Genomic DNA, 104,953 nt, shown 5'->3' with positions numbered 1-104,953 from the left:
GGCCACCATCCACATCGCCGCAATCAACCAATGGCTACGACACCAATGAGGGCGGGCCAACCGGCCCGCCCTCACCACTTCGAAACACTGCCTAGCCGCAGCGGCTATCCCACAGCCACTTGTCGGTCAACGCAAACGACGAAGGTACTCCGGGTGCGCCCAGGATCTATAGCATCAAGTCCATGGCACCGGGGTGGTGACGGACTTCGAGATGCACTACGTGCAGAGTCGGCCGGGACGTCCCGGATTCTCGTTTCGCCGTCTCGCCGAGACGCATCAGGACGTGTTGCGGCTGACGGATCCGTTTCCGGTCGAGGTCTCGTTCGCCGTCTTGGATGGCGGGTAAGGCTCGGGGCCTGGCGCTCTAGTCGCCGAGTTTGGTGGGGCGGTGGTAGCGGCCGTTGTAGTAGAGGAGGGGGACAGCGGCGGGGGAGTCGTTGGTGTTGTCGTGGACTCGGGTGACGAGGCCTACGACGAGGGTGTGGTCGCCGAGGGGGATGAGTTGGTGGATGGTGGCGCGGAGCCAGATGGGGGTGCCGTGCAGGACCGGCTCGCCGGTGTCGAGGGTGGTCCACAGGGATCGGTCCGAGAACCGTTCTTCCGCGGTGCGGGCGAAACGTTGGGCCAGGTGGTGCTGGTGTTCGCCGAGGAAGTGGATGACGACGGAGTCGGCGTCGAGCAGAGCGGCCAGGCTCGACGAGGTGTGCGCGATGTTGAACGAGACCAGCGGCGGCGCCAGGGACAGCGAGGCGAACGAGGTCGCGGTGAAGCCGATCGGGCCGTTCGGTGAGTTCAGCGTGACGACGGTGACGCCGGCCGGGTAGTGGCGCATGGAGGCGCGGAACTGCTCGGCGGTGATCCCGCTCAGGTCGTCGGGGACCTGGAAATCCGTGGCGGGCCGTTCTGCTTCGGTCACCCGTCCAAACCTACGCGGCCTTCGGTCGTCACGAAGCAAGGCGGTCTGCTCGGCGGAGGATCGCTGCTGGTCAATGCGGTTTCCATGGGGCACATGGGTCTGGCCCGAATACATAGAGAGGCGGACGAGCGTCAGTCGACGTCTATCGGGAGGCCCGCCGTGATGCGGACCAGCTCGTGAAATGAGGTGCGGAACACCGTGTTCGGGTGCCCGCCTGCGGCCCAGACCTCGCGATGCTGGGAGAGCGCAGTGTCCACCCAGGTGGGCAGGTTGGTGGGATGCCCGACGGGCGCGATGCCGCCGATCGGCTGCCCGGTCACCTCGCGGACCATGTCGGCAGGCGCGTGGGTGAGCGTGCCTTCCAGGCGTTTCCCGGTCGATTCCAGGTCGACCTCGTGCTTGCCGGAGACCAGCAGCAGCACCGGATCGTCGTCGAGCAGGAACAATCCCGCGGTGGTGATCGCGCCGACGTCGACGCCGAGTGCTCGCGCCGCGTCCGCGACCGTTGGTGTCGGTACCGGCTGGGTCACGATGACACCGTGATGCCCTCGGGCGATGAGGGTGTCCGCGACTCGGCAGGCGATCGGTGGCAATGTCGACCTGCGCATGACACCAGAGTAGAGCGATCCACGGTCGTACGTCTGGCTACTTCTGGAATGCCTCAGTAATCGGGATAGCCCTCGCTCGGTCCGAGCATGGTCGTGAGGCGCGCGCGGGTGATCTGCGCGAGCACGGTGACGTTGCCGCCCGAGACATGTTCGTGCACAACTACTTCGAGTGCCCGATCCAGATCGTCCTGGGACAGTGCGAGCAGTTCGATATCGGCCTTGGCCAGCAGCGCGTCCGAATCCGCGTAGGGTCGGGAGTCGGCGAGCTTGGCGGCCCAGGTGACATTGCCGCAGCATTCGAACAGTGCGTGTATCGCACGGGCACGGGTGATTTCGTTGAATCGGTCAAGGCCGATTCCCTGATGCATCAGCATGATGGCCTCCGAGGCGATGAAGTGCGGGTGCTGATGCACTCATGATCCGGCAGCCGACCCGGTGGGACCTAGTGCGCCGCAGTGATTTTGCGCAGGGTTTACATGGCGGGCGGTTGCGGTGAAATTCCTGGCCAGCGCGGTGCCAGGCCTTTCGGCGCACGCCGAGACCGGCTCCTCTACGCTGTACGAATGACAGAATGGCAGGCTTTCACCGTAGAAACGAAGGACCACGTCGCGCAGGTGACGCTGATCGGTCCCGGCAAGGGCAACGCGATGGGCCCGGATTTCTGGCGGGAGCTGCCGGAGATCTTCCAGGCGCTCGACGCCGACCCCGAGGTGCGCGCGACCGTGCTGACCGGCTCGGGCAAGCACTTCTCCTACGGCCTGGACCTGCCCGCGATGAGCGGCACGTTCGGCCCGCTGATGGGCGAGCGGGCGCTGGCCGCGCCGCGGACCGAATTCCTCGTCGAGGTGCGCAAGATGCAGGCGGCGGTGACCGCGGTGGCCGACAGCCGTAAGCCGGTGATCGCCGCGATCTCCGGCTGGTGCATCGGCGGCGGGCTCGACCTGATCGCCGCCGCCGACATCCGCTACGCGAGTGCGGACGCCAAGTTCAGCCTGCGTGAGGCGAAGGTCGCGATCGTCGCCGATATCGGGTCGCTGCACCGGCTGCCCGGCATCATCGGCGAGGGGCACCTGCGCGAACTCGCGTACACGGCCAAGGACATCGACGCCGCGCGCGCCGAGAAGATCGGCCTGGTCAACGACGTGTTCGCCGATCAGGATGCGGCGCTGGACGCGGCGCATGCGACGGCACGCGAGATCGCCGCGAACCCGCCGCTGGTGGTGCAGGGCGTGAAGGACGTGCTCGATCAGCGCACCAAGGACGAGGTAGCCGCTGGGCTGCGCTACGTGTCCGCGTGGAACGCCGCGTTCCTGCCGTCGGAAGACCTGACCGAGGCGCTCGAGGCCGTCTTCGAGAAGCGCGCGCCCGAGTTCAAGGGCAAGTAAAGACCGGTTTACCGCTTGCCCCAGTGGCAAGTCTGCCGACATACTTGCATCGCACAACTAATTGATTGATGCAAGCAAAGGTAAGTGTGTGGATCCCGAATCGCTCGACACGATCGCCGCGCAGCTCAGCCGATTGCAGCGGATTCGAGATCGCACGGCGGCCCAGCTGGGCACGTGGACCAAGGACGGTATCGATCCGGCAGCCTTCGGCGCGCTGATGCGGCTCTGCTGCGACGGACCGATGCGATCGGGCGAGCTCGCCGCGGTGCTGCATTCGGATGCGTCGACGGTCAGTCGCCAGGTGGCCCAATTGGTCGCCCAGCACCTGGTCGAGCGACAGGCCGACCCCGATGACGGACGGGCCACCGTGCTCGTCGTCACCGAGCGGGGGCGCATGGTCGCCGAACGGATTCGCAAACGCCGCAACGAAAACCTGACCAGGGTCATGTCCGAATGGACGCCACAATCCGTGGCCGACTTCGCCGCATTGCTGCGGCAGTTCGTCGACGACTTCGAGCGCGCACGGCCAGAGATGGTCGCCGCTATGCGCCGCAACTGGGACCAGGCCTTTAGTGAAACGGAGAACGACACGTGACATCGGAGACCATGGAGGCGCCACCGGCTTTCACCCATCGGCAGATCTTGGTGATCCTGAGCGGATTGATGCTCGGAATGTTGCTGGCGGCGCTCGACCAGACGATCGTGTCCACCGCGATCCGCACCATCGCCGACGACCTCAACGGCTACTCGTTGCAGGCATGGGCGACCACCGCGTACCTGATCACCGCGACCCTGGCGACGCCGCTGTACGGCAAGTTGTCCGACATGTTCGGCCGCAAGCAGTTCTTCATGCTTGCCATCGCGATCTTCATCGTCGGCTCGCTGCTGTGCACGCTGGCCCAGTCGATGTATCAGCTCGCGGCGTTCCGCGCCGTGCAGGGCATCGGCGCGGGCGGCCTGATGTCGTTGGCGCTCACCATTCTCGGCGATATCGTCGGGCCACGGGAACGCGCCAAGTACCAGGGCTACTTCCTTGCGGTGTTCGGCACGTCCAGCGTGATCGGCCCGGTCCTCGGCGGCGTACTCGCCGGGCAGGACACCATTCTCGGGGTCAGCGGCTGGCGCTGGGTCTTCCTGGTGAACGTGCCGGTCGGCCTGATCGCGCTCGCCGTGGTGTACCGGGTGCTGAAGCTGCCGAAGCGGCCGCATTCCACCGACCGGGTGGACTGGTGGGGCGTGCTCGTCCTCGCGATCGGCATGGTCCCGTTGCTCATCGTCGCCGAGCAGGGACGGGAATGGGGCTGGGGCAGTGGGCGTTCGGTGACCTGCTACGTGATCGGCGTGGTCGGCATCATCGGGTTCGTGCTGGTGGAGAAGCGGCTGCGGGACGCGGCGCTGATCCCGCTGCGGATGTTCACCAACACCACTTTCGCGCTCGGCGTGGTGATTTCGTTCGTGGTCGGCGCCGCGATGTTCGGCGGTATCTCGCTGCTGCCGCAGTACCTGCAGGTGGTGCGCGGGGCGAGCCCGACGCTGGCAGGCCTGCAGATGCTGCCGATGGTGCTCGGCCTGATGACCGGCTCGGTGGTTTCCGGTCAGCTGATCGCGCGGACCGGCCGCTATCGCGCCTTCACGCTGATCGGCGCGACCATGCTGACGTTCGGCCTGTTCCTGCTGCACTACCTGAACGCCGACAGCCCGCTGTGGCTGGTGATGATCTTCATGGCCTGCACCGGTTTCGGGCTCGGCAACCTGATGCAGCCGCTCACGCTGGCGCTGCAGAATGCGTTGCCGCCCAAGGACATGGGCGTGTCCACCGCGGCCGCGACGTTCTTCCGTCAGATCGGCGGCACGCTCGGTGTCGCGGTGTTCCTGTCCATCCTGTTCGCGCAGCTTTCACCGAACATCTCCGACGAGATGCGCAGTGCCGCTGCCGATCCGCAGTTCCAGCACGCGGTGGTCGAGGGCGCGAACAGCACCAACCCGGTTGACGCCGCGTTGTCGAAAGGCCTGCTCGCGCAGGACACCTCGGCCGCGGGCAAGGTGCTGCAGGACAGTTCGATCATCCAGCAGCTGAACCCGGAGTTGGCCCGCCCGTTCAAGGTCGGCTTCGCGGAGTCCATGTCGACGGTGTTCCTGTCCGTGACCGGTGTCGCGCTGCTCGCGCTGATCCTGGTGGTGTTCTGGAAGGAAGTGCCGCTGCGCACGATGGGCGGCATTCAGGCGGCCAGAGCCGAAGCGGCCGAGAAGGACTCGGTGAACGATGTCGAGGTGCGGGTGATGGATCAGGCCGGGCTCGTGCTCGGCGGCGGTGAGGCGGTGAGCCCGCCGAACGGCGGCGGTCTCGACCGGGCCACCGGTAGACCGGCGGACGGATCCGGTACTACGTGAGCCAATTCGCTTGGGCCAGCACCGCGCCCGGGACTGTGACAGTCCCGGGCGCGGTGTGTGCTGTCCTGAGGGCCGCCGATGCGACGCTTGTCGGCTGGGCGCGCGGCGCATGAACGAGATAATCCGCGCGATGGGCGACAGGGTCCGATGGCTGCCCGGTGCGATCTGGTACCTGGTGGTCGGCGGCGTGACTTCGTTCGTGTCCATGTTCGCGCTGATCGGCTTGCTGGTCGTGGGCAGCTTCTGCCTGATCGGCGTGGGGATTCCGGCACTGCCCGAGGCGTTTCGGGTGGTCCGCCCGCTGCTCTCGTTCGAACGTCGCAGGGCCGCAAAGTATCTCGGTACACCGATCGTCGAGTCCTATCAGCCGTTCACCGGCGGCCTGCGGCAGCGGGTGACCACGGTGTTCACCGATCCTGCCAACCGCAGGGATTTCGCCTGGCTGGTCGCACACGCGACTACTGGCCTATTTCTGGGGACCTTCGCGATCGGTATACCTGCCGGCGCGCTCAATCAGCTACTGATTCCGGCCTACTGGCAGGCGGTACCCGAGAATGACGTCAACACGTTCGGCTTCGTCGTCAACTCCTGGCCGCAAGCGGCGATGAGCTTCCTTCTCGCGTTTCCGCTCATCGCCGTGACCCTGCGTCTCCCGATTGTCGCCCGCTGGCAGGCGTCGGCGGCGCGCTACCTCCTGGGACCGGCCGAGGGAGCCGTGCTCGCCAGCCGGGTCGCGACGCTGACCGCGACCAGGGCGGCCGCGCTCGACGCGCACGGCGCCGAGCTGCGCCGCATCGAGCGGGATCTGCACGACGGTGCGCAGGCCAGGATCGCGGCGGTGATCATGCAGCTCGGACTGGCCGACCAACTGCGTGAACGCGATCCGGCGGCGGCCGACGGACTGGTCCGCAAGGCGCAGGACACCGCGACGGCCGCGCTGGCCGAACTGCGCGACGTGGTGCGCAACGTCTATCCGCCGGTGCTTTCCGACCGCGGCTTGGAAGGTGCGATTTCGGCCATTGCCGCGCGCAGCCCGATTCCGTGTGTGCTCGACCTCACCGGGGTGGGCAGGCGGCCCGCCGCGGTGGAGGCTGCGGCCTATTTCGTGATCACCGAGGCGCTCACCAATGCCACCAAACACTCGGGCGCCGAGGGCATTTCCCTGGTGCTCGGCGGGGCGCCCGAACTGCTGACCATCGAGATCCGCGACGACGGCGTCGGCGGCGCGGTGGAGACTTACGGCGGTGGCCTGGCAGGCATCCGCCGCCGGGCCGAGGCGCTGGACGGCCGGATGGTGCTGACGAGCCCGCCCGGTGGCCCTACTGTGTTGCGGGTGGAGTTGCCGTGCGGGTCATGATCGCCGAGGACGACGCCCTGCTGCGCGAGGGCCTGGTCCTGCTGCTGAGCACGGCGGGCATCGACGTGGTCGCCGCCGTCGACAACGCCGACGACTTCCTGACCGCGGTCGCGGCCGATCGACCGGACGCCGTGGTCGTCGATATCCGGCTGCCGCCGACCTTCACCGACGACGGCCTGCGGGCCGCGGTGCGGGCCCGCGAGATCCATCCCGGCCTGCCGGTGCTGGTGCTGTCGTCCTGGGTGGAGGACAGCTACGCCGCCGAACTGCTAGGCGACGGCGCCGGCGGGGTCGGCTATCTGCTGAAGGAGCGGGTCGGCAAGGTGGACCGCTTCCTCGATTCGCTGCGCCGGGTTGCCGCGGGTGGCACCGCGATGGATCCCGAGGTGATCTCGCAGCTGCTGGTGCGGCGCAAAGCCGACGATCCGATGGCGGCGCTGACCGCCCGTGAGCGCGAAGTGCTCGCGCTGATGGCCGAGGGACACACCAACGGCACCATCGCCGAGCGGCTGGTGGTCAGCGAAGGCGCTGTGCACAAACACATTCGGAGCATTTTCGCGAAACTCGGGCTCTCCACGGAGGATGTCGGGCATCGCAGAGTGCTTGCCGTGCTGACCTATTTGAAGGTGTGAACTGCCCGGACCCGTCGGGGCCCGGGCAGTCACGGTGCCAAAGTCCTGGAATCCGCTGGGGCTCAGCAGATCACCTGACTAGTCGGCCCGGCAGGTGACATCCGACGCGGGCAACGTGCCATCGCGGAAGTAGGTGTTCACCGCCGAGTACACGCAGGTGTTCGGGTAACGACCGAAGATCCAGTGGATCGGCACATCCTGCAGGGTGACCATGCGCGACGCACTCAGGTCCTTGTGCATCGCGACGGCACCGTCGTACACGGTCCTGGTGTCACCGGTGGACTGCACGATCAGGGTCGGCACCGAATTGCGCACCACCGTGGCGGGTTCGGCGGGCGGTGCCCAGAACGCGCACGGCGTGATGTTATTGGCGAACGCACCGAACACCGGCTGTGTGGCGCGAGCGGCTTCGATGTTGCGCCAATAGAACTGTGGATCTCGTGGCGCTGCAACGTCGCCGCACAGGATGGCCATCTGCGACGAGCTCTCGTCCGGTTCCGCCTTCATCGCATGCGTGAGGATGCCGGTCAACTTCTCGTCGGGCCGCACGGCCTTGCCGTCGGCGGCATCGGCGAGCAGGCGGACTTGCTCGGACACCATCTCGTACTGCCGCGGGTCGTCCAACCCGACGAACAGCACCAAAGGCAACCAGTGCTCGTCGATCTCGAATTCGCCGAACCTGATCGGCTTTTCGGCGGAGCGGCGGATCAACTCCACCACGGTGGCCCTGACCTCGGCGCGGGTGGCGCCGAGGCGGTAGGTGCCGTCGTTGGCCGCCGCCCAGTCCGCCCACAGATCGAGCGCCGCCTCGTTGGCCGCGCCCATCGCCTGCATCATGCCCACCGTCCCGTACTTGTCCGGATCCACCGAGCTGTCCAACACGATCCGATCGGCGCGATCGGGGAACATCTGGGTGTATACCGCGCCGAGATAGGTGCCGTACGAGGTGCCGAAATAGCTGACCTTGTCGGCGCCGAGGAGCGTGCGGATGAGATCCATGTCGCGCGCGGTGTTGCGGGTGGTGATAAAGGGCAGCCTGGCCGCTTCCGTTGTCGCGCAACGCATTGCCAGGTCGCCCTGCATCGCAACGGATTCCGCGAAGCTCGCGGCATCGACGCCCGCCGACTGCAATCCGAAGCCGCGGGGCCAGTGGCACTTGATCATCGACGAGCGGCCGACACCGCGCGGGTCCATGCCGATCAGGTCGTAGCGGGCACGCACGTCGGGTGTCATCGCGGCACCGATGTCGACCGTCAGGTCGAGACCGGCGCCACCGGGGCCGCCGGGATTGGACAGCATGACGCCGCGCCGCTGTGCCGGATCGGTGGCGGCCAGCCGCGAGATCGCCACGGTGAGGGTGGCGCCTTGTGGCTCAGCGTAATTCAGCGGCACGGTGACATCGGTGCACTGTGCGCCTGCCTCGTCCAGCTTCGGGTTGTCGCACCCCTTCCAGGTCAGAGTCTGGCTGGTGAAGCGATCGAGCGCGGGCGGGGCCGTCTCGGCTTCGGCGGCGGGACCGGCGCAGCCGATCAGCCCGGCGCAGGCGGCGAGGGCGGTGACGATGCCAACGGCGGCCGTCAGTCCTCGGGTGCGTTTCACTGTCTGGTCTCCGTTTTCGCTCGGCCGCACCGGAATCGGTGCGGCGGACGGACTGCTTGGTGGGGTGTCACGCGCCGCAGAAGGCGGCATCGACTACGGCGGCGACCGTCTCGCCGGTCTTCTCGTCGTCCGCGAGTCGGTTCACGGTCACGGTCACCGCGGTGCCGTCGGCCGCCACACCGTTCCTGGTGCCGAAGCCGGGGATGCTGCCGCCGTGCCCCCACACCTCCTTGCCGCAGGACGCAGGCAGGTGGACCAGCCCGAGCCCGTACGTGGCGGTCGGCATCCGGTCGAACGATGTTGTCCGCTGCATCTCTGCCAATTGCGCTGGCGCAAGGAGCTTTCCGGCCAGCAGTGCGGTGAAGAACCGGTTCAGGTCGGCGGGGGTCGCGACCATCGCACCCGCGGCGCCTGCCCAGGACGGGTTGTAGTCGGTGAGATCGAGCTGCTTACCGTTGACGATCTCGTACCCGCGGGCGTGCGGGCCGCGGATCACCGTTTCGCCTGCGGGCGGAAAGTAGGTGTCGCGCAAGCCGAGTGGTTCGAGGATCCGGCGGCTGATCTCTTCGGCGACCGGTCGTCCGGCCACCCGATCGACCAGCATGCCCAGCAGCAGATAATTGGTGTTGGTGTAGACCATCTTCGCGCCGGGCTCGAAGATCGGCGGCTGTGCCGCGAGCACCGTGCGGACCAGGTCCGCCGGCTCGAACTGCTGCTGGAGCAGGGCTTCGTTGTCCAGGGCCAGCTGCCCCGGCTTGTTCTCCTGGTTGGGGCCGCCGCCGAGGTAGTCCGGCAGGCCGCTGGTGTGCTGCAGGAGCTGGCGCACGGTGACCCGGTTGCCGTCGTTGCCGTTGCCGGTGACCACGCCGGGCAGGTAGCGCTCGATCGGCGCGTCCAGCTCGACCTTGCCCTCCGCCACCAGCTGCAGCACTACCACCGACACGAAAGACTTTGTGTTGCTGCCGATTCGGACCCGGCCGTCCGCGGGCATCGGTGCGCCGGTGGACAGGTCGCCCTTGCCCGCGGTGTAGACGCGATGTCCGCCAGGCCCGTCGATGACCACCTGGATGCCAGGTATGCCGCTCTGCACCACCTTGTCCATCGCGGCGGCGAGCGCCGTGGGCGGCGTCGTTCCGGTGGTGTCCGCAGGCGCGCTCGAGTTCGCGCCGCTGCAGGCGGCCGCCGCTAACATCGCGCCAACGACGACAGCCGAGAGCGCTGCCTTTCCGGAGTAGCGCCGAAATTGGTTCATGAGCAGTGATTTCCTCCTGTTCGAGCCGCAAGCCATGCACGCTTCGGCGACAACTCGAGCCTAGGAATTCGGCTCGCCCGCGCCCATGCTGCAAACACCCGAATGTCGACTACCACCAGCTGGTGGCGCGTGGTGGTGCTAGCACCACCACAGGCCTCGCCGCGGTACCGAGGTGGACTGGGTTCGAGGCCGCACGGAAACAGATGATGAATGAAACATGTACAACGGCTGTCTATTTCAAGAACAATCAGAAGAACTCATAGCGTCAGATGCCGCCACATACATGTCCGATACTGAGGGCGAATCAGTCCGAGATCACCAAAATCTCACAAAGTGATTGGTCAAATGTTCGTATCGATGACGTCAGGTCATCAGTGGCTCATCGGTGACGTCGCTCGGCGAGGTCAGCGATGCGGCCGGACGATTGTCTACGTTCTTTACTAGGAACGGTCGAAGGTGAGAGAGGGCTCCACATGCTTAAGTTCGCGGTACTGGGCGAGGTTCGTGCCTGGCGAGACGAACTGGAGCTCGATCTCGGGTCCAAGCAGCGTCGAGCCTTGTTGGCGGCCTTGCTATTACGGAGCGGACGATCGGCGACAGTACCCGAACTCATCGACGGTGTCTGGGGTGAGCATCCGACACCGAGCGCGATCGGCGCGCTACGCAACCACATCCTGCATCTGCGCCGGGCCCTCGAGCCGGATCGCCCGTCCGGCGCGCCCGCCACGGTGCTGGTCGGGTTCGGCGGCGGCTATGCGCTGCGCCTTGCCCCCGGCTCGGTCGATGTCGAGCAGGTCGACGACATGTTGCTCGAGGTGCAGCCGGACCGGCAGGGCGCGGAGCCATCGCAGGCGGTGGAGCTGGTCCGCGAACGTCTCGATGCCGCACTGCGGCTGTGGTCGGGCACACCGCTGGCCGGGCTGCCTGGTCCCTACGCGGATCGGCAGCGCACCCAGCTGATCGAGCGACGAGTCACGTTGCTGGAACAGCGCATCGAACTCGATCTGCGGCTCGGCCGCTACACCGAGGTGATCGCCGAGCTGACCCCGCTGTGCGCCGAACATCCTATGCGCGAACAGATTCGCGGATTGCTGATGACCGCGCTCTATCACGCGGGCCGCCAGGCCGAGGCGCTTGCGGTGTACGCGGACACCCGCAAGGTGCTGATCGAGCGGCTCGGCATCGAGCCTGGACAGCAGCTCGCGGAGCTGCACCAACGCATATTGCGCGCGGATCTGCCCGCGCCACACCGGACTACCGAAAGCGCGGCGCCTGCGGTGCGCCCGCCGCGGCGCGCGGTTGCCAGGGTCGCGCAGCTGCCCGCCGACGTCGTCGACTTCACCGGCCGCGCGGACATGGTCCGCCGGATCAGCGAATGGCTCACCCGCACAGACGGTTTCTCGGTGCCGGTGTGCGTGATCGGTGGCATGGGCGGCATCGGGAAGAGCGCGCTCGCGGTGCACGTCGGGCATTTGATCCGCGACCAGTTCCCGGACGGGCAGCTGCATGTCGACCTGCACGGCTTCGCGGCGGCCGGTGGGCGTGGGCCTGGGGACCGATCCGGCACTCCGGCCGCCGACACGCTCGGTGACTTTCTGCGCGCGCTCGGTGTCCCCGAGGGCGAGATCGCGCCGACGCTCGCCGAGCGCTCGGCGCAGTTCCGCAGCTTCCTCGACGGCAAGCGGGTGCTCGTCGTGCTGGACAACGCGCGCGACATCGATCAGGTCGCCTCGTTGATTCCCGGCACGCCCGGCTCTGCGGTGCTGATCACCAGCCGCTCGTCGATGCCCGAATTGCCATGCATGGTAGGCACTCTCGGCGTTCGGCTGGACGTGCTCGCCAGGGTGGAGGCGCGCACCCTGCTCGCCGGGATCGCGGGGCTGCGCCGGGTCGCCGCCGAACCCGCAGCGGTGGACAGCGTGCTCGACGCGTGCGGCGGGCTGCCGCTCGCCGTTCGCATTGTCGGCGCGCGACTGGCGGCGCGGCCGAATTGGAGCATCAGCAGCCTGGCGGAGCGACTTGCCGACGAGAAGCAGCGGCTCGGCACCCTGCGCAGCGGCGACCTCGCGGTCGAGGCGGCTTTCCGGCTCAGCTACGACCAGCTCGATTGCGCACAGGCCAGGGCCTTTCGGATGTTGGCCGTGCCGGAGGTCGCCGAGATCTCGCTGAACGCCGCAGCCGCCATTCTCGGCTCGGATCGGGTGCTGGTGGAGGAACTGTGTGAGTCCCTCGTCGATCTGAACCTGATGGAGACCAGCGCGTCCGGGCGCTACACCTATCACGACCTGCCGCGCCTGTTCGCACGCGAACTGCACCTCGGCCCCGAGGCGGCCGAGCCGGTGTCCGGTGCGCTGGTGCGGCTGCTCGATTTCTACCTGGCCACCATGAAAAACCTGATCGTGGTGTGCAATCCGGGATCGACGCAGCCGGAGCATCTCGGATCGACCGTCGCGCACGGGCTCTCGTTCGTGGACAGCATCGCCGCGCAGTACTGGCTCGACGCCGAACGCCCGAACCTGATCTCGCTCTACGAACAGACGGCGCGGGTCGGCGGTCCCGCACTGGAGCGTGCCGCCGATATCGCATGGGCCACCGCGGAATTGATCGACGGCGGCCCGCACTGCCGGGAACTCTCGCGGGTGCTGAAGAAGCTGCTCGACACGGCGATCCGAGCGGGTAACCGCGGCGTGGAATGCCGGATCCGGGTGACGCTCGGCACGATCTGCTGCTATTCGCTCGGCACGTTGCGTGAGGGCCGCGACCATCAGCGCATCGCGCTGACCCTGCCGCCGGAGTCGGCGAGCGACCTGCGGTTGGTGGCGTTCGCGGCGCAGCTGCTCTCCTCGTCCACCAGGATGGGCACCGAGACAGCGGCCTCGCTCGCGCACGCCGAACGCGCGATCCGCTTCGCCCGCCGCGTCGACGATCCGGCGGTCGAGTGCGCCAGCCTGGTGAACATGGCCAAAACACTGTCGGACGCAGGACAATTCGAGCAGGCGCAGCATCATGCGAGCACGGCCAAGACGCTGGCCGCGAAGATCGGCAACGCCGGGCTGGAAGCGATGGCGACCCACGAGCTCGGGGCGGCCCGCGGCTTCCTCGGCAACCATCAGCAGGCGATCGAGCTGTGCAACGAGTCGGTGCAGCTGGCTCGGCTCAGCGGCGTCGAGCTGCGCGAAGGCTGGGCGCTGGCGCGGCTGGCACACGTGCACATGATGGCAGGGCAACTACACGAGGCCGAGCCGATCGCCGACGGCGCCATCCGGATGCTCAACCGGGCGATCGGGCCGCTGAGCAGGGCCAGGGTGCTGGTGATGCACGGGCTCATCCTGCAGGCGCTTGGCCGTACCCATCAGGCGTATTGCGTATACCGTTCGGCGGCAGAGGCTTTCGCGCCGATGGGGGACGCGCAGTACAGCCACGAACGGCTCGACGGTGAGCTGGAGGGTCCGATCCTCGCGCTGCTGCGCGAACACCTGGACCAGGTGATCGCGGAACGCAACGAGCGGCGTGACCGCGCCGTCGGCGCCCCCTCGTAACGGAGACGACAGCGATCAGCGGGAAGTCCGAGGCCTCGGACTTCCCGCTTCGCGGCGGCTCAGTGGCCGCCCTGGTCCTTCAGCCGCTGCAGCGACGCCTCGACCTCGGCCTCGGCCTCGGCGCGGCCGACCCACTCCGAGCCCTTGACGTACTTGCCCGGCTCCAGGTCCTTGTAGCGCTCGAAGAAGTGCTTGATCGCGGCAAGCTCGAACTCCGGCACATCCTTCACGTCCTGGATGTGGTCCCAGCGCTTGTCACCGGCAGGCACGCACAGCACCTTGTCGTCGCCGCCCGCCTCGTCGACCATCTTGTACATCGCGACCGGGCGCACCTCGATGAGGCAGCCGGGGAACACCGACTCGGGCAGCAGGACCAGCGCGTCCAGCGGGTCACCGTCCTCGCCGAGGGTGTTCTCGATGTAGCCGTAGTCGGCGGGGTAGACCATGGACGTGTAGAGATACCGGTCCAGCCGGACCCGTCCGGTCTCGTGATCGACCTCGTACTTGTTCCGAGAGCCCTTGGGGATCTCGATGGTGACGTCGAACTCCACGCCATCTCCTTCGGTGCATCTATAGGCATGAGCAGTAACTACTGCCGACTCGCCAGGTTGTTCGGGGGAACGGTTGCGCAACGAGGATAGTGTGGTCGGCGGGGACATGGGTGCGGCAGGCGGCTGCTGCGGAAATCAGTCGAGGAGAGCTGCGGTCAGTGGTTGGTAAGAACATCGGTGGCTTGGCCTCCCGGCGGCGCCGCAATCTCTGGATCGGCTTCGGCACCACGCTCGCGGTTCTACTCGCCGCCGGGGTCGGCGTGCTGCTCACGGTGAAGCCGTGGACCGACGAATTCCGGCACGGCGGGCTGACCGTCGCGGCACCACCGCCGCCGGTGCGGCCGTTCCCTCAGGTGAGTCCGGCGCCCTCGAACGCGCCTGCGCCGAGCCCGGCCGGTGTCGCGGCCGCGCTGGCGCCGGTCATCGGCAATCCGGATCTCGGCGCGTTCGCCGGGCAAGTCACCGACGCCGACAGCGCGACGGTGCTGTGGAGCGGCGATCCAGGCAGGCCGATGATCCCGTCGTCCACCGCGAAGATCCTGCTGACGGCCGCGGCGCTGCTGGCATTGCCCGCGGAGCATCGGGTGAGCACCAAGGTGGTTGCCGGGTCGGCGCCCAACGAGCTGGTGCTCGTCGGCGGCGGCGATCCGACACTGACCGCCGAGCCGGAAGGCAAGGGCTACTACCCGCACGGGCCCCGGGTGTCCGATCTGGTCGCGCAGATCAAGAAGTCCGGCCGGGCCGTCGACACCATCGTGGTGGACGCCTCCGCGTATGCCGGGCCGACCATGGCGCAGGGCTGGGACCCGGTCGACATCGGTGACGGCTCGATCGCGCCGCTCGAATCGGTGATGATCGACGGCGGCAGGCTGCAGCCGCTGGTCGAATACTCACCGCGCACCCCGACCCCGGCGCTGGACGCCGGTCGGCGGCTCGCCTTCGAACTCGGGCTGGATCCGGCGCGGGTCCGGGTCGGCGCCGCCGCGCCGGGTGCCGCCCAGGTGGCCGTCGTACAGTCGGCGCCGTTGCGAGATCGGTTGCGCGACACCATGGTGTGGTCCGACAACGTGCTCGCCGAGGCGATCGGCCGCGAGATCGCGGTCGCCACCGGTTACGAAGCCTCGTTCCACGGCGCGGTCGCCGCGGTGAGTGCCGCGCTGGAGAAGGCCGGATTCGACCTCACCGGCCTGAGCATGCAGGACAACAGCGGACTTTCGGTGGACGACCGGATCCCGGCCAAGCTGCTCGATCGAGTGATGGCGACCGCGGCCAAGCCGAGCGCGGCGACCGCGATCCAACCGGTCGGGACCATGGCACGCCCCGAAAACGACCGGCTCGCCGCCACTTTGGCTCCGCTGCTGGACGACCTGCCGATCGCAGGCGCGACCGGCTCGCTGACCAGCCGTTACGTCACCGGGAACCGCAATGCCGCAGGCTGGGTGCGGGCCAAGACCGGAACTCTGTCGGTGTCCAGCGCGTTGGTCGGGTATGTGCTCGACGCCGATGGGCGGGTACTGACCTTCGCGCTGATGTCGAACGATCGGCCGCCGGAGGTGAGCAGGCCCGCACTGGACGCTATCGCGGGCACGCTACGTAACTGCGGATGCTCGTGACGGGTGGTTGACAATGCAGCGAGAAGGTTCCGACCCAGGTGATCATGGGACCGCGTCCGGCGCCAACGGGGCCGATCGCGGTGGTGTGTCAGATCCGGATGCTGCGGGTCGGCCCGCGCGCGGTGCGGTTACGGGTGTCACCGAGGACGCGGTCGAGCAGCCGAAGAGTCATTCCGGATTCGCCGGCGCCGTCGATTGGCGGCTCGCCGCGAAAACCGGTGCGGCCCTTGTCCCGTCGGGCCCGCGCACGTCGCGCTTCGCGGCCGAGCAGGTCGTCGCCGAGCTGGCCGTCGCCTCCGAGCGGGCCGAGGGCCCGGTGCGCGAGGTCAGCGGGCTCCTGGACGACCAGCCGGTGCCCGCCGCGCGGATCGTCGACCGGCCCGGCTGGATCGAAGCGGCCGCCGCCTCCATGTCCCAGCTGACCGGCACCGAGGGCGAGACCGGCGAACGCGGACTGCTGCAGGGCAAACCAGCGGGCGTGCAGGCGGGCGCGATGCTCGCCTTCCTGTCCACCGCGATCCTCGGCCAGTACGACCCGTTCACCGGACCCGACGGCACCCTGCTGCTGGTCGCGCCGAACATCATGGCCGTCGAGCGGGCGCTCGGCGTCTCGCCGAGCGACTTCCGGCTCTGGGTCTGCCTGCACGAGGTGACCCACCGGGTGCAGTTCTCGTCGGCGCCGTGGCTGGCCGACTACATGCGCGCGAATGTCGAGGTGCTCGGCGAGGTCGGCGACGAGCCGCTCAACGAGATGCTGCAGCGACTACTCGAAGAAGTGCGGGACCGCCGCCGCGGCACCGCCACCGACGATCCATCGGCCCGCGGCGTCGTCGGCCTGCTGCGCGCCACCCAGGCCCCGCCGCAGCGTGAGGCGCTCGATCGCCTGCTCATGCTCGGCACCCTCCTGGAAGGCCACGCCGACCACGTCATGGACGCCGTCGGCCCCGCCGTCGTCCCGTCCGTCGAGCAGATCCGCGCCGCCTTCGATCGCCGCCGCAAACGCCCGACCAACCCGGTGCAGCGCATCATGCGTGCCCTGCTCGGCGTCGACGCGAAGGTCGCGCAGTACGTCCGAGGGAAGGCCTTCGTCGACGCCGTGGTCGGTCAGGTCGGCATGGCCGACTTCAACACCATCTGGACCGACGCCGAAACGCTGCCCCGCCCGGAGGAAATCGAAGCCCCCGAACGCTGGGTCAGCCGCGTCCTCGGCTGACCGAAGTCGTCGGTACGCTGCGGGTATGAGGTCAGCGCCTGGGGAGCGAGCGGGGGCGCGGCGGTTGCCGGAGACCCCTGCGGTGTTGGCAGTGCGGCAGGCTGTTCGGTCGTGGGCTGAGCGATGTGGGCAAGCCGGTGGGGTTGCGGTGGCGTTGTCCGGTGGGGCGGATTCGTTGGCGTTGACGGCTGCGGCAGTGGTCGAGGTGGGGACCGTCGACGCGCTCGTGGTCGATCATCAACTGCAGGCAGGGTCGGATGTGGTTGCGGCGGATGCTGCTTCGGTGGCGTTGGCCTTGGGGTGCCGCTCGGCGCGGGTGCTCGCGGTGACGGTGGGGCGGGACGGGGGAGTAGAAGCGGCGGCGCGGCAGGCCAGGTACGCGACGTTGGATGATGCCCGCGACGGGCTGCCGGTATTGCTCGGGCACACGCTCGACGACCAAGCCGAGACCGTGCTGCTCGGGTTGGCGCGTGGCTCCGGCGGCAGGTCCATTCAGGGGATGGCCGAGTGGGCCGAGCCGTGGGGCAGGCCGCTGCTCGAGGTGCGGCGGGCACAGACCCGTCAGCTGTGCGTGGATCTGGGATTGGTGCCGCACGAGGACCCGCACAACACCGCGCCGGAGTTCACCAGGGTTCGGCTGCGCACCGAGGTGTTGCCGCTGCTGGAGGAGGTGCTCGGCGGCGGGGTCGCGCCCGCTCTTGCCCGCACCGCCGCGCAGCTGCGCGACGACGGCGCGGTGCTCGACGCGTTGGCCGAGGAGTTGCTGCACACCGCGAGTGATGGCGCGACCCTCTCGATCGAGACGCTCGCCACTGCGCCGCCGGCGCTGCGCCGCCGGGCGATCCGATCCTGGCTGCTCAGGGGCGGGGCGAAAGCACTGACCGGCAAGCATTTACGGGCGGTCGACGAGCTGATCACCGAGTGGCGTGGCCAGGGCGGAGTCGCCGTCGGCGGCGGACAACCGGACAGCAGGTTGGTCGCGGCGCGCGAACATGGCAGGCTGACACTGCGGCATGAGCGTCAGGCCCGAAGCGGTAACGAAGCGTGACCACGCAGGGCCAGGGAAACGTCGCCAATGTTGCTCAGTCTGCGCCGGTTGATCGACACACCATGGATCAGCCGTTCGGGAGCGAGAACCACGGAAGGGAACAGCTGACGTGTACGGGGACGACATCGCGTCGGTGCTGATCACCGAGGAAGAGATCGCCACCAAAACCAAGGAGCTGGCCGAGCTCATCGCCAAGCGCTATCCCGCCGATGCCCCCGAGGGCGACCTGCTGCTGGTAGGCGTGCTCAAAGGCGCGATCTTCTTCATGACCGACCTGGCCAAGGCGCTGCCGATCCCGACCCAGATGGAGTTCATGGCCGTCTCGTCGTACGGATCGTCCACCTCGTCTTCCGGTGTGGTCCGCATCATGAAGGACCTGGACAAGGACATTGCCGGCCGCAATGTGCTGATCGTCGAGGACATCATCGACTCGGGGCTCACCCTGTCCTGGCTCAAGCGCAACCTCTCCACCCGCAACCCCGCCTCGCTGGAGGTGGTGACGCTGTTGCGCAAGCCGGACGCGCTGCGCACCCACGTCGACGTCGCCCATGTCGGCTTCGACATCCCGAACGAATTCGTCGTCGGCTACGGCCTCGACTACGCGGAGCGCTACCGCGACCTGCCGTATATCGGCACCCTGGATCCGAAGGTCTATTCCTGACTCGGGGCGTTCCCGCACCCGTGACCCGGGTGCGGGACTAGCGGTCCGGGAGAATGCCGAAAATGGTGGCGGGCGAACCGGATCCGGCGCGATAGAGCGCCGCGCCGACGAGTATCCATGCGCCCGTTGCCGGTAGCGCCGTGAGGTTGGCCAGGCATTCCAGGCTGATGCGGTGCTCTCGATAGAGCAGCTTGGACACCGCGTAGGTGTCGTCGATGCCGAGATCCGGGCCGAAGGTGTCGATGCCGAGTGCGCCACGGTGGCCGAGCCTGCCGGTGTGCAGCAGCCATTCGACCGTCTCGACCGCGAATCCCGGTTGGTGGCCTGCGGATTCGCCGGTGCCGAGAAATTCCTCGGCACCCCACTTGGCATCCCAGCCGGTCCAGGCGATCACCGCGGCGCCGTCGGGCATGCGGCCGTGCCTGCCCTCCCAGCGCTTGAGATCCTCGACGGTGATCGCGTAGTCCCGGTCCCGTGCGCACGGTTCGCGGACGTCGATCTTCACGGCGGGCAGCAGCAGATCGTCCAGGTCGAGCTGATCCGCGCCGAGCCCGTCGGCGTGGAAGTGTATCGGTGCGCCCCAATGGGTTCCGGTGTGCTCACCCTGCTGGATGTAGCGCAGGTAGTAGCCGTCGTTGGCGACGGTGGCCACGATGTCGGTGCGGAACTCCGGGTCGTCCGGGTAGAGCGGCGTGGTGGCCGGATCGTGCACATGCGACAGGTTCACCAGCCGCCCGAACGGCCGCGGCGAGGTCATCGCGTCCGCTGCGGAATGGTGCGGGTGAGGGCGAGCAGGTCCGCCTCCAGCAAACGAAACATCCGGTAGGTCAGCACGAATGCCAGAATGCCACCCACGCTGAGCGCGCGCACCGGAACGATCACCAACCCGAGATCGTCGGCGTCGACGAAGGTCGCGCTCGCCACGCCGAGCAGCGGCACCGACGCGGCCACCCCGAGATAGAAGTTGGCGCGCCTGGCCAGGTTGCGTAGCTGGCGTTCGTCGCCGGGCCCGATGCCGCCGCGCGCAAGCAACCGTGGATAGACCGAGCGGACGGCGAACAGCGCGGCCGGGAAGAACGGGTAGGCGAGCACGATGACGGCACACACCACCTGCGCGGTGAAGAAATGCAGAAATGTCTTGGGCGGCAGCTCGATTCCGGACAGGGCAAGCCAGCTCGGCCCGACGATCCCGGCGATCATCCAGACGGCGAACGGCACAAGCACCGCCCAGTCGCCCATCAGCAGGGTGTCGCGGCGCGCCTTGGCCAGCGTGCGCGCGGAGTATTCACGCCCGCGCGCCAAGCGGTATTCGACGGTCAGTACGCGCCGGGTCAGGTAGATCAGCAGCAGCGCCCCGATGGGAAAGAAGATCAGATTGTGGACCAGGCCGATGGTTTCGAATTTCTGCTGGTCCACCGCCGACATGCGATCGATGATGAGGGACTGGTTCAGCCGGATGTTGTACACGCTGGCAAGCACGTTCGGCACGCCGATGCACACCGCGGCCCACGGAACCAGCCAGCCGCGCGACCGATAGGCCAGGCTGGTCGGCGACGGGTCGACCAGGTCACGCGCGCGGGCGTCGAGGCATAGGTCGAGCTGCCCGGCCAGCTCAGCGCCGTTGCGCCAGCGTCGTTTCGGGTCGGCATGCAGGCATTCGAGCAGGACCCGGCGCAGGGCGGCCGGAGTGTCCGCTGGCAGGCGCGCGAGCGCGTCCGCACCGACTCCCGCGCGCCGCTCAGCCAGCATCGCCGAGTAGGTGTCGGCGGGCGTCGCACCCGGCGCATCCTCGAAGGGGGTTGCGCCGGTGAGCATTTCCCACAGCAGCACGCCGAGTGAATAGATATCGCTGCGGGCGCCGGGTGCGGGCGCGGCCGGGTCGAGCAGCCTGGCCAGTTGTTCCGGTGAGCGGTAGGGCAGCGAATGATCGGTGTGCTCGGCCGAATCCGCGGCGACGGGTCGCGGACCCGCTTCGCGCAGCGCGAAATCGGCCAGTTTCGGAATGCCCTCGGCGGTGAACAGCACGTTCGCCGGCTTGATGTCGTGATGCAGCACGCCATGGTGGTGGGCGTGGTCCAACGCGTCGGCGAGCCGCCTGCCCACCCATGCCACCGTCTCCGGCCAGCTCAGTCCCTCGATTTCGGCGCGCACACTCGAATCCGACGGCCGGATCTCGCCTTTCGCCTCCATTGCCGCGTCGATGGCGCGCAGCAGCAACGCGCCACCGGCGGACTCCGGACCGATGCGCCGCTGTGCGAGCACGCCGATCGCGGTGCCGCCGGGGAGGTACTGCATGTAGACCAGCCGAGGTTCGGCCACGGTGTGCAGTGTCTGTTCGGTCGACTCCGATGCGCCGAGCACCCGCTGATCGAAGACGCGCACGATATGGGGATGGTCCAGCTGCGCCATGGTGTGTGGCGCGCCGGCCCGGCCCGCCGAAAGCCGCACCGCGACAAGCCGTTGCATGGATCGCTGCCTGGCCAGGAAGACTCGGCCGAGCACGCCGCTGCCGAGATCGGTGAGCAGGTCGAAGTCGTCGATCCGGTGGCCGGGCGCCAGATCGGCAAGTGCCGCAACCGCTTCGGTGGTTTCGGCGATGCCCGCGGCGGTGTCGTCGATGGCGAACGCGGCAAGACGCGCGCGCACCTCGGCGGCGAGGTCGGGATACTCGGCGAGGAAGTCCTCGATGCCGAGCGCGACGGTGCGGCGCCTGGCCAGGAACTCCTCGCACGCCAGGTCGGCCAGCTCGGGACTGTGCTCGACCTCGGGAAATTCCTTGCAGTACTCGCTGATTCGTTTACCGAGCGACGCCGACCAGCGTGCCCGCAGGTCGATCCGGACCAGATCGGTCAGCACCTCGAGGCGCGCCTGCGCGCCGTCCGGCACGTAGTCCGCGAGCGACGGCGGCACGAATCGCGTGCTGCGCAGGCTGCGTTGCCACTCGGCGGTGAACCTGGCGACCGCATCGACGTGCCCGCTACTCACGTGGCGGTCTCCCGTACCGGGGGCACGCCCCGGTTCCGCGTGATCGCCGACGCCGAATTCTTACCCACCGACTCGGGCGAGACCACCCGCTCCAACGCGCGCAGATCTGCCTCCAGCGCACGGAACAGCAGGTAGGAGACCACGAACGCGACAATACCGCCTGCGCAGAGCACCCGGACGGCGAAGATCACCATCGGGATGTCGGCGGGCGGCAGGAAGGTCACGCCCGCCACCGCGAGCAACGGTATTGATGCCGCCACCGCGAGATAGCCGTTGCAGCGCCGATCGAGGCCGCGCAGCCACACCGCGTCCTCGGCGCTGATATCGCCGTGCCGGAGGAACAGCGGATAGATGCAGCGCACCATGTAGAAGGTCAACAGGAAGAACGGGTAGGCCACCGCCATCGCGCCACACACCACCAGCGATGCCAGGAAGTGCACGATCGCACTCGCCGGGAGGTCACCGGTGACCAGCTGCAATGCGATGGGGAAGACGAACCCGGACAGCACCCACAGCGAAAACGCCACGGCCACTGCACGATCGCCGAGCAGCAGCGCATCACGCCTGGCATGGCGCAGCGTCTCGGGGTCGTAGCGTTTGCCCTTCGCCAGTCCGTGCGGCACGGTCAGCAAGTAGCGCGACATGTACACCAGCAGCGCGATGCCGAGCGGGAACGACACCGCGTTCACCACGCCGGTGATCACCACGAAGCTGTGCTGGGCGTCCTTGGGCAGCCGGTCGATGATCAGGTGCTGGTTGTGCTGGATGTTGTACAGCGAGGCAAGCACATTCGGCAGTCCCACCGCCAGGGCGGCGACGAGCAGCCGCCACGGCCGCAGCCGCAGTCGCCAGCTGTTCGGCGCCGGATCGACCAGCTCCCGTGCGCGCGCGTCCAGGCACAGCTCCAGCTGTCTGGCCAGCACCGCACCGGAGGACCACCGCCGCGCGCGCTCGGGTTCGAGGCAGGTGAGCAGCACGCGCCGCAGCGCGGCGGGACAGTCCGCGGGCACACGGTCCAGCGCGGCCGCGTCCACCCCGCCGCTGCGCCGCTCCAACATGGCCTCGAGCGTCGTCTCGTCGCCTGCGCCGGTCCCGCCCGCGGTGGTGTCGTCGAATGGTTTGGCGCCGGTGAGCAATTCCCACAGCACCACGCCGAGCGAATAGATGTCGGCGCGGGTATCCAGATCCGCCGCGGTGCGGTCGAATCCGGGATGACAGGCCTCCAGCTGTTCCGGCGACATATACGCCAGCGACCCACCGAAATAGGCGACCGGGCTCGTCCCTTCCACATTGCGGCTGAAGCTGATGTTGAAATCGGCGAGTTTCGGCACCGCCTCCGCGGTCAGCAGCACGTTCGCCGGTTTCACGTCGCGATGCAGCACGCCGTGCGCGGACGCGTAGTCCAGCGCCTCGGCCAGCCTGCGGCCGAGCCAGGCGACCGTCTCGGGCCAACTGAGCCCGGCGATCTCGGCGCGCACGCTCGAATCCGTCGGGCGGATCTCGCCTTTCTCCTCCATCGCCGCGTCGACGCCATCGAGCAGCAACTGGCCGTTGCGTTCGGCGGGCGGGGTGGCGCGCACCCAGCGCAGCACGTCGAGCAGCGTGCCGCCGGGCAGGAACTGCATGTAGAGCAGCCGCAGCCTGCGTGCCGTGCCCGCCTCGGCGTCGTCGAGCAGGCGCTGGTCGAAGACGCGCACGATGTAGTCGTGATCGAGTTGGGCCAGCGTCTGCGGCTCGGTGCCGTGGTCGGCGGAGATCTTCACCGCGACCAGCCGCTGCAGCGAGCGCTGCCTGGCCAGGAAGACGCGCGCGAACGCGCCGCTGCCGAGCCCGGTCAGCAGATCGAAATCGTCGATCCGCTGGCCGATTTCGATCCGGTCGAGGGCGGCGAAGTGGCCAGGCTGGGTGGGGATCGTGGTCGGCGCGGACGTCATCGTCCCGGTCGGCACGGACGTCACCGTTCCGGTCTGTTCGACGGTCACTCGGGTCACTGACGCTCGGGTCACTTCTGAACTACGAAGCGCCGTGGCCGTCCGGTTCAATTCGTTATCGACGAAGGTGGCCTTGATGCGCGTGAGTGCCGCGATCGTCGAATCCTCCAGCGCCGCTCGCCTGGTGCTCTGATCGACATCGTCGGCGTTGAGCAGCGCGCGCAGTTCGGTCGCCTGGTGCGGATATTCGCGCAGGCATTCCCGCGGGTCGACCCGTTCGCCGCTGTGCCTGCGGATGACGAACTCCTCGTACACCAGACCCGCCGGGATGATGCCTGGTTCGAGTTCCGGAAATTCGGCGCAGTATTCGGTGAGCCGTTTGCGTGCCGCCGGTTGCTCGGCCCCCGTGCCGAGCATCGTCCTGCGCAACCAGCGATGCCGGAGATCGACCCGGATCAGCTCGAGCAGCGCCTCGGTGCGCAGGGTGTGTGCGTCCGGCAGATACTCGGCTATGTCGGGTGGCCGCTGCACGGATTCGCCTGCGGTGTCCGCCCACGCGGCGGAGAACGCCGCAACCGCGCTGAATTCGGCGCTGCGCGAGAGGTCGCCATAAGCGACACCGGCAGGGGTGGAATCGGAGCTTCTATCGGAGTTGGCACTCATTCCCGGACCTAGTGGCTCAGCGGATACCGCGAAATCCGCACTGGTCGGTCGTAGGAGGTAGCGGAGAAATTCCCGCCACACCCGACGCCATCGTCCCCCGAGCAGTATTCGAAATGATAACTTGCGGCACAACAGCGATCACCCGAATTCGACAACGATGCGACGGGGGATGACCAGCACATGTTCAACAAGGCCACAGCGGTGGCGGACGGCTCGCCCGCTTCCGGAACCGCTGCCACCGAGAATTCCGCGCAGACACCGACAAGCCACTCGGCTGTCGCGAAGACGCCAGTTGCGCAGCGGCCGACAGTCCGCCGCGCGACCGTCGCCCAGTCACCGCCGAACCACGCCGATCGAGAACTGCCCGGCACGGGCGAACCGGCCGCGGACATCGCCCGCGACACCGCCACCGCGATCGCGGCAGGCGTCCGTGACGGATCGCTGACCCCGACCGAGGTGGTCGACGCCGCACTGGCCCGGATCATTGCCGAGCACCGGATCACCAATGCCTTCAGCGTTATTCGCACGGAGAAGGCACGAACCGAGGCCGCGGCGCTGGAGCAGCGGTCCGACCTCGATGTGCTGCCGCTGGCCGGCGTGCCGATCGCGATCAAGCACAACATCCCGGTGCAGGGCGAGACGATGCGCGCGGGGTCCGCCGCCACCGACGCCCGTCCGGTCGCCGACGATCATCCGGTGGTGCGCAGGGTGCGTGCCGCAGGCGCGGTGATCGTCGGGCTCACCACCGTCCCCGAACTCGGGTTGTGGGGCACCACCGACAGCCCGGACCGGATCACCAGCAACCCATGGAATGTCGCGCGCAGCGCCGGTGGCTCGTCGGGCGGTGCGGCCGCCGCGGTCGCCGCCGGGCTCGTCCCGATCGCGCACGGCAACGACGGGCTCGGCTCGGTCCGCATCCCCGCGGCCTGCTGCGGTGTCTTCGGCATCAAGCCCGGCCGCTACACCGTGCCCGCGGAGATCGGCGTCGACGCCTGGTCCGGCATGGTCGAAAACGGCGTGCTGGCAACGACAGTCGCCGATGCCGCGCTCGCGCTATCGGTGCTGGCCGCCCGGTCGGACCTAGCCGAGGTGGAGCCGCCGGGCCGACTACGCATCGGACTAGCCGTGGCTCCGCCGTCCCGCCTGTTTCCTGTTGATCGGCAATGGACCAATGCCGCCCGCACCGCCGCCTCGGTGGCCGCCGCGGCCGGACATCTGGTCGAGCCGACCGCGTTGCCCTACGGCGACGCGATGCTCTCGCTCTTCTTGCGCTGGTTGGTCGTTGGCTCCCGCGACGGCGCGGCACTACCCCATCCCGAGCGGCTACAGCCGCGCACCCGCCGTCACCTCGCGCTCGGTCGCGTGGTGCAGCGACTACACCTGGTGCGCCCGTCTCAGGTCGATCGGGTCGAGACCCGACTACTGGAATTCTTCGAACGCTACGACGTGGTGATCACACCCACGCTCGCAGGCCCGCCACCGAAGGCGCGGGCGTGGCACACCCGCGGCTGGCTGCTGAATGTGCTTGCCGGCATGCGATTCTTCCCCTTCGCCCCGCTGTGGAACCTGGTCGGCTGGCCCGCCGCTTCCGTCCCGATGGGCATGCACTCCGATGTCGGAACGCCGGTGGCCGCCCAGTTCGCAGGCCCGCCTGGCAGCGAATCCACTCTGCTGCGGTTGTCCGCGCAAATAGAGGCGCTGCACCCGTGGCGGCGCACCATCAACTGAGCGACGCTATGCGCTGACGGCGGGTTGCTGCTGTACCGAGAACCCGCCGTCGGCCGCGCGGCCCGCGAATTCGAGGATGGTCGGCCGAGTGTCGTCGGCACGCCACGCGACGGCGAGCTCGCACGGCGCGAGCCCGGCGACCGGTCGGGCGGTGAGCCCGGGCCAGCGGTACATGGGCACGTTGTTCTCGGCGAGCAAACAGACGCCGAGGCCGAGGCTCACGGCCTCCAGCTTGTCCTCCGGGGTCGCCGCCTCTGCGCCGATCTTCGGCGGGCGGCCGTTGCGTGCGTCGTTGCCGAGCCAGAAGTCGCGCACCGCACCGGCTTCGGTGGGCAGCGCGATGAACGGCTCATCGAGCAGGTCGGCGAACTCGATGGCTTCCCGGTCGGCCAGCGGGTGGTTCTCCGGGAGCAGCACCCAGCGCGGCTCGGTGCGCAGCACCTGCCAGCGGTAGCGGTTCGGGTCGGGCAGCGGCAGCCACACCAGGGCCAGGTCCGCCTGCCTGCCGGACAGACCGCTGGACGGGTCGGTCCACGAGGCCGCGTGCAGGGCGAGTCGGTGGCCGCTCGCGCTCTCCAGGTCGTTGAGCAGTCCGCGCCCGAGCGCGGACTGGATGCCGACGCGCAGCACCTCGCCCGCCTCCTGCAGCGAGACGTTGGTGACCTCCCAGAGCTCCAGGATCTTGCGGGCGCCTTCGAGCAGTTCCTTGCCTGCGACGGTCAGGGCGACGCTGCGCTGGTTGCGGTCGAACAGGACAACGTCGAGCTGACGCTCCAGCTGCCGGATCTGACGCGACAGCGTGGGTTGAGCGATGTGCAGCCGCTGGGCGGCGTTGGTGAAGTGCAGTTCCTCAGCGACGGCGACGAAATACCGCAGGTCGCGCAAATGCGGGTCCATAGCCCCTTGCTATCAGAATCGGTCCTGAATTTCCAGCCTTATCAGGCCAAAAAGTTCGGATACGGGCATCAAAACATTCGACAGGTTTGTTAGGGACAGCATATTGCCTGCGATGGTGTGATGCACCATCGACTCCGCGAATGTTCGGCTTCCGCCCCCTTGTGCCGCCCTCGAAAACAGTTGGGCGCGTGACCAGCATAGATGATCGTTAAGGTGTGCTGTACGGCGGTGGAACGACCGATCGGGATGGTTGCCACCCAGCTGCTGATGGCCCGCTTCTGACCAGTGGGGAGTCATTTGTACCCTCTATAGTGATTTTCGTCACAAAATGGTTTGTATTGCCCATTGAGTTGCTCCCAAACATGCGAAAAGCGCTGCAGCCGTGGACGAATCCACAGCCGCAGCGCTTGCTTCGCAGCGACCAGCGCGCCCGGTCAGGCGCTGCGCGCCCGGTCCTCGTACGCCTTGCGCTTGTCCGAATCGACATCGTCGAGGAACGCGCGGCCCGCACCGAGCGCCCTGGCGATGCCGTCACCGACCGCCTCCGGCAGCAGCCCGACCACCTGCGAGACGAGGCCGGCCACCGCGGTCACCCTGACCTTCGACTTCGGCGCGACGATCAGCGCGACGATGGCATCGGCGATCTCCTCCGGCTCGGCAGGCCGCAGCAACTTCGGCGCCGTGACCCCGGAACCGAGCTCGGTGTTGGTGAGCGTCGGTAGCACCGACGAGAAGTGCACGCCCGATCCCCGGTACTCCTCGCGCAGGGTGTCGGTGAACCCGAGCACCGCGTGCTTGCTCGCGTTGTAGGTGGCCAGGCCGGGAATGTGCGTCTCGCCCGCGAGCGAGGCGATGTTGATGACATGCCCGCGCTTGCGCGGCAACATCCTGGCCAGGCCGAGCTTGGAGCCGACGATGACGCCGTAGACGTTGATGTCGAGAATCCGGCGGGTGAGCTGGTCCGGCTCGTCCACGAACCGCCCCGTCGGCATGATGCCCGCGTTGTTGATCAACACGTCGATCGGGCCGACGGCGCGCTCCACCTCGTCGAGGAAGCTCTCGAACGAACCGGGGTCGGTGACGTCGAGCCTGCCGTAGTGCTCGAAGCCGCGGGTGGTGCCCGACTCCTTGACGGTGGTCTCGTCGATATCGCCGATCGCCACCTTGGCGCCGAGCGCCTGCAATGCCGTCGCGGTCGCCAAGCCGATGCCACGGGCACCGCCGGTGATCACGACGACCTTGCCGCGAACCTTCGAAGCAACTGTCACTTGTTGTCTCCCTTGAGTTTCAGAACGGCAGGAATATCGATGCGGCGCAGGCCGCGGGCGCCGGCGGCGCGCATGGCGCCGACCGCGAAGAGCAGCTTGGGCATCTGGTACGGGAACCAGAACAGTTCCTTCTGCTGGGTCGGCAGGATCGGCGTGGTGATCGCCTGTTGGCGGCAGTATTTGCGCACCCCGTTGGCGCCGCCCCAGCGGGCGCCGACACCGGACAGGCCCCAACCGCCCATCGGCAGCGCGAAACTGAACAGGTTGGCGAAAACGTCGTTGATGTTGACCGCGCCCGCGTTCAGCTGCCTGGCGACCCGATCGCCGCGCTCCTTGTCGCCGGTCCACACCGTCGCCGACAGGCCGTAGCTCGAATCATTCGCCAGCCGAATGGCTTCCGCCTCGTCGGCGACCTTCATCACCGGCAGGGTCGGCCCGAAGGTCTCCTCGGTGACGCACGACATCGTGTGATCCACATCGACGAGCACGGTCGGCTCGAACGCGGTGCCGAACCCGGCCCGCTTGCCGCCGGTCAGCACCTTCGCGCCGGCCGCGACCGCCTCGTCGACGTGGCGCTGCACGATGTTGGCCTGGTTCTCGTTGGCCAGCGCGCCGACGTCGTGCTTGGACTCGCGGCCGTCCAGACCCTGGCGCAGCGACTTGACGTTGGCGGTCAGCTTGGCCACGAACTCGTCGTAGACCGGGGCCTCGACATACACGCGCTCCACCGAGATACACACCTGGCCCGAGTTGAACATGCCGCCGAACGCGATGCCGTGCGCGGCACGATCCAGGTCGGCGTCGGCGAGCACGATGGCCGGATCCTTGCCGCCGAGCTCCAGGCTGTAGGGCACCATCCGCTCGGCGCAGGCGACGGCGATCTTGCGGCCGGTCGCGGTCGAGCCGGTGAACTGGATGTAGTCGGCGTTGGCGACCACGGCGCCGCCGGTCGCGCCCGCCCCGGTGACCACGGCGAAGACCGGCGGAGCGCCGATTTCGGCCCAGCCCCTTGCCATTTCGAGCGCGGACAGCGGCGTCACCTCGGACGGCTTGAGCAGCACGGCGGCACCGGCGGCCAGCGCGGGGAACACATCGAGCGCGGGCATGGCCACCGGGAAGTTCCACGGCGTGATCACGCCGACCACCGGGTAGGGCTTGTACACGGTGGTCAGCTTCTTGACCCTGGCCAGCGGGCTGTGCGGCGACGGATGATCGTCGGCGAGGAACTTGGCGGCCCGGCGCGCGTAGTAGCCGACCAGGTCGGTCGCGAACGCCGGATCGATGAGCGAATCCACCCGTGGCTTACCGGTTTCCGACTGCACCACGTCGGCGATCTGCTCGGTGTTGTCGATCAGCCAGTCCTGGAACTTCAGCAGCCATTCCTTGCGGCCGTTCGGGCCGATGGCCTCCCACTCCGGCTGGTACAGCCGCAGTTCGCGGACCTTCGCCGCGACTTCGTCGGCCGTCGCCACCGGCACCGAGCCGACTAGTTCGCCGGTGCCGGGATTGTGGACCTCGAGCACTGTGGGATCGGGCGTCGGCGTGCTCGGTGCCGCAACCGCCTGCTCCGCTTCCGGCTTCGGCGTTGCCTTCTTCGCTGCGGCCTTGCGTGCGGGTGGCTTCTTGGCCGCTGGCTCGGTGTTGGTCACGCTGTTCTCCCACTGACGTTGTGCTGTGAACGCATGCGCTGACTACTGTGAATCAGGCCACTGAACTATGATCGTGACACAACGTGGGGGGGACGTTCTTGGCGTGGTTTGTCAATGAGATCGAGCAAATTTGTGCTCAGAGAACAAATCGGAGGAGTTGTGACGGCCGCCTCACCGGAGCGTATCGGACCGAACAGCGAAGTGGTCCGCGATTGGCTGGCCGACTACGTCTACGAGACGATGCGCGCCGACTCGCTCGAGCAGATCGTCGGCCGTCTCGACAGCGCGATCATCGCCAAGGTGCCGGAACTCTCCGACCGTGACGTGCGCCGTGACCTCGCTGCGAGTACCCGCGCACACGCCAGGACCACGCTGAGCGGAATCACCAGCGACACTTTCGACTACGTGCTCCCGGAGGAGGCGCACGCCTTCGCGCGCACCATCGCCCGCCGCGGCTTCGACCTGCGGGTGCTGCTGCGGACCTACCACGCGGGCCTGGACGCGGTCATCGACTACATGACTGATGCGATCGAGGAACGGCCCGCGCCGCAGGAGATCGAGCGCGCGGTGATGCTTCGCATGTTCGATCGGGCGACGAAATGGGTCAACATGTCGGTCGAGCTGCTCACCGACACCTACATGGAAGAGCGCGAGCGGGTGCTGCGTGCCGCGCTCAACCGGCGCACCGAGACCATCCGCGCGCTGCTCGCCGGTGACGACATCGACGCGGATCAGGCCTCGGTCCGGCTCGGTTACCGGCTCAACCAGCGGCATCTCGCGTTCGTGCTGTGGACCGACGAGGGCGAATCGGGCAGCGGGGACGGCGAGGTCATCGGCCTGCTCGAGCGGGTGGCGGCCAAGGTGGCGGCCGAGGTCGGCGCAGGAAGGGTGCTGACCGCCGCGTCCGGTGCGAGCGGCATGTGGGCGTGGGCCGGACTCGACGACGCCGAACAGGGTCACGGGCGAATTGAACAGGGCGCGGACGACATCGGCGCACTGGAGCGCAGCGTCGCCGATCTGGTCGACGCGCCGGTCCGGGTCGCGTTCGGCGCGCCCGCCGGGCAGATCGCCGGTTTCCGGCAGAGTCACCGCGAGGCGGTGGCCGCCAGGCAGGTCGCCGAGCGCGGTCCGGTCCGCGCGCACCGCGTCATCGACTATCGCGAGGTGGAGATCGCCTACCTGGCGGGCGCCGACGACGCGGCGATGCGCGGGCTGATCGGCAGGGAACTGCGCGCGCTGTCCGGGCGGGACGCCAACTCGGCACGGCTGCGCGCCACGCTGCACGCCTATCTGAAAAGCCATCGCAGCCCCGAAGCGACGGCGAAACTGCTTGGGGTGCACAAGAACACGGTCCGCTATCGGATTCAGCGGATCGAGGAGCTGCTCGGTCGTCCGATCGAGCAGCGCAGCCTTCCGCTGGAACTTGCCCTCGCCTGCCTTGCTGTCTACGGCGTAGACGTGCTGCCTGACCGGCCGGAAGCCCGGTAGACGGTCAGTCGGCCGCCGCTTCGCGGGTTGCCGGGACCGGGCGTTCGGGTAGGTCGGCGAGCAGCTGGGTGGTCGCCGCGGCAATGATCGAGACCGCCTTGTCGACGGCCGCCTTGGTGGTCGTGCTCAGGCCGGACACACCACCGACCGTGCGCACGTACTGCAGTGCGGCAGCATAGATTTCCTGCTCGGTAGCGGCAGGTTCCAGGCCACGAAGGAGGGTGATGTTCGTACTCATGCGAGCACAGTAGCTCTCTGGCACGCTGCGCGGCAGGGCATGAAACCGATGCGGCGAAAATCGGACAGTGTGCAACAGGTGCGCAGCGTGGCCGGGGGACACGCCCAACAGTGCCGCCGATCAATGTGGACACGCAGAATTCGTTCGGTTACACAGGCTCCTCCAAGATCTATGGGGAACAATCGGTGGCATGCCTGCCCGCGGTGTACCCACGTTGACAACCTTCCCGTACGAGGAGCTGGATCAGCGCGAAGAGGACCACTGGTCCGGCGCCGCGGTCGCCGACGACGAACTGCGGGCGCTGGCGCTCGGCGCGTTCTACTCGGCCCGCTGGGACGCCTTCCACGACGCGTTGCTGCTCGGTCCTGAGCGCGAGCATCCGCTCGGCGACCGCCGCGAGCTCGCCATCGACACGCTCACCGGCGCGTGGGGCATCACCGACGGTACCGAGGCGCAGGCGTCGATGGAGCAGTTGCTGGACGGCATGCACGCGCCGCTGTACGCGCTGGTGCATCCGCTGGTGATGGCCTCGATCAACGCCAGCGAGCGAGACCGGTTCGGCGAGCGCGCCGATCGGCACCGGGCGTTCCTGCGGCAGGTCGGCGCGTTCCGCGGAATGGACAACCCGGAGGCGCTCGTCCGCGACTACGACATCTGGTCGCAGGCCATCAAGATCGGCTTCACCGACCACCTCGCCAGGCCGCTGCCCAGCGATATCCACGCATGGGATCTGGCCCGCGTGGTCGCGGTCGCACGGATGGCTTTCACCGCCGGCTACCTGGACGCCGACCTGGCCTGGGACTACCTGGCGCGCGCACTGCCCATCGCGCAGAGCAAGTACCGCAACTGGCGCCAGTTCGGTGACGCGTACCTGACCGGCTGGACCTACTGGCAGGCCTGCGAAGACCTGGCCGAACTGAAGAACGGCGGCGTCGACCGCCGCATGGAACTGCTGCGCCTGTGGATGCGTCCGACCAGCCCGTGGCGGCGCATCGGGCTGACCCCGGTGGCGCAGCCGTAGGTGCGGGTGTCAGCCGCCGTCGGGCAGTGAGCGCAGGATGCCGCGGCCGTAGCGCTGGAATTGGGCGTCGTCGACCATGCCGAGCGAATGCCGCTCGACGAGCAGCTCCCACTCCGAATAGAGCTGTGCCACACCGGGATCGGCCGGGCCTGCGGCACCGTCGGCGGAATCGCGGCGCACCGCGAAGTTCACCGCGCAGGTGACGCGCTCGGTATCGGCCCGATCGGCGCCGGTGAAACGGAAGGTGACGTTGCCGTCGTGCACGTCCATGTTCGCCTCGCCACGAACCGCGTCGTCGCCGGGCACCACGGGGCTGCCTTCGGTGTTGCGGGCCCACAGCACGGCCGACACCGGTAACTCGTGCGCGAAGCGATCACTGGTGCCGAGCGAGATGAACAGCAGCCGCCCGGTCGTCGCGGCGAGCAGGCCCTGACCGCTGGCGACGGGTGGGTGCGCCGCCGCGATCGCGGTCTCCAGCACGTACTCGTCCGGGGTGACGTAGCGATGCAGCGCGGCGATGGCCGTCTTGGCCTCGCGATTCGGCGCCATCCTGCGCACCGCGCGATCCACGTCGGCGCGGGTCGGGCCGGACTTGCCCCAGGTCGGGGCCGGCGGATTCAGATCGGGGGCGGCGACATCGATGCGCTGGGTGGCCAGGATCTGGCCGTTGATCCGGTCGACGATCTCGGTGGCCGCAGGCACGTCGTGCTCGGCGATGAGCACCGGCAGCGGGGTGCGGTCCGCGGGCACGCCGGTCAGGACTGGGGTCGGGTACCGAAGGTAGATCTCGATGACGACGGCGTCATCGGCGCGCCGGTTCAACCGGACCTTCAGCAGGTCCGTCACCGGAACGTCGAGCACCCGCTCGCCATCGGAGCCAGGACGCAGGACGATCAATCTCCCGCGGCCATGACGCACTATCGCTGTGGGTGTCCGTAGCTCGACTATGTCCATACCCCCTGCGCTCTGTCGGATTGGCGGTGCTCGCGGGGCACTACGTGATTACGCAAGCTACCGCTTTCGTGCCTGTCGTTCGCACCAGCGGTGTTGTGTCGTCGCTCACGATAGGCCGAACATGCCATGATTGTGACCACTTGGAGTAACACAGACGGAGGACTTCGGGAACCACCGACGTCCCTTCGCCGTTGACCTCTTTAACTGCACCTGCAGCCGAACTGCGCGATGTATCGACTAAACCGTACGCGGTAACGTGGCATGTCCGCATCCGAACCCTCCCGGAGCCGGACGCGCCCGACGCATCGCTAGCAAGAACCGGAGACACCGGAAAGGACTGGCCGGCCGGCCGACGCTCTATGAACCGCAAGACTGTGTTTCGCACCCTGGCCATAGTCTCGGGCATTTTGCTCGTGATCTATGCGTTCAGCTACTTCGGCAATGACACGCGCGGCTGGAAGAACGTCGACACATCCGTCGCTTTGAGCCAGCTGACCGACAAGAGCAACGTCAAGAACGTCCAGATCGACGACCGCGAGCAGCAGCTGCGGATCGAGCTGAAGAACGGCAACGACGCGACCGGTGGCCAGAGCAAGATCCTCGCCAAGTACCCCGGTGGTAGTCAGACGTCCGGACAGGTCTTCGACGCGGTGAAGGCTTCGGGCGCGCCGTACAACACCGTGGTCAAGCAGGAGAGCTGGCTCACCCAGATCCTGCTCTTCGTGCTGCCGATGATCATTCTGCTCGGCCTGTTCGTCTTCGTGATGGCCCGCATGCAGGGCGGTGGCCGCGGCGGCATGATGGGCTTCGGCAAGTCGAAGGCCAAACAGCTGTCCAAGGACATGCCCAAGACCACGTTCGCGGACGTGGCTGGCGCCGACGAAGCGGTCGAAGAGCTCTACGAGATCAAGGACTTCCTGCAGAACCCGGTGCGCTACCAGGCGCTCGGCGCCAAGATCCCGAAGGGCGTGCTGCTGTACGGCCCGCCGGGAACCGGTAAGACGCTGCTCGCGCGGGCCGTCGCCGGTGAGGCGGGGGTGCCGTTCTTCACCATCTCCGGTTCGGACTTCGTCGAGATGTTCGTCGGTGTCGGCGCCTCCCGGGTGCGCGACCTGTTCGAGCAGGCCAAGCAGAACAGCCCGTGCATCATCTTCGTCGACGAGATCGACGCGGTCGGCCGCCAGCGCGGCGCAGGCCTCGGCGGCGGCCACGACGAGCGGGAGCAGACGCTGAACCAGTTGCTCGTCGAGATGGACGGCTTCGGCGATCGCACCGGCGTCATCCTGATCGCGGCGACCAACCGCCCCGACATCCTCGATCCCGCGCTGCTCCGCCCCGGCCGGTTCGACCGGCAGATCCCGGTCGGCAACCCCGACCTGGCAGGCCGCCGCGCCATCCTCCGGGTGCACTCGCAGGGCAAGCCGATCTCGCCCGAAGCCGATCTGGACGGCCTGGCCAAGCGCACCGTCGGCATGTCCGGCGCCGACCTCGCCAACGTGATCAACGAGGCCGCACTGCTCACCGCGCGCGAGAACGGCGCGGTCATCACCGGCGAATCGCTGGAGGAATCGGTCGACCGGGTCGTCGGTGGCCCGCGTCGCAAGAGCCGGATCATCAGCGAGCACGAGAAGAAGATCACCGCCTACCACGAGGGCGGCCACACGCTCGCTGCCTGGGCGATGCCCGATATCGAGCCGGTCTACAAGGTGACCATCCTGGCCCGCGGCCGCACCGGCGGCCACGCCATGACGGTGCCCGAGGACGACAAGGGCCTGATGACCCGCTCGGAGATGATCGCCCGCCTGGTGATGGCGATGGGCGGCCGCGCGGCCGAGGAACTGGTGTTCCACGAGCCGACCACCGGCGCGTCCTCCGATATCGACCAGGCCACCAAGATCGCGCGCGCGATGGTCACCGAATACGGCATGAGCTCGCGCCTCGGCGCGGTGCGCTACGGCCAGGAGGCGGGCGATCCGTTCCTCGGCCGTTCGATGGGCCAGGCCTCGGACTATTCGCACGAGGTCGCTGGCGCCATCGACGAGGAGGTGCGCAACCTGATCGAGGCCGCGCACACCGAGGCGTGGGCCATCCTCAACGAGTACCGCGATGTGCTCGACGTGCTGGCGACGGCGCTGCTCGAGCGAGAGACGTTGCACCGCAAGGAACTCGAAACGCTGCTCGCCACGGTGGAGAAGCGGCCGAGGATCACCGCGTTCAACGACTTCGGCGATCGCGTCCCCTCGACCAAGCCGCCGGTCAAGACGCCGGGCGAGCTGGCGATCGAACGCGGCGAGCCGTGGCCGCCGCCGGAGCAGGTCCCCGCGCCTGCGGGCGCGGCACGGGAAAGCCAGCCCGCCAACGGTTATCCGGAGGACGGTGGCTACACCACACCGCCGCAGTACGGCTACCCGGCGCAGCCCGCGAGCGGCTACCCGCTGCCGCAGGCGCCGTCGCCCGCCTACCCGCAGCGCGGTGGTACGCACGGCTCACGCCCCGACTACGGCGCTCCCGCCGGTTGGTCGGCCCCCGGCTGGCCGCCGCGGGAGGAGCCGCAGCAGCAGCCCGGTCAGCCGAGCGGCTGGACCGAACCGCAGCAGCGGCACGGCCAGCAGCCGTGGAGCCCGCAGGGCGGGCCCCAGGACGGCGGCTACGACCGCGGTGGCTACGCCGACCGACCCGGCTATCACGAGCCCGGTCGCGCCAACCCCAACGGCGAGAGCGACAACGGCGAATGGGATGGACCGAACGGTCGACACTGAAGACTGGCGGCACCTCGGCGGGCACGGCTCGCCGAAGTGCCGCGTCCGGCCCGGCAGCGGTACGGACACGTCCGGGCCTGACGAAGGTACGGACACGTCCGGGCCTGGCAGAGGTGCGGAATGGGATCGGCGGCGCTCGCGTTACCTCGATGGTTATCCGAGCCGTTGCCTCCGGGCCTCCTGCTCGCGCCGCGCGAGTGGCGACGATTAGGCTCGACCATCGGGGTGCCGAGTAATTGCCGGCACTCGAGATTTTGGAGGTGTCCTCGATTGTCGGCCAATAAACACGTCGGCGGCCATGCGCTAGCCGATCCGGACGGTATCGCGGAAAACGGTTCCGGAAACGGTGTGACCAGGCCAGAACTGGTCGCCCTCGGGACGGGGCAGCCCTTCGACCAGGCGCGCGCCGAAGCCGCGGTTCGTGAGTTGCTGCTCGCTGTCGGAGAAGATCCCGACCGCCCCGGTTTGATCGATACGCCCGCCCGCGTCGCGCGCGCCTATCGGGAAATGTTCGCCGGGTTGTATGTCGAGCCGGACGCGGTGTTGAACACCACCTTCGACGAAGGCCACCAGGAACTGGTGCTGGTGCGCGACATCCCCATGTACTCGACCTGTGAACATCACCTGGTGTCGTTCCACGGCGTCGCGCACGTCGGCTACATTCCCGGCAAGCACGGCAGGGTGACCGGGCTGTCCAAGCTGGCTCGCGTCGTCGACCTGTACGCCAAGCGCCCGCAGGTGCAGGAACGACTGACCAGCCAGATCGCCGACGCGGTGATGCGCAAGCTCGACCCGCGCGGCGCGATCGTCGTTGTCGAGGCCGAGCACCTATGCATGGCGATGCGCGGCATCCGTAAACCCGGCGCGAGCACCACCACCTCGGCGGTGCGCGGCCTGCTCCAGTCCAGCCCGTCCTCGCGTGCCGAGGCGCTTGATCTGATTCTGCGGAAGTGAGCGAGCGTCAGCGAGTGAACCGACATCACAGCGTGCCTTCGCGCACGGCGGAGCCGAGCGACAGCGAGGCGCAGCCGGGAGTGACGAGACACATGATTGGTGCGCGTGACGGCCGCTCCTGTGTGGTGATGGGCGTCGTCAACGTCACCAGTGATTCGTTCTCCGACGGGGGGCGCTACCTCGATCCCGAGCTCGCGATCGCGCACGGCGTCGAGCTCTACACGGCAGGCGCCGACATCATCGACGTCGGTGGTGAGTCGACCAGGCCGGGCGCGGTGCGCATCGATCCGGAAGCCGAAGCGGCACGGGTGGTTCCGGTGATCAGCGGCCTGGTTGCGGCGGGCGTCCCGACCAGCGTCGACACCATGCGCGCCCGGGTCGCCGAGGCCGCGCTGGACGTGGGCGTCTCGGTGATCAACGACGTTTCCGGCGGCCGCGCCGACCCCGACATGGTGAAGATCGTTGCCGCCGCGGATGTTCCGTGGATCCTGATGCACTGGCGCGCGGGCGCGGACTACCGGCACACCGGCCCGGCCGATCACTACGACGACGTGGTCGCCGAGGTGCTCGCCGAACTCACCACGCAGGTGGACCTGGCCGTCGCCGCGGGCGTCGACCCGGCCAGGCTCATTCTCGACCCGGGCCTCGGCTTCGCCAAGAACGCCGAACACAACTGGGCACTGCTCGGCGCGCTGCCCGAGCTCGTGGCCGACGGTCTGCCGATCCTCATCGGCGCCTCCCGCAAACGTTTCCTCGGCGCGCTGCTCGCCGACGACGCCGGTCCGCGACCGCCCGACGGCCGCGAGACCGCCACCGCCACCGTCTCCGCGCTGGCCGCCATGTACGGGGCATGGGGTGTGCGCGTGCACGACGTGCGCGCCTCGCTGGACGCCATCACCGTGACCGACGCCTGGCGCACCGCGGCCGGGCACACCATCGCCAGGCCGTCGAGCTCGTGAGGAGTACCCCACCGATGAACCAATCCCCGGTCGCCACCGAGCACGCTGCGGCGCAGGCACATTCGTCGATCCGCCGCGGCGCCGATCGGATCGAGCTGCGCGGCCTACGCGCGTTCGGGCATCACGGGGTGTTCGATCACGAGCGTCGCGACGGCCAGGAGTTCGTTGTCGACCTGACCGTGTGGGTCGACTTCGCCGTCGCCGCTGCCTCCGACGATCTGGTGGCCACCGTCGACTACGGGCAGCTCGCCGAGAATGCGGTGCGGATCATCCAGGGCCCGCCGCGCAACCTCATCGAGACCGTGGTGTCCGAGATCGCCGACGACGTGATGACCGATCCGCGCATCAGCTCGGTAGAGGTGGTTGTGCACAAGCCCTCCGCGCCTATTCCGCACGCGTTCGCCGATGTCAGGGTCGTCACGTCGCGCCACCGTGGGGAGCCTGCGGTATGAGTCGTGCTGTGCTCTCGATCGGTTCGAATCTCGGCGACCGGCTCGCGCATCTGCGCAGCGTGGTCGACGGTTTCGGGGGCCGGGTCGTCGCGGTGTCTCCGGTGTACACGACCGCGCCGTGGGGCGGTGTCGAACAGGACGACTACCTCAATGCCATTGTCGTGGTTGAGGATCCGGAGCTCGACCGCGCGGATTGGCTGCGGCTCGGGCAGCAGCTGGAACAGGCCGCCGATCGGGTCCGCGAAGTGCGCTGGGGCGCACGCACTCTCGATGTCGACGTGATCTGGTGTGCGGAGCGGGTGGACGGCGCGCTCGTTGTCTGTCGCAGCGACGACCCGACGCTGACGTTGCCGCACCCGCAGGCGCACCGCCGCGCGTTCGTCCTGATCCCTTGGCTCGACGTGGAATCCGATGCGACGCTCGAGGTGGACGGGCACACCGAGGCGATCACCGATCTGCTCGACGAGCTCTCCGCCGACGAGCGGGCCGGCGTGCACCGCACCGAGCTTTCGCTGTTACCTGCCGCCGAAGGATCGGCTCTGTGAAGCTGAAGCCGACTCGCGTGCTCGATCTGGTGGCGAATGTCGTGATCGCGGCGATCGTCGCGTGGATCGCTACCAGGATGGCCTACAACAGTTTTCCGCCGATCTCGGTCTATGCGGGCGCGTCGCTGTATCCGGTCGCGGCCATTGAAGCGGTGCTGGCGTTCGTGATTCGGGCCAGGGTGAACGACAACGAGCTCGGCAACGGCAGGCATCAGCTGCATCCGATCACCGCGGCGCGCGCGGTCGCGCTGGCCAAGGCCTCGCTGCAGGTCGGTTCGATCGCCGCCGGTGTGTGGCTCGGTTTCCTCTGCTGGGTGTTCCCGCAGCGGGGCACGTTGGGCGCCGCGGCGGCCGACAGTCCCGGCGCGGTCGTCGGGATGCTGGCGGGGGTCGCTTTGGTTGCTGCGGCGCTGTGGCTCGAGTATTGCTGCCGGGCTCCTGAGGACCCCACCGACGATCCGGCAACCACGTAGCGATTATCTCGTTCGGAATCACCGCGCGATGCTGTGGGCGGGACGGAACGATCAAGCTACCCTGGCGTGCATGGTTTCACCCTCCCGTACCAGCACTTCCCGTCGGCGGCGGGAAGACGCGGGAAAATTGTTCATCGGTGTGCTGATTCTGCTCGGTCTGGTTGCCAGCGTTTTTCTGGTCTTCAGCAACAGCTTGCAGTTCGTACGGATCGGTCTGGTAGCGGCGCTGTGGGCGGCCGTCATCGGCGCGTTAGCTGCGACGAGGTATCGCAAGGAAGCGACGATCGACAAAGCCAAGGTCCGCGACCTGCAGACGGTGTACGAGCTGCAACTCGAGCGCGAGGTGACGGCCAGGCGCGAGTTCGAACTCGGCATCGAGACCCGAGTGCGCGAGGAGGTGGGCGCCGATGCCGCCGAGCTGGCCGCGCTGCGCGCCGAACTCACCGTGCTCAGGCAGAGCCTGCAGCGGCTGTTCGACGGTGACCTGCTGATGGAGCGCCCCGCATTGCGCGCCGATGCGACCCGAATTCAGGAGCTGACCAGCGCGGCAGGCGACCCGGCGAATAATAGCTCGGCGAATGCCGGCGTCTGGTCCTACCCGGGAAATCAGCAACCGCGCAGCACCGTGACCCCGGTGTTCGTGCCCGATCATCCCGAGCCGCCGCTCTTCGCCAGTCCCTTCGACGATCCGGTCACGGCCGAGACATCTGTTGTCTCACCCGATTACGAAGAGAGCGACGCCGAGGTCACCGACGTCGACCTCACCGACCGTCGGCACGACAACGTCCATCGGTACGAAGAGGTGACCCAGTCCTCGTCGGGTTGGGCCGACGCGTTCACCGAGGGGCCGGTCATCCAGCCTGCCCCCGAACCGCGCCTCGCCCCTGAACCACGCTTTGCACCCGAACCACCCAGTGCCCCCGCGCCGTCGTCCACCCCGGCGACTCGACCCTCGGCCTGGCCGACGACACAGGCGCCGACGGTCGGCACGGCAAGCTCGCGCAGGCGGCGGCGCGCCGATTCCGACACCGACTCCGCAACGCCGGAGCGCCGACTCTCGGTCGCCGAGATCATGGCGAACCTCCAGTCCGAAGAACAGAGCCGCGACCGCCGGTAGACGTCCCTTCCGCCGCTGTCTGACCAATCCGACCCCGCACAGCGCGAGTTTTGCGAGCGAACGGCGCCGCGGCCACGCGGCCAATAGCCCTGCGTTGTAAATCACGGACCGGGGCCGTGGCATCGGCGAACGGTGGGCCGATATCCTCGATGACGTAACGTCCGGTACCCGCATGGCGGGACTGGAACGACATCGAGAGGACAATGTTGACCTCGAGAAGCGTGAATCCTGACAACGCGACTTCGGGCTACGACCCCGCGCCTGCACGCCTGACGGTGGGAATCGTCTCGGCGGGACGCGTGGGCTCCGCACTGGGAGCGGCACTCGAGCGCGCCGGACATGTGGTGTTCGGTGTCGCCGCGATTTCCGATGCCTCGGTGCAGCGCGCGCAGCACCGGCTGCCCGATTCCCAGATCCTCCCGGTCGAGGAGATCGCAGCCCGCAGCGAATTGCTGCTGCTCGCCGTGCCCGATACCGAACTGGCCGGCCTGGCCCGTGGTTTGGCGAGCGCCAAGGCGGTTCGGCCGGGCACCATCGTCGCGCACACGTCCGGTGCTAACGGTGTCGGCGTGCTCGCGCCGCTCACCGAGCTGGGCGCAATGCCGCTGGCCATCCACCCTGCGATGACCTTCACCGGTCACGACGAGGACCTTTCGCGTTTGGGCAACGCGTGTTTCGGCATCACCGCCGCCGACGAGATCGGCTACGCGATCGGTCAGGCGTTGGTGATCGAGATGGGCGGCGAGCCGGTCCGGGTGCAAGAGGAGAACCGCCCGCTCTATCACGCGGCGCTCGCGCACGGCAGCAATCACTTGGTCACGGTGATCGTGGATGCCCTTGCGGCACTGCGGGTTGCGCTGGCGGGACCCGGTTTGCTCGGCCAGCAGATCGTCGACGATCAACCGAACGGGCTGGCCGAGCGGCTGCTCGCGCCGCTCGCCTCGGCCGCGCTCGACAACGCGTTGCGGCGCGGACAGTCCGCGCTGACCGGGCCGGTGGCCCGCGGCGACGCGGACGCGGTTGCCGCGCATCTGACCGCGCTGCAGTCGGTCGATCCCCGTCTTGCCGAGGGCTATCGCGCGCTGTCGCTGCGCACCGCCGAGCGGGCAGGCACCAATCCCGCCGTCATCGAGCTGCTGAAAGGGCGCTGATGTTCGACCCGAAACTCCGTGGCGCATACCGCCCCGGTGAACTGACCGTGCACCACGACCCCGCGGTGATCACCCAGGTATCCAACGCCTTGCGTGGCGTCGGCCGCACCGTCGCGTTGGTGCCGACGATGGGTGCGCTGCACGAGGGGCATCTGGAGATCGTGCGGCAGGCCAAGCGGACCAACCAGGTCGTGATCGTCTCGATCTTCGTGAACCCATTGCAGTTCGCCGCCAACGAGGATCTCGACAAGTACCCGCGCACGCTGGACGCCGATGTCGAGCTGCTGCGCGGGGAAGGCGTCGAGCTGGTGTTCGCGCCGAGCGCGGCCGAGATGTACCCGGACGGTCAGCGCACCACTGTGCAGCCGGGCCCGCTCGGTGCCGAGCTCGAAGGTGCGAGCAGGCCAACGCATTTCGCAGGCATGTTGACCGTGGTCGCCAAGCTGCTGCTGATCGCGCGGCCGACCGAGGCGTATTTCGGCGAGAAGGACTACCAGCAGCTCACGCTGATCCGCCAGCTGGTCCGGGATCTGAACATCGACGTGAAGATCAAGCCGGTGGTCACGGTTCGCGAGCCGGACGGTCTGGCCATGTCGTCGCGCAACCGCTATCTCGATGCGACACAACGCGCTTCGGCGCTGGCACTGTCCGCGGCGCTGGTGGCGGGCAAGCACGCGGGCGGCCTCGGCGCCGACGCGGTGTTGGCCGCGGCCCGCCAGGTCCTCGACGCGATGCCGGGCATCGAGGTCGACTATCTCGAATTGCGTTCCGCCAACTTGGAACCCGCCCCGGTGACCGGCAATGCCCGGCTGCTGGTCGCCGCCAAGGTCGGCCCTGCCCGCCTGATCGACAACGTCGCTGTCACCCTCGGCGCACCGATCGACGGCCATCCCAACGTCTCCGCCCCGCGGAACTCCCAGCCTGCCAAGGCCTAGAAGCAACGAAAGGGCGACGCCATGCTGCGCACCATGATGAAGTCGAAGATCCACCGCGCCACGGTGACCCACGCCGATCTGCACTATGTCGGCTCCGTCACAGTCGACCAAGACCTGCTCGACGCCGCCGATCTGCTCGAGGGCGAGCAGGTCTGCATCGTCGATATCGACAATGGGGCTCGACTGGAGACGTATGTCATCGCGGGCGCCCGCGGCTCCGGCGTGATCGGCATCAATGGCGCCGCAGCGCATTTGGTGCACCCTGGCGATCTGGTCATTTTGATCGCTTATGGCCAGTTGAACGAACAAGAAATCGCGGAATACGACCCTCGCGTTGTTTTCGTGGACGACCGGAATCGACCAGTCGAACTCGGCTCGGATCCGGCGCATGCGCCCGCGGGTTCCGGCCTGACTTCGCCGCGTTCCCTGTCCATCGCGCACGGCTGAACAGGGCCGGTCAATGCTGCTGACAATCGATGTCCGCAACACCAGCATCGTGCTCGGGTTGTTCTCGGGCAGCGGCGCACATGCGAAACTGGTGCGGCACTGGCGGATTCATACCAATCCGCTGTTGACCGCCGATGAATTCGCCATGCAGGTGCGCGGCCTGGTCGGTGCGCAACTCGATGAGGTGATCGGAGTTTCGGCGCTGTCCACGGTGCCGCCGGTGCTGCGGGAACTGCGGACAATGCTGAGCCAGTATTGGGGCCACGTGCCGCACGTGCTGGTCGAGCCCGGCGTCCGCACCGGTATTCCGCTGCTGGTCGACAACCCGAAAGAGGTGGGCGCCGACCGCATCGTGAACTGCCTCGCCGCCTATCAGCACTATTCCTCGCCCGCGATCGTCGTCGATTTCGGCACCGCGATCTGCGTCGACTTGGTCTCGGCCAAGGGCGAATTCCTCGGTGGGATCATCGCGCCCGGCGTGGAGATTTCGATGGAGGCGCTGGTGGAGCGCAGCGCGCTGCGCCGAGCCGAGCTGGCGCGGCCGCGTTCGGTGCTCGGCAAGAACAGCATGGAATGCATGCAGTCCGGTGCGGTTTTCGGTTTCGCCGGAATGGTGGACGGGCTGATCGACCGGATCCGGGACGAGTTCGCCGCGTTTGCCGGCGACGAGGTCGCGGTCGTCGCCACCGGGCCGAGCGCCGCGCTGATCGTGCCGGAGTCGGAGACCATCGACGACCACGATCCATACCTCACCCTGACCGGTCTTCGCCTCGTATACGAGCGCAACCAACGCCGCAAGGGCAGTGTCTGATTCGCGCGATGTCGGATTTGTCGCACCGGCGGGGTCTTGCCGATAATGCCGGTGCGCCTGCTACACTCTCCGACGTGTATTTCCGCGTGCGCACCCAGGAGTGTTGTCGAGGCTGACCTGGCCTCGACCGATCGAGGCTGACCACCGCCCTCGACCGTTCACTTACTCCTGGAGATTCGCTCATGCGTTCTTCTGTTCTTTCCCTTACCTCCGCGCGTGACGCGTTTTCGGCTACCCCGCCGCTGGAACGCGCCGTTGCTTCCGCATTGCCGACGCGCTTGCGCCCCGCCGATTTGCTCCGGTTGACCGATGAAGGTGCCGAAGACGTACTGGCCGGCCGGTATGACCATCTACTACCCAGTAATGGCATCTGGCCGTCGGATGAACGGTGGGCGACCCGGCTGCTCGCCGATGACGAAGTCGATGTCTGGTTGATCAGCTGGACCCCCGGAAAATCCACCGAACTGCACGACCATGCCGGTTCGCTCGGCGCATTGACCGTACTCAGCGGCGCCTTGTCGGAATATCGATGGAACGGCACCGAGTTACGTCGCCGCATCCTTTCCGCGGGCGATCAAGCGTCGTTCCCGATCGGTTGGGTGCACGACGTGATGCGTGCCCCCGCGCACGCGGTCGTCGACGCCGCCACGGAAACCGCACTCGATCCCGCACTGCTCGACCCGACGCTCAGCGTGCACGCCTATTCCCCGCCGCTGTCTGCCATGTCCTATTACGAGGTCACCGGCCACGGCACCTTGCGGCGCACCAGAACCGTTCTCACCGACCAGCCCGAAGGTGATATGTAATGAACCGTTTGACCATCGATCAGATGCTCGACAACGCACGATCCCAGCTGACCAGGATCTATGCCTTCGAATTGCCGAAGGCTCTGGCCAGAGGCGCGATTCTGGTCGACATCAGGCCGCAGGCGCAGCGTGCCCGCGAAGGCGCGTTGCCCGGCGCCCTGGTGATCGAGCGGAATGTCCTGGAATGGCGGCTCGATCCGACCAGTTCGGCCCGTTTGGCGCTGGCCACCGATCACGACGTGGAATGGATCATCTCCTGCTCCGAGGGCTATACCTCCAGCCTTGCCGCGGCATCGTTGCAGCAACTCGGGCTGCACCGCGCGACCGATCTGGTCGGCGGCTACCACGCATTGAAGGCGGCGGGCTTGCTGCACATCGGAATCCAGGCGCCGCACTTCACCCGCGAGGTCGCCTCGCTCGCTTCGCTGTAATTCCCTTTCGCTTCCACTTCGAAACATACGGGCGCGCAAGTGCTTTCGGGCTGATGGCGATGCGCATCCGCTATTTCTCGGGCAGGCAACCGGGCGGGACGGGGCGTCGACGGTGACGGGTAAGCAAACGCCGACCGTACAAATCCGGCGCCGCGGCCCGGCAGGAACCGATACCGATTCGTTACTACGCGAAGTAGGACGGGCGGCGCGCAAAACGATTTCCGATGCACGCTAGGGTTGTTGGATGTGAGCACCAGCAACACTTCCCCCTCCAGCGATCCCGCATCGGATTCGCGGCCTGCCGTGGCGCCTGACGCCGACGACGCCCCGGAGCAGATACGGATTCGCAAGGAGAAGCGGGAGCGGTTGCTCGCGGACGGCGGTGAGGCCTATCCCGTCGTGGTGCCGAGGACACATACCCTCGCCGAAATTCGGGCGGCTTATCCCGATCTCGCGGCGGACACCCAGACGGGCCTGCAGGCCGGTGTCGCGGGACGCGTCATATTCATGCGCAATACCGGCAAGCTGTGTTTTGCCACCCTTCAGGAGGGTGACGGCACCAAGCTGCAGGCGATGATCAGCCTGAACGGCGTCGGCGCCGAGGCGCTCGCGGCCTGGAAGTCCGATGTCGACCTCGGCGACTTCGTTTTCGTGCACGGCGAGGTGATCTCCTCGCGCACGGGCGAATTGAGCGTGATGGCCGATTCCTGGTTCATGGCGGCCAAGTCGCTGCGTCCGTTGCCGGTGGCGCACAAGGAGATGAACGAGGAGTCGCGGGTCAGGCAGCGCTATGTCGATCTGATCGTGCGGCCGGAGGCCAGGGAAATGGCACGGACGCGGATCGCGGTGGTGCGCGCGATGCGCAATGCGCTGGAGCGACGCGGTTTCCTCGAGGTCGAGACGCCGATGCTGCAGACGCTGCACGGCGGCGCCGCGGCAAGGCCGTTCGTCACCCATTCCAATGCGCTCGATATGGATCTCTACCTGCGCATCGCGCCGGAGCTGTTTCTCAAGCGCTGCGTGGTCGGTGGGCTGGAGCAGGTCTTCGAGATCAACCGGAACTTCCGCAACGAAGGTTCGGACTCCACGCATTCGCCCGAGTTCGCGATGTTGGAGACGTATCAGGCGTACGGCACCTACGACGACTCGGCGCGGATGACCCGGGAATTGGTCCAGGAGGTCGCCCAGGAGGTGTTCGGCACCCAGGTGGTGACGCTCGCCGACGGCACCGAATACGACCTGCGCGGGGAGTGGGCAACGGTCGAGATGTACCCCTCGCTCTCGGACGCCCTTGGCGTATCCGTGACGCCGGAAACGTCGGTTGCCGAATTACTCGAGCTCGCCGATCGGGTCGGTCTGGAAATTCCGGCGGACAAGGGCTACGGGCACGGCAAACTTGTCGAGGAACTGTGGGAACACCAGTACGGCGACAAGCTCTACGCACCGACTTTCGTGCGTGACTTCCCAGTGGAGACATCACCGCTCACCAGGCAACATAGGAGCAGGGCAGGGGTCACCGAGAAGTGGGACCTGTATGTCCGGGGCTTCGAGTTGGCTACTGGCTATTCGGAGTTGGTGGATCCGGTGATCCAGCGCGAGCGCTTCGTCGACCAAGCGCGACTAGCCGCGCAAGGTGATGACGAAGCCATGGCGTTGGACGAAGACTTCCTGGCCGCGATGGAGCACGGCATGCCGCCGACGACTGGTACGGGTATGGGAATCGATCGTCTGTTGATGGCGTTGACGGGTCTCGGAATCCGGGAAACAATACTGTTCCCAATTGTGCGACCGGTCACTCGGTGACCAGCTGATTGCAAAATTTCGGCCCTGTCTTGGAAAATTTGAATTTCGAGGTATTCTTGCCTCGGGTAATCGGCCTAGTATGCGGGTCGCACGATTTCGAGAGGACGTTCATCTCATGGCAAAGAAGGTCACCGTTAGCCTGATCGACGATGTCGATGGTGAGTCCATCGCGGACGAGACCATCGAGTTTGCGATCGACGGTGTGTCGTACGAGATCGACCTGTCGTCGGCAAATGCGGCGAAGCTGCGCGACGGTCTGGAAGAGTGGGTTTCGAGCGCGCGCCGGGTCAGTGGCCGTCGTCGGGTCAAGGCTGCCGCGACCGCGACGGGTGCCCCCAAGGGTCGGGTCTCGATCGACCGTGAACAAAGTGCGGCAATTCGCGAGTGGGCACGTCGGAATGGACACAAGGTGTCCGCGCGGGGACGTATCTCCGCGGACATCACCGATGCGTACAACAAGGCCGCCAAGGGTTAGTTTCATATTTTTCGCCCGCCGTCCCAGCGAATCGTGCGACGCCGGGGCGGCGGTCTTGTTTCTGCCTCACGCTCGCACGATCGAGGGCGGAGGTCGTGCGAGACTCGCGCCGACTGTGTTTAATAGGCCTTCGATATAGCTGTACGCCCGGATGACACGCTGCCGGGCGTGGCGCGCGGGTCGATCTTGCTCGTTGTTCCAGGACGCGGCACCATGGATAACGTGCGACGGTCACTGGCGGTATGGAGAGGCGAGGTATCAGCGCAGTGACTGGATTCGTCGGATCTTTTTTACGATTCCAAGATGACACGGGGCGTCAGCAGGAATTCATGCTCGACCCCGACCGCGAGCGGGTGACCATCGGGCGCTCCCCGCAGGCCGATCTCGCCATGCCGTGGGACGCGGAGGTGTCTCGGCTGCACGCGGCGATCGAGTACCTCGGTGCGCAGTGGACGATCATCGACGACGGGCTTTCCCGCAACGGCACTTTCGTCAACGGCGAGCGGCTGGTCGGCAGGCGCAGGCTCGACCCGGGTGATGTCATCCGGGTCGGCACGTCGCGGGTGTCCTTCCACGAATTCGGCGGCGTCACAGACGACATCACTCGCGTCTCCAGCGGCTCCATCCCAACTTTGCGGCAGCTCACCGACACTCAGCGCGCGGTGCTGATCGCGCTGTGCCGTCCGTACAAGAACAACGCGGCCTTCGCCACCCCCGCCTCCAATCAGCAGATCGCCGAGGAACTGTTCCTCAGTGTCGACGCGATCAAGACGCACCTGCGCGCGCTGTTCACCAAGTTCGGCGTGGAAGACCTGCCGCAGAACGCGAAACGGGTTCGGCTCGCGTATCTGGCGATCCACAGCGGACTCATTTCCGATCGCGACCTCTGAGCCCGGTGTGTGAGACTCCCGTAGACGATCGCTTAGTCAGCCGAGCGTCCTGGCCATGGAGAGCCGGGTCGGAACAGGCTTGACTGAGAATCGTTGAACCGGAGCGTTGAGGGCTCCGGTCAGGTTTCACAGGAGGACACATGACCGCCGGACGAATCATCGCCTTGGCACTGGCCACGCTGGCCACGGGCTTGATCGCGGGTCTTTTTTACGGCTACGCCAACTCGGTGATGCCCGCGCTGAATCAGACCGACGATCGCACCATGATCGACGTGATGCAGAAGATCAACGTGGTCATCATCAACCCGGTGTTCATGATCGGGTTTCTCGGCACCGTCGGCTTCACGATCCTGGCGGCGGCGCTGCACCTCGGCAAGGATCAGCGCACCGTGCTGATCTGGATCGGTGTTGCGTTGGTGATCAACGTGATCGCATTCGCGGTCACCTCGGGGCTGAACGTGCCGCTGAACGATCAGCTGATGGCCGCGGGCGATCCCGCGCAGATCGGTGACCTGGCCGCCGTGCGTGCCGACTTCGAATCCAGTTGGGTCCGTTGGAACATCGTCCGCGCGGTGCTGCACACGCTGGCCTTCGTTGTGCTGTGCGGCGCGCTGTTCGCCTCGGGGGTGCAGCAGGGCAAGGTGAATGCCGCGAGCGGGTCGGCCGCCTCGGCCACGCAGGGCCAGTTCCCCGGTCAGCCGAGCGCCCAGTCGTACCAGCAGCCTTACCAGCAGCGCTAGCACCTACTGCTGCAGCCGCTTTCGCGACCCCGGAGCCCGCCCGACGTGAGTCTGGCGCGGCGGCCGGGGTCGCGGCCGTTCAGCGCCGTTGTTCGGCGGCCACGGCGGCACGGGCCGGGCCCCAGAGCTTCGCGAGCGCGGTGAGCTCGGCGATTTCGTCGTCGACGTCTTCCGCGGACGACGGCACGGTGACGGTGCCGCCCGCCGGTCGCTCGCCCCGCTGTTTGGCCGCGCAGGCCCGCGCGAGTCGAACGGCATAGTGCTCGAGTGCATCTCGGCCCGCATCGTCGGGCATCGTTGCGACGTCGGCCCTGTCGTACCGCGACAGGATCCGCAGGCAGTCGCGGATCTCGATCACCGTGCGATGCAGCAGGAATCGACTGCCGAGCCCGGTGTCCACCGGCCCGCCGTAAATGCATTCCGGGCACGCCGAGGTCAGGTCCGACCACAGCGGCAGCAACCTCCTGCGGCATCGGGCCGGATAGTCGATGCCGATCCGGGCCGCGAAGCGCAACCACACCGGGATCGCCGTGATCGCGGCGAACAGGATGAGCTGGTACAGCATGAAGTCACGGTCGGTGGCGATCTGAATCCTGGTGAAGACATTGAAGATGCCGAACGTCTGTTGCGTGCCGACGATCGGTCCCCACACGAAGCTGAGAATGTGGATACTCACCAGCCCGATACTCATCGCGGGTACCACGAGATCCCGCCGATCGGTGCTCGCCCGCAGCTCCACGATGGCGACCCGGACGAAGAGTATGTCCATCCAGACGATCAACGGGCACAGCGACATCCAAAAGCAGGACGCGAACCAGCCGACGTCTTCTTCGATCATGATGCCCGCTGCGCGGGCGCGACTGCCGAAGGCAAGCCCGACGCCGCAGCACACCAGTGCGACACCGAGCAGGGCCTGCGTCGAATATCGGGTGCCGAGGACGGATCCCAGCGTCACGATGGTCACGGCCGCCAACAGGATGAGCGCGCAGATCGCAAGTTGGAAGAGCAGGGCTTCCGATAGTCGTCCTGCCGAGGCAGACACCATCCAGTGCTGGAAGGTCGGCTCCCGCATCGCGGTCGCGCCGACGAGGCCCGCGAGTGCGAGATTGGCCCTGCGGTCGAGATAGGTCGCGCGGAATGCGACGACCCGCACCGCGGCCAGCGCAAGTGCCGCACCGATGACGAGCGCGGAAAGCGCTGTCGGCCAGGAAGAGTGCACCGCTCAGTCGTGGAAAAGCACGCGCCGCAGCGGTGATTCCGACGTCGCGGTCCGCGCGGCGGACATGATGATCGAGGCGAACAACTCCGCCTGTTGTTCGGCGAGATCGTCGTAGTCGCCACGATGCAGCACCCGAAGCACCGTCGCCGGATTCACGTTGGGGAACAGGATCCGCACCGCGGCGTCCATCGCGTTGGCCGGCTGCCGCCCACCGTGTTTGAGCAGCAGGTGCCCGATTTCGTGCAGGATGATGTGGTCGGCGTGATATTCCGAGCCCGTCGCGTCGTAGGCGATCACCACGTCGTCGGCGCGTTCCAGCACGAGCCCGCATGGCAGTTTTCCCGCCGTGTCCGCCTCGAGCGGGATCAGCCGAATTCGCTTGTGCACCAGCGCCGCGACCTGTTCGAGCAGGGTGGTCCGATCCCACGAGCGCGGCACCGCGAGCGTCCGCACCAGCTGGTGGACCTGCTCGGTCGCCGGATCTCGCTGTCTGAAATGCACCATGCCTCTTTGTTCGGCTGCCGGGTCGCGATTTCGGTGTCTGCGACGTAGCGGGGCGTCGTAGACGAAACTTTACCGGCCGATCGGTGGCTCCATCATGCGATGGTTCGCGGCATTCCGCACGAGGTTGCCCAAGCCGCAGCGACTTTCGCGACTCGACCCCGGCCAGGTAGCCGCCTGCGGTAGTTTTCTGCAACACGTTCTAGATTCTGGAGGCTACCCGTGCGGCATATTCCGGGCCTTTCCCTTCTCGTCATCCTGATCGCCGCGCTGTGCACGACCACCGCGAGCCCCGCACGCGCAGAGCTACCGGTCGACTACAACTTCTTCGCGGGCATCCCGAACGAGCTGCTGCATCCGGGTGGCTCGCTACCGGGCACCAACGACTGGTCGTGCCGCCCGAGCGCCGAGCATCCGAACCCGGTGGTCCTCGCGCACGGCACCGGCGGTGGCGCACAGACGAACTGGGGTGTGTACGCGCCCCTGCTCGCCAACGAGGGCTACTGCGTGTACTCGACCACCTACGGCGCCTACGACCTGCCGTGGCCGATCTCAGCCATCGGCGGCATGCTTCCGATGGAGCAGAGCGCCCCGCAGTTCGCCGCGTTCGTGGATCGGGTGCGCGCCGCGACGGGCGCCGACCGGGTCGACATCATCGGACACTCGCAGGGCAACTTCATCGGCAACTACTTCATCAAGCGGCTCGGCGGCGCCGACAAGGTGGACAAGATGATCGCCCTCGCACCGCCGTGGCTCGGCTCGGACGTCGCAGGCATCGCCGAGGTCGCCGCGTACAGCCAGCGGCTCGGCGCTGGACCTGCCTTCGACGCCGTCATGGGCTCGTTGTGCAAGGCGTGCCGTCAGGTGGTCGCCGGGTCGGACTTCGTCAACGCGCTCAACGCCGACGGCGTCTATCACCCGAATATCACCTACACGAACATCGCGACCCGCCTCGATGAGCTCGTCGTGCCCTACACGTCGGGCCTGGTACCCGGCCCGAACGTCACCAACATCGTCGTCCAGGACGGCTGCGGCCAGGACTTTTCCGAACACGCAGGCATCGCGGGCAGTCCACGCGCCGCGACCTTCGTCCTCAACGCTCTCGATCCGGCGCACCCGAGGCCGGTGCCGTGCCGTTTTATCCCGCCGTTCACGGGGTAACAGCTGAGCACTGTTCGCTGAGGGCAAAACCCGAGTTGAAACGAATCCGGGAACGCCCACGTTATGAGTGAATGACCGTGCTGACGCCGGTCGCCAATAGGGTGGACTGGCGGCGGCAGCATTCCCTGCCAACTAGAGTGGAGGCGGGGGCCGCAACCCCCGGGCTTCATGGCAGGCTGACGCCCACGGTTGTTACACAGCACACTGCGGCGTCTGTTGCCAGAATGTCGGAGCAGGAGAGTGAGGGAGCGATGTTCGAGAGGTTCACCGACCGCGCGAGGCGTGTCGTTGTCCTGGCCCAGGAAGAGGCCCGGATGCTCAACCACAACTACATCGGCACCGAGCACATCCTGCTGGGGCTGATCCATGAGGGTGAGGGTGTCGCGGCCAAGTCGCTGGAATCGCTCGGCATTTCGCTGGAGGGCGTGCGCAGCCAGGTGGAGGAGATCATCGGTCAGGGCCAGCAGGCTCCGTCCGGTCACATCCCGTTCACCCCACGGGCCAAAAAAGTCTTGGAGCTGAGCCTGCGCGAGGCGCTGCAGCTCGGCCACAACTACATCGGCACCGAGCACATCCTGCTCGGTCTCATCCGCGAGGGTGAGGGCGTCGCCGCGCAGGTGCTCGTCAAACTGGGCGCCGATCTCAACCGGGTGCGTCAGCAGGTCATCCAGCTGCTGTCCGGGTACCAGGGCAAGGAGCCGGTCGAATCCGGCTCCCGCGGTGAGGCGGGCACGCCGTCCACCTCGCTGGTGCTCGACCAGTTCGGCAGGAACCTGACCCAGGCCGCGCTCGAGGGCAAGCTCGACCCTGTCATCGGCCGCTCGAAGGAAATCGAGCGCGTCATGCAGGTGCTGAGCCGCCGCACCAAGAACAACCCCGTGCTGATCGGCGAGCCCGGTGTCGGTAAGACCGCCGTTGTCGAGGGCCTCGCGCAGGCCATCGTCAATGGCGAGGTTCCCGAAACGCTGAAGGACAAGCAGCTCTACACCCTCGACCTGGGTTCCCTGGTCGCGGGCAGCCGCTACCGCGGTGACTTCGAAGAGCGCCTGAAGAAGGTGCTCAAGGAGATCAACACCCGCGGCGACATCATCCTGTTCATCGACGAGCTGCACACGCTCGTCGGCGCGGGTGCTGCCGAAGGCGCCATCGACGCGGCCTCGATCCTGAAGCCGAAGCTGGCCCGCGGTGAGTTGCAGACCATCGGTGCGACCACCCTCGACGAGTACCGCAAGTACATCGAGAAGGACGCCGCGCTGGAGCGCCGGTTCCAGCCGGTCCAGGTCGGCGAGCCGACGGTCGAGCACACCATCAACATCCTCAAGGGTCTTCGTGACCGCTACGAGGCGCACCACCGGGTTTCCATCACCGATGGCGCACTCGTTGCCGCGGCGACCCTGGCCGACCGCTACATCAACGACCGGTTCCTGCCGGACAAGGCGATCGACCTGATCGACGAGGCCGGTGCGCGGATGCGCATCCGTCGCATGACCGCACCGCCGGACCTGCGCGAATTCGACGACAAGATCGCCGATGCGCGCCGGGAGAAGGAAAGCGCGATCGACGCGCAGGACTTCGAGAAGGCCGCGCGGCTGCGCGACAAGGAGAAGCAGCTCGTCGCCAAGCGCCAGGAACGCGAAAAGCAGTGGCGTTCCGGTGATCTGGATGTGGTGGCCGAGGTCGACGACGAGCAGATCGCGGAGGTGCTTGCCAACTGGACCGGCATCCCCGTCTTCAAGCTCACCGAGGAGGAGACCACCAGGCTGCTCCGCATGGAGGACGAGCTGCACAAGCGGATCATCGGCCAGGAGGATGCCGTCAAGGCCGTCTCCAAGGCGATCCGCCGCACTCGGGCCGGCCTGAAGGATCCGAAGCGTCCGTCCGGCTCGTTCATTTTCGCCGGCCCGTCCGGTGTCGGTAAGACCGAGCTGTCCAAGGCGCTGGCGAACTTCCTGTTCGGCGACGACGACGCGCTCATCCAGATCGACATGGGCGAGTTCCACGACCGCTTCACCGCGTCGCGGCTGTTCGGTGCCCCTCCCGGGTACGTCGGCTACGAAGAGGGCGGCCAGCTCACCGAGAAGGTGCGCCGCAAGCCGTTCTCGGTCGTGCTGTTCGACGAGATCGAAAAGGCACACCAGGAGATCTACAACACCCTGTTGCAGGTCCTCGAAGACGGTCGTCTCACCGACGGCCAGGGTCGCACGGTCGACTTCAAGAACACCGTGCTGATCTTCACCTCGAACCTGGGTACCTCGGACATCTCCAAGGCGGTCGGCCTGGGCTTCACCCAGTCCAACGCCGAGGGTTCGAACTACGAGCGGATGAAGCTCAAGGTCAACGACGAGCTGAAGAAGCACTTCCGCCCCGAGTTCCTCAACCGCATCGACGATGTCATCGTCTTCCACCAGCTCACGACCGATCAGATCGTGCAGATGGTCGACCTGATGATCGGCCGCGTCGCCAAGCAGCTGAAGAACAAGGACATGGAGATCGAGCTGGCCCCGCAGGGCAAGGCGCTGCTGGCCAAGCGTGGCTTCGACCCCGTGCTCGGTGCCCGGCCGCTGCGCAGGACCATCCAGCGCGAGATCGAGGACCAGCTCTCGGAGAAGATCCTCTTCGGCGAGATCGGCCCCGGCCAGACCATCGTGGTCGACGTCGAGGGCTGGGACGGCGAAGGCTCCGGCGAGGACGCCAAGTTCACCTTCACCGGCAAGGCGAAGCTGACCAAGGCGGACAAGACCGAGGAGAAGCCCGAGGTCGTGCTGACCGGTGCCGCGGAAGGCACCGCGGAGGCCGCAGGCGAGTAAACGCCCGCTCCCGCTGGGGGAGGGTAAGTGACGAGAACGGCCCACTCCCAACGGAGTAGGTGAGGAACGACGAAATCAGCCCGCTTCCTTCGGAAGCGGGCTGATTTCTCTGCTGAGCCGCAGCTGTGTCCCGCTCGCCAGCGGAAACCGAGTCCACCGGGACCCTCGCGAGGTTCCACAGATCTTGTCCACTGTTCACAGCAGCTCCAGCCTCTGTGAACAGTGCGAAGGCTCTGTGATCCCACCGGACCTAAACGCGGAGGCGGGCGAGGACGGGGGCGAAGGGGGTGGCGAGTTCGCCGGGGATGATCAGCTCGTCGATTCCGTACTTCTCCCTTCGGGTTTCGAGTGTTTCGATGGCGGTGGTGGGGTCGGCGTCTAGGACGCCTGCCGCGCCTACTGCGCGTAGGCCTTCGGCGGTCAGGCCCATGCGGGCGCTGGTCCAGTAGGGGAGCTGGTCGCCGATGCCGACGAGCTGGTGGCTGAATGCGATGGTGCGGTCGGTGTTGTCGCGGACGATGCGGACCATCTCGGCCAGTTCCGCCTCGGTGGCCTGCGGGCCTGCGGCGAGCAGGATGCGGTCGGCGTATTCGGCTGCGGCGGCGAGCATGCGCGGGCCGTTGGCGGCCACGATCACCGGCGGCGCCGGGTCGACCTGAGCGCGGACGGCGGCGACGGTGGCTGCCACCTGTGCACGGCGCTCGGCAGCGGAACTCCAAGGCATGCCGAGGCGTTCGGCCTCCGAGCTCGCATCCGGGCGTCCCGAGCCGACTCCGAGTTCGAAGCGGCCGTCCGAGAGCAGTTGCAGCGCAGCGGTTTCCCGGACGGTCGCGGCGGCGGTGCGCAGCGGAACGGCAAGTACGTTGGGGCGCAGGCGGATCGTGGTGGTCACGGCGGCCGCGGCGGCCAGCGTCGGGAACGGCGAGGGGGTGTAGAGCGTGTCCGGCAATAGGATGGTCCGGTAGCCCTGCTGTTCGGCGTCGCGCACGGCGGTGGCCCACTCGGCGCCGGAGCGCGGGGTGAGGACGATACCGAATGTCATGCTCATGGTGGTGATCTCCGGGTGTCGAAAGTGCGCCGCCGTCGGGAGATCCGACGGCGGTCGGCGAGGCATCAGGTGGTCGGGAGCATCAGCTCTTGGCGGGGCGCTTGGGCTCGCGCAAGACCGCGAGCCTGCTGCGGTACTGGTCCTCGGTGATCTCGCCCTTGGCGAAGGCGGTGCGCAATGCGCCGATACCGCTCTGGTGCCCGGCGAACCGCCTGCGCGCGAAGAACACCACGGCGAGGAAGCCGATCCAGAACAGCAGCGGGAAGATCCAGAAGAACGGCCACGGGTGCCAGCCGTCGTAATGGTCGGCGAGAAACGTCATCGCCTCGGGTTGGGTGAAAATGGTCATGCTGAAAGCGTGCGCCGAGCGCCCCTGTCCAGGCATCGGTCGAGCGTCGCTCTTCCCCGTACGCCTCGACGCGTACGGTGCCCGGGGTTTGCTGCTGCACGGTGGCGCGGCCTCGCCGCGGGTGCCGAATTGTTGCTAGGCGAGTCAACGGTCGGGCGAAGCAGCGGGTGTTTCCGGTGACGGGAGCACCGCGGGCGATCGCCTTAGCGGACACCGATCGATGTTTCCTGGCGCGAGTACGTTGGATGTGGTTCACCGAACCGACACTGGGGGTGCTCATGACGAATCCAGATCTGACATTGATTGCCGTACTGCTCGACCGTTCCGGGTCGATGCAGTCGATCAAGACCGATACCGAGGGCGGCTTCGCCGCGTATCTCGAAAAGCAGCGCGAGCAGCCGGACGGCGTCGAGGTGACCCTCGCGCAATTCGACAACGAATACGAATGCGTCTACGCGAACCGTCCGATCGAGCAGGTGCCGCCGCTCGACCTGCAGCCGCGCGGGATGACCGCGCTGTACGACGCCGTCGGCAGGCTCGTCACCGACGTCGGCGCCGAGCTGGCGAAACGGCCCGAGCAGCAGCGGCCGGGCACCGTCATCGTCGTGGTGCTCACCGATGGCCACGAGAATGCCAGCAAGGAATGGACCCATACTGCGGTGAAATCGCTGATCACTCAGCAGCGTGAGGTGTACAGCTGGAACTTCCTTTTCCTCGGCGCCAACATGGACGCGGTCACGATCGGCAGCGAAATGGGCTTCGACCCGCGCCAGTCGATCACCTATGCGGCTGCACCCCAAGGTGTTTCAGGGGTATTCCGGTCTGCGGCCAGCTATTCGGCCCGGCTGCGCAGCGGCGGCCCCGCCCCCGCCGGATTCACCGACGCGGAGCGCGAACAAGCCAACCCCGGCACCTGACCGAACCGAAATCCGCACCCCTTCTGTGGATCCGCACTGGTTCTGAGCGCCCAGAAACGGTGCGGATCGACAGAACCGGTGCGGATTTCGCTTGTCGGCCCCGAGGCGGCCGCAATCCGGTGGCGGTTACTGCCAGCCGGGGCGTACCAGGCCGGATTCGTAGGCCATCACGACCAATTGGGTGCGGTCGCGGGCGCCGAGCTTCATCAGGATGCGGCTGACGTGGGTTCGGGCGGTGGCGGGGCTCATGAACAGCCGGTCGCCGATTTCGGCGTTGGTGAGGCCCTCGGCGACCAGCACCATCACCTCACGTTCCCGCTCGGTGAGCTCTGAAAGGGTCGCGGGCGGCGGTGTTTTGGCGTGTGCGGAGAATTCGGCGATGAGGCGGCGGGTGACGCCGGGGGACAGCAGCGCGTCGCCTGCCGCGACCACGCGAACGGCCCGGACCAGGTCGGCGGGCTCGGTGTGCTTCACCAGGAAACCCGTTGCGCCGGAACGCATTGCCTCGAAGACGTACTCGTCGAGCTCGAACGTGGTCAGCACCACCACCTTCACGTCGGCGAGCTTGGCGTCTTCCGCGATCATGCGGGTGGCGGCGAGCCCGTCCAGGATCGGCATCCTGATGTCCATCAGCACGACGTCCGGGGTGAGGCTGCGGGTCATCCGCACGGCCTGTTCGCCGTTGTCCGCCTCGCCGATCACCTCGATGCCGTCCTGGGCCTCGAGCAGCGCCACGAAACCGCCGCGCACCAGCGCCTGGTCGTCGGCCACCAGGACCCTAATGCTCATCGTGAAACTCCTAACGGCTGCCAGGGGCGCTCGGCTGTTGTGTCGCCGCGTCGCCGGGCCGGATCTGGCGCACATTGTCGGGTCGCGGCGAGGTGTCTGCGTCGGATCGACTCGGCGCAGGGGTGCGCTCGCTCTGTTCGAGCGGGCGCAGCGGCAGCCTGGCCGCGACCCGGAATCCGCCGCTCGGGCGCGGACCGGCGGTGAGGGCGCCGCCGAGGGCATGGGTGCGCTCGCGCATGCCGATGATCCCATTGCCGCCGCTGGTGCCCGACCGGGTCGCCGTCGAGGTCGGGCGGGAATTGTCGACGGTGATGTCGACCGATTGCGCCGCGTAGCGCACCGTCACCGTTGCCTCCGCGCCTGGCGCGTGCCGCACCACATTGGTCAGCGATTCCTGGATGATCCTGGCCGCCGCGACATCGATGACGCTCGGCAGCTGCTGGGGCGTGCCGATGATCTTGGTGCCCACCGACAATCCGGCGCCACGGGTGCGCTGGAGCAGCGCGTCCAGATCGGCGATGCTCGGTGCGGGCGTCCGCGGCGCCGCGGGCCGCGGCGGCTCCTCGACGGGATCGGCACCGGCACCACGGGTCCGGTCGTCCTCGGCCGGAATACACTCGGCGCCTGCGGAATTGCGACCGACCCAGCCGCGCCCGCGGCGGCGGCTGCCGCGCTGGGCGTCGGCGGGTGGGTCGTCGGGAAACTCGGTGTCGGCGAATTCCTCGTCCGCACTCTCGGATTCGCCCGCCACCGCGCCGCCGGTGCGGATCGAATGCAACAGGGTGTGCACCTCGGCGAGGGCGTCGCGGCTTGCGGTCTTGATCGCATCCAGCGCGGTGGCCGCCTGCTCCGGCTTCTTGTCGAACAGTTCGAGCGCCACCGAAGACTGCACATTGATCAGCGAAAGACTGTGCGCGAGTACGTCGTGCAGCTCGCGGGCGATGGCCAAGCGTTCTTCGCTGGCCCGCCGCTCCCGCTGTGCTTCCTCGTCTCGGCGCGCGGCCTCGGCCCGCTGCCTGCGCGCCACCAGCACGACATTGCGCTGCCGAATCCCCTCCACCACCGCGAGCAGCACGGTGAGCCAGGCCATCAGCGCGAACACCTGCCACACATTGGCGCCGCGCCCGAACAATTCGGGCACCGGCCAGACCAGCACGAGATAGCCGATCGGCACGAGCGGGTATGTCCACCAGCGTGATCCGGTGCTTGCGGCCGTGAGGAAGGCGATGACGAGCGAGAAGAAGATCGGCCCGTAGCCATAGCCGAGCGCAAGGTAGGCGATGCAGGCGCCTAGCGCGACCAGCAGCACCGGAATCGGCTTGGCTCTGCGCCAGATCAGCGCTACCGGACCGGCAAGTAGTAGCAGGTAGCCGAGCACATCGAGCGAGTTGTCGCCCATCCTCATGTTCGCGAATGTGCCGCCGACGATCTGCAGCGCGGCCACCACAAGTGCCACGCCCCAGTCCCATCCAAGCGAGCTTCGACTCGCAATGCCTGCCCTCACCCTCAGCAGCCTATTCGGATCGCGCCGCGATCGGCGTCCGCCTCGCTACGTATTACTCAGGTAAGGCATTCGCGTAAGCCGCGTTACGTACCTGTGCGATGGTCGCGCGGCGGATGTGGCGGGGTGGGGCGGCGGCGGATTCTCGATGCATGAAAGATTCGATCGTGGTCACCCGAGGGCTGACCAAACGCTATGGCGCGAACACCGCGGTCGACGGCGTGAGCATGCGCGTCGCGGCCGGCGAGATCTACGGGTTCCTCGGTCCCAACGGGGCGGGCAAGACGACAACGCTGCGGATGCTCGTCGGGCTCATCCGCCCGAGCGCGGGCAGCGCGACGGTGGCCGGGCACGTGCCCGGCGACCCGGACGTGGTCCGCAAGCTCGGCGTCCTCATCGAGGGCCCCGGCTTCTACCCCTATCTTTCCGGCCGGGACAACCTGCGGGTGCTGGCGAAATATCGCGGGATCGGCCGGACCGACGTCGAGGACGCGCTGGACCGGGTCGGTCTCGCCGCCCGCGCCGACGACAAGTTCCGCACCTACTCCCTCGGCATGAAACAGCGTCTCGGTGTCGGCGCCGCCCTGCTCGGCAGGCCGGATCTGCTGATCCTGGACGAGCCGACCAACGGCCTCGACCCACAGGGCATGGCCGAAATGCGGGAGTTGATCACCACTCTGGCCGATGACGGGCACACCGTGCTGCTGTCGAGTCACATGCTCAGCGAGGTGCAGGAGATCTGCGACCGCGTCGGCGTGATCTCGCGGGGTCGGTTGATCGCCGAGTCCACCGTCGCGGAATTACGCGGCGCCTCTTCACTTTTGCTTCGGGCCGAGCCGATGGAGGTGGCATTCCCGGCGGTACGCGGGGTCGTCGGCGACGCATTGCTGACCTCCGGCGGCATCCGGATCGAAGCGGGGGACGGCACCGCGGCGGCGGTGGCTCGCGCGGTCGTCGAGTCCGGCGCGGACCTGCTCGAGCTGCGGCTCGACGAAAAGTCCTTGGAAGAAGTGTTTTTCGAAATGACGGGCGGACAATGACATGAAAGACCTGATCGCCAGCACGCGAGCGGAGGCACTGCGACTGCGCAAGTGGCCCGCGTTCTGGATCATTCTCGGCACCTGGATTCTGCTGAATCTCACCTTTTCGTATCTGTTCAATTATCTCGCCTACACCTCGGGCGAGTCGGGTCGGATGTCCAACGGACTGCCGAAAGACCAGCTGCTGCAGCAGATGTTGCCTGCCGCGGTGCCCGGCGTGTTCACCCAGGGCATGGCGATGTTCGGCGGTGCGCTGATGCTGGTGCTCGGCGCGCTGGCCACCGGAAGCGGCTACGGCTGGGGCACCTGGAAGACCGTGTTCACGCAGGGACCATCGCGGAGCACCGCGGTCGGCGGTGTCGTGGTGAGTCTGGTGGTTGTCGTGGTCGGGCTGGTGCTCACCGCGTTCGTCGTCGACATCGGGGTGGCGTCGGTGATCGGGCTGACGCAGGCGCAGTCGCTCGCGTTGCCGACGGTGAATCAGTCGGCGCTCGGAATCCTGACGGGCACGGCCATTCTCGCCATGTGGACGCTGGCGGGCGCGCTGATCGGGGTGATCGCCCGTGGGCCTGCGCTCGCGGTCGGTCTCGGCCTGGTGTGGGTGCTGGTGGTGGAGAACCTGCTGCGCGGCGTCGCGGCGATCTTCGCGCCGATCAAGGTGCTCACCGATCATCTGCCCGGCACGGCCGCCGGGTCGATGGCCGGGGCGATGCGGACGGTCGGTGCAGGCACGCCCGGCGTGCTCGACATCCTGTCCCGCACCGAGGCGCTGGTGGTGTTGGCGATCTACATCACGCTGTTCGTCGCAGGCACCCTGTGGTTGATGCGCAGGCGTGATCTGGTCTGACCGTACGAGGGCAGTCCGAAACCGTTGGCAGAAGTCTGCCAACGGTTTTCGGCGTCGACTGGCAACAATCCGATTCGTTCGGTCGCAGCGCTAACCGGCGCGATCCGACGATGCGGTGCCGAGCACTCCGTGTGCGAGGAGGCGCAGTGCGTCCGAGATCTGGGCCGAGGTCAGTCCTCGGCTGCGCTGCTGCTGATATACCTCGGCCGCGAGCGGAGCAAGCAACGGATCGATGAGCGCGTCCGGGTCGCGAATCCCGGCCGCCTGCAACAGCGTTCGCACATGGACGGACCAGAATCCGTACGCACCGGTCGCGAACCGCGCCCCACCGGTTTCCGCGCCGAGCGCCAAATAGGCGTGCGCGTCCAGCAATTCGACCATCGCGGCGTAGAAGGCGGCCAGCCGTTCGGCGGGCGGTGCGCCGGGCCCGAGCGGCGGTTCGCCGCCGATCAGCTGTTCCTGCAGCGCTCGTTCGTGTTCGTCGAGCAGGGCGACGGCGATCGAATTCGTGTCCGGATAGCGGCGATACAGCGTGCCGCGCCCGACGCCTGCGGCCTTGGCGATGTCGTCCATGGTCACCGTGCGCGGATCGCGGGCGGCGAACAGCTCGACGGCCGCGGCGAGCACCTTGGCCCGGTTGCGCGCTGCGTCCGCGCGCTCGGGCGGCGCCACAGGTGCCGGACCGCCGAGCAGGTCATGGTGGCTGGTCATGGTGCCGACTGTACCCGATTTCCGAAAGAAGTGGACATGCTGTCCAGTTGTCGCTACAGTCGGTCTCGGCACTAAGTGGACATGACGTCCATTTGTGTCGAGGGGTCGTCCGCCCCACGGTCGGCGCCGCCGACCAGCTGGAAACCGCAGAGTGAGGCCTGATCATGACCACGTTGTTGCACCTGGACGCGAGCGCACGCAGCCGTTCGATCAGCCGGGAGCTGAGCACCGCCTTCGCCGACGCATGGCGCGCGGCCAACCCAGAGGGTGGCTACCGGTACCGCGATCTCGCGGCCGAACCGGTGCCGTTCATCGGCGAGGCGTGGACCGAACTGTGCGACGCGGTGCTCGCGCTCGGTAGCACCGATCCTTATCGGCTCGGTGAGCTGGTGGATACGCCGGAGCAGGCCGCGGCATGGGCGATCGTCGAGCCGTTGCTCGCCGAGGTGCTAGCGGCGGACGTCATCCTGATCGGCACCCCGATGTACAACTACTCGATTCCGGCCGCACTCAAAGCATGGCTGGACCAGATCACCTTTCCCCGAATGTCCTTGGGGCACCGTCGGTTCGTCGTGGCGACTGCCCGCGGCGGCGCCTACTCGCCCGGCGCGCCGAAGGCCGCCTACGACTATCAGGAGCGGTATCTGCGCGACTTCTTCGCCGGCCATTTCGCCGTCGAGGACACCGTTTTCGTCAACGCCGAGCTGGCCAACGCGCGACAGGATCCCGCGCTTGCACACCTGCGCGGCAAGCACGACGAGTCGTTCGCGAACGCCGTGGAAACGGCGCGTCGACTCGCGAAGGAGTACTGAAATGAACTGGGTTGTCTTAGGTCTCGCAGGCCTGGTCGAGATCGTCTGGTCGCAGAGCATCAAGCCGACGGAGAACTTCACCCGCCTGTGGCCGACCGTCCTCTGCTTCGTGCTCGGCGTCACCGCGGTGTACCTGCTGTCCAGGGCGATGCAGACGCTGCCGGTCGGCACGGCATACGCGATCTTCACCGGGATCGGGGCGGTCGGCGCTATCGGCCTCGGCATCGTGCTCAACAAGGACCCGCTCAGCGTCGGCCGTGCGCTGGCGCTGTCGATGATCGTCGGCGGCATCGTGCTGGCCAGGGTCACCAACCCCGAATAGTCACCGACGCAGCGCGACAAGTGATTTCGCGGGCACTCGGGCAGCTCGCCAGGCACGGGCAACACCCGTCGACGGCCCAGCTGCCCCTGGGTGTCGATGTTGCTAAGCCTGCACTCGAGTCCGACGCTGAGACGCGGCTACGCCGACTGGCTAGGCTCGGTCTGCACCTTCACATCGATTTTCAGCGAAAGGATTGTGATGCCTACACGTACCGCGCGTACTGCCTGGACCGGCACTCTGCAGGAGGGTTCCGGGCAGGTCGAGCTGGCCAGTTCCGGTGTCGGCAAGTACGACGTGTCGTTCCCGAAGCGGTCCGCCGAGGACGCCGACGGCACCACCAGCCCGGAGGAACTGATCGCGGCGGCGCACTCGTCCTGCTACGCGATGGCGCTGTCCGCCCAGATCGGCAACGCGGGCGGCACCCCGGAGAGCCTGGACGTCGAGGCTGACGTGACCCTCGGTCCCGACCCGGCGGGCGGCTTTCGGATCAGCGGCATCAAGCTGACCGTGCGCGGCAAGGTCTCCGGCATCGACGCCGACGCGTTCGCCGCCGCGGCCGAGGCCGCCAAGGCAGGCTGTCCGGTCAGCAAGGCCCTCGCCGGCGTCGACCACATCACCCTCGACGCAGCGCTCGCCTAGTTCGACGCATGGCTTTCCGAATGCCCGGTTTCTCCCGCGAGGAGCCGGGCATTCGGCTTTGCGAAATAGGCACGGGCCGCCGGGTGGTACATCGCGGGGACGGCCACCAGGACGGCGACGATATGCACCGCGCGGAAGACGCCGATCACCGCGGATTCGGCGGTGACGTTCGCGAACAGGTCGCCGAATTTGTCGGCGGACAGCAGCGCGGCGAGCGGTTCGATGATCAGCGAGGCCAGGCCGATCACGCCGATGCCGAAGGTCAGCAGGAGCCGAGCCCAGCGCGCGCCCTTGGCCATTCGGATCGCGACCAACAGCACCACCAGGTAGATGCCGAGCCGGACGGCGAATCCGGTGGCCGGGTCGGCCACCACGACGTCGTCGCGCTCCAGCAGCCGCGCGGTCTGCACGATGGCCTCGGCGACGCCCGCGAGCAGGGCGACGACCAGGCCGGCGAAGGCGACGCGGACCGCGCGCGGCGGTCGGTGGCCTGCGGCGGCGGTGCGGTCAACGGTGCCCGAACGATGCGATGCGGGCCATAACGAAAAGGCAGTGCCGGTCATGACACCGACACTGCCCTTCGAATTCCGGATCCGGATCAGCCCGCGGTAGCGATCGACTCTCGTACCGGAGTATCGGTGCGCGAGGTGAATTCGGTGAGCGCCGCGAATCCGAGGGCCAGGCAGGCCCACAGCGTCGCGGTCTCGGCCAGGGACGCCACCCGGAACTGCCACAGCAGGCTGGCCGGGAAGTCCGCCTTCACCTCGTTCACGCCGGGCAACAGGATGTAGCCGACCGCCGTGACGAGCACGAACGCGCCTACCCCTGCGATCAGTCGCAGCGTGCTCAGCTGGGCACGCAGCAACTTGTAGACGTACACGCCCGCGCCGACGGCCGCGAGGCCGAGCAGCACCGCCGCGACCCACAGCAAGGTGCGTTCGTTGATGGTCTCCGGATCGCCCACCGCAGGAGGGTTCGCCGGATATTTGAAGAACGGGACCGCCACGATCGCCGCCCAACCGCCGAGGCCGAGCGCGAGCGCGAGCCGCGGTCCGGACAGCGCGGTGAAGCGGCGCGCGAAATGCGCCACCGAGGCGAAGATCGCGCCGAGCGCCAGGCCCGCGAGGCCGAGCGCGAGGAACTGCCCAGCCTTCTGGCCGGTGCGGCTGACCAACGGTTCTTCTTCGTCGCCGTGCGAATGTCCGCCCGCCGCTTCCGGTTCCGCGCCTGGCGCGTGCTCTGCTGCCGCGGCACCGGCTTCCTCGATGGCGATGGCGGCATCGACCTTCGGTTCGCCGACGAAGTAGCCGACGGACGCGGCGAGCAGGCCCGCGATGAGTCCGGCGAGTAAGCCGCGCAGCAGTAGGGTTTTCAGCGATCCGATCAGTGGCACGGAAGCCCCAGCAGGTGGCGCCCGTCGTGCATCAGCTCATGCAGATACATCCCGCTGCGCGAGATGACGCCCTGGTCGAAGCCGACCAGGTACAGCGTGAGCAGTGCCAGCAGTACGACACCTACCGTGACGAGCACAGTGGCGAGTGAATCGGTTGCCCGGCTCGGCGAATGCGCGATGGCCATAGCGAGTTCCTCCCAGGGATGCGCGCGACCGGACGTTCGTCCGCTCAGGCGCTTTCCGCGTCCCATGTCGAGTGGTCACCGCGAAGGTGCCGGTGTCTGGCTTTCCGGCACCCGAGTACTGGGTGCGTGGAACACAGTGGCGCGACCGCTCCGGAATCACACCGGAATTACCGCATCACCCTCGCGTTTTGTCCTTCGAACTGTGACACCTGCGTGCACCCGACGTCAATACGACGGATGATCGACGCGCCACGGGGCCGGGCGCGGCGAGCGGTGGACTCGGTCGGCCGTTCGCTCAGGAGGCCGACTTCGGCGCGACGTCGATCGCGACCTCGAATTCGAGCAGCGACGCCCCGGTGGAGACCGGCTTTGGCCGCTCGCCCGCGTGTGCCGCTTGCCCGGTGCCGTCCCGCCACGCCTCGAAGGACTCCTGCGAATCCCATTGGGTGACAACAAAGTACCGGGTCTCGCCGGCGACCGGACGGAGCAGCTGGAAACCGAGGAACCCCGGCGAGCCCTCGACCGCGTGCGCCCTGGCCGCGAACCGCTTCTCCAGCTCTTCCCCCGCGCCTTCGGGAACCTCGAGCGCATTGATCTTCACAACAGCCATGCTGACCAAGCTAATGGTTGCCGCGAACCGGTCTGTCGGGGACTCGTATTGTCGAGGTTGATGTTGTATGACGAAGGCGGCACCGGCGCGCCGATTCTGCTGCTGCACGGGCTGATGGGCAGCGCGCGAACTTGGCGCGATCAAGTGGGTTGGCTGCGCGAATACGGCCACGTCTACACCTTCGACGCCGCGGGGCACGGCCGTCCTGCTCCCGCGGAGCTGACCACCGAGGCCTTCGTCGCCGACCTGGCGGCCGCGACCGCGGACATCGCTGAGCCGATGGTCGTCATCGGACATTCGATGGGCGCGCTGCACGGCTGGGTCTTCGCCGCCACTCACCCCGCGCGGGTGCGTGCGCTGGTGGTCGAGGACATCGCCCCGGATTTCACCGGCCGCACCGCGGCCAACTGGGCCGCGATGATCGAGGCGTGGCCGCAGCCGTTCCCGGACGCGGCCGCCGTGCTCGACTTCTTCGGACCGGTCGCAGGCCGCTACTTCTTGAACTCGTTCGAGCACGGCCCGGACGGTTACCGGCTGCACGGCTCGGTCGCCACCTTCCGCGACATCTCCGAGGAATGGGGCAGCCGCGACTTCTGGCCGCAGTGGCAGGCCGTGCGCGTGCCCGCCCTGCTGCTCGAGGGCGAGCACACCATCACCCCGCCGGGGCAGATGCGCAAGATGGCGGAAATTCACCCCGACGCCGAACACGTACTCGTCTCCGGCGCAGCCCATCTCGTGCACGACGACCAGCCCGAGCGCTACCGCGCCGAAGTCGAACGCTTCCTCCGCCGCGTGCTCAGCAGCTAGGCCCTGTGTCGAAGCCCCTGGGGCCGAACGCATCCGACTTGGGCTGCGACACGAGCCCTGGTCGCCCGGCAGGCGAAGCAGCGGTGGGCGAACTGATGCCACCTCGGCCGAGTCAGGTCGCGGAGCCGCCTTCACCCGCGAGGGCGAACAGGCCTTCGGAGGTTTGCTCGATGAGCCCGTCGACCAGCAGCGAATCCAGCGCGCGGTCGCGCTGGCCTGGGTCGCGCGTCCACGCGAGGTCGAGGCGAACCCGTTCGACCGGTCCGGTCGCCCCGCGCAGCACATCGAGCAGGCGGCCGCGCGCCTGGCGATCGGTGCCCTCGTATTTCTGGGTGCGGCGCACCACCTCGGTGACGGGACGCCCCGCGGTGACCCAGGCGCAGGTCGGCAACGGACAGCGGGCGCAGTCCGGGGTGCGGGCGGTGCACACCGTCGCACCGAGCTCCATCAGCGCGGCCGAGAACACCGCGGCACGGTCGATCCGGCGCGGCAGCAGTGCCTCGGTCTCCGGCAGGTCCCGCGACGACGGGTTGCCCGCCTCCGCACGACCGTGCACCGCGCGAGCGACCACCCGGCGCACATTGGTGTCGACCACCGGAACCCGTTGCCCGTAAGCGAAACACGCGACCGCCCGCGCCGTGTACGCCCCGATGCCGGGCAGGCTCAGCAGCACATCGACATCGGTGGGCACCTCGTCGCCGTGCTCGGCGGCGAGCACCCGTGCGCACTCGTGCAGCCGCAGCGCCCGCCGCGGATAGCCGAGCTTGCCCCACGCCCGCAGCACATCGGCCTGCGGCGAGGCCGCCATCGCCGAGGGCACCGGCCAGCGCGCCACCCAGTCCCGCCAGATCGGCTCGACTCGGACCACCGGCGTCTGCTGCAGCATGATCTCGCTCATCAAGATCTGCCACGCGGTCACGCCCGCCCGGCGCCACGGCAGGTCGCGCGCGCTCTCCGCATACCAGTCGAGCAACACGTCCGCATCGATGCTGTTCGGTGCTTTCCTCACACTTCCTGCCCTACTGTCTGCGCTCGGTATTTGCGGACCCGTAACCAAACGGACTCGCTGGTAACTCGAGCCATGTGCACAATGGCTGGTATGCCTGATTCCAATCCGATCAGCGCCTGGAAGTCTTTGCGCGAAGGCAATGATCGCTTCGTCAACGGCACGCTGCTGCATCCTAGCCAGGGCGCCGCCGACCGGGCCAAGCTCGTCAGCGGCCAGCATCCGTCCGCGATCCTCTTCGGTTGCGGTGACTCCAGGGTCGCCGCCGAGTTGATCTTCGACCAGGGCCTCGGCGACATGTTCGTCGTGCGCACCGCGGGCCACGTGGTCGACAGTTCGGTCCTCGGCTCGATCGAATACGGGGTGCAGGTGCTCGACGTGCCACTGATCGTGGTGCTCGGGCACGACAGCTGCGGCGCCGTGAAAGCGACCATCGACGCCCTCGACGGCGGCGAGGTGCCCGGCGGATTCATTCGCAGCGTGGTCGAGCGGGTCACGCCCTCCATTCTGATCGGCCGCCGCGAGGGCCTGTCCACCGTCGACGAGATGGAGGCCAGGCACGTGGTCGAGACGAGCAGGCTGCTCATGCAGCGGTCGATGATCATCTCGCAGCGGGTCGCGACCGGTGAATGCGCGATCGCCTGTGTGACATACAAGCTCGCCGAGGGCAAGGTGAAGCTGCAACGCGTCGTCGGCAACATCGGCGAGCTCGCCTGACCGGGCCAGGCAGCGTTTCCGCAGGGCACAGCCGACACGCCGTGGCCCTGAGTCGTTGCGCCAGGCGCTGCCTTTACCGTTGAGGCGTGCTGGAACCGAATGGACCGCTGCCACCGGAGATCTATTGGCGTCGTCGTGCATTGGCGATCGGCGCTCTGGTGGTGGCGCTGGCGCTGGTGATCTGGCTGGTGCTGACGGTCTCCCGCGGCGGTAACTCGCCGGGTGACTCGAAGCCCGTCGCGGCCGGTTCGTCGACGTCGGCGCCGAGCAAGGCGGCCGATGGTTCGACGGCAAAGCCGGCGGGCACCGGAGAATCCGAGGCGCCCAAGTCCTCGACATCCGGCAGTGCGACGGCGACACCGAGCGGCACCACCACCGCGGCGGCTGGGCAGTGCCCCGATCAGTCGCTCGCGGTGAAGGTGACGATCGAGCAGCCGACCTACAAGGTCGGCGAGCAGCCGGTGTTCTGGATCGTGATCACCAACATCTCGCAGGCGGCGTGCGCGCGGGACATGGGCTCGGGCCTGCAGCAGGTCTCGGTGTGGACGCTGGACGGTCAGCGGCGGCTGTGGTCGAGCGCCGACTGCTACCCGGACGGTCAGCCCGACGTGCGCACCCTGAACCGCGGTGAACAGGCGAGCTTCACCGTCACCTGGTCCGGCTCCACCTCGCAGCCGAACTGCGCGGGCGACCGAGTCCAGGTCCCGCCCGGCGCGTACAGCGTTGTGGCACAAATGGGTTCGGTCCGCAGCTCGATCGAGCCCTTCAATTTGGCCTAGAAGTCCGGAGCCACTTCTTTTTCTTCCTTCGACGCGCGCTTCTTGCGCGTGCCTGTGATGCGCAGGGCCGCGCTGACATCGGCGACCTCGCGAATCTTCATGCCGCCGCGCTTGAGTGGCGCGTAACCCGGCGGCACCAGCGCGGTGGTGAAGCCCAGCCGCTCGGCCTCGGCCAGTCTGCGTTCGAGCCCGGTCACTTTGCGCACCTCGCCGGCCAGGCCGACCTCGCCGAGGATCACCCAGCCCGCCGGAATCGCGACCTCGGAATTGGCGCTGGCGATGGCGAGCGTGACGGCCAGGTCGGCGGCGGGCTCGAGCAGGCGCATGCCGCCCACCGTCGCCGCGTAGATATCGGACTTGCCGATGAACACCTTGCCTCGGCTCTGCAGCACGGCGAGCACCATCGCGACCCGGTTGTAGTCGAGGCCGCTGACCGCGCGGCGCGGATTCGGGATCTCGGTCTCCACCGTCAGGCCCTGCACCTCGGCGACCAGCGGCCGCTTGCCGTCCATCGCCACGGTGACCGCGGTGCCAGGCACCGAGTCGGTGCGGTGATGCAGGAACAGACCCGACGGGTCGTCCACACAGGCGATGCCGTCCTCGTGCAGCTCGAAGCAGCCGACCTCGTCGGCGCTGCCGAAGCGGTTCTTGATGCCGCGCACCATGCGCAGCGTCGAGTTCTTGTCGCCCTCGAACTGCAGCACCACGTCGACGAGGTGTTCCAGCGTGCGCGGGCCTGCCACATTGCCGTCCTTGGTGACGTGCCCGACCAGCAGCACGGCGATCCCGCTCGCCTTGGCCAGCGAGGTCAGCGCGGCGGTCACCGCACGCACCTGGGTGACGCCGCCGATCACGCCGTCCACCTCGGGCGCGAGCATGGTCTGCACCGAGTCGACCACCAGCAGCGTCGGCCGCACCTGCTCGACATGGCCGAGCACGATCGACAGATCGGATTCCGCTGCCAGATACACCCTTTCGTGTACCGCGCCGGTCCGATCCGCACGCAGCCGCACCTGTCCCGCCGATTCCTCCGCGGTCACGTACAGCGCTTTCGAGTCCTGCGCCCGCGCCCACCGATGCGCGACCTCGAGCAGCAGCGTCGACTTGCCGACGCCTGGCTCGCCGGACAGCAGCACCACCGAGCCGGGCACCACGCCGCCGCCGAGGACCCGGTCGAGCTCGCTGACACCGGTCGACTTGGCCCTGGTGATCTGGGAGTCGATGCTGGAGATCGGGGCGGCGGCCGTGCTCGGCAGCATCGCGCGCCGTGCGGGTGCGCCTGGCCCCGCCGACGCGACGGCCACCTCGTCGACGGTGCCCCACGCCCCGCAGTCCGGGCACTTGCCCACCCACTTGGCGACCTCGTGCGTGCATGCTGAGCACCGGAAAATCGACTTGGTCTTGGCCACACGCGCACCTTACGTACCGCAACCGACAACAAGCGTGCGCGTGGCCGCGTCGGGCCGAGCGACACCCCCGCCGGATAAGCGAATGGCTGCCGCACCGTTGGTGCGACAGCCAGTCAGCCGTTCAGGGGGCTGGACGCCTCAGTGCCCGCCGGACTTCTTCGGCTCGGCCTCGGACGCGCCGGACTTGTCGGACTGGTGCCGCTCGGCGACGGGTCCCGCGTCGACCGGGACCTGGACCTGGACGGTGCCGTTCTGCTTGAAATTGAACGAAACGTTGTAGGTGAGGCCGGGGGTGATGTCCTTGGTCAGCCCGGTGATCTCGATCAGGATCGGGTTGCTCTCGGGATCCTCGGCGGTTGCCGACTCGGTGCCGTGCGCGGCGGACGTCGGCGCGGCGGCCGAGGTCGGCGCGGCGGGCGACGCCGGTGCGGTCGAGGTCGGCGCCGCGGCGGGGCCGTGCGAATCGTGCGTCGGCGCGCCCGGCTTCACCGGCTCGGATGCCGCGACAACGGTCCGCTGCGGCGCGAGCTCGACCCTGGACTTGCCCGCCGCCGGGGTGATCTTCACGGTGCCGAGATCGGAAGTGATGCTGGTGAGCTCGTCGGCGACGGACGGGCTGTTGTTGATGATCGACAGCGCGATGAGCGCCTTGCCGCCCTTGGTGTTGGTGTAGTCGCTGCCCGGCTCGTGCGGCAGCACGATGTGCACGTTGCGCAGCGCGATCTTGCCGACGTCGGCGTGATTGCCGTTGATCGCGGCGACCTGATCCGCGGTCTGCGAGATCTGACCCGCACTGCAGCCGGACAGTGCGATTGCCGCGCCGGCGGCGAGTGCGGCAACCGGCACCATGCGACGTCGCGCCTTCTTCAGGGCGGTCACAGCTTTCAGGGCAGTCACGGGTTGTCCCTCCATGTCGACCGGGCTCTTCTCCACAAGGGAGAGTAATAACTAGGGAGCGTAGTAGTTCGTGCAATCGACCGGGCGCGGGGGCTCGCGACTCGCGGGCGGTAGGTAACAGCTTGGTCGAGCGGCCGGCCGATTGCGGACGTGCTGCCAGCGCTGTTCGCAAGTCGGTGTGCGGGCGGTGCCGAGAGGTAACCCGTTCTGGCACAACGTAATGCACACCGACCCGGTCTTGTCAAGCCCCACGGTTGCCTCGTTGTGGCCCTGACCTGCACAGTTGATCGCGCCGTTACCGAGTCGCATGTTAAACTGTGAACATCGAAAGGGGCACGGGACACATGATTTTTAAGGTCGGAGACACCGTCGTTTACCCCCACCACGGAGCGGCGCTGATCGAAGCTATAGAGACTCGCACCATTAAGGGTGAACAAAAAGAGTATCTGGTCCTGAAGGTCGCCCAAGGCGATCTGACTGTTCGGGTTCCCGCTGAGAACGCCGAATACGTCGGCGTGCGTGACGTCGTCGGCCAGGAGGGTCTCGATCGAGTCTTCCAGGTGCTGCGCGCGCCGCATACGGAGGAGCCGACCAACTGGTCCCGCCGTTACAAGGCCAACCTGGAGAAGCTCGCCTCCGGCGATGTGAACAAGGTGGCCGAGGTCGTGCGTGACCTGTGGCGTCGGGAGCAGGATCGCGGCCTGTCCGCCGGTGAGAAACGAATGCTCGCCAAGGCCCGCCAGATCCTCGTCGGTGAGCTCGCGCTCGCTGAGGGCACTGACGATGGCAAGGCCGAGACGCTGCTGGACGAGGTCCTCGCCGCGGCTTCCTGACCGTGAAAAATTTCGACAACGGTGCTCGTCTCACTGACGAACCCGTCGTTGCTTTGGTGCCTGCCGCCGGTCGCGGCGTCCGCCTGGGTGAAGCCACACCCAAGGCGTTCGTCCCGGTCGGCGGCAGCCCTATGGTCCGGCTCGCTGTCGAAGGCTTGATCGCCTCCGGCGCGGTCGACCGGATCATCGTTATGGTTCCCGCCGAATTCGTCGAGAGCGCCGTTGCCCTGCTGCCGCCTTCGGATTCGGTACACGTGGTCGTCGGCGGCGCCGAACGCATCGACTCGGTGCGGGCAGGTATCGCCGCCGCACCCGAGGCCGCCTACTTCCTGGTGCACGATGCCGCGCGCGCCCTCACGCCACCCGAGCTGATCGCCCGGGTCGCGAAGGAACTGCGCGCAGGTCATCTCGCCGTGGTGCCCGCGCTTCCGGTCGCCGACACCATCAAGTCGGTCGACGCGGCAGGTGCGGTCACCGGCACACCGGACCGCGCGCAATTGCGCGCCATTCAAACTCCCCAGGGTTTTTCGGCCGAATTGCTGCGCTCGGCCTATCTGAGCGAGGGCGTACAGGCCACCGACGACGCGGGGCTGGTCGAATTGCTCGGCACTCAGGTGCGAACAATTCCCGGCGACCCGCTGGCTTTCAAGATCACCACACCGCTGGATCTGTTGCTCGCACACGCGGTGCTCGACGGTGCCGATCTCCGCAAGGCGGTTGCGCCATGAGCAATTCCCTCGATATGCGGGTCGGCATCGGCAGTGACGTGCATCCCATCGAACCGGGCCGTCCCTGCTGGATGGCGGGCCTGCTGTTCGACGGCGACGACGGCTGCGCGGGCCATTCCGACGGTGACGTCGCCGCGCACGCGCTGTGCGACGCGCTGCTCTCCGCGGCCGGGCTCGGCGACCTCGGCTCGGTATTCGGCACCGATCGCCCGGAATGGGCAGGCGTCTCCGGCGGCGCCATGCTGAAGGAAGTGCGCAGGCTGCTCGGCGAGGCAGGCTTCGAGATCGTCAACGCCGCGGTCCAGGTGATCGGCAATCGACCCAAGATCGGGCCGCGCCGCGCCGAGGCCCAGCAGGTACTCGGCGACCTGCTCGCCGCCCCGGTCTCCGTTTCCGGCACCACCACCGACGGCCTCGGACTCACCGGCCGCGGTGAAGGCATCGCGGCGATAGCAACCGCTCTGCTACGCGGCTGTCGCTGACCCAGCCCCGTCGGGCCGAAGCCGGTCCGTGAACAGCCGTCTCTACCAGCTAGGATCGATCGCCGTGACGCTGCGCCTTTTTGACACCGACACGCGGACCTTGCGCGACTTCGCGCCGTTGGTCCCCGGCCGTGCCTCGGTGTACCTGTGTGGTGCCACCGTGCAGGGCGAGCCGCACATCGGCCATGTGCGCAGCGGTGTCGCGTTCGATGTGCTGCGCCGCTGGCTGCTCGCACACGATTACGACGTCCTGTTCATCCGCAACGTCACCGACATCGAGGACAAGATCCTCACCAAGGCCGGCGAGGCGGGCAGGCCGTGGTGGGAGTGGGCCGCCACCTACGAGCGCGCCTTCGACAAGGCCTACGAGACCCTCGGCGTGCTGCCGCCGTCCGCGGAACCCCGTGCGACAGGCCACATCACGCAGATGGTCGACCTGATGCAGCGGTTGATCGAGCGCGGGCACGCCTACGCTTCGCAAGGCAACGTCTACTTCGACGTGGTCAGCTTTCCCGAGTACGGCAGCCTGTCCGGGCACCGGCTCGACGATGTGCACCAGGGCGAGAGTGCGGGCGAGGGTAAACGCGACGCGCGCGACTTCACCCTGTGGAAGGCGGCCAAGCCCGGCGAGCCGACGTGGCCGTCGCCGTGGGGGCCGGGTCGTCCCGGCTGGCACCTGGAATGCTCCGCGATGGCCGAGTTCTACCTCGGCCCGGAATTCGATATCCATTGCGGCGGTATGGATCTGGTGTTCCCGCACCACGAGAACGAGATCGCCCAGTCCAAGGCGGCAGGCGATGGCTTCGCGCGCTACTGGCTGCACAACGGCTGGGTCACCCTCGGCGGCGAGAAGATGTCCAAGTCGCTCGGCAACGTGCTTTCGGTGCCGAACGTGCTCAAGCAGGTGCGTGCCGTCGAGCTCCGGTTCTACCTCGGCCAGGCGCACTACCGCTCGATGCTGGAGTACTCGGACAAGGCACTGCAGGACGCGGCCCAGACCTATCAGCGCATCGAGGCCTTCGTGCACCGGACCGCCGAGCGGGCAGGCGAGATCACGGTGGGCAAGTGGACCGATGCGTTCGCCGCGCACATCGACGACGACCTCGCCGTGCCGAAGGCGCTCGCCGAGATTCATCGCGTCGTGCACGAGGGCAACAAGGCGCTCGAGTCCGGTGCGCTCGACAGCGCACGGGACCTGGCCGGACAGGTCCGAGCCATGCTCGGTATCCTTGGCGTCGACCCGTTGGATCCGCACTGGTTCAGTCCACGCGACTCGTCGGCGGCACTCGGCGCGCTCGACGTGCTGGTGCGTGCCGAGCTCGACCGCCGTCAACAGGCACGAGCAGCGAAGGATTGGGCCAGCGCCGACGCAGCCCGCGATCGATTGCAGGCAGCAGGAATCGAGGTCACCGACACACCGAACGGGCCGGAATGGGCCCTTGGCGCTGCACAGGACTCGGCACCGGATGCGCCACAATCTGGAAAGGCCGGTTAATGGCAGGCAATTCGCAGCGTCGTGGTGCGATCCGCAAGGGCGGAACCAAGAAGGGCGCTGTCGTCGGCTCCGGCGGTAAGCGCAGGCGCGGGCTGGAGGGTCGCGGCGCGACCCCGCCCGCCGAGGCGCGCACCAAGCATCCCGCAGCCAAGCGGGCGGCCGCCGCGGCGAAGGCCGCGGCAGCGGGCAAGGGTAGTGCACGCGGCAGCGCGGGCCGCCCGGCCGGGCGCAAGAACGACGACGGTCCCGAGATGGTGCTCGGCCGCAACCCGGTGGTCGAATGCCTGCGGGCCGGCGTGCCCGCCGCGGCGCTGTACGTCGCCCTCGGCGCCGAGAACGACGAGCGGCTCACCGAGAGCGTGAAGCTGGCCGCTGACGCCGGCATCTCGATCCTCGAGGTGCCGCGTTCGGATCTGGATCGGTTGAGCGCCAACGGATTGCACCAGGGCGTCGGGCTGCAGGTGCCGCCGTACCGCTACGCGCACCCGGACGACCTGCTCGCCGTGGTCCGTGATTCCGTGGAACCCGCACTGCTGGTGGCGCTGGACAACATCTCCGATCCGCGCAACCTCGGCGCCGTGATCCGCTCGGTCGCCGCGTTCGGCGGCCAGGGTGTGCTGATCCCGCAGCGGCGCAGCGCGAGCGTCACCGCGGTCGCATGGCGCACCAGCGCGGGCGCCGCGGCCAGGCTTCCGGTTGCTCGTGCCACGAATCTGACTCGCACGCTGAAGGATTGGGCTTCGCAGGGCATCCAGGTGGTCGGCCTCGACGCGGGTGGCGACACCACCCTCGACGACTTCGACGGTCGTGAACCCACGGTCATCGTGGTCGGCTCGGAAGGCAAGGGTCTTTCGCGGCTGGTTCGGGAGAACTGCGATTCGATCCTCGGCATCCCGATGGCGGGACCGGTCGAATCGCTCAACGCCTCTGTTGCCGCGGGCGTGGTGCTCGCCGAAATCGCGCGCCAGCGCAGGGCTTGACGCACACCATTCAGCGTTCCCGCCCACCGAGTCGCGGGCGATTCGGTGGGCGAGTCGGCGAACCAGGTACGGCTGTTGGTACGAAACGCCCCTAGCCACACGGCAATAGACGTGGCAGCGCGATCTTCCCCCGTAGAATTCGGGGCGTGGTGATACCCAACCAGCCCATCGGGAACCCCGTCGAGCATCCGAATGCGACGGCGGTGCTGTTCCTCGGCGCCGCCAGCGTGCTCTGCTGCGGCGTGCTCGGGCCGGTCGCATGGGCGATGGGCAAGCGCGCGCTCGACCAGATCGAGGAATCACACGGCGCCTACGGCGGCCGCGTTCAGGTGATGGTCGGATACATCCTCGGGATCATCGGAACCATCCTGATGGTCATCTTCGGTGTGCTGTTCTTCCTGATCCTGATCGGCGGCAACGCTTAATCGAGACTGGGACGCTGCTTGTCGTTGTCGTCCCAGGCAGGCCACTCCTCGCTGACACTGCCGGTCCAATGCGGTTGCCTGCGTTCCTTGAACGCCGCCATCGCCTCGCCGCCATCGATGCTTTTGCCGACATGGTCGTTCAAGTCGCTCTCCAGCTGACCGACCATGGCCGGGCTCATCCCGAGCCCCTCCCACAGCAGCCGCTTCGACATCGCCACCGGCAGCGGCGCCGACCCGTTGGCGATGTCGTGCGCGATGGCCAGCGCCATCGGCAACACCTCGCCACCCGGCATCGACCCATTGGCCAGGCCCATCGCCTTGGCCTCATCGCCGTCGAACGTGCGGCCAGTGAGCATTATGTCGGCGGCATTGGCCATGCCGACCAGCCGCGGCAGCGTCCAATGCGCGTAGCCGTCCGCGACAACGCCGCGCCGAACCTGATTGAGCCCGTAAATCGCATCACGCGCCATGTACCGCAGATCGCATTGCAACGCGAGAGCAAGCCCGATGCCGACCGCATGCCCGTTCACCGCGGCAATCACCGGCTTACGCACCCGCCACGGAGCAGGCTCGATGGTGGCGCTGACATCGCCGACCCGATTCGATAGATCCGCACCCGCACAAAACGCGGGCGGCGTACCGGTCACGACGACAACCCGGATCGAATCCTCCACATCGCAACGCTGCAACGCGGCACTCAGTTCAGCGGCCATCGTCGGCGTGACGGCATTCTGCTGAGCGGGCCGATTGAGCGTGAGCACGGCGATGCCCGCAGAGACATCGACGAGCAATTCCGAACTCATGCAGCGATGTTAGCTCTGTTGGATTGGCCCCGCCTGCGGCTCGTTATTACCCGCGCAACACCTGGCGGCCGATGGCGTACTTGTGGACCTCGGTGGGGCCGTCGTAGAGGCGGAAGGCGCGGATGTCGCGGAAGATCATTTCGACGACGGTTTCGTCGCTGATGCCGATGCCGCCGAGTACCTGGACGCAGCGGTCGGCGACCTTGAACAGTTCTTCGGAGACGAACGACTTGGCGATGGAGCTTTCGTGCCGCGCTTTTTCGCCCTTGTCCATCAGCCAGCAGGCGTGCCAGATGGTGAGGCGGCACTGGTGCAGGGCAACTTCGTTGTCCGCCAACATGAACGAGACGCCCTCGTGTTCGCCGATGGGCTTGCCGAAGGCGGTGCGGGTGCGCGCGTGCTGGACCGCGATGCTCTGCGCGCGCTCGGCGGCGCCGAGCCAGCGCATGCAGTGGGTGAGGCGGGCGGGGGCCAGCCGGAGCTGGGCGTAGCGCAGTGCCTGGCCTGCGTCACCGAGCAGGGTCGACGTCGGCAGGGTCAGGTTGTCGAAGCGGACGACACCGTGCCCGGCCACGTAGTTGCGGTCCATCGTGTTCATGGTGCGTTCGATGACGATGCCCGGCTGGTCGCCGTCGGTGAGGAAGAGGGTCGGGCCGGGCTGCAGTCCGGCGTCGGCCAGGTGCGGGCCCTCGACGAGCTTGGCCATGATGATCCAGGTCTTGGCGCCGTTCGCGCCGGTGATCAACCATTTGCGCCCGTTGATGACGAAGTTCTCGCCGTCGAACACCGCCTCGGTGGCCAGCTGTGCCGGGTCCGAGCCCGCGCCGTCCGGCTCGGTCATCGCGAACACCGAGCGCTGGTGTCCGGCGATCACCGGCGCGAGGTAGCGCTCGACCTGGTCCGGGTTCGCGATCTTGGACAGCAGGAACATGTTGCCCTCGTCGGGCGCCGCACAGTTCATCGCGATCGGCCCGAGGGTGGACCAGCCTGCGGCTTCATAGATCACCGCCTGTTCGATGTGGGTGAGCCCGCGCCCGCCGAGCGCCTCCGGCGCCTGCACGGTGAGCAGCTTCTCCGCCCGCGCCAGCTCGACCAGCTCTTGCCGCAGTTCGTCGGTCGGTCCGTGCGCGGTGAGCCGCGGATCCCGCTCGAACGGCACGATCTTGTCGATGACGAACTGGCGGACTCGATCGCGTTCGGCGACGAGCTCGGCGGGAATCGAGAAGTCGATCATCGGTGCTCACCAATCGTTCGGGGGTGCGTGCGTCGAGCATACGAAACGTACGCGGAGTGACTGAAGGCAGCTGCCCTCACCGGCTGTCAGCGACCGGCTGTGGGCTGCCAGAGCGAGTGCGGATTCGCAGAAAGGGTGCGGATTGCTGGGGTCAGCGGACGTGGGCGAGCTTGCGTCGTCTGGTGCCGAATACTCGGCAGACCAGGTAGATCAGGAACGACAGCGTCGTGACGAAGGTGGAGACCGGGACGCCGGGGGCCAGGGACAGGAGAATGCCACCCACTGCGGCGATTTCGGCGAACACCACCGCGAGCACGGTGGCGCGCACCGGGTTCGCGGTCAGCTGTGCCGCCGCGGCGGCGGGGGTGATCAACAGGGCGAGGACGAGCAGTGCGCCGACGATCTGGACGCCGAACGCCGCGGTGATGCCGAGCAGCACCGCGAAGACGATCGACAGCGCGCGCACCGGAACACCGCGCGCCACCGCCACTTCCGGGTCGGAGCTGGAGAAGAGCAGGGGACGGTAGACGATGGCGAGCACCACAAGCACGCCGACCGTGCAGGCCGCCAGCAGGCCGAGGCCGCCGTTGCCGACGCTGACCACCTGGCCGGTCAACAGCGAGAACTTCGATCCGGCACGGTCCGGGCCGAGCCACAGGAACAGCACGGACAACCCGAGGCCGAACGACAGCACCACCGCGATCACCGAATCACGTTCTCTGGCACGGGTGCCGAGGATGCCGAACAGGACGGCAGCGACCACCGATCCGGCGATGGCGCCGACCCCGACGCCGATCCCGGCGAGCAGCGCGGCGGCGGCGCCGGTCAGCGACAGCTCACTGGTGCCGTGCACCGCGAACGACATCTGCCTGCTGATGATCAGCGGCCCGATCACCCCGGACAGCAGCCCGAGCAGTGCGGCGGCGAGCACCGCCTGCTGGACGAAGTCGTAGGAGAGCAGGCTCGCGGTCGTGCTGAAGTCGAACATCTTCGACAGGACGCCGGACAGTTTGTCGATCACGGGCGGACCACGCTCGCCGGATCGGCCGCCGAAACCGTTGCCCGGCTGGGGGAGTCGCCGCGATACCCGTCGTCGTGGCAGTGCGCGCCTGCCGTGCCGAGCGCATCCATGGTGTCTCCGGTGCCGACGACCACCAGCCGCCCGCGGACGCGAAGCACATCGACCTCGGTCTGGTACAGCTCGGACAGCACCTCGGAGGTCATCACCTCGTCGGGCGTTCCGATCCGGAATTTGCCGTCGACCAGGTACAGCACCCGATCGACCAGCGGCAGAATCGGATTGATCTCGTGCGTCACGAAAAGCACTGCGGTGTCGTGGCTGCGCCTGCGCTTGTCGATCAGCTCCGCAACCAGTCGCTGATTGGCCAGGTCGAGGCTCAGCAGCGGCTCGTCGCACAGCAGCACTTTCGGATCGCCGACCAGCGCCTGGGCCACCCGTAGCCGCTGCTGCTCGCCGCCGGACATGGTTTCCAGCGGCGTGTGCGCGAACCGTTGCGCGCCGACCGCGGCAATCGCATCGGCGACCCTGCGCTTGCGCTCCGCCCGTGCCCTGAGCCCGAGCCCCCAGCGGTGCCCGTCGTAGCCGAGCCCGACGAGATCGACGCCGCGGAGCTGCACGCCTGCGTCGATCGTCTTCTGTTGCGGCACATAGCCGATGTCGGGATTGCCGGTGCGTGCGGGCGTGCCTGCGATCTCGGCGGTGCCTGTGCTCAGGCCGAGCTGGCCGAGCAGCACCTTCAACAACGAGGTCTTGCCGGATCCGTTGGGCCCGAGCACCGCGACGAATTCGCCGGGCGCGATGTCGAGGTCCAGATCCTGCCAGAGCGTGCGGTCGCCGAACGACAACCCGGCCCCGTGCAGCCGGACCGCCGAAGCTGCTGCTCGCGTGTTCTCGGTCAGCGCGGCCCCCTGGCTCGGTGCGGTCGTGGTCAACGCAGTGCCGCGGCGAGTGCCTGGGCGTTCTTGGTCTGCCACTGAATGTAATCCAGGCCGGCAGGCAGGGTTTCGGTCACCTCGACGACGGCCAGCCCGCTCGTCTGCGCGACCGAACGCAAGTCCTTGGTGATCTTGTCCTGGGTCTGCACGTTGTAGACGAGCGCGCGAACCTGCTTGCCGGTCAACAGTTCCCTGGTCGCGGCGACCGCGGCGGGCGCGGGGTCGGTCTCCTGCTCGATCGCCTCCTGGAACTCGTGCGGCGTCCGATCCTCGACGCCTGCGACGAGCAGCAGGTAGTGCGCGAGCGGTTCGGTCTGCAGCACCGGGGTTTTCGGGTGCTCGCCTGCGACCTTGCTTGCGATCGTGGTGATTTCGGCCAGTCCGCTCTTGAAGGTCGCGGCCCGCTCGGCGAAGGCGGCGGCGCTGCCTGGCGCGAGCTCGCCGAGGTTCGCGGCGATCCGGTCGGCCACCGCGGCGACGGTGCTGAGGTCGTAGAAGACGTGCTCGTTGCTGTCGCTCTTGTTCGGCCGCAGCTCGAACGCGTCGACGGTCCGCTTGGCGCGCCCGGCCACCGCTTTTTCGGCGAACTCGTCGTAGCCGCCGCCGTTGTAGACGACCAGGTCGGCGTCGCGGAGCTTGGCCGATTCGACGGCGGAGGTCTCGTGCGAGTGCGGGTCGGCGGTGGGGTCGGCGATGATCGATTCGACCGTGGCGTCCGGACCCGCGATCGTCGCGGCGATGTTGCCCCAGACATTGGTCGAGGCGATGACGGTCGGCTTGCCGGAATCCTTCGCGCCATCGCCGCAGGCGGTGAGGGCGAACGCGGTGGCAATTCCGACCGTGGCACCTAAGAACCGAATGGCAATCTTCGTCTTCATCCGGTTACTCCTGTGGTGCCTCACAGCTGGTGGAGCACTCGAGCGGGTGACACAACTCAGCTTAATGGAAATGGTTTCTGTTTTACTTTATCAAGTACTCGGCGTGAACACGAGCCGGGCCCGTTGTCGGCCGACGCGCGCAGGCGCGGCCGTCAACGGGCCCGGGGAGAACTGTCGGTGGCGGTTGGCTAAACGAGCGCCTCCACCGGGTGGCCGAGCAGCTGCGCGCAGCGCAGCAAGCCGAGGTGGCTGTAGGCCTGCGGATGATTGCCGAGCGAGCGTTCGGCCACCGGGTCGTACTCCTCGCTGAGCAGTCCGGTCGGCCCCGCGACGTCGACCAGCTGGGCGAACAACGCCTCGGCGTCCGAACGCTTCCCGATCAGCAGGTACGCCTCGACCAGCCAGGCCGCGCAGAGGTGGAAGCCACCCTCGCCGCCGGGCAGGCCGTCGTCGTGGTGGTAGCGGTACACCGTTGAGCCGCTCCGCAATTCGGCCTCGGTCGCGACAACGGTCGCGGCGAAGCGCGGATCGGACGGATCGATCAGCCCGCTGAGCCCGATGTGCAGGGTCGCCGCGTCCAGGTCGGTGCCGTCGTAGGCGGCGGTGAACGACTGGACCTCGTCGTTCCAGCCCTTCGACTTCACCTCGTCGGAAATGGTTTCGCGCAACACCTGCCACGCCGGATCGACCTCGCGGTCGAACTTCTGCGCGAGCGTGAGCGCCCGGTCGACGGTCAGCCAGCCCATCACCTTCGAGTACACGTGATGGCGCGGGTTACCGCGGATCTCCCAGATGCCGTGGTCGGGTTCCTGCCAGCGCCGCTGCACCGCGGAAACCATGGCGCGCACCAGTTCCCAGTCCGCGTCCGGCAGCGCCTGCGCCGGATCGGTGATCCCCTTCAGCTCGCGTGCCTGCGCCAGGCTCGCGATGAGATCGACGATCGGGCCGAACACGTCCAGCTGCACCTGCATGTTCGCGGCGTTGCCGACGCGGACCGGGCGCGAACCCGCGTAACCGGGCAGCTGGTCGATCACCGCCTCGGGCGGCAGCGTCTCGCCGTACAGCGTGTACAGCGGGTGCAGGCGTTCGGGGCCTGGCAGTGTTTCGAGCACCCGGTGCACCCAGTCGAGGAAGTGTTCGGCCTCGTGCAACGAGCCGAGCGAAACCAGTGCCTGCGCGGTCAGCGACGCGTCACGCAGCCAGCAGTACCGGTAGTCCCAGTTGCGCACGCCGCCAATGTCTTCCGGCAGCGAGGTGGTGGCCGCGGCCAGGATGGACCCGGACGGTGCGTGCACGAGCCCGCGCAGCGTCAACGCCGAGCGCTTCATCAGATCCGGCTTCAGCGGCGGCAATTGCAGCGTGCCTGCCCACTGCGACCAGTAGCGCTCCGCCTCGCGGCGACGATCGAGCTCCGGTGTCGCCGCGGGCGTGAGATCCGAGGTGCCGCAGCGCATTTCCAGCACGATCGGACCCTTCGACGGGTCGATGACCGCGCGGGCGGAATCGTGGGTGCCGTCGCTGAGGATCTGCCAGACCAGCCCTGGCGAGCGCAGCACCATCGGATCGTTGGTGCCGAGCACGCGCAGGCCGTTCTCGTCCGCTTCGATGCTCACCGGCACCTGCCCGAACTCCGGACGCGGTGCGAAGGTGACGACGGCACGCGCGTCACCGGTGATCACCCTGGTCAGGTCGGTGCGGGTCGGGTCGACGTCGTGCGGCAGGTAGTCGACCACTTGCAAACTGGCCCAGCGGGTTTCGACGGTCATCGTGCTGTCGATGTAGCGCTGCGAGAGCGGAAGGCCCGGCCGTTCCGGCTCGATGGTGAAGTGGCCTGCCTGCGGTCCGCCGAGCAGATGCGCGAACACCGCGGCCGAATCCGGTTCGGGGTGGCAGAACCAGGTGACCGTCGCGTCCGGGGTCAGCAGCGCCACCGAGCGCGGGCTGGCCAGCATGGTCAGCCGCTCGATCCGGGGCGCGCTGGCGCCTGCCAGCCAGGTGCGCCGCTCCTCGAGCAGAAAGGCCAGTGCCAGCGACACGTCCTCGGTGCTGTCGACGCGGTAGCTGGCGCCGCTCTCGCCCTCGCCGACCTTGATGCCGATGTCGGGGCCGGACAGCACGCGGAAGGCCTTCTCGTCGGTGACGTCGTCGCCGAAGAACACCGCGGCCGACGCGCCTTCCTGGTGCCGGACGGTGTTGAGTGCGGTGCCCTTGTCGGTCTGCACCACGGCGAGTTCGATGACGGCTTTGCCCTCGGTCACCTGCACGCCGAACCAGCACGCCGGGCCCTGACGGACCTGGGTCAGCGCCCGGCGCCCGATCTCCGGGCTCGCGTTGCGCACGTGCAGTGCGACGCTGGCCGGTTTGATCTCGACGGTGACGCCGGGGTTCTCCGCGGCGACCTGGGTCAGCACCGTCTGCACCTCTTGCAGAAGGTGTTTGGCGTCATTATCGATGGCGTGCACGAAGCCGACGTCGAATTCCGAGCCGTGGCTACCGATCAGCTGCACCTCGACGGGAAGTCGCGACAACGCGGCGAGGTCCCGCAGCGCGCGGCCGGAAATGACCGCGGCGGTCGTGCCGGTGAGCCCGGCGAGCGCGCGCAACGCGCTCACCGATTCCCGGTGCGGGAAGGCCTTCGCCGGGTCGGACACGATGGGTGCAAGCGTCCCGTCGTAGTCCGACGCGACCAAGAGTCGTGGCACGCGCGCGACCGTCGACAGTGCACGACGAAGTTCCAGTGGCAAATCCTGTGCGCTCACGCATCCAACCTAGTGATCGGAGGAGGTTTTTCTCAGGGGCGGGCAGAACAATACTGGGTTTCGTTTGCCGCACCGACGCCCGCCGCTGTGCGTGCGTTGCGTCCAATTCTCCGTGACGACAACCGAGCCCGCTCGGGGGCCGGATGTTTTCCGGTCCAGGCGGGCAGTGACTGGTGACTTCACCGTATGCGCAGCGGCGATGCCGGAGGAACGCGGGTCACGAACGGCGCGCGCAAAACTCGTGCAAACGAGCCGGTGCGCGGGTGGTGGCGCGGCGCGCTCTCGCGTGCTCGCGCGCACCCATCCGCGTGAGTGTGATTTTCGGCACCAGGGCGGCGATCGCCGCGAATTTGCCAGGTATGTGCTGACTGTCCGGTGCCGGGACCGCCGATCCGGTCGGCGGGTGTTTTCCTAGCTGCGGTCGCCGAGCAGCAGATCGACGGTGAGCTCGAGCCGCTCGGTCACGTCGGTCGCGGAGGCGCGCCTGGTCAGCCAGGCCACCAGGTTCGAAAGCCAGACATCGCTGATCACCCTGGCGATCGCCAGCTGCCGCTCGGTGGGTTCGCCGTCGTTCATGGCGCGGGCGAAGACGCGATCCATCACCTTGCCGACCCGATCGACCTCGGCGGCCGCCGACGCGTCGGCGAACATGAACGCGCGGGTCATCGCCTCGGTGAGCAGCGGGTCGCGCTGCATCATCCTGGTGATCTGGGTGAGCAGCAGGTGCATCCGCTCCTGTGGCGACTGTCCGGCAAGCGGCTTGCGCTTGCCCTCGATCGTCTCGAATTCCCTGGACAGCGCGGACACCAAAAGGTGCACCTTCGAGGGGAAATACCGGTACAGCGTCCCGACTGCGACATCGGCGCGTTCGGCCACCGCGCGCATCTGCACCGCGTCGTATCCGCCTTTGGAGGCCAGCGCCATGGTCGCGTCCAGGATGCGCTTGCGCCGTTCCCGCTGCGCGGCCGAGCTCAGCTCGTCTTCACTGAGCGTGGTGACCGTCGCGGTAGCCGCTGGGGTCGAGTCAGCAGGCTGCGATCGGGAGGGACTGGCCATTGATGAGAGTCCTTTCCGGAAACGTTCGTGTACTGGCCCGGCGTATCGGTTTCGGCTCCGCGGTCGTCTCTTGACTTCCGCACAGCTAGGATATTAGAACATGTTCTAGGTGTGGGAGTCACGCCGGGAAGGCGGTACGGAGTGTGACCATCGCCACCACTGACGAGCATAAAGCCGTCCAGGAGTCGATGCGCGGGTGGGCCGGATCGGTGCGGCCAATTGCAACAATGCGGACCGATCCGTCTGCGTTCTGGCGCGCGTATTGGCCGGGTCTTGCCGATCTCGGGATCTTCCGGGTCGCGCTGCCCGAGGACGTGGGCGGTGCGGGCGGATCGGTCGCCGACCTCGCCGTGTTGGTCGAGCAGGCCGCGCACGATCTGGTCGGCGGACCGGTGCTGACGACGGCATTGGCCAATCTGATCACCGCGGGACGGCTGGACGAACGCCAACCGTGCGGCGTTGCGCTGGACTTCGTTGTCGGCGCGCCGGTTTCACTCGACGCGAGCGTACCCGCCGGTACGGCGGAACTGGTGCTCACGGGTACCTGGGACTCGGTGCTCGGCGCCGCACCGGATACCGCGGTGCTGCTTCCGGTTTCGGTGCCGGACGGCGGCCTGCGGTGGGTGCTGCTGCCACCGGGCGCCGAAGGGCTTCGGATCGAACCGCTTTCGCCGCTCGACCTGAGCACGCCGCTGGCCAGGGTGCAGTGCGCCGAAGTGCGTGTGCGCGCCGACCAGGTCTTCATTGCGCCGCACGCGGTCGAGGATCTGCTTGTCGTGCTTGTCGCCGCCGAACTGGCCGGGCTGGCCGGGTGGTGCCTGGAGACCGCGGTCGAATACGCCAAGGTGCGTACCCAATTCGGGCGCAAAATCGGCGCGTTCCAGGCGGTCAAGCACATCTGCGCCTGGATGCTGTGCCGGACCGAGCTGATCCGTGCGGTCGCGGCGGACGCTGCGGCGGCGGTGGACGAGGGCGGCGCCGAGCTGCCGGTGGCGGCCGCGATCGCGGCGGCCATCGCGCTGGACGCGGCGGTGGACACCGCGAAGGACTGTATCCAGGTGCTCGGCGGCATCGGCTTCACCTGGGAGCACGATGCGCATCTGTACCTGCGCCGCGCGACCGCGCTGCGCCAATTGCTCGGCGGGTCGGCGCACTGGCGGGCCAGGCTGACCGAGCTGACCCGCGCAGGCAGGCGGCGCACCACCGGGGCGGATCAGATCTTGGCCGCCGAAGGTGTTGCGGCCGTTGACGGTAGCCAGGTCGACGAGCTGGCGGCGGAGGTCGCGCGGATCGCCGCGCTGCCCGTCGACCAGCAGCACACCGCGTTGGTCGAGGCGGGTCTGGTGATGCCGCACTGGCCGCAGCCGTACGGCCGCGGCGCGGATCCGATGACCGGCCTGCTGATTTCGGAGCAGCTGAGCCGCGCGGGCGTGGCGGTGCCCGACCTCGCGATCGCGGGCTGGGCCATTCCTACCCTGTTCCAGCACGGCACCACCGAGCAGATCGACCGGTTCGCGTGGCCGACGCTGCGCGGCGAGATCGTCTGGTGCCAGCTGTTCAGCGAGCCGGAGGCCGGATCCGATCTGGCCGCGCTGCGCACCACCGCCAAGAAGGTCGACGGCGGCTGGGTGTTGCGCGGGCAGAAGGTGTGGTCCTCGCTGGCCGACCGGGCGAACTGGGCGATCTGCCTGGCGCGCACCGATCCCGATGCGGCCAAACACCGTGGCATCAGCTACTTCCTGGTCGATATGCGCACTGCGGGCATCGAAGTGCGGCCGCTGGTGCAGATCACCGGCGAGGCGCGCTTCACCGAGGTGTTCCTCGACGACGTTTTCGTGCCGGACGACTGCCTGGTCGGCGCCTTGCACAACGGCTGGAAGATCGCCCGTTCGACGCTGTCGACCGAGCGAGTGGCCATGGGCGGCAACGGCATCGGGCCCGCGCTGGAGGAACTGATCGCGAAATCGGCGGCCACCGGTCCCGGTGCGGAACTGGTGAACGACCGGCTCGGCGGTTTCGTCGCCGAGGCCGTCGCCGGACTGCTCATCGAACAGCGCGCCGCCGTCGCGATGCTGGCGGGCGGCGATCCCGGTGCGCAGAGCAGCGTGCGCAAACTGGTCGGGGTGCGGCACCGGCAGGCTGTCGCGGAATTCGCGGTCGAAACGGCAGGTCCCGCCGCTGCGCAGGACTCCGAGGTGGTAAAAGAATTCCTTCTCACCCGCTGTTTGACGATCGCCGGCGGTACCGAACAGATCCTGTTGACCGTGGCTGGTGAGCGGATTCTCGGGCTACCTCGCGACACGGACAGCTAAGCGACGAGGAACTGGGAGTAATTGCGTGGACTTCACCAGGGACGAGGGCCAGGACGCGGTGGCCGAGGTCGTCGTGAGCTTGCTGGAGCGAGAACCGGCCCGCGATATCGCGTTGTGGCCGAGTCTGGTCGACAGTGGCCTGCTTTCGGTGGCATTACCGGAACGGTTCGGTGGCGACGGCATGGGCTTGCCCGAGGTGTCGGTGCTGCTCACCGAGCTGGCCACCGACGCGGTCGCGGTGCCTGCACTGGCGACCTTGGGTTTCGGTGTGCTTCCGCTGTTGTCGCTGCTGCCCGACGAGCTCGCCCAGCGGGTGTTCCCCGCGGTGGCCAAGGGCGCGGTGCTCACTGCGGCGCTCAACGAACAGGCCGCGCCGTTCGCGGTCAAGCCGGAGACGACCGCGGTGCTCGAGGGCGATGCGGTGCGGATCACCGGCCACAAGGTCGCGGTGCCGTATGCGGAGCAGGCCAGCTGGCTGGTGATACCGACCAACTCCGGTATCGCGCTGGTTGATTCGGGGGCGCCGGGGCTCACGCTCGCCCCGTCGCCGATCTCCGGCGGCATGCCGGAATACACCGTGCGACTAGATCAGGTGCGGATCCCGGCCGACCAGCTGCTGCCCGGCGGCCTCGCCGATCTGCACCGGCTCGCGCTCGCCTCGATCGGCGCCGTCGCGGACGGGCTGTTGAAGGGCGCCCTCGTGCTCACTGCCGAACACCTGCGTACCCGCCGCCAATTCGGCAGGCCGCTCGCCGAATTCCAGGCTGTCGCCCAGCAAGTCGCCGATCTGTATGTCGTCTCGCGCACCATGCACGTCGCCGCGGTGTCGGCGAGTTGGGCACTGGCACAGGACGATACGAGCCCGGCGCACCAGGCGCGGATCGACGACGATCTCGACGTGCTCGCCTACAGCGTGGCCGCTCAGCTGCCCGCCGCGATGCAGCGGTGCCATCACCTGCACGGCGGTCTCGGCGTCGACATCACCCACCCGATGCACCGCTACTTCTCACAAGCCAAGGACATCGCTCGCTGGCTCGGCGGCGCATCGTTCCGACTAGATCGATTGGGGGCCAGATGTTCATCGACCTGACCACCGAGCAACGCCGGCTGCGCGACGAATTGCGTTCGTACTTCGCCGATCTCGTCACTCCGGATGAGGAAGCCGCGATGCTGGTGAACCGGCACGGCGACGCCTACCGCGAGGTGGTGCGCCGGATGGGCCGGGACGGCTGGCTCGGCGTCGGCTGGCCGAAGGAGTACGGCGGGCAGGGTTTCGGCGCGCTGGAACAGCAGATCTTCTACAACGAGGCGGTGCGTGCCGATGTGCCGCTGCCGCTGGTCACCCTGTTGACGGTCGGCCCGACACTGCAGCAGTTCGGCACCGACGCGCAGAAGAAGAAGTTCCTGCCGGGCATCCTCACAGGCGATGTGCATTTCTCCATCGGCTACTCCGAACCGGAGGCGGGCACCGACCTCGCGTCGCTGCGCACGTCCGCGGTCCGCGACGGGGCGGGCGACTGGATCGTCAACGGGCAGAAGATCTTCACCACCGGCGCGCACGAGGCGGAATTCATCTGGCTGGCCTGCCGCACCGGCTCGGTCGAGTCGAGGCACCGCGGCATCAGCATCCTGATCGTGGACACCACCGATCCCGGCTTCTCGTGGACGCCGATCATCACCTGCGACGGCGCGCACCACACCAATGCCACCTATTTCGACGACGTCCGGGTGCCTGCGGACATGCTCGTCGGCGAGGAGAACAAGGGCTGGCGGCTGATCACCACCCAGCTCAACCACGAGCGGGTCGGCCTCGGGCCGTCCGGCAAGATCGAGCAGCTCTACGACCGGGTGCGGGACTGGGCGCAGCCGCGCGGCGTGCTCGGCGAGCTCGATGTGCGCCGCTCGCTCGGCCGGATCCACGCCATGGTTCGACTGAACGAGCTGTTGAACTGGCAGGTGGCTGCCACCGCCGACAGTGCGGCGAGCGACCCGATGGGCGTGATCGCCGACGCGTCGGCGACCAAGGTGTTCTCCACCGAATCCCTGCAGGAGGCGGGCAGGCTCGCCGAGGAGATCGTCGGGCGCTACGGCGATCCCGCCGAGCCGGGCACCGCGGAGCTGCTCACCTGGCTGGACCGGCGGACCAAACAGAACCTGGTGGTCACCTACGGCGGCGGCAGCAACGAGGTGATGCGCGAGCTGGTCGCTTCGGCCGGACTGCAGCTGCCTCGGGTGCCCAGATAGCTATCAAGACATCGCAAGTCGAGAAGGAGCCGCGCGTGCCGGAAACCATGAGTCCGGAAGCTGTTGTCGCCGAGGCCGAACGGATCAAGGCGGCCGGTGATTGTGCGCCGCGCCTCGCGCGCGACCCGGTGAACCAGCCGATGATCAACAACTGGGTCGAGGCGCTCGGCGACACCAATCCCATCTACGTCGACGCGGCGGCCGCCGTCGCCGCCGGGCATTCCGGCATCGTGGCGCCGCCAGCGATGGCGCAGGTGTGGACCATGTTCGGGCTCAACGGCGCCCGTCCGGCGGACGATCCGCTCGGTCTGGCCACCGACCTGTTCGACGCGGCGGGCTACACCTCGGTCGTCGCCACCGACTGCCAGCAGACCTATCACCGGTATGTGACTGTCGGCGAGCGGGTTTCGATCACCAGCAGGCTGTCCGATCTGCGCGGGCCCAAGCGCACCGCGTTGGGCGAGGGCTGGTTCATCACCTTCCAGACCAGCTGGCACGTCGGCGATGAGCTGGTCGCCGAAATGCTGTTCCGGCTACTGAAATTCGCGCCGGGCACCGGTGCGGCACCGGCGCCCACAGGCGACCGGGTCAAGCCGCTGGTCTCCTGGGACACCGAATTCTTCTGGGCGGGAACGAAAGCGGGCGAGCTGCGGATCCAGCAACTGCCGGACGGTTCGCTGCGGCATCCGCCGATCCCTGCTGTGTGGAAAGACAAATCGGAGCAGACCGACTACGTGGTCGCCTCGGGGCAGGGCACGGTTTTCAGTTACGTCGTACATCACGCGCCGAAAGTGCCTGGACGGCAACTGCCTTTCGTGGTCGCGCTGGTCGAATTGGCAGAGGGAGTGCGAATGCTCGGGGAGTTGCGCGGCGTCGAGCCCGCCGAGGTGCGGGTCGGCCTGCCGGTCCAGGTCGAGTTCGAGAAGCTCGACGACGATGCGACGTTGCCGGTCTGGCGGGTGATCGGATGACGACGACCGCCGAGCCGACCTCGGTGCGGGTCGGCACCGAGCTGCCGGAGCTGGTGATCTACGCCGATCCGACCTTCGTGATCAGTACCGCCTTGGCCACCAGGGACTTCCAGGATGTGCACCACGACAGGGACAAGGCCGTCGCCCGCGGTTCCAAGGACATCTTCGTCAACATCCTCACCGACACCGGGCTGGTGCAGCGGTTCGTCACCGACTGGGCCGGGCCGCGCGCGGTGGTGAAGTCCATCGCGCTGCGCCTGGGGGTTCCGCTGTATGCCGGCGACACGCTCACGCTCACCGGCACGGTCACCGCGCTCGACGGCGACGACATCCACATCGCCGTGGTCGGCAAGGACAGCCTCGGCGACCACATCACGGCGCAAGCCGTCATCGCCATCCGGAGGACCCGATGACCGAGCCGAGTATTTCGGGCCGCGCGGCCATCGCAGGCATCGGCGCCACCGACTTCTCCAAGGACTCCGGCCGCAGCGAATTGCGTTTGGCGGCAGAGGCGGTCAATGCCGCGCTGGCCGATGCGGGCCTGCGGCCCGAGGACGTGGACGGCCTGACCACCTTCACCATGGACACCAACACGCAGGCCGCCGTCGCCCGCGCCGTCGGCATCCCGCAGCTGAAGTTCTTCAGCAACATCCCGTTCGGCGGCGGTGCGGCGTGCGCGACCATCCAGCAGGCCGCCATGGCGGTGGCCACCGGCATCGCCGAGGTCGTTGTCGCCTATCGCGCCTTCAACGAGCGCTCGGTGTCGCGGTTCGGCCAGTTCTCGACCGCGCTGGCGAGCGCGCCGACCTCGTCGGGCATCGACGCGGGGTGGGCTTATCCGCAGGGTCTCGGCACACCAGCCGCCCAGGTGGCGATGGTGGCCAGGCGGTACATGCACGTATACGGCGCCACCAGTGCGGATTTCGGCCGCGTCGCGGTGGCCGACCGCAAGCATGCCGCGGTGAACCCGGCAGCCTTCTTCTACGGCAAGCCGATCACCCTGGAGGAGCACCAGAATTCGCGCTGGATCGCCGAGCCACTGCACCTGCTCGACTGCTGCCAGGAGTCCGACGGCGGTGTCGCCATCGTGGTCACCAGTGTCGAGCGGGCTCGCGACCTGCCGCAGCGGCCCGCCGTGATCGCCGCTGCCGCACAGGGTTCCGGCGCGGATCAGTACGTGATGACCAGCTACTACCGTGACGCCATGACGGGACTGCCCGAGATGGGTCTGGTCGGCGACCAGCTCTGGGCCCAAAGTGGTTTGCGCCCAGACGATATGCAGGCCGCGATCCTCTACGACCACTTCACCCCGTTCGTTCTCATGCAGCTGGAAGAACTCGGCTTCTGTGGCCGCGGCGAGGCGAAGGACTTTATCGCCGACGGTGCCATCGAGGTCGGCGGGAGGCTCCCGCTCAATACCCACGGCGGCCAGCTCGGTGAGGCGTATATCCACGGCATGAACGGCATTGCCGAGGCGGTGCGCCAGATACGCGGCACCTCGGTGAATCCGGTGGCGAACGTGGCGAACATCGTGGTCACCGCGGGCACGGGCGTGCCGACGTCAGGTCTTGTGCTCAGCGCCAACTGAATTCGGATGCCGGTGCGACCACGCTGTCGCACCGGCTCCGGCACGTCAGCGGGCTGGTTTGCCCGGCTGATCGTGGGTCGAGCAGTGGATGCCGCCACCGCCAGCGGCGATTTCGTCGATCGGCACCGCAACGATGTCACGGCCGGGCAGGTGATCGCGCAGGATGCCCCGCGCGCGATCATCGGCCTGCCGGTCACCGAACTGGGGCATGAACACCGCGCCGTTGGCGATGTAGAAGTTCGCATAGCTGGACACGAATTCGTCGCCTTCGCCGGTGATTCGGCCGGGATCAGGCTGCGGCAGGTCGATGACCTGCAGCTTGCGGCCCCTGGCGTCGGTGGCCTGCGCGAGCACCTGCCTGGCCTGATCGCTGGAGCGTGACCAGGAATCGGCGGGCGCACCGGGAAAGGCCTTGTCCAGCAGGACGACTCCCGGCGCCACATAGCGGACCAGGCAGTCGATGTGCGCGTCGGTGATGTCCTCGCCGCGCACGCCGTCGAACCACAGCACTTTCTCGATGCCGAGGGTCAGCTTCAGCTCGGCTTCGAGCTGGTCCCGGCTCTTGCCCGGGTTGCGGTTGTCGTTGACCAGCGAGCTCTCGGTGACGAGCAGGGTGCCCTCGCCGTCGGTCTCCAGCGCGCCGCCTTCCGCGGTGAACGGCGCTTGATGGCGGGGGATCTTGTAGTGCGCCAGCAGGTTCCGGCCGAGCGGACCGTCGTTGGGGTGCGGCTGCTTGTTGCCCCAGCCGTTGAAGTTCAGGTCGACGCCGACCACTCTGCCCGGCTGCTCGACGAACACCGGGACGGTGTCGCGCGCCCAGAGATCGTCCACTGCGAGCGGAACAACCTCGACGGCATTGCCGCAGGCCCGCTGGGCGGCGTCGGCCTGATCCGGCCTGGCCAGCATGACCACGTACTCGTACTCGGCGATATCGCGCGCCAGCCCGGCGATGTCCTTGCGGACGTCCTCCAGGTATTGCTTCCAGATCGACTGCTGCGCGGGCCATGACATGTAGGTGCGTACGTGGCTCTCCCATTCCGCGCCGAGCCGCCCGCCGACGACGGAGGGTTCTGGATCTCCGCTGCCGGGCAGTCCGGGGATGACGGGGGTCGGCGGATCCGATGGTCCGCATGCCGAGACACCCGCGGCGAGCAGGCCGGCCCCGGCGAAAACACTGAAGACGGAACGACGAGACATGTGGTTCTCCATGACGAGCTCCGATAGTCGGTGATCGGGTTGGTCGGTGTGCTGGCGATCGACTCGCCGGTAAATTCCTGACTGAAATTTCAGTCAGGAACACACGGTACCATTGATCGCATGTCTCGTCGTGATTCGATCCTGGAATCCGCCGCTCGCGTGGTTGCGCAGCGCGGTATCCGTGGCCTGCGCGTGGAGGAGCTCGCCGAAGCGGCAGGCGTCTCAACCTCGCTGATCTACTACCACTTCAAGGACCGCGCGGGCCTGCTCGCGCAGACGATGGATTTCATCAGCGCCAGGGCCGAGCGCTACACCGAATCCGAGATCGACGCGGCCGCCGACCCGGTCGGCCACCTCGAACAACTGCTGCTGCTCGAGCTCCAGGACCTGCCGCTGGTCATGGAGAACAGCACCGCGTGGGGTGAATCCCGCGCCACCGCCGTCTTCCAGCCCGAGCTGCGCGATCAGCTGCGCAGTGCCACCATCCGCTGGACCGACCATCTGCGCAGCCTGATCCGCAGCGCCCAGGATCGCGGCACGATCCCGGACACCGTCGCACCCGCCGATGCCGCCGAACGCCTCACCGCGCTGGTCGAGGGGCTGAGCATGCGTTGGCTCAGCGGCAGTCTGGAACTGGCCCGCGCCCGCGAATTACTGCGTGGCGCAATCCCTGTCGAACTCGGCATCCAGCCTTGAGCCGAGCTGTCGGTCGATGGATCCGGTAGCGCGCAGCGTAGTTTTGGAGCGGCACGCTTGCCGTACGGGAGGAGCCCCATGACCGCTCGGCACCTGATCGACGTCCACGTTCTGCTCATCCGCGACGGGCGCCTGCTGCTCAGCAAGCGCCGCAGCGACGACGTCTTCGACGGCCGCTGGCATCTACCCGCAGGCAAGCTGGAGGCGGGTGAGTCCGCGACGGCGGCCGCGGCCCGCGAGGCGGACGAGGAGATCGGCGTCTACATCGACCAGGCCGACCTGCGTCACATCCACACCGCGCACGTCGTCGGCTCGGGTCGCGAGCCGCGCCTCGGCCTGTTCTTCGAGGTGCGCCATTGGACCGGCGAGCCGACCAACCGCGAGCCGGACAAGTGTCACGAGCTGCGCTGGTTTCCGCTCGACGTGCTGCCCGACGACATCATCTCCTATCCCGCCGCAGGCATCCGTGCGCACTTCTCCGGCGCCACCTACAGCGAACATGGTTGGCACACGGCACATTAGGGCAACGCGCCCCGGAAAAACGTGGCAAGCGCGACGGTGAGCTGGCGAAGGCTGTCCTCGGTGCCAGGCGCGAGGTGTGCGCGGGCGCCGGCGAAGCGGTCGAAGACCGCGCCTTCGAGTACCGCGATGAAGTCGGCGGCGGTGCCGTCGGGATCGGCAACACCCAAGGCGTGGAACAGGTCTCGCGCACGGGCGGCGGAGAACAGACTGTTGGCGAGCCTGGTGTGCATATCGGCGTCGGAGAGCAAGTCCAGGATCAGCGCGTGCCGGGCGATCAGCTGGTTGCGCCGCTCGGCGAGCAGCCGATCGAGCCAGGCGGCGATGCCGCGCGCGATCGCCTCGGGCGCCAGCGGCCCGCTCGGCGCGAGCTGAGCGGCGGCGAAGTCGGTGCGGGAGCGGGCGGTGATGCGGTCGACGATGGCCTCGACGAGCGCGCGCTTGCTGCGGAAGTAGTACGAGGCGGATCCGGCGGGCAATGCCAGTGCGGTATCGAGAGCGCGGTGGGTCATGGCCCGAAGACCCTGGGTGGCAATCAGGTCGATCGCGGCGTCGACGATCAGCGTGCGTCGGTCGGTTGTGGACATCATCACCTTTCCTCGTCGAGCCTTGTCCTCTACAAATGTAGAGGACAAGGAGGCGTCATGGAAATCGGTGATGGAGTACCCGGCGCGGCGGTCGTCCTGGACGCGGACCAGGCGTCGGCGATGCGCCTGCTGCAGGAACTCGTCGATCGGCGCGGCAGGCCGGTCCGGCGGCATCGGGGGATCTACCTGCACGGCAGGCCGGGGCGGGGCAAGACCATGGTGATGAATCGGTTCTTCGCCGAGGTGTCCTCGGAACACAAGCGCCGCTTCCACTTCCACGAGTTCTATGCCCAGCTGAACCAGGCCGCGCACACGACGGGATCCATCGACAAGGCGGTCGACGCGCTGCTCGGCGACGCTCGGCTGATCTGCTTCGACGAATTCCACGTGCACGACATCGGCGACGCGATGCTGGTTGCGCGGCTGCTCGACACCCTGTTCGCCCGACACATCGTCCTGGTGGTGACCTCGAACTACCCGCCTGCGCAGCTGCTGCCCAATCCGCTGTTCCACGACCGCTTTCTGCCGACGATCGAGCGCATCACCGCGCACCTCGATGTGGTCTCGGTCGACGGCCCGCTGGACTACCGGACCCGCATCGACCATCAATCGGTCGCGCGCTCAACAGGTTTCGCCGCCGGTCGGTACGAGACCGGCGTTGCCTGTGGCGGCAATACCGGCTCGATCGAGGTGTCGGTCGGTGACCGGATGCTGCGCGCCCGTTCCGTCGACGGCGCCGCGATCACGTTCGAATTCGCCACGCTATGTGGCACACCGACTTCGGCGGCCGACTATGTCGAACTGGCGCACCGTTTTCGGCGGTGGACAATTTGCGATGTGCCACCGCTGCGCGAGGTGCCGCCCGACTGGGCGATGCGTTTGGTCAATGTGGTCGATGTGCTTTATGACGCCGATCTGGAGCTGCGCGTCGCTGCTCGGGTTCCGCTCGCGGAATTGGTCGACGACGTTCTCGGTGTGCCCGATATGGGGCGGCTCGCCAGTCGCCTTTGTGAACTGTCCCAATTCGCACCTGCTCGCGTCGGATAATGGTCCATCACCGAGACGAACTGCGCCGGAACAGCGCCAAACCTGGTTAAAGAGGATCAATTCCGAAGTATTCGATTCCATCCCGAGCGGACCGCTCGGCATGTAACTATGTGGCTGTTTTGGGCAGTACTCAGGTTTGGTGGTAATCGGTTGGTTGGGGCGCGAGCGCCGATATTTCGCGTGATCGTGCTGATCGCGCTACTCGCCGCTGCCGCGCTCACCCTGCACGGATACATCCCAGGAGTGACCGAATCTCGCGATGACCGCAGCGCGCCCTCGGCGCTGTCGGTGGCATTGATGCCGGTGCTGCTCACCGTCTCGATGGTCATCCTGATCGCCGGGGTGATAGCAAGTCAACATCGACTGCCCTTGGCCATGCCAGAACCCGACCGGGACGCCGGGCGCAAGCAGGGCCGCCTCGGCCGGGTCGGCCTGCTGATCCTTGCTGGACTCGCGGTGCTCGCGTTGATTGCCGCGGCCGCATCGGCGGTGTACTTCGTCGGGGTCGGCCCCGAAAACACGCCGCGGCCACCGGCGGCGAGCCCGGCCAGCGGTCAGCCGCCGCCGGACCAATTCACCTATGAGGCAACGGACCCCGATAGCGCGACCGCGAGGGAGATGACCGGCACCGCGCTGCTGTTGACCGCCATCGCCGCGTTCACGCTCGTCGCCATCGCCTTCGCGGGTCTCGTCACGGTCGCGGTGGCCGCACGACGCAGTCCTGCGCCCGCACCGCCGCCGCTGGTCGCCGTGCCGCCGACCGTGGTCGACTCGCTGGCCAGGGCAGCCGAAATGGGCTTGGCCGCAATGAATGTGCCAGGACAAGACCCGCGCACCGCGATCATCGCCTGCTATGTGGCGATGGAACGCGGCCTCGCCTTCGATCGTGCGGCCGCGCCGCTGATCTCGGACACCCCGATGGAGGTGCTCGCCCGCGCCTTCGAACGCGGCGCGCTGCACGACGCGTCGGCGCGAGAGTTGGTCGCGCTGTTCGAGGAGGCCAGGTTCAGCCCGCACGCGATGCTGGAATGGCAGCGGATGCGGGCCGAACAACTGCTGCGCATCGTGCTCGCCGACTTGCAAGGGGAGGCAGCGTGAACCGAACAGCCATCGTGGTCACCGCCGCGTTCGCGATCGTGCTGATCGAGCTGGTGACCTTCGAACGAGCGCGCGGGGTCATGCTTTTCGCCGCCGCGGTCCCGGTCGCACTGGCACTGGGTTGTCTGCTCTGGTCGCTGCTGGAGCGCTCGGAGCCGCGGGTGCACGACGAGATCGACGAGATCGAGAACGGTCCCGCCGAGATGCTGCGCCGCTGGCACGCCAGGGCGCAGATGCTGGCCGATCGGGCCGAGGGCACCCGCGCCGATTGGGATCGGCACCTCCGCCCGTTGCTGGCAAAGGAGTTCGAGCTGTCCAGCGGGCAGCGAGTCACCAAGAACCGCCGAGCGACCGAGCTCGCCGGGATCCACCTGTTCGGGCCGGAGCTGTGGCGGTGGGTGGATCCGGCCAACTCGGCATTGCGTGATCAGACCACTAGGGCACCGGGCCGGGCGGCACTGGACGAGATCCTGAGCCGCCTGCAGAGAATGTGAAATGGGTTGAGGCAAGTGCGGGTACACAGATGACGATGCCGATGGACGCCACGGTCCAGCGCAGCGAGGCCGTGCTCAGGGAGCTGTCCCGGGTCGTGGTCGGCAAGCGCGACGAAATGCAGTTGATCATGATCGCGGTGCTGGCAGGCGGTCACGTGCTGATCGAGGACCTGCCCGGCCTCGGCAAGACGTTGATCGCCAGGTCGTTCGCCGGGGCGCTCGGATTGCAGTTCACCAGGGTGCAATTCACGCCCGACCTACTACCCGCGGACCTGCTCGGGTCGACCATCTACGACATGACCTCGGGCCGGTTCACCTTCCGGCGCGGGCCGGTGTTCACGAATGTGCTGCTCGCCGACGAGATCAACCGCACGCCGCCGAAAACGCAAGCCGCGCTGCTCGAGTCGATGGCGGAGGGACAGGTCAGCATCGACGGCGAGACCTTCCCGCTGCCACAGCCTTTCATCGTGCTCGCGACCGACAACCCGATCGAGTACGAGGGCACCTACCCGCTGCCGGAAGCGCAACTCGACCGGTTCGCGATCCAGCTCAGGCTCGGCTATCTGTCCGAACAGGACGAGGCACAGATGATTCGGCGCAGGCTGGAGCGCGGATCGACGCAGCCGCAGATCAACCAGGTGGTCGACGCGAACGGGCTGCTCGAGATGCGGCAGTCGGTCGAATACGTCACCGTGCACCCGGACGTGGTGAGTTACGTGGTCGCGCTCGCCTCGGCCACGAGGGCGCACCCGCAGGTGGAGGTCGGCGCAAGCCCACGCGCGGAACTGGATCTGGTGCAGATGTCGCGGGCCCGCGCGCTGCTGCTCGGTCGCGACTTCGTGGTCCCCGAAGACGTCAAGGCGCTGGCGATTCCGGCCATGGCGCATCGGATCACGCTGCGGCCGGAGATGTGGGTGCGCCGGATCCGCGGCGAGGACGTGATCACCGAGCTGTTGCGCCGTCTCCCGGTTCCGCGCGCAACCGTGACATGAGTGGTGAGCGAGTCATGTACCGGCGCGCTATGCCCATGACGGAGGCGCAGTCATGAGGCATCGCGACTCGAGCACCGCGGTCGAGGCCGAATTGCGGTGGCGTCCTGCACCGTTGGTCTTCATGCTCGCGGCGTGTGCCGCAGTGGCGCTGCTGCTCGCGGTGGTGCTCGGCCGCTGGCAGTTGGTGGTGTTCGCCGCGCCGCTACTCGGTGTGCTCGCCACTGCCCCGTGGCAGCTGTCCGCCACCAGGATTCAGATCGACGGCGGTGGCACGCTGCGGTGTTTCGAGACCGAGGAGGTTGTGCTCACCGTCGCCGCCTTCGTCGAGCAGGGACACGCGCTGCTGCGCCTGAAGCCGGAAAAGGTGGACGCGCTGGGGGTCACGGTCGAACAGGCCAGCGATTCCGGTGCCGCGCCCGCTGGTCTGCGGCTGGCGCTCACGGCCGACCGGTGGGGCCGCTATCCGGTGTCGGTGCGGGTCTCCGCACTGAGTCCGGCGGGTCTCGCGGTGGCCAACGCGGTGCTGCCCGCGGGCCAGCTGTACGTCTACCCGATCACCGATCCGCAGCGAATGCGGTTGCCGCGCACCGAGCTTCCCGAGCGGCTCGGCACCCATCTCACCCGCAGGCACGGGCCCGGCGTCGAGTACGCCGACATTCGTGCCTACGCGCCGGGGGACCAGCTGCGCATCGTGAACTGGCCGGTGAGCGCCCGGCGCGGCAGGCTCTATGTCACCGAGCGGCTGACCAATCGGTCGGCGGATGTCGTTGTGCTGGTGGATACTTCGCAGCAAGCGCCGGGCCCAGCCACCGATTCGCTCGAGCTTTCCGTGCGGGGCGCGGCGCAGGTGGTGCAGTCGACATTGCAGGCCGGTGACCGCACCGCCGTCGTCTGCCTCGGCCAGGCGCCGCGCTGGCTGCGGCCGGATATCGGGCGCCGCCAGTTCTATCGGATCGTCGACACGGTGCTAGATGTCGGCGGCGAATACATCCCGACCACCGGCACCTTGGCGCCGCACTCCGCCGTGCCGCTCGGTGCGATCGTGGTCGCCTTCTCCACGCTGCTCGACACCCAGTTCGCGCTCGCGTTGATCGACCTGCGCAAGCGCGGGCACGTCGTGGTCGTTGTCGATGTCTTGCGCGGCACCCCGTTTCGTGACCACCTCGACCCGACGCTGGCTCGGATGTGGTCGCTGGAACGGGCCTCGATGTATCGCGACATGGGCACCGTCGGTGTCGACATCGTGGCCTGGCCGCAGGACACCCGGCTCGATCAGACCATGCGGATGCTGCCCGAGCACCGCAGGACCGTGCGGGTGCGTCGATGACCCGATTCCTCGCCGTCCTCTCGGGTGTCCTGCTGGTGACCGCCGTTGCGCTGCTCGAACCGGTCGCCGCGGCTCCCGCGTTGCTCCTGGTCGCGCTCGGCTGGTGGTTCCGGGCGGTCGCGGTGTTCGCCGTGCTGCTCGCGATCGGGGTGCTCGCCGTCGCGCACCCCGGTGTACTCGCTTCTGCGGCAACAGGGTTGGTGGCCACCGCCTATCTGCTGAATGCCGCCACCGTCACCGCGCCGAAGGGGGTGGTGCCGACGACGGTGCCCTCCGTTGCGGGCGCGGTCGGGTTCTCGGCCGTCGCGATCGGCGCGGCGTTGCTGCCGCTGCGGCTTGCTTGGGCGCCGGTGGTTGCTCCGCTGTTGGTGATCGCGTTGTACGCCTTGGTGGTTCATGGCGCTGCGGTGCGCCGCCTCCGCGCCGAATCACCCAAGCCTGGTGGTGGAGTGCCCAAGACTGAGCCGCACGCCCGCTGATCTGCCGCACCGATCGAGCGCGGCAGACCAATCGCCGAAACGTCAGGCGAAGCGCAGGACTACATCCCCGAGTACCGGCGCGTCGTCACGCTCGACCACCGTTGCGGCGATGACCAATTCGTTGTCCTGCCGCCAGATCCGGGTGCGAATCGTCTCGCCCGGGTACAGCACGCCGGCGAACCTGGCGCGGAATCCGGTGACCCTGGCCGCCGCTGACCCGAGCACCGTGTCGGTGGCCGTCTTGCAGACGATGCCGTAGGTGCACAGCCCATGCAGGATCGGCGCGGGAAACCCGGCGGCACGGGCGAATTCGGGATCCGAGTGCAGCGGATTGCGGTCGCCGCACATGCGGTAGAGCAGCGCCTGCTGTGGCAGCGTCGGCGCGCTCACCTCGAAATCCGGTGCGCGATCCGGCAGTTCCGACTTGGTGCTCGGCCCACGCTCGCCGCCGAAGCCGCCCTCGCCGCGCGCGAAGATCGAGGACCGCGTAGTCCACAGCGGTGCGCCGTCGGAGCCGATGACGGTCTGCTCCTGCACCACCACCGCCGCGGAACCCTTGTCCCACAGCTCGGTGATGCGTCCGGTGCTCGTCGCCTTGCCGCCCGCCGGAATCGGGCGATGCACCTCGACCTCCTGATGGCCGTGCACGACCTTCGCCAGGTCGATCTCGATGCCGGGGAAGCTGACCCGCGGCGGCTCGGTCTCGTGCAGGGTCGGGGCAACGGTCGCGAACGTCGGCAACACCTGCGGGTCACGATCGTCGAGATAGCGCAGCTCGGCCGGGTCTGTCGAGCGGGCGCCCGCACCAAGCCCGAGCTGGTACAGCTGCACATCCGACGGCGTCCAGCTGAACTCCCGGCCTGGCAGTTCCGCGCCGAGCGCGACTTTCGGATCGATGGGCATCGGAAACTCCTTCGAATGGGGCCGTCGGTCCGTCGGATCCGGCGGCAGGCGCCGGATCGATCGTGCGACGGAAGTGGTCCGTGGGCAAGCGGTTACGCCCCCGCAGCCGCCTTGCGCTCGGCGATATCGAGCACCGCCAGATAGCCGAAGGTGATGGCGGGGCCGATGGTGGCGCCGGGCCCGGCGTAGGTGTGTCCCATCACCGGGGTCGAGCAGTTGCCAGAGGCGTACAGGCCCTCGATCGCGGTGCCGTCCTCGCGCAGCACCCGGCCCGCGGTGTCGGCGACCAGCCCGCCCTTGGTGCCCAGATCGCCGGGCACCATCTTCGCGGCATAGAACGGGCCATGCACCAGCGCGGCCAGGCACGGGTTCGGCTTCACCGTCGGGTCGCCGTAGTACCGGTCGTAATGACTGTTGCCGCGGCCGAAGTCGGCGTCCTCGCCGGTCTCGGCGAAGGTGTTGAACCGGGCGACGGTGGCTGCGAGATTGTCCGCTGGCACGCCGACCTTGCCGGCCAGCTCTTCGATCGTGTCCGCCTTGACGATGTTGTCGTTCTCCAGCCAGCGAGACGGAAAGCGTTGCCCCGGTTGCAATCCGGCGAAGATGTAGCGATTGCGGTAGCGCTGGTCGAACACCAGCCAGGCCGGGATGTTCGCGCCTGGTCCCTCACCCTGGCCGTACTTGCCGCCGTACATGGTGTGTACCGCCTCCACGTAGGGCGCCGACTCGTTGCCGAAGCGCTTGCCCGCCGCGTTGACCATGATGGTGCCCGGCAGATTGCGCTCGGCCAGCGCGAACCACGGCCGCCCACCTTTGAAGATGGTCGGACCCCACCAGGCGTCCTCCATGAAGCCGACATTGCCGCCCGCCGCCATGCCTGCGACGATGCCGTCGCCGGTGTTGGCGACCGCGCCGGTGGTCCATTCGGTGGTGATGGGCTGGCGCTGGTACTTGGTGCGCATCTCGGCGTTGTGCTCGAACCCGCCGCTGCCGAGCACGACGCCGTAGCGGGCGGTGAAGGTGACCTTTTCGCCTTCGTGCTCGGCTTCCACCCCGGTGACCACGCCGTTCTCCACGACGAGTCCGGTAAGCGGCGTGTTGAGCAGCACAGGCACGTTCGCGTCGAGCAGGCCTTTGCGCATCGCGGCGATGATGGCCTGCCCCATCCCGAGCAGGTGCTTGCCGGTGAACTTGGCCAGGTAGGTGCGCGCGCCGACGCGCATCGCGCGCATCATGCCCTTCGGGTGCCTGCGGATCAGGTTGAGCCGGACGAAATCCGCCTGCATGACCACGACATTGAGCGGTGCCTTGGCGTACGGCGCCTCCAGATTCGCCAGCTCGGCGCCGAGCACCTTCCCGTTGAACGGGGTCGGCTCGCACGAGCGGCCCGCGCCGAGCCCGCCGGGCGCCTCGGGGTAGTAGTCGGAGTAGCCGGGCACCCATTTCATCTTCAGCGGGGTGTGGTCGAGTACGAAGTCGAAGGCCTCGGGGCCGCGGTCGATGTAGGTGTCGATCCGCTCCTTCGGCACCACGTCGCCGATGATGCTGTGCAGATAGGTGCGTGCCACCTCGCGGTCATCCGGTCGGCCGGACGCGCGCAGCGCCTTGTTGCCGGGGATCCAGACGCCGCCGCCGGAGCGTGCGGTCGACCCGCCGTAGCGCGCGGCCTTCTCGATGAGCACCACGCTGAGCCCGTGGTGGGCGGCGGTGAGGGCCGCGGTCATGCCTGCGGCACCGCTGCCGACGACCACGACGTCGTAGCTCCGTGGTCCATTAACCGGATCAGTCATGTAGAACACGTTATAGAATGATGCCGTCATTGGTCTATGTTGTGTGGCAGAAGACTTGTTCGGCCTCGGTGTCTGCCGAGAAACTCGTTTCAGTTTCAGACCGGAGTGAAGTACATGGGGTTCGATTGGGACCTGGTTGCCGACGTGGTCGTCGTCGGCTTCGGCGCGGCCGGCGCCGCCGCGGCGCTGCAAGCGGCGGCCGACGGGGCACAGGTGCTCGCGCTGGAGCGGTTCGCGGGCGGCGGGGCGTCGGCGTTGTCCGGGGGCATCATCTACGCGGGCGGCGGGACGTCGGTGCAGCAGGAAGCAGGCGTGGTCGATACGCCGGAGGCGATGCTGGCGTACTTGACGCGTGAGGTCGGGGACGCGGTGACGCCGGAGACGCTACGCCGGTTCGTCGACGAAAGCCCGGCGATGATCGAGTGGCTGCGCGGGCACGGCGTGCCGTTCGAGGCGTCGCTGTGCCCCTACAAGACGTCCTACCCGAACGACAGCTACTACCTGTACTACTCGGGCAGCGAGATCTCCGGTGCGTTCCGCGATATCCCGGCGGCACAGCGCGGGCATCGGGTCAAGGGCAAGGGCACCTCGGGCAAGCAGCTGACCGGCCCGCTCACCGCCGCCGCGTCCCAGCTCGGAGTGCGGATCGAAACCCTCACTACGGCAACGCAACTAGTCGTCGACGACGCGGGGACGGTGATCGGCCTCGAATGCCGCACGCTGCGGGACGCGCCGGGCCGGATCCGCGATCGCTACACGCGGATGGCGCAGCTCGCCGCCAAGCCGGGCATCTACTACCCGCCGTTGCGTGCCGCGCTGGAGAAGCGCCTGGCGCGGTTGGATCGCCAGTACGGCACGACAATTCGGGTACTCGCCCGCCGGGGCGTGGTGTTGAGCGCGGGCGGGTTCATCGCCAACCGGGCGATGGTGCGTGAGTACGCGCCGGGATATCGCGGCGGTCTCGCGCTCGGCACCACCGGCGACGACGGCAGCGGCATTCTGCTCGCCGAGCAGGTCGGCGCGGCCACCGATCGAATGGGCAATGTCTCGGCTTGGCGGTTCCTCTTGCCGCCCAGCGCTTTTACCGGTGCGGTACTGGTCGATGCCGCGGGGCGCCGGGTCATCGACGAGACGCGGTACGGCGCGGCGGTCGGGCACAAGCTCATCACCGACCACGACGGCAAGGGTTGGCTGCTCGCCGACGACGAGCTGATGCGCACCGCGATCGCGCAGATCGGCAAGCAGGGCGCCTGGTTCCAGCGCGGACAGTTCGAGGCGA

General features: G+C 67.8%; 102 protein-coding genes and 1 riboswitch (1 of these 103 cut by a window edge). Of the genes, 63 read left to right on the top strand and 39 right to left on the bottom strand.

The annotated features are described in order from the left end of the window. Positions 1-196 precede the first annotated feature (196 nt). Positions 197-346 (top strand): hypothetical protein, encoded by a 150-nt coding sequence (locus ACGFNJ_RS36635; protein WP_393459219.1) that lies wholly within the window; start codon positions 197-199, stop codon positions 344-346. 18 nt (positions 347-364) lie between these two features. Here the strand turns inward: ACGFNJ_RS36635 and ACGFNJ_RS36630 are convergent, their stop codons facing one another. The 3 genes from ACGFNJ_RS36630 to ACGFNJ_RS36620 form a co-directional block, all read right to left on the bottom strand. Beyond that, positions 365-916, bottom strand: a complete 552-nt coding sequence (locus tag ACGFNJ_RS36630; protein WP_393459216.1) for a flavin reductase family protein — start codon at positions 914-916, stop codon at positions 365-367. 131 nt (positions 917-1,047) lie between these two features. Continuing rightward, positions 1,048-1,524, bottom strand: coding sequence for a YbaK/EbsC family protein (locus ACGFNJ_RS36625; protein WP_393459213.1), 477 nt, complete (start codon positions 1,522-1,524; stop codon positions 1,048-1,050). Between the two features lie 53 nt (positions 1,525-1,577). Further along, positions 1,578-1,898 (bottom strand): 2-oxo-4-hydroxy-4-carboxy-5-ureidoimidazoline decarboxylase, encoded by a 321-nt coding sequence (locus ACGFNJ_RS36620; protein WP_393459210.1) that lies wholly within the window; start codon positions 1,896-1,898, stop codon positions 1,578-1,580. A 189-nt stretch (positions 1,899-2,087) separates the two neighbouring features. On the opposite strand from ACGFNJ_RS36620, the gene ACGFNJ_RS36615 reads away from it, so the two are divergent. From ACGFNJ_RS36615 to ACGFNJ_RS36595, 5 genes are all read left to right on the top strand, one after another. Then, positions 2,088-2,909, top strand: a complete 822-nt coding sequence (locus ACGFNJ_RS36615; RefSeq protein WP_393459207.1) for a crotonase/enoyl-CoA hydratase family protein — start codon at positions 2,088-2,090, stop codon at positions 2,907-2,909. Positions 2,910-2,997: 88 nt separating this feature from the next. Next, positions 2,998-3,504, top strand: a complete 507-nt coding sequence (locus ACGFNJ_RS36610; RefSeq protein ID WP_393459204.1) for a MarR family winged helix-turn-helix transcriptional regulator — start codon at positions 2,998-3,000, stop codon at positions 3,502-3,504. 11 nt (positions 3,505-3,515) lie between these two features. Then, the gene (locus tag ACGFNJ_RS36605) at positions 3,516-5,300 is read left to right on the top strand and encodes an MDR family MFS transporter (protein ID WP_393459294.1); all 1,785 of its coding nucleotides are present in this window, start codon (positions 3,516-3,518) and stop codon (positions 5,298-5,300) included. Positions 5,301-5,430: 130 nt separating this feature from the next. Further along, positions 5,431-6,657, top strand: coding sequence for a sensor histidine kinase (locus ACGFNJ_RS36600; RefSeq protein WP_393459201.1), 1,227 nt, complete (start codon positions 5,431-5,433; stop codon positions 6,655-6,657). Then, entirely contained in the window at positions 6,645-7,289 is a 645-nt protein-coding gene (locus ACGFNJ_RS36595) for a response regulator (protein WP_393459198.1), read from the top strand. The genes ACGFNJ_RS36600 and ACGFNJ_RS36595 overlap by 13 nt, the downstream gene beginning before the upstream one ends. A gap of 78 nt (positions 7,290-7,367) precedes the next feature. Here the strand turns inward: ACGFNJ_RS36595 and ACGFNJ_RS36590 are convergent, their stop codons facing one another. Both ACGFNJ_RS36590 and ACGFNJ_RS36585 read right to left on the bottom strand, forming a co-directional pair. Then, positions 7,368-8,888, bottom strand: a complete 1,521-nt coding sequence (locus ACGFNJ_RS36590) for an alpha/beta fold hydrolase (protein ID WP_393459195.1) — start codon at positions 8,886-8,888, stop codon at positions 7,368-7,370. A 67-nt stretch (positions 8,889-8,955) separates the two neighbouring features. Beyond that, positions 8,956-10,140 carry a serine hydrolase domain-containing protein gene (locus ACGFNJ_RS36585; protein ID WP_393459192.1) on the bottom strand — a complete coding sequence of 395 codons (1,185 nt, stop codon included), beginning with the start codon at positions 10,138-10,140 and terminating at the stop codon, positions 8,956-8,958. 473 nt (positions 10,141-10,613) lie between these two features. Here ACGFNJ_RS36585 and ACGFNJ_RS36580 point away from each other — a divergent pair, with 473 nt between their 5' ends. After that, complete coding sequence (locus ACGFNJ_RS36580; RefSeq protein WP_393459189.1) at positions 10,614-13,679, top strand: BTAD domain-containing putative transcriptional regulator; 3,066 nt, start codon at positions 10,614-10,616, stop codon at positions 13,677-13,679. 59 nt (positions 13,680-13,738) lie between these two features. Here the strand turns inward: ACGFNJ_RS36580 and ACGFNJ_RS36575 are convergent, their stop codons facing one another. Beyond that, a complete protein-coding gene (locus ACGFNJ_RS36575; RefSeq protein ID WP_393459186.1) occupies positions 13,739-14,230 on the bottom strand; it encodes an inorganic diphosphatase in 492 nt (163 codons plus the stop codon). A 173-nt stretch (positions 14,231-14,403) separates the two neighbouring features. On the opposite strand from ACGFNJ_RS36575, the gene dacB reads away from it, so the two are divergent. The 4 genes from dacB (at position 14,404) to hpt (ending at position 18,765) form a co-directional block, all read left to right on the top strand. Further along, the gene (gene dacB, locus ACGFNJ_RS36570; protein WP_393459291.1) at positions 14,404-15,843 is read left to right on the top strand and encodes a D-alanyl-D-alanine carboxypeptidase/D-alanyl-D-alanine-endopeptidase; all 1,440 of its coding nucleotides are present in this window, start codon (positions 14,404-14,406) and stop codon (positions 15,841-15,843) included. Between the two features lie 85 nt (positions 15,844-15,928). After that, positions 15,929-17,056: a zinc-dependent metalloprotease gene (locus tag ACGFNJ_RS36565; protein WP_393459183.1), complete on the top strand. Its 1,128-nt coding sequence runs from the start codon at positions 15,929-15,931 to the stop codon at positions 17,054-17,056. A gap of 25 nt (positions 17,057-17,081) precedes the next feature. After that, positions 17,082-18,104 carry a tRNA lysidine(34) synthetase TilS gene (gene tilS / locus ACGFNJ_RS36560; RefSeq protein ID WP_393459180.1) on the top strand — a complete coding sequence of 341 codons (1,023 nt, stop codon included), beginning with the start codon at positions 17,082-17,084 and terminating at the stop codon, positions 18,102-18,104. A 109-nt stretch (positions 18,105-18,213) separates the two neighbouring features. After that, entirely contained in the window at positions 18,214-18,765 is a 552-nt protein-coding gene (gene hpt / locus ACGFNJ_RS36555) for a hypoxanthine phosphoribosyltransferase (RefSeq protein WP_069165896.1), read from the top strand. A gap of 37 nt (positions 18,766-18,802) precedes the next feature. On the opposite strand, the gene ACGFNJ_RS36550 is transcribed toward hpt, so the two are convergent. The 3 genes from ACGFNJ_RS36550 to ACGFNJ_RS36540 are packed head-to-tail and all read right to left on the bottom strand — an operon-like array spanning position 18,803 to position 24,344. Continuing rightward, entirely contained in the window at positions 18,803-19,522 is a 720-nt protein-coding gene (locus ACGFNJ_RS36550) for a cyclase family protein (RefSeq protein WP_393459177.1), read from the bottom strand. Then, the gene (locus ACGFNJ_RS36545) at positions 19,519-21,750 is read right to left on the bottom strand and encodes a protein kinase (protein ID WP_393459174.1); all 2,232 of its coding nucleotides are present in this window, start codon (positions 21,748-21,750) and stop codon (positions 19,519-19,521) included. The genes ACGFNJ_RS36550 and ACGFNJ_RS36545 overlap by 4 nt, the downstream gene beginning before the upstream one ends. Continuing rightward, on the bottom strand, positions 21,747-24,344 hold the full coding sequence (locus ACGFNJ_RS36540) for a serine/threonine-protein kinase (protein ID WP_393459171.1): 2,598 nt from the start codon (positions 24,342-24,344) through the stop codon (positions 21,747-21,749). The genes ACGFNJ_RS36545 and ACGFNJ_RS36540 overlap by 4 nt, the downstream gene beginning before the upstream one ends. A gap of 180 nt (positions 24,345-24,524) precedes the next feature. On the opposite strand from ACGFNJ_RS36540, the gene ACGFNJ_RS36535 reads away from it, so the two are divergent. Beyond that, positions 24,525-26,072, top strand: a complete 1,548-nt coding sequence (locus ACGFNJ_RS36535) for an amidase (RefSeq protein ID WP_393459168.1) — start codon at positions 24,525-24,527, stop codon at positions 26,070-26,072. A 6-nt stretch (positions 26,073-26,078) separates the two neighbouring features. On the opposite strand, the gene ACGFNJ_RS36530 is transcribed toward ACGFNJ_RS36535, so the two are convergent. From ACGFNJ_RS36530 to ACGFNJ_RS36520, 3 genes are all read right to left on the bottom strand, one after another. Further along, positions 26,079-26,969 (bottom strand): LysR family transcriptional regulator, encoded by an 891-nt coding sequence (locus tag ACGFNJ_RS36530; RefSeq protein ID WP_393459166.1) that lies wholly within the window; start codon positions 26,967-26,969, stop codon positions 26,079-26,081. Positions 26,970-27,403: 434 nt separating this feature from the next. Continuing rightward, entirely contained in the window at positions 27,404-28,237 is an 834-nt protein-coding gene (locus ACGFNJ_RS36525; RefSeq protein ID WP_393459163.1) for an SDR family oxidoreductase, read from the bottom strand. Next, complete coding sequence (locus ACGFNJ_RS36520) at positions 28,234-29,886, bottom strand: aldehyde dehydrogenase family protein (RefSeq protein ID WP_393459160.1); 1,653 nt, start codon at positions 29,884-29,886, stop codon at positions 28,234-28,236. Before ACGFNJ_RS36520 ends, ACGFNJ_RS36525 begins: the two co-directional genes overlap by 4 nt. 159 nt (positions 29,887-30,045) lie before the next feature. On the opposite strand from ACGFNJ_RS36520, the gene ACGFNJ_RS36515 reads away from it, so the two are divergent. Next, a complete protein-coding gene (locus tag ACGFNJ_RS36515; protein WP_393459157.1) occupies positions 30,046-31,374 on the top strand; it encodes a PucR family transcriptional regulator in 1,329 nt (442 codons plus the stop codon). A 4-nt stretch (positions 31,375-31,378) separates the two neighbouring features. Here ACGFNJ_RS36515 and ACGFNJ_RS36510 read toward each other — a convergent pair whose 3' ends face one another. Beyond that, positions 31,379-31,612, bottom strand: a complete 234-nt coding sequence (locus tag ACGFNJ_RS36510; RefSeq protein WP_069165901.1) for a DUF2277 domain-containing protein — start codon at positions 31,610-31,612, stop codon at positions 31,379-31,381. Positions 31,613-31,802: 190 nt separating this feature from the next. On the opposite strand from ACGFNJ_RS36510, the gene ACGFNJ_RS36505 reads away from it, so the two are divergent. Further along, the gene (locus ACGFNJ_RS36505; RefSeq protein ID WP_069165902.1) at positions 31,803-32,633 is read left to right on the top strand and encodes a DUF1266 domain-containing protein; all 831 of its coding nucleotides are present in this window, start codon (positions 31,803-31,805) and stop codon (positions 32,631-32,633) included. A gap of 9 nt (positions 32,634-32,642) precedes the next feature. Here the strand turns inward: ACGFNJ_RS36505 and ACGFNJ_RS36500 are convergent, their stop codons facing one another. Continuing rightward, positions 32,643-33,494, bottom strand: a complete 852-nt coding sequence (locus tag ACGFNJ_RS36500; protein ID WP_393459152.1) for a hypothetical protein — start codon at positions 33,492-33,494, stop codon at positions 32,643-32,645. 452 nt (positions 33,495-33,946) lie between these two features. On the opposite strand from ACGFNJ_RS36500, the gene ftsH reads away from it, so the two are divergent. From ftsH to ACGFNJ_RS36415, 17 genes are all read left to right on the top strand, one after another. Then, entirely contained in the window at positions 33,947-36,346 is a 2,400-nt protein-coding gene (ftsH, locus tag ACGFNJ_RS36495) for an ATP-dependent zinc metalloprotease FtsH (RefSeq protein ID WP_393459149.1), read from the top strand. Positions 36,347-36,667: 321 nt separating this feature from the next. Further along, entirely contained in the window at positions 36,668-37,300 is a 633-nt protein-coding gene (gene folE / locus ACGFNJ_RS36490) for a GTP cyclohydrolase I FolE (RefSeq protein WP_393459288.1), read from the top strand. Between the two features lie 92 nt (positions 37,301-37,392). After that, on the top strand, positions 37,393-38,259 hold the full coding sequence (folP, locus tag ACGFNJ_RS36485; RefSeq protein WP_393459146.1) for a dihydropteroate synthase: 867 nt from the start codon (positions 37,393-37,395) through the stop codon (positions 38,257-38,259). A 14-nt stretch (positions 38,260-38,273) separates the two neighbouring features. Continuing rightward, a complete protein-coding gene (gene folB / locus ACGFNJ_RS36480) occupies positions 38,274-38,711 on the top strand; it encodes a dihydroneopterin aldolase (protein ID WP_393459143.1) in 438 nt (145 codons plus the stop codon). Next, positions 38,708-39,256: a 2-amino-4-hydroxy-6-hydroxymethyldihydropteridine diphosphokinase gene (gene folK, locus ACGFNJ_RS36475; RefSeq protein WP_393459140.1), complete on the top strand. Its 549-nt coding sequence runs from the start codon at positions 38,708-38,710 to the stop codon at positions 39,254-39,256. Before folB ends, folK begins: the two co-directional genes overlap by 4 nt. A 2-nt stretch (positions 39,257-39,258) precedes the next feature. Further along, positions 39,259-39,729, top strand: coding sequence for a DUF3180 domain-containing protein (locus ACGFNJ_RS36470; RefSeq protein ID WP_393459285.1), 471 nt, complete (start codon positions 39,259-39,261; stop codon positions 39,727-39,729). Positions 39,730-39,799: 70 nt separating this feature from the next. Continuing rightward, the gene (locus ACGFNJ_RS36465) at positions 39,800-40,846 is read left to right on the top strand and encodes a DUF6779 domain-containing protein (RefSeq protein WP_393459137.1); all 1,047 of its coding nucleotides are present in this window, start codon (positions 39,800-39,802) and stop codon (positions 40,844-40,846) included. A 221-nt stretch (positions 40,847-41,067) separates the two neighbouring features. Continuing rightward, a complete protein-coding gene (locus tag ACGFNJ_RS36460; protein ID WP_393459134.1) occupies positions 41,068-41,997 on the top strand; it encodes a Rossmann-like and DUF2520 domain-containing protein in 930 nt (309 codons plus the stop codon). Continuing rightward, complete coding sequence (panC, locus tag ACGFNJ_RS36455; RefSeq protein ID WP_393459131.1) at positions 41,997-42,932, top strand: pantoate--beta-alanine ligase; 936 nt, start codon at positions 41,997-41,999, stop codon at positions 42,930-42,932. The genes ACGFNJ_RS36460 and panC overlap by 1 nt, the downstream gene beginning before the upstream one ends. A gap of 21 nt (positions 42,933-42,953) precedes the next feature. Next, a complete protein-coding gene (gene panD / locus ACGFNJ_RS36450) occupies positions 42,954-43,379 on the top strand; it encodes an aspartate 1-decarboxylase (protein WP_069165911.1) in 426 nt (141 codons plus the stop codon). 13 nt (positions 43,380-43,392) lie between these two features. Continuing rightward, positions 43,393-44,190 (top strand): type III pantothenate kinase, encoded by a 798-nt coding sequence (locus ACGFNJ_RS36445; RefSeq protein ID WP_393459127.1) that lies wholly within the window; start codon positions 43,393-43,395, stop codon positions 44,188-44,190. A gap of 182 nt (positions 44,191-44,372) precedes the next feature. Further along, entirely contained in the window at positions 44,373-44,996 is a 624-nt protein-coding gene (locus tag ACGFNJ_RS36440; RefSeq protein WP_393459124.1) for a cysteine dioxygenase, read from the top strand. Between the two features lie 8 nt (positions 44,997-45,004). Next, on the top strand, positions 45,005-45,427 hold the full coding sequence (locus ACGFNJ_RS36435) for a rhodanese-like domain-containing protein (RefSeq protein WP_069165944.1): 423 nt from the start codon (positions 45,005-45,007) through the stop codon (positions 45,425-45,427). Between the two features lie 303 nt (positions 45,428-45,730). Next, positions 45,731-47,230, top strand: coding sequence for a lysine--tRNA ligase (gene lysS / locus ACGFNJ_RS36430; protein WP_393459281.1), 1,500 nt, complete (start codon positions 45,731-45,733; stop codon positions 47,228-47,230). A gap of 115 nt (positions 47,231-47,345) precedes the next feature. Further along, entirely contained in the window at positions 47,346-47,705 is a 360-nt protein-coding gene (locus ACGFNJ_RS36425) for an Lsr2 family protein (RefSeq protein WP_069165913.1), read from the top strand. Between the two features lie 329 nt (positions 47,706-48,034). Further along, complete coding sequence (locus tag ACGFNJ_RS36420) at positions 48,035-48,595, top strand: FHA domain-containing protein (protein WP_393459121.1); 561 nt, start codon at positions 48,035-48,037, stop codon at positions 48,593-48,595. A 140-nt stretch (positions 48,596-48,735) separates the two neighbouring features. Further along, entirely contained in the window at positions 48,736-49,335 is a 600-nt protein-coding gene (locus ACGFNJ_RS36415) for a DUF1772 domain-containing protein (RefSeq protein WP_393459118.1), read from the top strand. A gap of 79 nt (positions 49,336-49,414) precedes the next feature. Here the strand turns inward: ACGFNJ_RS36415 and ACGFNJ_RS36410 are convergent, their stop codons facing one another. Further along, on the bottom strand, positions 49,415-50,554 hold the full coding sequence (locus ACGFNJ_RS36410; protein WP_393459115.1) for a DUF6545 domain-containing protein: 1,140 nt from the start codon (positions 50,552-50,554) through the stop codon (positions 49,415-49,417). A gap of 3 nt (positions 50,555-50,557) precedes the next feature. After that, positions 50,558-51,058: a hypothetical protein gene (locus ACGFNJ_RS36405; protein ID WP_393459112.1), complete on the bottom strand. Its 501-nt coding sequence runs from the start codon at positions 51,056-51,058 to the stop codon at positions 50,558-50,560. A gap of 219 nt (positions 51,059-51,277) precedes the next feature. Between ACGFNJ_RS36405 and ACGFNJ_RS36400 the strand changes: the two genes are divergently transcribed. Both ACGFNJ_RS36400 and ACGFNJ_RS36395 read left to right on the top strand, forming a co-directional pair. After that, positions 51,278-52,216, top strand: a complete 939-nt coding sequence (locus ACGFNJ_RS36400; RefSeq protein WP_393459109.1) for an esterase/lipase family protein — start codon at positions 51,278-51,280, stop codon at positions 52,214-52,216. A 251-nt stretch (positions 52,217-52,467) separates the two neighbouring features. Next, positions 52,468-55,023, top strand: coding sequence for an ATP-dependent Clp protease ATP-binding subunit (locus tag ACGFNJ_RS36395; protein ID WP_393459106.1), 2,556 nt, complete (start codon positions 52,468-52,470; stop codon positions 55,021-55,023). Between the two features lie 250 nt (positions 55,024-55,273). On the opposite strand, the gene ACGFNJ_RS36390 is transcribed toward ACGFNJ_RS36395, so the two are convergent. Both ACGFNJ_RS36390 and ACGFNJ_RS36385 read right to left on the bottom strand, forming a co-directional pair. Next, complete coding sequence (locus ACGFNJ_RS36390) at positions 55,274-56,071, bottom strand: LLM class flavin-dependent oxidoreductase (protein ID WP_393459103.1); 798 nt, start codon at positions 56,069-56,071, stop codon at positions 55,274-55,276. An 82-nt stretch (positions 56,072-56,153) separates the two neighbouring features. Further along, complete coding sequence (locus ACGFNJ_RS36385; RefSeq protein WP_393459100.1) at positions 56,154-56,420, bottom strand: hypothetical protein; 267 nt, start codon at positions 56,418-56,420, stop codon at positions 56,154-56,156. Between the two features lie 278 nt (positions 56,421-56,698). On the opposite strand from ACGFNJ_RS36385, the gene ACGFNJ_RS36380 reads away from it, so the two are divergent. After that, positions 56,699-57,337 (top strand): VWA domain-containing protein, encoded by a 639-nt coding sequence (locus ACGFNJ_RS36380; protein WP_393459097.1) that lies wholly within the window; start codon positions 56,699-56,701, stop codon positions 57,335-57,337. A 126-nt stretch (positions 57,338-57,463) separates the two neighbouring features. Here ACGFNJ_RS36380 and ACGFNJ_RS36375 read toward each other — a convergent pair whose 3' ends face one another. Next, positions 57,464-58,126 carry a response regulator gene (locus ACGFNJ_RS36375; protein ID WP_393459094.1) on the bottom strand — a complete coding sequence of 221 codons (663 nt, stop codon included), beginning with the start codon at positions 58,124-58,126 and terminating at the stop codon, positions 57,464-57,466. Positions 58,127-58,136: 10 nt separating this feature from the next. Then, positions 58,137-59,582 (bottom strand): sensor histidine kinase, encoded by a 1,446-nt coding sequence (locus ACGFNJ_RS36370; RefSeq protein WP_393459091.1) that lies wholly within the window; start codon positions 59,580-59,582, stop codon positions 58,137-58,139. Between the two features lie 197 nt (positions 59,583-59,779). On the opposite strand from ACGFNJ_RS36370, the gene ACGFNJ_RS36365 reads away from it, so the two are divergent. Both ACGFNJ_RS36365 and ACGFNJ_RS36360 read left to right on the top strand, forming a co-directional pair. Continuing rightward, complete coding sequence (locus tag ACGFNJ_RS36365) at positions 59,780-60,667, top strand: ABC transporter ATP-binding protein (protein WP_393459088.1); 888 nt, start codon at positions 59,780-59,782, stop codon at positions 60,665-60,667. A 1-nt stretch (position 60,668) separates the two neighbouring features. Continuing rightward, entirely contained in the window at positions 60,669-61,514 is an 846-nt protein-coding gene (locus ACGFNJ_RS36360) for an ABC transporter permease (RefSeq protein ID WP_393459085.1), read from the top strand. A gap of 90 nt (positions 61,515-61,604) precedes the next feature. Here ACGFNJ_RS36360 and ACGFNJ_RS36355 read toward each other — a convergent pair whose 3' ends face one another. Further along, positions 61,605-62,225 carry a TetR/AcrR family transcriptional regulator gene (locus ACGFNJ_RS36355; RefSeq protein ID WP_393459082.1) on the bottom strand — a complete coding sequence of 207 codons (621 nt, stop codon included), beginning with the start codon at positions 62,223-62,225 and terminating at the stop codon, positions 61,605-61,607. A gap of 164 nt (positions 62,226-62,389) precedes the next feature. On the opposite strand from ACGFNJ_RS36355, the gene ACGFNJ_RS36350 reads away from it, so the two are divergent. The 3 genes from ACGFNJ_RS36350 to ACGFNJ_RS36340 all read left to right on the top strand — a co-directional run bounded on the left by ACGFNJ_RS36350 (position 62,390) and on the right by ACGFNJ_RS36340 (position 63,998). Next, entirely contained in the window at positions 62,390-63,037 is a 648-nt protein-coding gene (locus tag ACGFNJ_RS36350; RefSeq protein ID WP_393459079.1) for an FMN-dependent NADH-azoreductase, read from the top strand. Position 63,038: 1 nt separating this feature from the next. Then, the gene (locus ACGFNJ_RS36345) at positions 63,039-63,359 is read left to right on the top strand and encodes a multidrug efflux SMR transporter (RefSeq protein WP_069165927.1); all 321 of its coding nucleotides are present in this window, start codon (positions 63,039-63,041) and stop codon (positions 63,357-63,359) included. A 198-nt stretch (positions 63,360-63,557) separates the two neighbouring features. Continuing rightward, a complete protein-coding gene (locus tag ACGFNJ_RS36340) occupies positions 63,558-63,998 on the top strand; it encodes an OsmC family peroxiredoxin (RefSeq protein ID WP_393459076.1) in 441 nt (146 codons plus the stop codon). On the opposite strand, the gene ACGFNJ_RS36335 is transcribed toward ACGFNJ_RS36340, so the two are convergent. From ACGFNJ_RS36335 to ACGFNJ_RS36320, 4 genes are all read right to left on the bottom strand, one after another. Further along, positions 63,995-64,561 carry a hypothetical protein gene (locus tag ACGFNJ_RS36335; RefSeq protein ID WP_393459073.1) on the bottom strand — a complete coding sequence of 189 codons (567 nt, stop codon included), beginning with the start codon at positions 64,559-64,561 and terminating at the stop codon, positions 63,995-63,997. The genes ACGFNJ_RS36340 and ACGFNJ_RS36335 overlap by 4 nt on opposite strands. A gap of 35 nt (positions 64,562-64,596) precedes the next feature. Continuing rightward, on the bottom strand, positions 64,597-65,391 hold the full coding sequence (locus tag ACGFNJ_RS36330; protein WP_393459070.1) for a CbtA family protein: 795 nt from the start codon (positions 65,389-65,391) through the stop codon (positions 64,597-64,599). Continuing rightward, positions 65,382-65,576 (bottom strand): CbtB-domain containing protein, encoded by a 195-nt coding sequence (locus ACGFNJ_RS36325; RefSeq protein ID WP_039794710.1) that lies wholly within the window; start codon positions 65,574-65,576, stop codon positions 65,382-65,384. The genes ACGFNJ_RS36330 and ACGFNJ_RS36325 overlap by 10 nt, the downstream gene beginning before the upstream one ends. A gap of 69 nt (positions 65,577-65,645) precedes the next feature. Continuing rightward, a riboswitch (cobalamin riboswitch) is annotated at positions 65,646-65,802 on the bottom strand. A gap of 69 nt (positions 65,803-65,871) precedes the next feature. After that, positions 65,872-66,186 (bottom strand): antibiotic biosynthesis monooxygenase, encoded by a 315-nt coding sequence (locus ACGFNJ_RS36320; protein ID WP_069165930.1) that lies wholly within the window; start codon positions 66,184-66,186, stop codon positions 65,872-65,874. 60 nt (positions 66,187-66,246) lie between these two features. Here ACGFNJ_RS36320 and ACGFNJ_RS36315 point away from each other — a divergent pair, with 60 nt between their 5' ends. Further along, positions 66,247-66,993: an alpha/beta fold hydrolase gene (locus tag ACGFNJ_RS36315; protein WP_393459065.1), complete on the top strand. Its 747-nt coding sequence runs from the start codon at positions 66,247-66,249 to the stop codon at positions 66,991-66,993. Between the two features lie 112 nt (positions 66,994-67,105). Here ACGFNJ_RS36315 and ACGFNJ_RS36310 read toward each other — a convergent pair whose 3' ends face one another. Next, positions 67,106-68,002, bottom strand: coding sequence for an A/G-specific adenine glycosylase (locus tag ACGFNJ_RS36310; protein WP_393459062.1), 897 nt, complete (start codon positions 68,000-68,002; stop codon positions 67,106-67,108). A gap of 90 nt (positions 68,003-68,092) precedes the next feature. Here ACGFNJ_RS36310 and ACGFNJ_RS36305 point away from each other — a divergent pair, with 90 nt between their 5' ends. Together ACGFNJ_RS36305 and ACGFNJ_RS36300 are read left to right on the top strand one after the other, a co-directional pair. Further along, complete coding sequence (locus tag ACGFNJ_RS36305) at positions 68,093-68,716, top strand: carbonic anhydrase (protein WP_069165933.1); 624 nt, start codon at positions 68,093-68,095, stop codon at positions 68,714-68,716. Positions 68,717-68,802: 86 nt separating this feature from the next. Further along, on the top strand, positions 68,803-69,495 hold the full coding sequence (locus ACGFNJ_RS36300; protein ID WP_393459059.1) for a hypothetical protein: 693 nt from the start codon (positions 68,803-68,805) through the stop codon (positions 69,493-69,495). Here ACGFNJ_RS36300 and radA read toward each other — a convergent pair. Then, positions 69,492-70,904 carry a DNA repair protein RadA gene (radA, locus tag ACGFNJ_RS36295; protein ID WP_393459056.1) on the bottom strand — a complete coding sequence of 471 codons (1,413 nt, stop codon included), beginning with the start codon at positions 70,902-70,904 and terminating at the stop codon, positions 69,492-69,494. The two genes, ACGFNJ_RS36300 and radA, sit on opposite strands and share 4 nt — an antisense overlap. Before the next feature lie 138 nt (positions 70,905-71,042). Further along, positions 71,043-71,801 carry a hypothetical protein gene (locus ACGFNJ_RS36290; protein WP_393459053.1) on the bottom strand — a complete coding sequence of 253 codons (759 nt, stop codon included), beginning with the start codon at positions 71,799-71,801 and terminating at the stop codon, positions 71,043-71,045. A 344-nt stretch (positions 71,802-72,145) separates the two neighbouring features. Between ACGFNJ_RS36290 and carD the strand changes: the two genes are divergently transcribed. From carD to ACGFNJ_RS36260, 6 genes are all read left to right on the top strand, one after another. Continuing rightward, on the top strand, positions 72,146-72,634 hold the full coding sequence (gene carD, locus ACGFNJ_RS36285) for an RNA polymerase-binding transcription factor CarD (protein WP_011206964.1): 489 nt from the start codon (positions 72,146-72,148) through the stop codon (positions 72,632-72,634). 2 nt (positions 72,635-72,636) lie between these two features. Continuing rightward, entirely contained in the window at positions 72,637-73,362 is a 726-nt protein-coding gene (ispD, locus tag ACGFNJ_RS36280) for a 2-C-methyl-D-erythritol 4-phosphate cytidylyltransferase (protein ID WP_393459050.1), read from the top strand. 14 nt (positions 73,363-73,376) lie between these two features. Continuing rightward, the gene (ispF, locus tag ACGFNJ_RS36275) at positions 73,377-73,844 is read left to right on the top strand and encodes a 2-C-methyl-D-erythritol 2,4-cyclodiphosphate synthase (protein ID WP_393459278.1); all 468 of its coding nucleotides are present in this window, start codon (positions 73,377-73,379) and stop codon (positions 73,842-73,844) included. 64 nt (positions 73,845-73,908) lie between these two features. Then, positions 73,909-75,339: a cysteine--tRNA ligase gene (gene cysS / locus ACGFNJ_RS36270; protein WP_393459047.1), complete on the top strand. Its 1,431-nt coding sequence runs from the start codon at positions 73,909-73,911 to the stop codon at positions 75,337-75,339. Further along, positions 75,339-76,319 (top strand): 23S rRNA (guanosine(2251)-2'-O)-methyltransferase RlmB, encoded by a 981-nt coding sequence (rlmB, locus tag ACGFNJ_RS36265; protein ID WP_393459044.1) that lies wholly within the window; start codon positions 75,339-75,341, stop codon positions 76,317-76,319. The genes cysS and rlmB overlap by 1 nt, the downstream gene beginning before the upstream one ends. 146 nt (positions 76,320-76,465) lie before the next feature. Continuing rightward, a complete protein-coding gene (locus ACGFNJ_RS36260) occupies positions 76,466-76,744 on the top strand; it encodes a DUF4190 domain-containing protein (protein WP_393459041.1) in 279 nt (92 codons plus the stop codon). Here the strand turns inward: ACGFNJ_RS36260 and ACGFNJ_RS36255 are convergent. The 7 genes from ACGFNJ_RS36255 to kstR all read right to left on the bottom strand — a co-directional run bounded on the left by ACGFNJ_RS36255 (position 76,741) and on the right by kstR (position 85,430). After that, positions 76,741-77,547, bottom strand: coding sequence for an enoyl-CoA hydratase/isomerase family protein (locus ACGFNJ_RS36255; RefSeq protein ID WP_393459038.1), 807 nt, complete (start codon positions 77,545-77,547; stop codon positions 76,741-76,743). The two genes, ACGFNJ_RS36260 and ACGFNJ_RS36255, sit on opposite strands and share 4 nt — an antisense overlap. A gap of 46 nt (positions 77,548-77,593) precedes the next feature. Beyond that, on the bottom strand, positions 77,594-78,781 hold the full coding sequence (locus tag ACGFNJ_RS36250) for an acyl-CoA dehydrogenase family protein (RefSeq protein ID WP_393459035.1): 1,188 nt from the start codon (positions 78,779-78,781) through the stop codon (positions 77,594-77,596). 151 nt (positions 78,782-78,932) lie between these two features. Next, complete coding sequence (locus ACGFNJ_RS36245; RefSeq protein WP_393459275.1) at positions 78,933-79,769, bottom strand: metal ABC transporter permease; 837 nt, start codon at positions 79,767-79,769, stop codon at positions 78,933-78,935. A gap of 29 nt (positions 79,770-79,798) precedes the next feature. Then, the gene (locus ACGFNJ_RS36240) at positions 79,799-80,701 is read right to left on the bottom strand and encodes a metal ABC transporter ATP-binding protein (protein WP_393459272.1); all 903 of its coding nucleotides are present in this window, start codon (positions 80,699-80,701) and stop codon (positions 79,799-79,801) included. Positions 80,702-80,730: 29 nt separating this feature from the next. Next, positions 80,731-81,615: a metal ABC transporter solute-binding protein, Zn/Mn family gene (locus tag ACGFNJ_RS36235; protein WP_393459032.1), complete on the bottom strand. Its 885-nt coding sequence runs from the start codon at positions 81,613-81,615 to the stop codon at positions 80,731-80,733. Between the two features lie 188 nt (positions 81,616-81,803). Beyond that, on the bottom strand, positions 81,804-84,374 hold the full coding sequence (gene otsB / locus ACGFNJ_RS36230) for a trehalose-phosphatase (RefSeq protein WP_393459029.1): 2,571 nt from the start codon (positions 84,372-84,374) through the stop codon (positions 81,804-81,806). A gap of 411 nt (positions 84,375-84,785) precedes the next feature. Beyond that, positions 84,786-85,430 (bottom strand): cholesterol catabolism transcriptional regulator KstR, encoded by a 645-nt coding sequence (gene kstR, locus ACGFNJ_RS36225; protein ID WP_069165439.1) that lies wholly within the window; start codon positions 85,428-85,430, stop codon positions 84,786-84,788. A gap of 143 nt (positions 85,431-85,573) precedes the next feature. Here kstR and ACGFNJ_RS36220 point away from each other — a divergent pair, with 143 nt between their 5' ends. Genes ACGFNJ_RS36220 through ACGFNJ_RS36195 form a run of 6 tightly spaced genes read left to right on the top strand, consistent with a single transcriptional unit; the run spans position 85,574 to position 92,545 of the window. After that, positions 85,574-87,742 carry an acyl-CoA dehydrogenase family protein gene (locus ACGFNJ_RS36220; RefSeq protein WP_393459025.1) on the top strand — a complete coding sequence of 723 codons (2,169 nt, stop codon included), beginning with the start codon at positions 85,574-85,576 and terminating at the stop codon, positions 87,740-87,742. A gap of 25 nt (positions 87,743-87,767) precedes the next feature. Then, the gene (locus ACGFNJ_RS36215) at positions 87,768-88,832 is read left to right on the top strand and encodes an acyl-CoA dehydrogenase family protein (RefSeq protein ID WP_393459022.1); all 1,065 of its coding nucleotides are present in this window, start codon (positions 87,768-87,770) and stop codon (positions 88,830-88,832) included. Further along, entirely contained in the window at positions 88,817-89,986 is a 1,170-nt protein-coding gene (locus ACGFNJ_RS36210; RefSeq protein WP_393459019.1) for an acyl-CoA dehydrogenase family protein, read from the top strand. Before ACGFNJ_RS36215 ends, ACGFNJ_RS36210 begins: the two co-directional genes overlap by 16 nt. Positions 89,987-90,033: 47 nt before the next feature. Next, positions 90,034-90,957 carry a bifunctional MaoC family dehydratase N-terminal/OB-fold nucleic acid binding domain-containing protein gene (locus tag ACGFNJ_RS36205; protein WP_393459269.1) on the top strand — a complete coding sequence of 308 codons (924 nt, stop codon included), beginning with the start codon at positions 90,034-90,036 and terminating at the stop codon, positions 90,955-90,957. Continuing rightward, complete coding sequence (locus ACGFNJ_RS36200) at positions 90,954-91,370, top strand: MaoC family dehydratase (RefSeq protein ID WP_393459016.1); 417 nt, start codon at positions 90,954-90,956, stop codon at positions 91,368-91,370. The genes ACGFNJ_RS36205 and ACGFNJ_RS36200 overlap by 4 nt, the downstream gene beginning before the upstream one ends. Next, positions 91,367-92,545: a lipid-transfer protein gene (locus tag ACGFNJ_RS36195; protein WP_393459013.1), complete on the top strand. Its 1,179-nt coding sequence runs from the start codon at positions 91,367-91,369 to the stop codon at positions 92,543-92,545. Before ACGFNJ_RS36200 ends, ACGFNJ_RS36195 begins: the two co-directional genes overlap by 4 nt. Positions 92,546-92,590: 45 nt before the next feature. Here ACGFNJ_RS36195 and ACGFNJ_RS36190 read toward each other — a convergent pair whose 3' ends face one another. After that, positions 92,591-93,742 carry an agmatine deiminase family protein gene (locus tag ACGFNJ_RS36190; protein WP_393459010.1) on the bottom strand — a complete coding sequence of 384 codons (1,152 nt, stop codon included), beginning with the start codon at positions 93,740-93,742 and terminating at the stop codon, positions 92,591-92,593. A 120-nt stretch (positions 93,743-93,862) separates the two neighbouring features. On the opposite strand from ACGFNJ_RS36190, the gene ACGFNJ_RS36185 reads away from it, so the two are divergent. Next, a complete protein-coding gene (locus tag ACGFNJ_RS36185) occupies positions 93,863-94,438 on the top strand; it encodes a TetR/AcrR family transcriptional regulator (RefSeq protein WP_393459007.1) in 576 nt (191 codons plus the stop codon). Positions 94,439-94,516: 78 nt separating this feature from the next. Further along, positions 94,517-94,960, top strand: a complete 444-nt coding sequence (locus tag ACGFNJ_RS36180) for an NUDIX domain-containing protein (RefSeq protein ID WP_393459004.1) — start codon at positions 94,517-94,519, stop codon at positions 94,958-94,960. On the opposite strand, the gene ACGFNJ_RS36175 is transcribed toward ACGFNJ_RS36180, so the two are convergent. Then, positions 94,957-95,547: a TetR/AcrR family transcriptional regulator gene (locus ACGFNJ_RS36175; protein WP_393459001.1), complete on the bottom strand. Its 591-nt coding sequence runs from the start codon at positions 95,545-95,547 to the stop codon at positions 94,957-94,959. The two genes, ACGFNJ_RS36180 and ACGFNJ_RS36175, sit on opposite strands and share 4 nt — an antisense overlap. 54 nt (positions 95,548-95,601) lie before the next feature. On the opposite strand from ACGFNJ_RS36175, the gene zapE reads away from it, so the two are divergent. The 6 genes from zapE (at position 95,602) to ACGFNJ_RS36145 (ending at position 100,981) form a co-directional block, all read left to right on the top strand. Further along, positions 95,602-96,591, top strand: coding sequence for a cell division protein ZapE (gene zapE, locus ACGFNJ_RS36170; protein WP_393458998.1), 990 nt, complete (start codon positions 95,602-95,604; stop codon positions 96,589-96,591). 180 nt (positions 96,592-96,771) lie between these two features. Continuing rightward, positions 96,772-97,689: a DUF4129 domain-containing protein gene (locus tag ACGFNJ_RS36165; protein ID WP_393458995.1), complete on the top strand. Its 918-nt coding sequence runs from the start codon at positions 96,772-96,774 to the stop codon at positions 97,687-97,689. Then, positions 97,686-98,183 carry a hypothetical protein gene (locus ACGFNJ_RS36160; RefSeq protein ID WP_393458992.1) on the top strand — a complete coding sequence of 166 codons (498 nt, stop codon included), beginning with the start codon at positions 97,686-97,688 and terminating at the stop codon, positions 98,181-98,183. Before ACGFNJ_RS36165 ends, ACGFNJ_RS36160 begins: the two co-directional genes overlap by 4 nt. Positions 98,184-98,212: 29 nt before the next feature. Next, complete coding sequence (locus tag ACGFNJ_RS36155) at positions 98,213-99,175, top strand: AAA family ATPase (RefSeq protein ID WP_393458989.1); 963 nt, start codon at positions 98,213-98,215, stop codon at positions 99,173-99,175. Positions 99,176-99,227: 52 nt separating this feature from the next. Beyond that, positions 99,228-100,502: a DUF58 domain-containing protein gene (locus ACGFNJ_RS36150; protein ID WP_393458986.1), complete on the top strand. Its 1,275-nt coding sequence runs from the start codon at positions 99,228-99,230 to the stop codon at positions 100,500-100,502. Continuing rightward, positions 100,499-100,981: a hypothetical protein gene (locus ACGFNJ_RS36145; protein WP_393458983.1), complete on the top strand. Its 483-nt coding sequence runs from the start codon at positions 100,499-100,501 to the stop codon at positions 100,979-100,981. Before ACGFNJ_RS36150 ends, ACGFNJ_RS36145 begins: the two co-directional genes overlap by 4 nt. A gap of 42 nt (positions 100,982-101,023) precedes the next feature. Here ACGFNJ_RS36145 and ACGFNJ_RS36140 read toward each other — a convergent pair whose 3' ends face one another. Further along, positions 101,024-101,884 (bottom strand): MaoC/PaaZ C-terminal domain-containing protein, encoded by an 861-nt coding sequence (locus tag ACGFNJ_RS36140; protein ID WP_393458980.1) that lies wholly within the window; start codon positions 101,882-101,884, stop codon positions 101,024-101,026. A gap of 92 nt (positions 101,885-101,976) precedes the next feature. Next, on the bottom strand, positions 101,977-103,683 hold the full coding sequence (kstD, locus tag ACGFNJ_RS36135) for a 3-oxosteroid 1-dehydrogenase (protein WP_393459266.1): 1,707 nt from the start codon (positions 103,681-103,683) through the stop codon (positions 101,977-101,979). Positions 103,684-103,788: 105 nt separating this feature from the next. Here kstD and ACGFNJ_RS36130 point away from each other — a divergent pair, with 105 nt between their 5' ends. Beyond that, positions 103,789-104,953: the 5' portion of an FAD-binding protein gene (locus ACGFNJ_RS36130; RefSeq protein WP_393458977.1), read on the top strand. It continues 461 nt past the right edge of the window; 1,165 of the gene's 1,626 nt are visible here — the first part of the coding sequence; it begins with the start codon at positions 103,789-103,791; the stop codon falls past the right edge of the window.

It is taken from the genome of Nocardia sp. NPDC049149 (assembly GCF_043197455.1).
Lineage (GTDB): Bacteria > Actinomycetota > Actinomycetes > Mycobacteriales > Mycobacteriaceae > Nocardia.
The sequence above is the reverse complement of the archived record's forward strand: the minus strand, read 5'-3'. Positions and strand labels throughout refer to the sequence as shown.

Excerpts from the sequence above, each read along its gene's own strand:
- ACGFNJ_RS36145 (WP_393458983.1), top strand. The coding sequence starts at position 100,499 with ATGACCCGATTCCTCGCCGTCCTCTCGGGTGTCCTGCTGGTGACCGCC.
- ACGFNJ_RS36390 (WP_393459103.1), bottom strand. The coding sequence starts at position 56,071 with ATGAGCATGACATTCGGTATCGTCCTCACCCCGCGCTCCGGCGCCGAG.
- ACGFNJ_RS36585 (WP_393459192.1), bottom strand. The coding sequence starts at position 10,140 with ATGAACCAATTTCGGCGCTACTCCGGAAAGGCAGCGCTCTCGGCTGTC.
- ACGFNJ_RS36205 (WP_393459269.1), top strand. The coding sequence starts at position 90,034 with ATGAGTCCGGAAGCTGTTGTCGCCGAGGCCGAACGGATCAAGGCGGCC.
- ACGFNJ_RS36505 (WP_069165902.1), top strand. The coding sequence starts at position 31,803 with ATGCCTGCCCGCGGTGTACCCACGTTGACAACCTTCCCGTACGAGGAG.
- ACGFNJ_RS36625 (WP_393459213.1), bottom strand. The coding sequence starts at position 1,524 with ATGCGCAGGTCGACATTGCCACCGATCGCCTGCCGAGTCGCGGACACC.
- ACGFNJ_RS36420 (WP_393459121.1), top strand. The coding sequence starts at position 48,035 with ATGCTCGACCCCGACCGCGAGCGGGTGACCATCGGGCGCTCCCCGCAG.
- ACGFNJ_RS36440 (WP_393459124.1), top strand. The coding sequence starts at position 44,373 with ATGCGTTCTTCTGTTCTTTCCCTTACCTCCGCGCGTGACGCGTTTTCG.
- ACGFNJ_RS36360 (WP_393459085.1), top strand. The coding sequence starts at position 60,669 with ATGAAAGACCTGATCGCCAGCACGCGAGCGGAGGCACTGCGACTGCGC.
- ACGFNJ_RS36550 (WP_393459177.1), bottom strand. The coding sequence starts at position 19,522 with ATGACCTCGCCGCGGCCGTTCGGGCGGCTGGTGAACCTGTCGCATGTG.
- ACGFNJ_RS36235 (WP_393459032.1), bottom strand. The coding sequence starts at position 81,615 with ATGAAGACGAAGATTGCCATTCGGTTCTTAGGTGCCACGGTCGGAATT.
- ACGFNJ_RS36405 (WP_393459112.1), bottom strand. The coding sequence starts at position 51,058 with ATGGTGCATTTCAGACAGCGAGATCCGGCGACCGAGCAGGTCCACCAG.
- ACGFNJ_RS36155 (WP_393458989.1), top strand. The coding sequence starts at position 98,213 with ATGACGATGCCGATGGACGCCACGGTCCAGCGCAGCGAGGCCGTGCTC.
- ACGFNJ_RS36510 (WP_069165901.1), bottom strand. The coding sequence starts at position 31,612 with ATGAGTACGAACATCACCCTCCTTCGTGGCCTGGAACCTGCCGCTACC.
- ACGFNJ_RS36540 (WP_393459171.1), bottom strand. The coding sequence starts at position 24,344 with ATGAGTGCCAACTCCGATAGAAGCTCCGATTCCACCCCTGCCGGTGTC.
- ACGFNJ_RS36350 (WP_393459079.1), top strand. The coding sequence starts at position 62,390 with ATGACCACGTTGTTGCACCTGGACGCGAGCGCACGCAGCCGTTCGATC.
- rlmB (WP_393459044.1), top strand. The coding sequence starts at position 75,339 with ATGGCAGGCAATTCGCAGCGTCGTGGTGCGATCCGCAAGGGCGGAACC.
- panD (WP_069165911.1), top strand. The coding sequence starts at position 42,954 with ATGCTGCGCACCATGATGAAGTCGAAGATCCACCGCGCCACGGTGACC.
- ACGFNJ_RS36250 (WP_393459035.1), bottom strand. The coding sequence starts at position 78,781 with ATGATCGACTTCTCGATTCCCGCCGAGCTCGTCGCCGAACGCGATCGA.
- panC (WP_393459131.1), top strand. The coding sequence starts at position 41,997 with ATGTTCGACCCGAAACTCCGTGGCGCATACCGCCCCGGTGAACTGACC.
- ACGFNJ_RS36185 (WP_393459007.1), top strand. The coding sequence starts at position 93,863 with ATGTCTCGTCGTGATTCGATCCTGGAATCCGCCGCTCGCGTGGTTGCG.
- ACGFNJ_RS36340 (WP_393459076.1), top strand. The coding sequence starts at position 63,558 with ATGCCTACACGTACCGCGCGTACTGCCTGGACCGGCACTCTGCAGGAG.
- ACGFNJ_RS36425 (WP_069165913.1), top strand. The coding sequence starts at position 47,346 with ATGGCAAAGAAGGTCACCGTTAGCCTGATCGACGATGTCGATGGTGAG.
- ACGFNJ_RS36580 (WP_393459189.1), top strand. The coding sequence starts at position 10,614 with ATGCTTAAGTTCGCGGTACTGGGCGAGGTTCGTGCCTGGCGAGACGAA.
- ACGFNJ_RS36345 (WP_069165927.1), top strand. The coding sequence starts at position 63,039 with ATGAACTGGGTTGTCTTAGGTCTCGCAGGCCTGGTCGAGATCGTCTGG.
- ACGFNJ_RS36210 (WP_393459019.1), top strand. The coding sequence starts at position 88,817 with ATGTTCATCGACCTGACCACCGAGCAACGCCGGCTGCGCGACGAATTG.
- folK (WP_393459140.1), top strand. The coding sequence starts at position 38,708 with ATGAGTCGTGCTGTGCTCTCGATCGGTTCGAATCTCGGCGACCGGCTC.
- ACGFNJ_RS36530 (WP_393459166.1), bottom strand. The coding sequence starts at position 26,969 with ATGGACCCGCATTTGCGCGACCTGCGGTATTTCGTCGCCGTCGCTGAG.
- ACGFNJ_RS36415 (WP_393459118.1), top strand. The coding sequence starts at position 48,736 with ATGACCGCCGGACGAATCATCGCCTTGGCACTGGCCACGCTGGCCACG.
- kstR (WP_069165439.1), bottom strand. The coding sequence starts at position 85,430 with ATGGCCAGTCCCTCCCGATCGCAGCCTGCTGACTCGACCCCAGCGGCT.
- ACGFNJ_RS36445 (WP_393459127.1), top strand. The coding sequence starts at position 43,393 with ATGCTGCTGACAATCGATGTCCGCAACACCAGCATCGTGCTCGGGTTG.
- ACGFNJ_RS36395 (WP_393459106.1), top strand. The coding sequence starts at position 52,468 with ATGTTCGAGAGGTTCACCGACCGCGCGAGGCGTGTCGTTGTCCTGGCC.
- ACGFNJ_RS36380 (WP_393459097.1), top strand. The coding sequence starts at position 56,699 with ATGACGAATCCAGATCTGACATTGATTGCCGTACTGCTCGACCGTTCC.
- zapE (WP_393458998.1), top strand. The coding sequence starts at position 95,602 with ATGGAAATCGGTGATGGAGTACCCGGCGCGGCGGTCGTCCTGGACGCG.
- ACGFNJ_RS36255 (WP_393459038.1), bottom strand. The coding sequence starts at position 77,547 with ATGAGTTCGGAATTGCTCGTCGATGTCTCTGCGGGCATCGCCGTGCTC.
- ACGFNJ_RS36190 (WP_393459010.1), bottom strand. The coding sequence starts at position 93,742 with ATGTCTCGTCGTTCCGTCTTCAGTGTTTTCGCCGGGGCCGGCCTGCTC.
- ACGFNJ_RS36615 (WP_393459207.1), top strand. The coding sequence starts at position 2,088 with ATGACAGAATGGCAGGCTTTCACCGTAGAAACGAAGGACCACGTCGCG.
- ACGFNJ_RS36150 (WP_393458986.1), top strand. The coding sequence starts at position 99,228 with ATGAGGCATCGCGACTCGAGCACCGCGGTCGAGGCCGAATTGCGGTGG.
- ACGFNJ_RS36315 (WP_393459065.1), top strand. The coding sequence starts at position 66,247 with ATGTTGTATGACGAAGGCGGCACCGGCGCGCCGATTCTGCTGCTGCAC.
- ftsH (WP_393459149.1), top strand. The coding sequence starts at position 33,947 with ATGAACCGCAAGACTGTGTTTCGCACCCTGGCCATAGTCTCGGGCATT.
- ACGFNJ_RS36325 (WP_039794710.1), bottom strand. The coding sequence starts at position 65,576 with ATGGCCATCGCGCATTCGCCGAGCCGGGCAACCGATTCACTCGCCACT.
- folB (WP_393459143.1), top strand. The coding sequence starts at position 38,274 with ATGAACCAATCCCCGGTCGCCACCGAGCACGCTGCGGCGCAGGCACAT.
- ACGFNJ_RS36355 (WP_393459082.1), bottom strand. The coding sequence starts at position 62,225 with ATGACCAGCCACCATGACCTGCTCGGCGGTCCGGCACCTGTGGCGCCG.
- ACGFNJ_RS36335 (WP_393459073.1), bottom strand. The coding sequence starts at position 64,561 with ATGACCGGCACTGCCTTTTCGTTATGGCCCGCATCGCATCGTTCGGGC.
- ACGFNJ_RS36535 (WP_393459168.1), top strand. The coding sequence starts at position 24,525 with ATGTTCAACAAGGCCACAGCGGTGGCGGACGGCTCGCCCGCTTCCGGA.
- ACGFNJ_RS36375 (WP_393459094.1), bottom strand. The coding sequence starts at position 58,126 with ATGAGCATTAGGGTCCTGGTGGCCGACGACCAGGCGCTGGTGCGCGGC.
- ACGFNJ_RS36465 (WP_393459137.1), top strand. The coding sequence starts at position 39,800 with ATGGTTTCACCCTCCCGTACCAGCACTTCCCGTCGGCGGCGGGAAGAC.
- ACGFNJ_RS36605 (WP_393459294.1), top strand. The coding sequence starts at position 3,516 with ATGGAGGCGCCACCGGCTTTCACCCATCGGCAGATCTTGGTGATCCTG.
- ACGFNJ_RS36600 (WP_393459201.1), top strand. The coding sequence starts at position 5,431 with ATGGGCGACAGGGTCCGATGGCTGCCCGGTGCGATCTGGTACCTGGTG.
- carD (WP_011206964.1), top strand. The coding sequence starts at position 72,146 with ATGATTTTTAAGGTCGGAGACACCGTCGTTTACCCCCACCACGGAGCG.
- folP (WP_393459146.1), top strand. The coding sequence starts at position 37,393 with ATGATTGGTGCGCGTGACGGCCGCTCCTGTGTGGTGATGGGCGTCGTC.
- ACGFNJ_RS36195 (WP_393459013.1), top strand. The coding sequence starts at position 91,367 with ATGACCGAGCCGAGTATTTCGGGCCGCGCGGCCATCGCAGGCATCGGC.
- ACGFNJ_RS36320 (WP_069165930.1), bottom strand. The coding sequence starts at position 66,186 with ATGGCTGTTGTGAAGATCAATGCGCTCGAGGTTCCCGAAGGCGCGGGG.
- ACGFNJ_RS36200 (WP_393459016.1), top strand. The coding sequence starts at position 90,954 with ATGACGACGACCGCCGAGCCGACCTCGGTGCGGGTCGGCACCGAGCTG.
- ACGFNJ_RS36180 (WP_393459004.1), top strand. The coding sequence starts at position 94,517 with ATGACCGCTCGGCACCTGATCGACGTCCACGTTCTGCTCATCCGCGAC.
- tilS (WP_393459180.1), top strand. The coding sequence starts at position 17,082 with ATGAGGTCAGCGCCTGGGGAGCGAGCGGGGGCGCGGCGGTTGCCGGAG.
- ACGFNJ_RS36620 (WP_393459210.1), bottom strand. The coding sequence starts at position 1,898 with ATGCTGATGCATCAGGGAATCGGCCTTGACCGATTCAACGAAATCACC.
- ACGFNJ_RS36140 (WP_393458980.1), bottom strand. The coding sequence starts at position 101,884 with ATGCCCATCGATCCGAAAGTCGCGCTCGGCGCGGAACTGCCAGGCCGG.
- ACGFNJ_RS36305 (WP_069165933.1), top strand. The coding sequence starts at position 68,093 with ATGCCTGATTCCAATCCGATCAGCGCCTGGAAGTCTTTGCGCGAAGGC.
- ispF (WP_393459278.1), top strand. The coding sequence starts at position 73,377 with ATGCGGGTCGGCATCGGCAGTGACGTGCATCCCATCGAACCGGGCCGT.
- ACGFNJ_RS36175 (WP_393459001.1), bottom strand. The coding sequence starts at position 95,547 with ATGATGTCCACAACCGACCGACGCACGCTGATCGTCGACGCCGCGATC.
- ACGFNJ_RS36385 (WP_393459100.1), bottom strand. The coding sequence starts at position 56,420 with ATGACCATTTTCACCCAACCCGAGGCGATGACGTTTCTCGCCGACCAT.
- ACGFNJ_RS36365 (WP_393459088.1), top strand. The coding sequence starts at position 59,780 with ATGAAAGATTCGATCGTGGTCACCCGAGGGCTGACCAAACGCTATGGC.
- ACGFNJ_RS36245 (WP_393459275.1), bottom strand. The coding sequence starts at position 79,769 with ATGTTCGACTTCAGCACGACCGCGAGCCTGCTCTCCTACGACTTCGTC.